At 63.4% G+C, this 115,343-nt stretch carries 94 protein-coding genes and 1 tRNA gene (2 of these 95 cut by a window edge); 45 read left to right on the forward strand and 50 right to left on the reverse strand.

Annotated features, from left to right (window positions below):
• Positions 1–275: the start of a mandelate racemase/muconate lactonizing enzyme family protein gene (locus HL666_RS14015; RefSeq protein WP_172181966.1), read on the reverse strand. 814 nt of this gene lie to the left of the window's left edge; the window shows 275 of its 1,089 coding nt (coding positions 1–275); its start codon is at positions 273–275; the stop codon falls past the left edge of the window.
• A 197-nt stretch (positions 276–472) separates the two neighbouring features.
• Between HL666_RS14015 and HL666_RS14020 the strand changes: the two genes are divergently transcribed.
• The 4 genes from HL666_RS14020 (at position 473) to HL666_RS14035 (ending at position 3,548) form a co-directional block, all read left to right on the forward strand.
• Entirely contained in the window at positions 473–1,270 is a 798-nt protein-coding gene (locus tag HL666_RS14020) for an ornithine carbamoyltransferase (protein ID WP_311975763.1), read from the forward strand.
• A 21-nt stretch (positions 1,271–1,291) separates the two neighbouring features.
• Positions 1,292–1,990 carry a nucleoside/nucleotide kinase family protein gene (locus HL666_RS34705; RefSeq protein WP_210261901.1) on the forward strand — a complete coding sequence of 233 codons (699 nt, stop codon included), beginning with the start codon at positions 1,292–1,294 and terminating at the stop codon, positions 1,988–1,990.
• A 100-nt stretch (positions 1,991–2,090) separates the two neighbouring features.
• On the forward strand, positions 2,091–2,771 hold the full coding sequence (locus HL666_RS14030) for an HAD hydrolase-like protein (RefSeq protein ID WP_172132512.1): 681 nt from the start codon (positions 2,091–2,093) through the stop codon (positions 2,769–2,771).
• A 99-nt stretch (positions 2,772–2,870) separates the two neighbouring features.
• On the forward strand, positions 2,871–3,548 hold the full coding sequence (locus tag HL666_RS14035; protein WP_172132511.1) for a nitroreductase: 678 nt from the start codon (positions 2,871–2,873) through the stop codon (positions 3,546–3,548).
• A 182-nt stretch (positions 3,549–3,730) separates the two neighbouring features.
• On the opposite strand, the gene HL666_RS14040 is transcribed toward HL666_RS14035, so the two are convergent.
• Together HL666_RS14040 and HL666_RS14045 are read right to left on the reverse strand one after the other, a co-directional pair.
• Positions 3,731–4,105: a nuclear transport factor 2 family protein gene (locus tag HL666_RS14040; RefSeq protein ID WP_172113507.1), complete on the reverse strand. Its 375-nt coding sequence runs from the start codon at positions 4,103–4,105 to the stop codon at positions 3,731–3,733.
• A gap of 96 nt (positions 4,106–4,201) precedes the next feature.
• Positions 4,202–4,957 carry an SDR family NAD(P)-dependent oxidoreductase gene (locus tag HL666_RS14045; RefSeq protein WP_172132510.1) on the reverse strand — a complete coding sequence of 252 codons (756 nt, stop codon included), beginning with the start codon at positions 4,955–4,957 and terminating at the stop codon, positions 4,202–4,204.
• A gap of 95 nt (positions 4,958–5,052) precedes the next feature.
• Between HL666_RS14045 and HL666_RS14050 the strand changes: the two genes are divergently transcribed.
• Entirely contained in the window at positions 5,053–5,973 is a 921-nt protein-coding gene (locus HL666_RS14050) for a LysR family transcriptional regulator (protein ID WP_172181970.1), read from the forward strand.
• Positions 5,974–6,556: 583 nt separating this feature from the next.
• Here the strand turns inward: HL666_RS14050 and HL666_RS14055 are convergent.
• Both HL666_RS14055 and HL666_RS14060 read right to left on the reverse strand, forming a co-directional pair.
• Complete coding sequence (locus tag HL666_RS14055; RefSeq protein WP_172110540.1) at positions 6,557–7,471, reverse strand: phosphoribosylaminoimidazolesuccinocarboxamide synthase; 915 nt, start codon at positions 7,469–7,471, stop codon at positions 6,557–6,559.
• Between the two features lie 42 nt (positions 7,472–7,513).
• A complete protein-coding gene (locus HL666_RS14060) occupies positions 7,514–8,428 on the reverse strand; it encodes a pirin family protein (protein ID WP_172181972.1) in 915 nt (304 codons plus the stop codon).
• A 131-nt stretch (positions 8,429–8,559) separates the two neighbouring features.
• On the opposite strand from HL666_RS14060, the gene HL666_RS14065 reads away from it, so the two are divergent.
• Positions 8,560–9,636 (forward strand): helix-turn-helix domain-containing protein, encoded by a 1,077-nt coding sequence (locus HL666_RS14065; RefSeq protein WP_172181974.1) that lies wholly within the window; start codon positions 8,560–8,562, stop codon positions 9,634–9,636.
• Positions 9,637–9,777: 141 nt separating this feature from the next.
• Positions 9,778–11,184 carry a serine hydrolase domain-containing protein gene (locus HL666_RS14070; protein WP_172181976.1) on the forward strand — a complete coding sequence of 469 codons (1,407 nt, stop codon included), beginning with the start codon at positions 9,778–9,780 and terminating at the stop codon, positions 11,182–11,184.
• Between the two features lie 8 nt (positions 11,185–11,192).
• Here the strand turns inward: HL666_RS14070 and HL666_RS14075 are convergent, their stop codons facing one another.
• Entirely contained in the window at positions 11,193–12,563 is a 1,371-nt protein-coding gene (locus tag HL666_RS14075) for an MmgE/PrpD family protein (RefSeq protein ID WP_172181978.1), read from the reverse strand.
• A gap of 123 nt (positions 12,564–12,686) precedes the next feature.
• Between HL666_RS14075 and HL666_RS14080 the strand changes: the two genes are divergently transcribed.
• A complete protein-coding gene (locus tag HL666_RS14080) occupies positions 12,687–13,829 on the forward strand; it encodes an FUSC family protein (RefSeq protein WP_172181980.1) in 1,143 nt (380 codons plus the stop codon).
• A gap of 5 nt (positions 13,830–13,834) precedes the next feature.
• On the opposite strand, the gene HL666_RS14085 is transcribed toward HL666_RS14080, so the two are convergent.
• The 5 genes from HL666_RS14085 to murA all read right to left on the reverse strand — a co-directional run bounded on the left by HL666_RS14085 (position 13,835) and on the right by murA (position 19,222).
• Positions 13,835–15,214: an MATE family efflux transporter gene (locus tag HL666_RS14085; RefSeq protein WP_172132503.1), complete on the reverse strand. Its 1,380-nt coding sequence runs from the start codon at positions 15,212–15,214 to the stop codon at positions 13,835–13,837.
• 664 nt (positions 15,215–15,878) lie between these two features.
• Positions 15,879–16,358, reverse strand: coding sequence for a DUF2867 domain-containing protein (locus tag HL666_RS14090; protein ID WP_172132502.1), 480 nt, complete (start codon positions 16,356–16,358; stop codon positions 15,879–15,881).
• Between the two features lie 65 nt (positions 16,359–16,423).
• Entirely contained in the window at positions 16,424–16,819 is a 396-nt protein-coding gene (locus tag HL666_RS14095) for a DUF5071 domain-containing protein (protein ID WP_172181982.1), read from the reverse strand.
• A gap of 7 nt (positions 16,820–16,826) precedes the next feature.
• Positions 16,827–17,498 (reverse strand): HEAT repeat domain-containing protein, encoded by a 672-nt coding sequence (locus HL666_RS14100; RefSeq protein WP_172181984.1) that lies wholly within the window; start codon positions 17,496–17,498, stop codon positions 16,827–16,829.
• 428 nt (positions 17,499–17,926) lie between these two features.
• Positions 17,927–19,222, reverse strand: coding sequence for a UDP-N-acetylglucosamine 1-carboxyvinyltransferase (murA, locus tag HL666_RS14105; protein ID WP_172181986.1), 1,296 nt, complete (start codon positions 19,220–19,222; stop codon positions 17,927–17,929).
• Positions 19,223–19,413: 191 nt separating this feature from the next.
• Between murA and HL666_RS14110 the strand changes: the two genes are divergently transcribed.
• Both HL666_RS14110 and HL666_RS14115 read left to right on the forward strand, forming a co-directional pair.
• The gene (locus HL666_RS14110) at positions 19,414–19,746 is read left to right on the forward strand and encodes a nucleotidyltransferase domain-containing protein (protein ID WP_172132498.1); all 333 of its coding nucleotides are present in this window, start codon (positions 19,414–19,416) and stop codon (positions 19,744–19,746) included.
• On the forward strand, positions 19,743–20,252 hold the full coding sequence (locus HL666_RS14115) for a ribonuclease toxin HepT-like protein (protein ID WP_172110528.1): 510 nt from the start codon (positions 19,743–19,745) through the stop codon (positions 20,250–20,252). The genes HL666_RS14110 and HL666_RS14115 overlap by 4 nt, the downstream gene beginning before the upstream one ends.
• A 17-nt stretch (positions 20,253–20,269) precedes the next feature.
• On the opposite strand, the gene gyrB is transcribed toward HL666_RS14115, so the two are convergent.
• The 7 genes from gyrB to rpsT form a co-directional block, all read right to left on the reverse strand.
• Positions 20,270–22,705 carry a DNA topoisomerase (ATP-hydrolyzing) subunit B gene (gyrB, locus tag HL666_RS14120; protein WP_172110527.1) on the reverse strand — a complete coding sequence of 812 codons (2,436 nt, stop codon included), beginning with the start codon at positions 22,703–22,705 and terminating at the stop codon, positions 20,270–20,272.
• A 330-nt stretch (positions 22,706–23,035) separates the two neighbouring features.
• Positions 23,036–25,189 (reverse strand): hypothetical protein, encoded by a 2,154-nt coding sequence (locus tag HL666_RS14125; RefSeq protein ID WP_172181988.1) that lies wholly within the window; start codon positions 25,187–25,189, stop codon positions 23,036–23,038.
• A gap of 119 nt (positions 25,190–25,308) precedes the next feature.
• Positions 25,309–26,445, reverse strand: a complete 1,137-nt coding sequence (gene recF / locus HL666_RS14130; protein ID WP_172181990.1) for a DNA replication/repair protein RecF — start codon at positions 26,443–26,445, stop codon at positions 25,309–25,311.
• 65 nt (positions 26,446–26,510) lie between these two features.
• On the reverse strand, positions 26,511–26,798 hold the full coding sequence (locus tag HL666_RS14135) for a GIY-YIG nuclease family protein (protein ID WP_172110524.1): 288 nt from the start codon (positions 26,796–26,798) through the stop codon (positions 26,511–26,513).
• Positions 26,799–26,869: 71 nt separating this feature from the next.
• Positions 26,870–27,988: a DNA polymerase III subunit beta gene (gene dnaN / locus HL666_RS14140; RefSeq protein ID WP_042338453.1), complete on the reverse strand. Its 1,119-nt coding sequence runs from the start codon at positions 27,986–27,988 to the stop codon at positions 26,870–26,872.
• A gap of 314 nt (positions 27,989–28,302) precedes the next feature.
• Entirely contained in the window at positions 28,303–29,736 is a 1,434-nt protein-coding gene (dnaA, locus tag HL666_RS14145) for a chromosomal replication initiator protein DnaA (protein ID WP_172110522.1), read from the reverse strand.
• Between the two features lie 1,375 nt (positions 29,737–31,111).
• Positions 31,112–31,378 (reverse strand): 30S ribosomal protein S20, encoded by a 267-nt coding sequence (gene rpsT / locus HL666_RS14150; protein WP_015670320.1) that lies wholly within the window; start codon positions 31,376–31,378, stop codon positions 31,112–31,114.
• A gap of 362 nt (positions 31,379–31,740) precedes the next feature.
• Here rpsT and HL666_RS14155 point away from each other — a divergent pair, with 362 nt between their 5' ends.
• From HL666_RS14155 to HL666_RS14165, 3 genes are all read left to right on the forward strand, one after another.
• The gene (locus tag HL666_RS14155) at positions 31,741–32,058 is read left to right on the forward strand and encodes a hypothetical protein (protein WP_172110521.1); all 318 of its coding nucleotides are present in this window, start codon (positions 31,741–31,743) and stop codon (positions 32,056–32,058) included.
• A 127-nt stretch (positions 32,059–32,185) separates the two neighbouring features.
• Positions 32,186–32,842 (forward strand): peptide-methionine (S)-S-oxide reductase MsrA, encoded by a 657-nt coding sequence (gene msrA / locus HL666_RS14160; protein ID WP_172110520.1) that lies wholly within the window; start codon positions 32,186–32,188, stop codon positions 32,840–32,842.
• A 197-nt stretch (positions 32,843–33,039) separates the two neighbouring features.
• Positions 33,040–33,756, forward strand: coding sequence for a polysaccharide biosynthesis/export family protein (locus HL666_RS14165; RefSeq protein ID WP_172181992.1), 717 nt, complete (start codon positions 33,040–33,042; stop codon positions 33,754–33,756).
• 146 nt (positions 33,757–33,902) lie between these two features.
• On the opposite strand, the gene HL666_RS14170 is transcribed toward HL666_RS14165, so the two are convergent.
• On the reverse strand, positions 33,903–34,574 hold the full coding sequence (locus HL666_RS14170; protein WP_172110518.1) for a dienelactone hydrolase family protein: 672 nt from the start codon (positions 34,572–34,574) through the stop codon (positions 33,903–33,905).
• A 33-nt stretch (positions 34,575–34,607) separates the two neighbouring features.
• Positions 34,608–34,964, reverse strand: coding sequence for a hypothetical protein (locus tag HL666_RS14175; RefSeq protein ID WP_172181994.1), 357 nt, complete (start codon positions 34,962–34,964; stop codon positions 34,608–34,610).
• Positions 34,965–35,237: 273 nt separating this feature from the next.
• Here HL666_RS14175 and HL666_RS14180 point away from each other — a divergent pair, with 273 nt between their 5' ends.
• From HL666_RS14180 to HL666_RS14190, 3 genes are all read left to right on the forward strand, one after another.
• Positions 35,238–35,726 carry a (2Fe-2S)-binding protein gene (locus HL666_RS14180; RefSeq protein WP_172110516.1) on the forward strand — a complete coding sequence of 163 codons (489 nt, stop codon included), beginning with the start codon at positions 35,238–35,240 and terminating at the stop codon, positions 35,724–35,726.
• Complete coding sequence (locus HL666_RS14185; protein WP_172181996.1) at positions 35,723–38,005, forward strand: xanthine dehydrogenase family protein molybdopterin-binding subunit; 2,283 nt, start codon at positions 35,723–35,725, stop codon at positions 38,003–38,005. Before HL666_RS14180 ends, HL666_RS14185 begins: the two co-directional genes overlap by 4 nt.
• A gap of 218 nt (positions 38,006–38,223) precedes the next feature.
• Positions 38,224–39,333, forward strand: coding sequence for an HD-GYP domain-containing protein (locus HL666_RS14190; protein ID WP_172110514.1), 1,110 nt, complete (start codon positions 38,224–38,226; stop codon positions 39,331–39,333).
• A gap of 21 nt (positions 39,334–39,354) precedes the next feature.
• Here the strand turns inward: HL666_RS14190 and HL666_RS14195 are convergent, their stop codons facing one another.
• Positions 39,355–40,929, reverse strand: a complete 1,575-nt coding sequence (locus HL666_RS14195) for an AMP-binding protein (protein WP_172181998.1) — start codon at positions 40,927–40,929, stop codon at positions 39,355–39,357.
• 157 nt (positions 40,930–41,086) lie between these two features.
• Between HL666_RS14195 and HL666_RS14200 the strand changes: the two genes are divergently transcribed.
• Both HL666_RS14200 and HL666_RS14205 read left to right on the forward strand, forming a co-directional pair.
• Positions 41,087–41,911, forward strand: a complete 825-nt coding sequence (locus HL666_RS14200) for an RnfABCDGE type electron transport complex subunit D (protein ID WP_172182000.1) — start codon at positions 41,087–41,089, stop codon at positions 41,909–41,911.
• Positions 41,908–43,236, forward strand: coding sequence for a DUF2330 domain-containing protein (locus HL666_RS14205; RefSeq protein ID WP_172182002.1), 1,329 nt, complete (start codon positions 41,908–41,910; stop codon positions 43,234–43,236). The genes HL666_RS14200 and HL666_RS14205 overlap by 4 nt, the downstream gene beginning before the upstream one ends.
• Positions 43,237–43,255: 19 nt before the next feature.
• On the opposite strand, the gene HL666_RS14210 is transcribed toward HL666_RS14205, so the two are convergent.
• A complete protein-coding gene (locus HL666_RS14210; protein ID WP_172182004.1) occupies positions 43,256–43,666 on the reverse strand; it encodes a VOC family protein in 411 nt (136 codons plus the stop codon).
• A 124-nt stretch (positions 43,667–43,790) separates the two neighbouring features.
• On the opposite strand from HL666_RS14210, the gene HL666_RS14215 reads away from it, so the two are divergent.
• The 6 genes from HL666_RS14215 to HL666_RS14240 all read left to right on the forward strand — a co-directional run bounded on the left by HL666_RS14215 (position 43,791) and on the right by HL666_RS14240 (position 49,118).
• The gene (locus tag HL666_RS14215; RefSeq protein ID WP_172110509.1) at positions 43,791–44,765 is read left to right on the forward strand and encodes a Bug family tripartite tricarboxylate transporter substrate binding protein; all 975 of its coding nucleotides are present in this window, start codon (positions 43,791–43,793) and stop codon (positions 44,763–44,765) included.
• A gap of 144 nt (positions 44,766–44,909) precedes the next feature.
• Positions 44,910–45,209 (forward strand): DUF3551 domain-containing protein, encoded by a 300-nt coding sequence (locus HL666_RS14220; protein ID WP_172110508.1) that lies wholly within the window; start codon positions 44,910–44,912, stop codon positions 45,207–45,209.
• A gap of 128 nt (positions 45,210–45,337) precedes the next feature.
• On the forward strand, positions 45,338–45,955 hold the full coding sequence (locus HL666_RS14225; protein WP_172110507.1) for a hypothetical protein: 618 nt from the start codon (positions 45,338–45,340) through the stop codon (positions 45,953–45,955).
• Positions 45,942–46,322, forward strand: a complete 381-nt coding sequence (locus HL666_RS14230; protein WP_172182006.1) for a winged helix-turn-helix domain-containing protein — start codon at positions 45,942–45,944, stop codon at positions 46,320–46,322. Before HL666_RS14225 ends, HL666_RS14230 begins: the two co-directional genes overlap by 14 nt.
• Positions 46,323–46,358: 36 nt before the next feature.
• Positions 46,359–47,102: a di-trans,poly-cis-decaprenylcistransferase gene (locus HL666_RS14235; protein WP_172110505.1), complete on the forward strand. Its 744-nt coding sequence runs from the start codon at positions 46,359–46,361 to the stop codon at positions 47,100–47,102.
• A gap of 69 nt (positions 47,103–47,171) precedes the next feature.
• Complete coding sequence (locus tag HL666_RS14240) at positions 47,172–49,118, forward strand: tetratricopeptide repeat protein (RefSeq protein ID WP_172182008.1); 1,947 nt, start codon at positions 47,172–47,174, stop codon at positions 49,116–49,118.
• On the opposite strand, the gene HL666_RS14245 is transcribed toward HL666_RS14240, so the two are convergent.
• Positions 49,119–50,333: a helix-turn-helix transcriptional regulator gene (locus HL666_RS14245; protein ID WP_246741542.1), complete on the reverse strand. Its 1,215-nt coding sequence runs from the start codon at positions 50,331–50,333 to the stop codon at positions 49,119–49,121. It abuts the gene before it with no gap.
• 239 nt (positions 50,334–50,572) lie between these two features.
• Entirely contained in the window at positions 50,573–50,995 is a 423-nt protein-coding gene (locus tag HL666_RS14250) for a GFA family protein (protein WP_172110503.1), read from the reverse strand.
• A 239-nt stretch (positions 50,996–51,234) separates the two neighbouring features.
• On the opposite strand from HL666_RS14250, the gene HL666_RS14255 reads away from it, so the two are divergent.
• The 5 genes from HL666_RS14255 to HL666_RS14275 all read left to right on the forward strand — a co-directional run bounded on the left by HL666_RS14255 (position 51,235) and on the right by HL666_RS14275 (position 57,553).
• Complete coding sequence (locus HL666_RS14255) at positions 51,235–52,236, forward strand: helix-turn-helix transcriptional regulator (protein ID WP_172110502.1); 1,002 nt, start codon at positions 51,235–51,237, stop codon at positions 52,234–52,236.
• Between the two features lie 12 nt (positions 52,237–52,248).
• Positions 52,249–52,461 (forward strand): hypothetical protein, encoded by a 213-nt coding sequence (locus tag HL666_RS14260; protein ID WP_172182010.1) that lies wholly within the window; start codon positions 52,249–52,251, stop codon positions 52,459–52,461.
• Between the two features lie 116 nt (positions 52,462–52,577).
• Positions 52,578–53,681 carry an HlyD family secretion protein gene (locus HL666_RS14265; protein WP_172182012.1) on the forward strand — a complete coding sequence of 368 codons (1,104 nt, stop codon included), beginning with the start codon at positions 52,578–52,580 and terminating at the stop codon, positions 53,679–53,681.
• The gene (gene rbbA / locus HL666_RS14270; protein ID WP_172182014.1) at positions 53,678–56,419 is read left to right on the forward strand and encodes a ribosome-associated ATPase/putative transporter RbbA; all 2,742 of its coding nucleotides are present in this window, start codon (positions 53,678–53,680) and stop codon (positions 56,417–56,419) included. The genes HL666_RS14265 and rbbA overlap by 4 nt, the downstream gene beginning before the upstream one ends.
• Before the next feature lie 3 nt (positions 56,420–56,422).
• Entirely contained in the window at positions 56,423–57,553 is a 1,131-nt protein-coding gene (locus HL666_RS14275) for an ABC transporter permease (RefSeq protein ID WP_172182016.1), read from the forward strand.
• A 74-nt stretch (positions 57,554–57,627) separates the two neighbouring features.
• Here HL666_RS14275 and HL666_RS14280 read toward each other — a convergent pair whose 3' ends face one another.
• A complete protein-coding gene (locus HL666_RS14280; RefSeq protein WP_172110497.1) occupies positions 57,628–58,449 on the reverse strand; it encodes an outer membrane protein in 822 nt (273 codons plus the stop codon).
• 347 nt (positions 58,450–58,796) lie between these two features.
• Here HL666_RS14280 and HL666_RS14285 point away from each other — a divergent pair, with 347 nt between their 5' ends.
• The gene (locus HL666_RS14285; protein ID WP_172110496.1) at positions 58,797–59,054 is read left to right on the forward strand and encodes a hypothetical protein; all 258 of its coding nucleotides are present in this window, start codon (positions 58,797–58,799) and stop codon (positions 59,052–59,054) included.
• 735 nt (positions 59,055–59,789) lie between these two features.
• Positions 59,790–61,151 (forward strand): O-linked N-acetylglucosamine transferase, SPINDLY family protein, encoded by a 1,362-nt coding sequence (locus tag HL666_RS14290; protein WP_172182018.1) that lies wholly within the window; start codon positions 59,790–59,792, stop codon positions 61,149–61,151.
• Positions 61,152–61,200: 49 nt separating this feature from the next.
• Here the strand turns inward: HL666_RS14290 and HL666_RS14295 are convergent, their stop codons facing one another.
• Both HL666_RS14295 and HL666_RS14300 read right to left on the reverse strand, forming a co-directional pair.
• On the reverse strand, positions 61,201–61,761 hold the full coding sequence (locus HL666_RS14295) for a hypothetical protein (RefSeq protein WP_172182020.1): 561 nt from the start codon (positions 61,759–61,761) through the stop codon (positions 61,201–61,203).
• Between the two features lie 85 nt (positions 61,762–61,846).
• Positions 61,847–63,436, reverse strand: a complete 1,590-nt coding sequence (locus HL666_RS14300) for an ATP-binding protein (protein WP_172110493.1) — start codon at positions 63,434–63,436, stop codon at positions 61,847–61,849.
• 280 nt (positions 63,437–63,716) lie between these two features.
• On the opposite strand from HL666_RS14300, the gene HL666_RS14305 reads away from it, so the two are divergent.
• The 4 genes from HL666_RS14305 to HL666_RS14320 all read left to right on the forward strand — a co-directional run bounded on the left by HL666_RS14305 (position 63,717) and on the right by HL666_RS14320 (position 67,186).
• On the forward strand, positions 63,717–64,178 hold the full coding sequence (locus tag HL666_RS14305) for a nuclear transport factor 2 family protein (RefSeq protein ID WP_172110492.1): 462 nt from the start codon (positions 63,717–63,719) through the stop codon (positions 64,176–64,178).
• A 13-nt stretch (positions 64,179–64,191) separates the two neighbouring features.
• The gene (locus HL666_RS14310; RefSeq protein ID WP_172132478.1) at positions 64,192–64,755 is read left to right on the forward strand and encodes a TetR/AcrR family transcriptional regulator; all 564 of its coding nucleotides are present in this window, start codon (positions 64,192–64,194) and stop codon (positions 64,753–64,755) included.
• A gap of 124 nt (positions 64,756–64,879) precedes the next feature.
• Positions 64,880–65,893, forward strand: a complete 1,014-nt coding sequence (locus HL666_RS14315; protein ID WP_172132477.1) for a formamidase — start codon at positions 64,880–64,882, stop codon at positions 65,891–65,893.
• 96 nt (positions 65,894–65,989) lie between these two features.
• Positions 65,990–67,186, forward strand: coding sequence for an acyl-CoA dehydrogenase family protein (locus HL666_RS14320; RefSeq protein ID WP_172132476.1), 1,197 nt, complete (start codon positions 65,990–65,992; stop codon positions 67,184–67,186).
• A gap of 13 nt (positions 67,187–67,199) precedes the next feature.
• Here the strand turns inward: HL666_RS14320 and HL666_RS14325 are convergent, their stop codons facing one another.
• From HL666_RS14325 to HL666_RS14335, 3 genes are all read right to left on the reverse strand, one after another.
• Positions 67,200–67,925 carry a hypothetical protein gene (locus HL666_RS14325; RefSeq protein WP_172182022.1) on the reverse strand — a complete coding sequence of 242 codons (726 nt, stop codon included), beginning with the start codon at positions 67,923–67,925 and terminating at the stop codon, positions 67,200–67,202.
• A 176-nt stretch (positions 67,926–68,101) separates the two neighbouring features.
• Positions 68,102–68,773 carry a hypothetical protein gene (locus HL666_RS14330; RefSeq protein WP_172110487.1) on the reverse strand — a complete coding sequence of 224 codons (672 nt, stop codon included), beginning with the start codon at positions 68,771–68,773 and terminating at the stop codon, positions 68,102–68,104.
• A 2-nt stretch (positions 68,774–68,775) separates the two neighbouring features.
• Positions 68,776–69,522 carry a hypothetical protein gene (locus HL666_RS14335; RefSeq protein WP_172182024.1) on the reverse strand — a complete coding sequence of 249 codons (747 nt, stop codon included), beginning with the start codon at positions 69,520–69,522 and terminating at the stop codon, positions 68,776–68,778.
• A gap of 537 nt (positions 69,523–70,059) precedes the next feature.
• Here HL666_RS14335 and HL666_RS14340 point away from each other — a divergent pair.
• A complete protein-coding gene (locus tag HL666_RS14340; RefSeq protein WP_172182026.1) occupies positions 70,060–71,418 on the forward strand; it encodes a tyrosine-type recombinase/integrase in 1,359 nt (452 codons plus the stop codon).
• A 638-nt stretch (positions 71,419–72,056) separates the two neighbouring features.
• Here the strand turns inward: HL666_RS14340 and HL666_RS14345 are convergent.
• Positions 72,057–72,395: a hypothetical protein gene (locus HL666_RS14345; RefSeq protein ID WP_172182028.1), complete on the reverse strand. Its 339-nt coding sequence runs from the start codon at positions 72,393–72,395 to the stop codon at positions 72,057–72,059.
• A gap of 403 nt (positions 72,396–72,798) precedes the next feature.
• Entirely contained in the window at positions 72,799–76,572 is a 3,774-nt protein-coding gene (locus HL666_RS14350) for an anti-phage protein Upx-like protein (RefSeq protein WP_172182030.1), read from the reverse strand.
• 461 nt (positions 76,573–77,033) lie between these two features.
• Here HL666_RS14350 and HL666_RS14355 point away from each other — a divergent pair, with 461 nt between their 5' ends.
• Positions 77,034–78,365 carry a hypothetical protein gene (locus tag HL666_RS14355; RefSeq protein WP_172182032.1) on the forward strand — a complete coding sequence of 444 codons (1,332 nt, stop codon included), beginning with the start codon at positions 77,034–77,036 and terminating at the stop codon, positions 78,363–78,365.
• A 670-nt stretch (positions 78,366–79,035) separates the two neighbouring features.
• Here the strand turns inward: HL666_RS14355 and HL666_RS14360 are convergent.
• The 6 genes from HL666_RS14360 to traA form a co-directional block, all read right to left on the reverse strand.
• On the reverse strand, positions 79,036–81,312 hold the full coding sequence (locus HL666_RS14360; protein ID WP_172182034.1) for a hypothetical protein: 2,277 nt from the start codon (positions 81,310–81,312) through the stop codon (positions 79,036–79,038).
• A 228-nt stretch (positions 81,313–81,540) separates the two neighbouring features.
• Complete coding sequence (locus HL666_RS14365) at positions 81,541–82,455, reverse strand: DUF3800 domain-containing protein (RefSeq protein ID WP_172182036.1); 915 nt, start codon at positions 82,453–82,455, stop codon at positions 81,541–81,543.
• A 12-nt stretch (positions 82,456–82,467) separates the two neighbouring features.
• On the reverse strand, positions 82,468–83,655 hold the full coding sequence (locus tag HL666_RS33980) for a hypothetical protein (RefSeq protein WP_210261903.1): 1,188 nt from the start codon (positions 83,653–83,655) through the stop codon (positions 82,468–82,470).
• A gap of 899 nt (positions 83,656–84,554) precedes the next feature.
• Complete coding sequence (locus tag HL666_RS14380) at positions 84,555–85,904, reverse strand: DUF6035 family protein (RefSeq protein WP_172182040.1); 1,350 nt, start codon at positions 85,902–85,904, stop codon at positions 84,555–84,557.
• A gap of 346 nt (positions 85,905–86,250) precedes the next feature.
• Entirely contained in the window at positions 86,251–86,463 is a 213-nt protein-coding gene (locus HL666_RS14385; RefSeq protein ID WP_172182042.1) for a helix-turn-helix transcriptional regulator, read from the reverse strand.
• A gap of 125 nt (positions 86,464–86,588) precedes the next feature.
• Positions 86,589–89,600: a Ti-type conjugative transfer relaxase TraA gene (gene traA / locus HL666_RS14390; protein ID WP_172182044.1), complete on the reverse strand. Its 3,012-nt coding sequence runs from the start codon at positions 89,598–89,600 to the stop codon at positions 86,589–86,591.
• 171 nt (positions 89,601–89,771) lie between these two features.
• Between traA and HL666_RS14395 the strand changes: the two genes are divergently transcribed.
• The 7 genes from HL666_RS14395 to HL666_RS14425 all read left to right on the forward strand — a co-directional run bounded on the left by HL666_RS14395 (position 89,772) and on the right by HL666_RS14425 (position 100,810).
• Complete coding sequence (locus HL666_RS14395; protein WP_172182046.1) at positions 89,772–90,098, forward strand: conjugal transfer protein TraD; 327 nt, start codon at positions 89,772–89,774, stop codon at positions 90,096–90,098.
• Position 90,099: 1 nt separating this feature from the next.
• Positions 90,100–90,315, forward strand: a complete 216-nt coding sequence (locus tag HL666_RS14400; protein WP_172182048.1) for a conjugal transfer protein TraD — start codon at positions 90,100–90,102, stop codon at positions 90,313–90,315.
• A gap of 472 nt (positions 90,316–90,787) precedes the next feature.
• The gene (locus HL666_RS14405; protein WP_311975764.1) at positions 90,788–93,112 is read left to right on the forward strand and encodes a tellurite resistance TerB family protein; all 2,325 of its coding nucleotides are present in this window, start codon (positions 90,788–90,790) and stop codon (positions 93,110–93,112) included.
• A complete protein-coding gene (locus tag HL666_RS14410) occupies positions 93,109–94,440 on the forward strand; it encodes an ATP-binding protein (RefSeq protein WP_172182052.1) in 1,332 nt (443 codons plus the stop codon). The genes HL666_RS14405 and HL666_RS14410 overlap by 4 nt, the downstream gene beginning before the upstream one ends.
• A complete protein-coding gene (locus HL666_RS14415; protein WP_172182054.1) occupies positions 94,409–96,646 on the forward strand; it encodes a DEAD/DEAH box helicase in 2,238 nt (745 codons plus the stop codon). The genes HL666_RS14410 and HL666_RS14415 overlap by 32 nt, the downstream gene beginning before the upstream one ends.
• Before the next feature lie 36 nt (positions 96,647–96,682).
• Positions 96,683–100,090 (forward strand): TM0106 family RecB-like putative nuclease, encoded by a 3,408-nt coding sequence (locus HL666_RS14420; protein ID WP_172182056.1) that lies wholly within the window; start codon positions 96,683–96,685, stop codon positions 100,088–100,090.
• A gap of 495 nt (positions 100,091–100,585) precedes the next feature.
• Positions 100,586–100,810 carry a hypothetical protein gene (locus tag HL666_RS14425; RefSeq protein ID WP_172182058.1) on the forward strand — a complete coding sequence of 75 codons (225 nt, stop codon included), beginning with the start codon at positions 100,586–100,588 and terminating at the stop codon, positions 100,808–100,810.
• Between the two features lie 46 nt (positions 100,811–100,856).
• Here HL666_RS14425 and HL666_RS14430 read toward each other — a convergent pair whose 3' ends face one another.
• From HL666_RS14430 to HL666_RS14450, 5 genes are all read right to left on the reverse strand, one after another.
• A complete protein-coding gene (locus HL666_RS14430) occupies positions 100,857–101,708 on the reverse strand; it encodes an AlbA family DNA-binding domain-containing protein (protein ID WP_172182060.1) in 852 nt (283 codons plus the stop codon).
• Positions 101,709–101,969: 261 nt separating this feature from the next.
• The gene (locus HL666_RS14435) at positions 101,970–103,673 is read right to left on the reverse strand and encodes a protein kinase family protein (RefSeq protein ID WP_172182062.1); all 1,704 of its coding nucleotides are present in this window, start codon (positions 103,671–103,673) and stop codon (positions 101,970–101,972) included.
• A 4-nt stretch (positions 103,674–103,677) separates the two neighbouring features.
• Positions 103,678–104,400 carry a protein phosphatase 2C domain-containing protein gene (locus HL666_RS14440; RefSeq protein WP_172182063.1) on the reverse strand — a complete coding sequence of 241 codons (723 nt, stop codon included), beginning with the start codon at positions 104,398–104,400 and terminating at the stop codon, positions 103,678–103,680.
• A gap of 6 nt (positions 104,401–104,406) precedes the next feature.
• Positions 104,407–105,246, reverse strand: a complete 840-nt coding sequence (locus HL666_RS14445; RefSeq protein WP_172182064.1) for a vWA domain-containing protein — start codon at positions 105,244–105,246, stop codon at positions 104,407–104,409.
• 1,405 nt (positions 105,247–106,651) lie between these two features.
• Positions 106,652–107,122 (reverse strand): hypothetical protein, encoded by a 471-nt coding sequence (locus HL666_RS14450; protein ID WP_172182066.1) that lies wholly within the window; start codon positions 107,120–107,122, stop codon positions 106,652–106,654.
• 108 nt (positions 107,123–107,230) lie between these two features.
• Between HL666_RS14450 and HL666_RS14455 the strand changes: the two genes are divergently transcribed.
• Complete coding sequence (locus tag HL666_RS14455) at positions 107,231–107,569, forward strand: helix-turn-helix domain-containing protein (RefSeq protein ID WP_172182067.1); 339 nt, start codon at positions 107,231–107,233, stop codon at positions 107,567–107,569.
• Positions 107,570–107,771: 202 nt separating this feature from the next.
• Here the strand turns inward: HL666_RS14455 and HL666_RS14460 are convergent, their stop codons facing one another.
• The 7 genes from HL666_RS14460 to HL666_RS14490 form a co-directional block, all read right to left on the reverse strand.
• The gene (locus HL666_RS14460; protein WP_172182069.1) at positions 107,772–108,608 is read right to left on the reverse strand and encodes an SDH family Clp fold serine proteinase; all 837 of its coding nucleotides are present in this window, start codon (positions 108,606–108,608) and stop codon (positions 107,772–107,774) included.
• Positions 108,609–108,963: 355 nt separating this feature from the next.
• Positions 108,964–109,040 (reverse strand) — tRNA-Arg (locus tag HL666_RS14465).
• 269 nt (positions 109,041–109,309) lie between these two features.
• Positions 109,310–109,714, reverse strand: a complete 405-nt coding sequence (locus tag HL666_RS14470) for a YccF domain-containing protein (protein WP_172182070.1) — start codon at positions 109,712–109,714, stop codon at positions 109,310–109,312.
• A 220-nt stretch (positions 109,715–109,934) separates the two neighbouring features.
• Positions 109,935–113,039 (reverse strand): bifunctional diguanylate cyclase/phosphodiesterase, encoded by a 3,105-nt coding sequence (locus tag HL666_RS14475; RefSeq protein ID WP_172182072.1) that lies wholly within the window; start codon positions 113,037–113,039, stop codon positions 109,935–109,937.
• Between the two features lie 202 nt (positions 113,040–113,241).
• A complete protein-coding gene (locus HL666_RS14480; RefSeq protein WP_172182074.1) occupies positions 113,242–114,312 on the reverse strand; it encodes a branched-chain amino acid ABC transporter permease in 1,071 nt (356 codons plus the stop codon).
• The gene (locus HL666_RS14485) at positions 114,309–115,319 is read right to left on the reverse strand and encodes a branched-chain amino acid ABC transporter permease (protein WP_172182075.1); all 1,011 of its coding nucleotides are present in this window, start codon (positions 115,317–115,319) and stop codon (positions 114,309–114,311) included. Before HL666_RS14485 ends, HL666_RS14480 begins: the two co-directional genes overlap by 4 nt.
• Positions 115,316–115,343: the end of an ABC transporter ATP-binding protein gene (locus HL666_RS14490; protein ID WP_172110464.1), read on the reverse strand. It continues 695 nt past the right edge of the window; 28 of the gene's 723 nt are visible here — the last part of the coding sequence; its start codon lies beyond the right edge, outside the window; the stop codon is at positions 115,316–115,318. The genes HL666_RS14485 and HL666_RS14490 overlap by 4 nt, the downstream gene beginning before the upstream one ends.

Raw genomic sequence — 115,343 nt, forward strand, 5'->3', positions numbered from 1 at the left:
TGCAGGCCCCACCACACCCGGTGCCAGATCGCTTCGGTTGCGTCGGCCTCGTGACCAACGACGAGATCAGGGATCTCGCGCCTGCAGATGTCGGCAACGGCATGGCCGTTGCGGCCCACCGTGTAGGTGTAGCCTGTGCCCTCGGCGCCCTCGGCATCGCGCACCTTGCAGGTGATCAGCTCGAATGCCGTCATCTCGCCATGCGTGCTGTCGGTCAGCGTGACGCTGAGCGGGATGCGGTAGAGGCCGGTCTCGATCGCGGCGATCTGGGCCATGGTGCGGTTCCTTCCCTGGATTTTTGGCGAAGGTTATGCTGCTGCTGTGGCGAGGGCAATTGCGGACGGCGCATGGCGGACGAGAGGGCTTCGAAATCGATCTGCGTGACCCCGGGACGTGGTGAGAGGGCATGACGGGCGATCGTGACATCCTGTCCCTCGGCGACCTCGATGGCTCCGATATCCTTGGCATGCTGGTGCGAGCGCAGGAACTTGCCGCCTGCTGGCAGGCGCGCGCGATGCCGCAAGCGCTCGCGGGCCGGCGCATCGCGCTCGTGGTCGACGACGGCGGCTGGCGCAACACCACGGCCTTCGATCTCGGCGTGCAGGCGATGGGCGGTCTCTGCGTGCACGCGCCGATCCGTCTCAACGCGACGGAGGCGGTCGAGGATCTCGCCGCCTATCTCGACAACTGGTTCGATGCCGTGGTCTGCCGCACGCCGGAGCTCGAGATGCTCTATGCATTGTCGCACTGGGCGCAGGCGCCGGTGGTCAACGCGCGCACGCGGCAGAACCATCCGTGCGAGACGCTCGGCGACCTCGCCTTCCTGTGGCATTGCCGCGGCACCATCGACGGCCTGAAGATCGCCGTGGTGGCGCCGGCCGCCAACATCCTCGGCTCCTGGATCGAGGCCGCGCAGGTGCTTCCGATCGACGTCGTCCAGGTCTATCCGGCGCGATGGCACGCGCAGGGCGAGTCACCGCGCTTCCACGTCACGACCGATCTCGCCGCCTTGCAGGACGCCGACGTGATCGTCACGGATTGCTGGCCGAGGGATGAGGAACCCAGCGTGCTGCAGGACTATCAGATCACGGCGTCGGTGCTGGATAGTCTTCGGCCGAACCTGGACTTCCTGCCTTGCCCACCAGTCACGCGGGGCCAGGAGGTCTCTGGCGACGCCATGCTGCACCAGGCGTGCCGGTCGGTGCAGGCCAAGGCGTTCCTGCTGCACGCGCAGAATGCCGCGCTCGAATGGGTGTTCGGTACGCTATGATTAGTACGGATCGAGGTGTCGATGAGTTCAAATCGCATGACGACATTGCGGCATCTGGCGCGTCAGATTTCGCGGCTTCAGATGAGCCATCCGATCAGAATGGCTGTCGATGGCCGAACGGCGTCGGGCAAGACGACTCTGTCGGACGAGTTAGCTGAGCTGATCGAGCGAAGCGGCCGTCCTGTCATCAGAACATCGATCGATGGGTTTCACCGTCCGAAGGCTGAGCGCTATGCTCGGGGGCGGTTCTCCGCTGCCGGCTACTATAATGACGCTCGCGATCTTTCTGCTGTCAGGACCCTGTTGTTGGAGCCGCTAGCGCCCGGTGGCAACCGCCTCTACAGGACGGCATCCTTCGACCTCGGACTCGATCTGGCGATCGTGCAGCCTTCCGAGCTGGCGCCGGTGGATGCTGTGCTGCTGGTCGATGGGACCTTCCTGCAACGGCCGGAGCTGAGGAGCCATTGGGACGTCGTGATCTTCGTCGAAACCTCGCGCGGGATCTCTGACTCGAGGGGCCTAGGGCGTGACAGAGATCGTCTCGGAGAGCAGGTCGCCCTCAAACTCTACGCGGAACGCTATGGGCCTGCCTTTGATCTTTATGAAGATAACTGTAATCCAGCTGAGATGGCGGATGTCGTTCTCAACAATGATGACCTCGACAATCCGATCATTCGCTTCAAAACAGGAGGCCGGCTAAAGCCTAACCTGAACGGCTGAGCTTCCTCGTGTCCCAATGCGCGTTGGCTCCGTGACGGAACGCCCACTCGTCGGGACGATGACGAAGTTGCCCTTTCGTCGTCCGGCGCTATGCTCGGCCATGTCCAAGCTTCACGCGGTCCTGCTCGATCTCGACGGCACCCTGATCGACTCGCGCCCCGGCATTGCCGGGAGCGCGCGGGCCGCCTTGCGGTCGCTCGGGCATGCGCCTGACGACACACTCGACGTCACCGTCTTCATCGGCCCGCCGTTGCAGGACATGCTGCGCGCGCTGCTGCAGGCTCATGGCGACGACCCCGTCGGCGACGACCAGGTCGACGCGGCCGTCCTGGCCTATCGCCAGCATTATGGGGACATTGGCCTGTTCGACTGCGCGCTCTATCCGGGAATCCGCGAGTCGCTGCAGGAGATGCACGGCGCCGGTTTGCAATTATACCTCGCGACCTCGAAGCGAGAGGTGTTCGCGCGGCGTATCCTGGAGCATCTCGGTCTCGCCTCGTTGTTCGCAGCGATCCACGGCTCGGTGCCGTCGGGCGCGCTCGACCACAAGCCCGAGCTGCTCGCGCATATTCTCTCGATGCGGAATATCTCTGCGCGCGATGGCGTCATGATCGGCGATCGCCGCCACGACATTGCCGGCGCGCACGCGGTGGGACTGCGCAGTCTCGGCGTGCTCTGGGGCTATGGCAGCCGTGATGAGTTGGAAGCCGCCGGCGCAGACCGCCTGGTGGAAAGTCCCCTGGATCTGGCGCGCATGATTGCGTCGATGGTGACGCGATAGCGCGCGACAAGGCGCGGCTGGCGGTCGTCAATCTTGCGCCGGAACTCAAAAGCCGCGAAGATCGCGACCAAACAAACTCAGGGCAGGAATATCACGCACATGGAATTCGACGACGTCATCCTCGGCCGCCGCAGCATCCGCGGCTACAAGCCCGATCCGGTGCCGCGCGCACTCATCGAAGAGATCATCACGCTTGCGATGCGCGCGCCGTCGTCGATGAATACCCAGCCCTGGAATTTCTACGTCATCGCCGGCGAGCCGCTGAATCGCATCCGCGCCGGCAACACCGAGCGCATGGTCGCCGGCGTGCCGCAGTCGCGTGAATTCCGCACGGGCCAGCCGTTCGCAGGCCATCACCGCGACCGCCAGGTGCAGGTCGCCAAGCAATTGTTCTCGGCCATGGGCATCGCGCGCGACGACAAGGACAAGCGGCAGGATTGGGTGCTGCGCGGCTTCCGCCAGTTCGACGCACCGGTCTGTATCATCGTCACCTATGACCGCGTGCTCGACGGCAGCGACGACACGCCGTTCGATTGCGGCGCCGTGACCACGGCGCTGGTCAACGCCGCCTGGTCGCGCGGCCTCGGCGCCGTCATCAACAGCCAGGGCATCATGCAGTCGCCCGTGGTCCGCGAGCACGCCGGCATCGCCGACGACCAGATCATCATGAAGAGCATCGCGCTCGGCTGGCCGGACCACGATTTCCCGGCGAATGCCGTCGTGTCCGAGCGCAAGTCGGTGAAGGACGCGACGGTGTTCGTCGGGTTCGAGGAGTAGTTGATACCTCTTAGGGTGGGCAAAGCAGCCGCCGCAGGCGGCAGCATGCCCACCGTCGCTCAGCGGGCGCATCCGCAAGATGGTGGGCACGGCGTCACCGCGAGCTCGGACGGAGATGCACTGCGCTCTCGCCTTTGCCCACCCTACGGCTCTCTCATCTCTGATGAACGCCGCAATCACTCCTAAGCGGCCGCGTTGAGCAACACCCAGAGCCGTGCGATCCGACCATCGACGATCTCGGCCACGTCGGCGCCGGTCACGGCGATCGGGCCGTCCTTCGGGCCCGCCTGCCAAGCCAGGTGCGCCAAGCCATGATGACCCACGGCGCTGCCCACGGGCACGAAGGTGAAATCAGGCCCGAATTGTTGGAGAAGCTCTCCCGCCACGCGTGAAATCTCGGCGCGACCGCTGACAATGTTGGTCGGCTCGAACATGACGGGGGTCTCAACGAAAAGCTCGGCGATCGCGTCCGCGCGCTTCGCCGCATCGCGCTCATTGAAGACGCGGTTGAGGTTCGATCGTAGGAGACGATCGTAGTCGTCTGGTGAGTTCGACATGGTTTACTCCTGCAATAGGCCGAGAGGGCCGCGTGCAACGCGCTTTCGTGCACGCGGCGTCGAGCGTTGTAACGCGTTGTTCTCGACGGCGGGGCTTCACACCTGCGCCTGTCCGCCATCGACGAACAATTCGGCGCCATTGACGAAGCTGGAATCGTCCGAGGCGAGGAACACCGCCGCCTTGGCGATCTCGTCGGGATCGCCGACCCGTCCGAGCGGAATACGTGAGGCGAGATAGTCGAGCAGCCCCTTCTGCTGCGCGGCGTCGGGACCGGCGAGCTCGACGAGGCCGGGCGTCTTGGTGGCGCCGGGGCTCAACGTGTTGACACGGATGCGCCGGTCCTTGAGATCGAGGATCCAGTTGCGCGCGAAGGCGCGTACCGCAGCCTTCGAGGCGCTATAGACGCTGAAGGCGGGCGTGCCCTCGGTCCCTGCCGTCGAGCCGGTCAGGATGACCGAGGCGCCGTCGCGCAGCAGCGGCAGTGCCTTCTGGACCGTGAACAGGACGCCCTTCACGTTGCGGTCGAACGTGTCGTCATATTGCTGCTCGGTGATCTGGCCGAGCGGCAGCATCGATCCGCCGCCGGCATTGACGAACAGCACGTCAATGCGTCCGGCATCCTGCTTCACTTTCTGATAGAGCGCATCGAGGTCGGCGAGCTTGGTCGCATCGGCCTGCACGCCGGTGGCACTCCGGCCGATCGCGGTGACGGCGGCGTCCAGCTCCGGCTTGCGGCGGCCGGTGATATAGACCTGGGCGCCCTCGGCGGCGAAGCGCTTGGCGGTGGCGAGGCCGATGCCGCTGGTTCCGCCGGTGACGATGGCGATTTTTCCGCTGAGCTTCTGGGTCATGATGGTCTCTCCTGTTGTGCTGACCAACAGAAGATGGCGACGGGTCCGGTGTTTCGATATAGAAACAGTTGAAAGTCATCGTTGCAGGAAAATCGATGTCGAGCACTCGGTTACCCGATTTCGAAGGCCTGGCGCTGCTGGCGAGGGTCGCCGAGGAGCGCTCCTTCGCCGGCGCTGCTCGCGCCTTGAACCTGTCGGTGGCAACCGTTTCCCGGGCCATCACCCGTCTCGAAGACCGGCTCGGCGCGCGGGTATTCAACCGCACCTCTCGCAAGGTGGCGCTGACCGATTTCGGCCGGACGCTCGCCGAGCGCGGCGCGCGCATGCTTCGGGAGGCCGAGGAGGCGGAAAGCGCTGCGCGCGAACTGTCCAGCCGCCCGCGCGGCACCATCAATCTCGCCGTGCCGATGTCGTTCGGCCTGCGCAAGGTCAGCCCGCTGCTGCCCGCCTTCGTCCGCGAATACCCTGAGATCACGCTCAACCTGCATCTCAGTGACGCCGCCGTCGATCTGATCGGCGACGGCTTCGACGCCGCGCTGCGGATCGCGGCCCTGCCGGACTCGTCGTTGATCGCCCGTCGCCTGCGCCCGATGGGACGCTTCCTGGTGGCATCGCCGGGCTACATCGCCCGCTACGGCCGGCCGCAGACCCCCGCGGAATTGAACGCCCATCACTGCCTCGGCTACGCCTATCGCGCCCGGACGGCGACCTGGCACCTGACTCACGCCGACGGCCGCGAGGCCGCGGTGACGCCGACCGGACCGCTGTCAGTGACCAACATCGATGCGCTGCTACCCGCATTGCTGGACGGCATCGGCATCGCGGAGCTGCCGTGCTTCGTCGCCGATCCCCACGTCGCCGAAGGGCGGCTGGAGATCTTGCTGCCGGACTGGAAGCTCCCAGGCGGCGGGCTGTACTTCATCACGCCGGCCGCGCATGTGCGGCCGGCTCGGATCGAGGCGCTGAGCGAGTTTCTCGCCAGACATTTGTCGCGTTCGCGCGAAGAACGATGTTAGCGGAACAAACAATTGCGATTCACTAAGGCGAGATTTTGTGCTTGCGATTTTTCCGAAATCATGATTTGATGCGCCCATCCCGACCTCATGCAGAGGGGCGTACGCGTCGTCACGATACGTAGAGGCGGGGAGCGGTGGCCGCGGGTCTGTCAGGTGCTGATGCGCTGGACGATGGACAGCTTGCGGACGTTCAAGCCGTGTGGTCCTGGCGCCCCGATGCTGGCGCCAAGCCGGTGCGACATGATCCTCGACAGGACGTGGCGCGCAGGCGACGGGGGCAAGAAAGCCCGGTCCCCGGGGAGAGCTCGGAGCAGACGTTAAACCCATCGCGCAGGGAGGGCCGGGATGTCTCGGCTGAACCTGTGGTGACCGCCGCGTGCATTTTTCTTTCGCACGCGGGCCATGGGAGCAGCCAGCTCCCGGCCTTCCCTGCGCCCTCGGCATTTTCCAGGGCGAGATCGATCCGCAAAGCTCGGGCAAACGATGCTGCGAGAACGAGAGCCTGCGTCCGATATCGAGCCGGGGACGGATGCGAGGGAGGGCGAGCTCGGCTGTGATCAGTTCAGCTTCGGCCCTGATGTCGTCAGATCCTCAGCTCATGCCCGGTGACGCGCCTGAACGCCTCGAGATAGCGCTGGCTGGTCGCATCCACGACGCTCTGCGGCAAAGGCGGCGGCGGGGCGTCGCCGTTCCAGCGGCCGGCACGGCGCTCGGCGTCGAGATAGTCGCGCAGCGGCTGCTTGTCGAAGCTCGGCTGCGGCTGGCCCGGTTGATAGGCGTCGACAGCCCAGAACCGCGACGAGTCCGGCGTCATCACCTCATCGATCAGGATGATGTGGCCATCCTTGTCGCGACCGAACTCGAACTTGGTGTCGGCGATGATGATGCCCTGCTCACGCGCCAGCGTCTCGCCGAGCGTATAGACCGCACGCGTCATGCTCTCCAGCGTGTACGCCGTGTCGTCGCCGACCACCTCGCGCATGCGCGCAATCGTGATGTTCTCGTCATGGCCGGTCTCGGCCTTGGTCGCCGGGCTGAAGATCGCGGGCTCCAGCTTCTGGCTCTCGACGAGCCCTGCTGGCAGCTGCTCGCCGGCGAGCGTGCCGCTGGCGGCGTATTCCTTCCAGGCCGAGCCGGAGAGATAGCCCCGGATGACGCATTCGATCGGGAACACCGTGGTCCGCTTGCACAGCATGGCGCGCCCGAGAATCTCGTCGCGATGCGGCTTCAACTCCGGCACCGCGTCGATGATCTCATCCGTATCGGCCGAGATCATGTGGTGATGCACGACGCCTTCGAGCGCGTTGAACCAATAGGCCGAGATCTGCGTCAGCACCGCGCCCTTCATCGGGATGGTCTCGTTCATCACGACGTCGAAGGCCGAGATGCGGTCGGTGGTCAGCAGCAGCACGCGGTCGTCGCCGACGGCATAGATGTCGCGGACCTTGCCGCGGCCGATCTTCGGGAGCGGCAGATTGCTGGCGAGAAGCGTGGTCATCGGATCTGGCTTTCGAAACGGGAGCGTTGCGACCGCAATAGCCTATTCCGGCAGCGGAATGAACTCGTGCTCCTGGGGAACGGCGGCGAAGCGGCCGGTTTTCCAGTCCTGCTTGGCCTGCTCGATGCGCTCCTTGCTGGAGGAGACGAAATTCCACCAGACATGACGCGGCCCTTCGAGCGCGTCGCCGCCGAGGAACATCATCCGGGTCGGCTTGACCGTACGCACGCTGATCGCGTCGCCCGGGCGGAAGATCAGCAGGCGCGGCCCCTCGTGGCGCTCGCGCGCAATCTCGATTTCGCCGTCGACGATGTAGATCGCGCGCTCCTCGTGGTCGGGATCGAGCGGCACCACCGTGCCCGCCTGCGCCGTCACCTCGACATAGAACCACGGCGACACCATCGTCACCGGCGAGGCCTTTCCGAACGCCTTGCCGGCGATGATGCGGGCGGAGAAGCCGGTGTCGGTGACGGTCGGCAGCGCGCCGGCGGCGTAGTGCTGGAAGCTCGGGGCGATCTCCTCGGACTCGACGGGGAGCGCGATCCAGCTCTGCAGGCCCAGCATCTGCTGGCCGTTCTGCCGCTGGACATCCGGGGTGCGTTCGGAATGCGCGATGCCGCGGCCCGCGGTCATCAGGTTCATCGCGCCGGGCTGGATCTCCTGGACGTTGCCCTCGCTGTCGCGATGCATGATGGCGCCGTCGAACAGATAGGTGACGGTGGCGAGCCCGATATGCGGATGCGGCCGCACGTCCATGCCCTTGCCGGAGACGAACTGCACCGGGCCGAAATGATCGAAGAAGATGAACGGGCCGACCATCTGGCGACGGCCATGCGGCAGCGCCCGCCGCACGGCAAAGCCGTCGCCGAGATCGCGGGTGCGCGGTACGATGACATGCTCCAGCGCATCGCAGGAGGCGGGATCGCCGAATTCGGGATCGATCGATGGCCAGCTCATGGGGCGCTCCTGCAATGTGGTCGGTCGAGCTTAGCAGCTTCGCGAAGTCGAGGGCAGGGCATGAGGTCGCGGTGTTTGCCGGGAGATTTGAACGGGCTTAGAGTTCCGCAGCCGACGATGGATCCGCCCTGATGCCGCTCGAAAGTCTCGACCTCGCGCTCCGCGCTGCCGCCATCGCGCTGCTCGCCGTGCTGGCGGTGTCGATGTGGCGCGACCTCGGCCAGCGGTTGACTGGACGGCTGGCAATCGCGCTGGCGCTCGGCTCGGCCGCGCATGCGGCGACGTTCAACATCGGCGGCACGGCGGCGCCGTCGCTCGCCTTCGCGCCGCTGATCGCGCTCGCGACGGCCGATATCGTCGTGCTCTGGCTGTTCTGCCGCGCGCTGTTCGATGACGGCTTCGCATTGCGCTGGCACCACGGCCTCATCTGGCTTGCGGTGTTCGGCTTCAGCCTGGCGAGTTGCCTCATGCTGGGGCCTGCGGGTCACGGGCGGCTCGTCGTCATCGCCAACAATGCGCTGGCCATCGGCTTCCTCGGGCTGACCCTGGCGCAGACCGTCCGCTCGTGGTCTGCGGATCTCGTCGAGGGACGGCGGCGCGTGCGCGCCTTCGTCGTCATCGCGACCATGGCCTATGGCGGCGCCAATGCGCTGCTGCAGATCGCGTCCACCGGTGGCGGTCCGTCCGAGCTGGGCAATGTGATCAACGCGGCGATGCTCGCGGCCGTGGTCGCGGCCGTCACGCTGATGCTGCTCAAGGTCGGTGCGGGCGACGTGTTCGCCCCGGAGGCGGCGCCTGTCGAGAGGCCGGGCGTGGCAGCGGGGCCAGGGGTTGCCAGCGCGGCCGAGGCGGCGGTCAGCCGCAGACTGGTCGACGGGCTGATGCGACTGATGGCAGACGAGCGGATCTACCGCCAGGAGAACGTCACCATCGGCATGTTGGCAAGCCGGCTGTCGATCCCCGAATACCGGCTGCGGCGGCTGATCAATGGCGAGCTCGGCTATCGCAACTTCAACACCTTCCTGAACAACCACCGTATCGAGGAGGCGAAGGCCGCGCTCGCCGACCCGGCCCAGGCCGAGGTGCCCGTCATCACCATCGCGATGGACGCCGGGTTCCAGTCGCTCGGACCGTTCAACCGCGCCTTCAAGGCCGAGACAGGCGTGACGCCGACGGAGTACCGGCGCATGAGGCTGTCCGCCGCGTGATGATTGCGGCGTTGAAATCGCAAATGAATTTCGAAATCGGCGAGGTCGATCGCAGTTCCGGCTGGCGCCTGTTTCGAAATCGGCGAGCGGCGCGGCCGCCGCTGCGGTGGGGTCCGGCAGGTCCATCTGCCGGAGCTCCCCATGACCCGCCGCCGCCTGCTGCTCGTGTTCGTTTCGACCGTCACCCTGACCACCCTGGCCATCGGCGTTGCCCGGGCCCGCGACGTGCCCCAGGTCGCGACCGGATTCATCGCCGGCGTGCTGTGCTCGGAGACGTTCGTCTCCGGCCTCGATCCGGACGGTGTGCTGTCCGAGACCCAGGCCGCCATGCCCGGCGCCGGCCTGCTGAGCTGGGCGATGGACATCCGCGTCGATCGCAAGGCCAAGGATGTCACCGTCTCGCTGCTCGGGCTCGGCCGCAGCCATGCCGTGTATCGCGACGGGTACGGCTGCCATATGGATCATGGGGAAGCGCAGGAGTGGCCAACCGCACGGCCCGCCCAGCCGCAGCCCGCGCTGCTGTCCGATATCGCCCCGCCGCGTGTCGTGGCGCCGGCCAGTCCGGGCCTCGCCGCCGCGCTCGACCGCGCCTTTGCCGAGCCGGAGGCGCCGCCGTTCCGGCACACGCATGCGGTCGTGGTGTTGAAGGACGGCAAGGTCATTGCCGAGCGCTACGCGCCGGGCGTCTCGCTGGACACGCCGCTGCTCGGCTTCTCTGCGACCAAATCCATGACCGCGACCCTGATCGGCATCCTCGTCCGCCAGGGCAAGCTCGCGCTGCATCGGCCCGCGCCGGTCGCAGCGTGGACAAACGAGAGCGATCCGCGCCATGCCATCACCGTCGATCATCTGCTGCGCCACACCGCCGGGCTGGCGCTCGGCAGCTCGTTGCAGGCTTCGTTGTTGTCGGCGCTGGAGCCCGTGAACCGCATGAAGTTCATCGAGCCGGACCGGGCGGCATTCGCCGAATCCATGCCACTCGAAACGCCCCCTGGCGCAACGTTCAACTATCACGACGGCAACACCGTCATCCTCTCTCGTCTCATCCGCGATGCCGCGGGCGGCGGCGCTGCGGACGTGTTGCGTTTTGCGAATCGCGAGCTGACCGGTCCGCTCGGCATGACCAGCGTCACGCTCGAATTCGACTCAGCCGGCACCCCCGACGGATCGAGCCAGATGCTGGCTTCGGCGCGAGACTGGGCGCGGCTTGGCCAGCTGTATCTCGACGACGGCGTGGTCGGCGGCCGCCGCATCCTGCCAAAGGGCTGGGTCGACCATGTCAGCACGCCGACGCCGAACGCCTTCGTCGGCATCGGCGCCGGCTTCTGGACCAACCGCGGCGACAGCTTCGGCGCCAACTATCGCATCTCCCATGGCTGGCCGCGAGATGCCTTCTTCGCCAAGGGCACGCTCGGTCAGTACGTCATCGTCATCCCCTCCGAGCGCCTCGTCATCGCCCGCTTCGGCCGCACCGTGAACTGGCCGCCGGAAGTCGACGGCGTGGCGCAGCTCGTGAGCGACGTGATCGCGGCGACGCGGGGGGAGTGACGCGTGGATCAGGCCCTCCCCAGCGCCGTCGCCTGCGCGACGCGTTCGAAACGCTCCAGCGAAAGGATCGCGTCGGCAAAGTCCTGCGCGCGGCTGCTCAGCACCGGCCGCGCCAGCGTGATGAACTTGTCGCTCATCGCCTGCGCCGACGGGAACGAGGTCGGCTCGCCCGAGGGATCGTCGTGCAGCCGCTCATGCACGCCGTCCTCGGTGGTGATGGTGACGCGCGCGCCGAACGGATGGCTGCGGCCGACCTCGAGCCTGTCGTCCTGAACGACATCGAACTTGTCGGCGAGCGCATTGATCGCCGTGTCGCCGAGCCTGGTGTAGTCGTCCCAGCCGAAGCGGCCCTGGTCGAGCGCCAGCGCGCCGGTGAAGAACATCGAGAACTGGCCGCCGACGATCGAGGTCGGGTGCCGCTTGGTCGTGGCATCGCCGGTCAAGGTGATGCCGTTGCGATGCAGGCCGATCTCGACGCGCTTGACCTGGTCCGGCGTCAGATTGTGCTCGCGGCGCAGCGCGACGATGGCGTCGATCGCCGCATGGGTATAGCGGCAGCTCGGATACGGCTTCACGCCGATCTTCATCGTCTCATAGGTGGTGCCAAGCCCTGCCACCGCCTTTTCGTGATGCGGCGTGTCAGTGTAGCCGACCAGCAGGCCATGCTTGCCCTCGACGGATTCGACTGCGCCGACGAAATCGTTCTTGGCGAGCGTCGCGGCGATCACGCCGTTCATCGCGGACGCGCCGACCTGATAGCGCTTGTTCCACGCGCCGTTGACCAGAAACTGTAGCGAGCCCGCGGCCTGGCTGCCGGAGACGCCGAAGGCGTAGATCAGCTGTTGCTCGGACAGGCCGAACAGCTTGCCGGCGGCCGCCGCCGCGCCATAGGTGCCGGCGGTCGCGGTCGGGTGGAAGCCGCGGGCGTAGTGCGAGGTCGGGTCGAGCGCGTTGCCGAGCCGGCAGCAAACTTCGTAGCCGGCAACGATGGCCGTCAGTACCTCGCGGCCGGACGCGCCGACCATTTCGCCGATTGCAAAGGCGGCGGGTACGACCGGCGCACTCGGATGCAGCGACGAATCGGCGTGAGTATCGTCGAAGTCGAGCGAATGGCCCATGGTGCCGTTGAGCAGCGCCGCCACCGCCGGCGTCCAGGTCCTGGTATCGCCGAACACGGTCGCCTCGCCCGCCGCATCCAGCTTCAGCGCCGCGAGCATGTTGATTACCGACGGCGTCGATTCCGCCTCGCGGCGGGCGCGGATGGCGCTGCCGAGAAAATCGAGCGTCAGCACCTTGGCGCGATCGAGCACCTCGGGCGGAATATCGTCATATTTCAGCTCGGCGACATAGGCGGCGAGCGTTGCAGTTTCCTGGGCCATCGTGTTTCCTCGCTCTTATTGCCGGCCAGCGTAGGCAGACTGATTCCGCCTTTCAAGCGGGTCGGCCCCGGTGGGAAGCTGCCATGTCCGGATCGCGCCGGTGCTTTTCGAGGTGATTGACTGATGGCGTCGTTCAAGGAGCTGCTCGGCCGGGTGCGCGCCCGCAAGCCACATATGGCGCTGGCCGTCCGCGGCACGGTGGCGGCAACGCTCGCCTTCGCCATCGCCACCGCCTTCCAGCTCAAGCTGCCGCTGTGGGCGGTGCTGACGTCGCTGATCGTCACCCAAGGCAGCGTCGGGCGCTCGCTGAAGGCGACGCGGGACTACATGTTCGGCACCATCGGCGGCGCGATCTATGGCGGCGCCATCACCGTGTTCATTCCGCATTCCGGCGAGCTGCAATTGTTGGGCATGCTGATCCTGGCGGTGACGCCGCTCGCCTTCATCGCAGCGATCAATCCAAGCCTGAACGCGGCGACGGTGACGTCCGTGATCGTGCTGCTGGTGCCGACCATGGGCAAGCTCGATGGGCTCGGCTCGGCCGTCGACCGTGTGTTCGAGGTCGCCGTCGGCGCGCTGACGGGACTCGTCGTCTCGTTCATCGTGCTGCCCTCGCGCGCCCATGTGCAGATGCGCAGCGCAGCGGGGCGGTTGCTCGAGCTGATCGCCGCGGCGATGACCGAATTGCTCGCCGGCCTCTCGCGCGGCCGCGACAACGACGCGCTGCATCGGATCCAGGACGGCATCGGCACGGCCTTGAGCGAATTGAATGCCACCGGCGCCGAGGCCGAGCGCGAGCGTTCGGCGCGGCTGTCGTCGGGCGCCGACACCGGCCCGCTGTTGCGGACCATCCTGCGGCTGCGGCACGACGTCGTGATGATCGGCCGCGCCAGCGTGGTGCCGCTGCCGTCGGAGCTGCAGGCGCGCCTGTCGGGACCGGTCACCCGCGTCAGCGACGCCATTGCCGGTTACCTGCGCGGCTGCGCCGCCGCCATTCGCAACGGCTCCGGCCCGCCGGCGATCTGGCCGGTCCATGTTGCGGTCAACGCCTATGCCGAGGCGGTCGCCGCCGTCCGCAGCGACGGTCTCACCCGCGGCTTGCCCGGTGACGCCGCCGAGCGCTTCTTCGCGCTCGGCTTCTCGCTCGACCAGATGCGCCAGAACCTGATCGATCTCGAGCGTGTCGTCGCCGAATGGGCGGGGGCATCGAGCGGAAAGACGCACCGGGCGGAGCCGGAGGAGACGTCCGACACGGCCGGTGCATAGCTTGCTCATCGCGACAGCCGCAGGAAGCGCAGCACCAGAAGCGCCGCATAGAGCGTGGTGCCGGCCGACAGCCCGATCCAGATCCCGACGGCGCCGAGCGGGGTGTGGAATCCCAGCGCATACGACGCGGGAAAGCCGACCAGCCAATAGCCGAGCACGGCGAGCAGCAGCGGCACGCGCGTATCCTTGATGCCGCGCAGCGCGCCCACCGCGATGCTCTGCAGCGCGTCGGTGATGAAGAAGGTGGTGCCGACGAGCAGCAGGGTCGCCGCCAGCGCCACGGTGGCATCGGCGTCGACGATGCCCGCGCCCAGGAACAGCCGCACGATCTCGAACCGTGCGACGACGATGCCGAGCGTGAACAGCACGGCCAGGACGAGGCCGAGCAGCATCGCCATCAGGCCGGCACGACGCACGCCATGCGCGTCGTTGCGGCCGACGGCATGGCCGACCCGCACGGTCGCGGCCATGCTGATGCCGAACGGGACCATGAACAGGATCGCGGTGATCTGCAGCGCGATCTGATGCGCAGCGAGCGCGGGCGTGCTGATCAGCCCCATCAGGATGGCCGCAGCGGAAAACAGGCCGTATTCGAGCAGGAACGACAGCGAGATCGGCGCGCCGATGACGAGGAGCTGCCGCATCAGCCGCCAGTCGATCCGCCCCAGCTGCGCGAGCACGCGATAGTCGCGAAACGGCGGGCGGAACGTCGCGAACCACAGGCCGGCGAGAAACGTCGCCAGGTTCACGGTGGAGGTCGCAAGGCCGACGCCGGTCAGGCCGAGCTGCGGAAAACCCCAATGGCCGTACAGCAGCGGATAGACCAGCAGCGCATTGAGCGGGATCGCGGTCAGCGTGATCCAGAGCACCGGCTCCGGGCGATTGACCGCGCCCATGAAGCTGCGCAGCGCCATGAACCACAGCATCGGCGCGATGCCCCAGGCGAGGCCGGCGAGATAGTCTTGGGCAAGGCGCGCCACGCCGGGCGCCTGCCCGAGCACGAGCAGGATGGTTTCGCCGTTCAGCGCGATCAGCATGATCGGCAGCGCGACGAGCAGGCCGGCCCACAGGCCGACGCGCAGCGCACGCCGGACGAGGCCTGCATCTGCAGCGCCGAACGCCTGCGCGGTGAGCGGCGCGACGGCCGACATCAGGCCCATTCCGAACGTGGACCCGACGAAATAGACCGTGCCGGCCAGCGCTGCGGCTGCGACCGGGTCGCCGCCGAGTCGGCCGATGAAGGCGAGGTCGGTCGACATCATCGCGATCTGGGAGAGCTGCGTCAGCGCCATCGGCGCGGCAAGACGGATGGTGTCCCACAGTTCGAGTGCGAGAGGCGGTGTCAGCGCTGATGGCGCGTGGTCGGTTCCTGTTGTCGAGGTCATGAACGGCGCTATAGCAGGCCCCGTGGCGTCATGCACATCACAGCGGCATGTTCGGCGGCGGGACGGTGCGGCGCGGGCGCTTGGATCGTCGGGACGACCCCCATCGATGTCATGGCGCGGCATGGCGCGCTTCGGCACTGATTTGTCTTTGTCGCCGCATGCGTGACTCCGCGATCTCGCGGCACGTTTCGCGCCCGAGCTTTGCTCGACCAGTGCCCCTCGGAAGTGAGAGGGCGCAGGGAAGGCCGGGTGCTTGACCACACCCATGGCCCGCCTGCAAAAGAAGTAGCAGGCGGCAGTCACCACAGGTGGGCCGCACAACCGGCCTTCCCTGCGCAATGGTTGGAACGGCTTATACGTACTCTCCCCGGTGCGCCGGGCTTGTTGGCCACCGTCACCGACAGATCGTTCGCCGGCTTGACCTCAGCGTCGGGAGGCCAGGACCATACGATTTCGCCGTATGCGACCGCTCCTTCGTCCACGCACCGACTCGAGTTGCCCCGAGCGCGCGCTGAAAGCCGCCGCATCCATCGCATCCCACCCCCAACGTTCGTGACGATCGCGAAGCGTCCCTCTCAACGAGGACGGGATGGCGGCATTGTTTCTGATTTGCGGAATTTGCGCAAGCGAAAAATTCGGGAAAGTGAAAATTGGCGGAGGCCAGTCAAGCGGGTGCGGCAATCTGCCGGAGCATGGCCTTCACCACGAGGCGATGAAACGGCGTGATGACGGCGAGATAGACGCGGCCGAGCGCGTTGTGGGTCTGGACCAGGGTGGTCGCCGTCACCTGCGAGGTCGAGTTCAACGGGACAACGTCGACCAGAACGCGGAAATCCAGATGCTTGTCGTCGAAGCCGAGCACCAGTTGCGCTGGCGTTTCGTCGATCACCGGAAACATCCCGATCATGGGACCCGGACGGCGAGCGTCGGCGCCCGAGGTCTTGAGACCGAACGGCCGGACCAGTCCATTGCGGAGCTTCAGGAGCGCGGCCATCCACCAGGGCGCGTGACCGAGCATGCGCTCAGCCGCGGTGCGGGCATCGAGGACCGCGCCGTCGACCGTGATGCGGAAGGCATCGGCGAAATCAGCACCGGCGAGCCATCTGTCACGGTCGACATCGGGAGTGATCTCGTTGATCGTCATGCGTGCGCCTCGAAGGCTGGTCGTTCCTGTATGACGGGTGGCGCGTCTGGGCCCGCTTTTTCACATCATGCCCAACCGAAGCCAGCGAGGACTTGGCTTGCCTGCTGATCGAGCTCCTCACGACGCTCGGCATTGCTTGAAGAGTAGCAGAGGCGCTCGAGCTCCGGACGAAATTCGAGCGCGGTGTCTTGCGGAAGGCCGGGAATCAGCAACTCGATAATCCAATACTTCCAGACGTGATCGTCGGATTTCAAGACATGCCAGATGTGCGGCACCATCGCGGTACCGATCGACGACAGGAATGGGGCGATGATGTGAGCAACGGGCCAGTTGTAATCCTTCAGCCAAACCGTTAGTTCGCCGAGTATAGGGGCGACTGCAGGATAGCCAGCTTGCACGACGGCCCGTGCACCATCGATGTCGTTCTTGCTGCGTGGGAGAAGATGGAAGATGTCGTCCATGGAGCGCCTAAACGTTGACGTCGACAGCATCAACCGCGGGGAGTTTGTGCCCCTCTAAAGCAGCGATGGCCTTCGCAGCCGCCTTTCGCACGTGGCCATCGCGATCGGTGCAGAGCGGGTTGAGGAAGGGAACGACGTCCGAATGTCCGAACGTGCTGGCGAGATCACACGCCCATCGACGATGTCGAGGTAACGCGTCGGTGCGGAAGGCGTCGAATAAGCGCCGCCAATCCGCGCTGGAGACGTTGTTTCGAAGGGTCCACGCGGCCTCGCGCCGAACCTCGGTCTCCGCGTCCGTCTTATAGATTTGAAAGACCGGCTGAAAATCCGACTGACGCCAAATCGCGCCCAATGTGCGGATCGACACCTGTCGCGTGGATCCGGACGGGCTCTTGATCAGGTTCGAGATAGCGTCGTGAGCAGCATCCCATCTCCAATCTTCGATAACCTGGCAGCCTGCGCGTACGACATACTCGGATTGATCGGCCAGGGCACGCAAGATCGCGTCGCTGAGGTTTCGGCCGCTGGCATGCCGGCCGATGACTTCGACGGCGGTTCGCCGAATGAACTGGTCGGCCGACGCCGCCGCGCCGCGCAACAAGGTCAGCGACTCGGTATCATCGCGTGTCAGAAGGGCGCAGATCGATTTGTGTGTGAGCGACATCGAGACGAGAGGCAAGGCGTGACTGGACGGAGGACGAGGTCAGAACGTTACAATGAATTGTACTCGTCGGCACCACACATCTGGTGAGACAATGCATGCCTATTGACCGCTGACGACGACGATGGGAGCGGGCGTATGCGGCACTCTTTGCGGGCTCGACAATCAGATCGAGCGGAGCCACGTTGCGCGTGAATGCGCCCTCTCCCTTTTTGGGAGAGGGCATTTGTGCCGGCTTGGCAGGCTCGGTCGGGTGAGGGGTCTCTCTCCACAAGAGTCGCTAGTGGAGAGAGACCCCTCACCCGAGTGAGTGCGCAGATGGGCCGCTGATGCCCTCTCCCACAAGGGGAGAGGGCGCTGTATTGGCCTTTGCGATGCGGATCGACATCTTATGACGAGATCAGGTGCTTGCGGGCGTGCAGACGGATCGGTCCGCGTGAACCTCTCTACCGTCCCCGCTCCGGCACCCGCGTGATCTTCGCGCCCAGCGCGTTCAGGCGCTCGTCGATGCGTTCGTAGCCGCGTTCGATCTGGTCGGCGTTGTCGATATAAGACGTGCCCTCGGCGCAGAGCGCGGCGAGCAGCATGGCCATGCCGGCACGGATGTCGGGGGAGACGACGCGGGCGCCGCGCAGCTGGCTGGGGCCGGCGACGATGGCGCGGTGCGGGTCGCACAGCACGATGCGGGCGCCCATCGAGATCAGCTTGTCGACGAAGAACATCCGCGACTCGAACATCTTCTCGAACATCAGGATAACGCCCTCGCATTGCGTGGCGGTGACGATCGCGATCGACATCAGATCGGCGGGGAAGGCCGGCCAGGGCTGGTCCTCCAGCTTCGGCACGTGGCCGCCGAAATCGTCCTTGATCTTCATGGTCTGGTCGGAGGGCACGATCAGATCATCACCGGCGACCTCGCAGACGATGCCGAGCCGCTCGAAGCCCATGCGGATCGAGCGCAGATGCTCGGTGCCGGCGCGCACGATGCGTAACGGTGAGCGCGTCACCGCGGCCAGCCCGATCAGCGAGCCGACCTCGATGTGGTCGGGCTGGATCGCGTAGGAGGCCTGGCCGAGCGTGCTGGCGCCGTGGATCACCATGGTGTTGGTGCCGATGCCCTCGATGTTGGCGCCCAGCGCAACCAGGAAATGCGCGAGGTCCTGCACGTGTGGCTCGGAGGCGGCGTTGCGCAAATACGTCGTGCCGTGCGCGGCCACCGCCGCCACCAGCGCGTTCTCGGTGGCGGTGACGCTGGGCTCGTCGAGGAAGACGTCGGCACCCTTCAGGCCGCTGGCGCGCAGCTCGATCTTGTCGGTCGCGGTGACGGTGGCGCCGAGCTGCTCGAAGGCGAGAAAATGCGTATCGAGGCGGCGGCGGCCGATGACGTCGCCGCCCGGCGGCGGCAGCGCCACTTCGCCGCAGCGGGCGAGCAGGGGGCCGGCGAGCAGGATCGAGGCGCGGATGCGCGCGCATAGATCCGGATCGAGGTCGGCGGCGCGAATGTCCTTGGCGTGGATCGCGAGCCGGTTGCGGCCGCGCCATTCGGCGGAGGCACCGACCGAGCGCACCAGCTCGACCAGCGTCTCGGTGTCGCGGATGCGCGGCACGTTGTCGAGCGTCACCGGATGGTCGGTGAGCAGAGCCGCGGCGATGATCGGCAGCGCGGCGTTCTTGTTGCCGGACGGCTCGATCGCGCCCTTGAGCCGGTGACCGCCCTCGACGATGTATTGAATGGGCGCCATGCGCGAAAACCCGTCCTCAGATGACTGTTTGCCAGGGGGCGACCCGCCACAGTGGGGCCCGGATCGCAAATGCCAATAACATGGAAGGCGCGGTCAAGTCACGGATCCCGGGTGTTGTCCGGTGCGGCTCCGGTCCGATGAGGCATTGTGTTGGGCCGCAGGAATGCTGATATTGCGGCTCAGGAGCTGCCATGACCGGTGTCGTCACAATATCGGAACGCAAGGCGCGCGAGACCGCACGGCGGCGGCTGGCGGCGGCCGCTGTCATGGCCGAGCTGAAAACCTTCGCGCAACGCTGCGGCGGCCGCTTCATCGTTTTCGGGTCGGTTGCGCAGCAGCGGCTGTCGTTCGACAGCGATTTCGACGTCATCGTCGATGTTCCGTCCGCGCACGAGGTCGAGGCCGTCGAACTGGTCGAGGACCTCTGTCGTCACCATGAATTGCCAGCCGACATTCATCTCAAATCGCTGGCCAGTGAAAGGCTTCTCGCGCGGATCGCTGATCATGCGGTGATCCTTCCATGAGCGATGACCGCTGGAGCGACGTCGAGGCTGATCTGGACGCTGCCGTGACCCAACTCGGGATGGCGCTGCGAACTTTCGAGCGGGGCGGCTTCGATTCCAATGATCCGGATCTCGCATGGGAGCGGTCCAATGCATTCCTGCACGGGATGGAGACGGGATACACCTTGCTGGAGAAGGCGATTACACGCGTTCTCGATATCCTCGGCGAGACCAGCCCATCCGGAGATGCGTGGCACAAGGATCTCATCGATCGCGTCTCAAGACCGATGCAAGGCGACAGAGGACGGCCAGCGATGTTCGACGCTGCACTTCGCCTCGATCTGCTCGAGCTGATGAGGATGCGTCACCGGGCGAGAAACGCCGTTTACGGCGACTTCGATGCGTCGAAGGCCGGCCCCTCGGTCGAAGCTGCGAGCCACGTTCTCGGCAGGATCCGCGACGCGGTCGCGCAATTCAAGAATGCCGTGGACCCTGCCGGCAAAGCCGAGCCCAGCGGGCCGGTCTAGACCAGCACCGCCCGTCCTTACACGTCGACATTCGCGGACAGCGAGTTGTCCTGGATGAACTCGCGGCGCGGCTCGACGACGTCGCCCATCAGCTTGGTGAAGATGTCGTCGGCCTCGTCGACCTCCTTGACCCTGACCTGCAGCAGCGTCCGCGCCTCGGTGTCGAGCGTGGTTTCCCAGAGTTGCTCCGGGTTCATCTCGCCAAGACCTTTGTAGCGCTGCTGGGTGACGCCCTTGCGGCCGGCATCGATGACGGACTCGAACAGATCGACCGGGCCGTGGATCACGGTCTGGATGTCGCCGCGGCGCAAGGTGCCGGGCTTGGCATAGGCCTCCTGCAGGCGGGCTGCGTAGTCGTCCAGCTTGCGGGCATCGACGGAGGCGAGCAGCGCGTCGTCGATCACGGCGACATCCTTGACGCCGCGCACGGTGCGCTCGAACGTAAAACCCTGGCCCTCGACGAAATGGCCGATCCAGCCGCGCTCGACCTCGTCGGCAAGCACGTCGAGCCGCTTGGCGATATACTCGGCCGCGGCGTCCGCGGTGGCGATGTCGCGGGTGATGTCCGGGCGCAGCACGCCGGCGATCGCGGCCTGCTCGACGACCTTGCGGTCGTAGCGGGTGTGCAGGTTGCGCAGGATGTTGCGGACCAGGCGCGCCTCCTCGACCAGCGCCAGCAGGTCGCGGCCCTTGCGCTCCTCGCCCTCGGCGGTCTTGAACACGCAATCGTCGAGCCCGGTGCCGATCAGATAATCCTCCAGCGCCCGTTCGTCCTTCAGATACTGCTCGGACTTGCCGCGCGTGACTTTGTAGAGCGGCGGCTGGGCGATGTAGAGGTGGCCGCGATCGATGATCTCGCGCATCTGCCGGTAGAAGAAGGTCAGCAGCAGCGTGCGGATGTGGGCGCCGTCGACGTCGGCGTCCGTCATCACGATGATCTTGTGATAGCGCAGCTTGTCGATCGAGAAGTCGTCGCTGATGCCGGTGCCGAGCGCGGTGATCAAGGTACCGATCTGCTCGCTCGACAGCATCTTGTCGGGGCGCACGCGCTCGACATTGAGGATCTTGCCGCGCAGCGGCAGCACCGCCTGGAACTCGCGGTTGCGGCCCTGCTTGGCGCTGCCGCCGGCCGAGTCACCCTCGACGATGAACAGCTCGGACTTGGCCGGATCCTTTTCCTGGCAGTCGGCGAGCTTGCCCGGCAGCGACGAGACGCTGAGCGGATTCTTGCGCGTCAATTCCCGTGCCTTGCGCGCCGCCTCGCGGGCGGCGGCGGCCTGGATCACCTTGCCGACGATCACCTTGGCTTCGCCCGGATGCTCCTCGAACCAGGCGGCGAGCGCCTCGTTGAGCACGTTCTCGACCACGGGGCGCACTTCCGAGGACACCAGCTTGTCCTTGGTCTGCGACGAGAATTTTGGATCCGGCACCTTCACCGAGAGCACCGCGGTGAGACCCTCGCGGCAGTCGTCGCCGGTCAGCGCGATCTTTTCCTTCTTCGCATTGGCCTCGGCGTAGCCGTTCACCTGCCGCGTCAGCGCGCCGCGGAAGCCGGCGAGGTGGGTGCCGCCGTCACGCTGCGGGATGTTGTTGGTGAAGCACAGCACGTTCTCATGATAGCTGTCGTTCCACCACAGCGCAGCTTCCACCGTGATGCCGTTGGCCTCCGAGCGCACCATGATCGGCGCCGGAACGATCGCCTTCTTGTTGCGGTCGAGATATTTGACGAACTCCTCGACGCCGCCGTCGTAATGCATCTCCTCGCGCTTCTCGACCGCATGGCGCATGTCGGAGAGCACGATGTTGACGCCGGAGTTGAGGAAGGCAAGCTCGCGCAGACGATGCTCGAGCGTCGCGTAGTCGTATTCGACGTTCTTGAATGTTTCCGTCGAGGCCAGGAACGTCACCTCGGTGCCGCGCTTGCCCTTGGCCTCGCCGACCACCTTCAGCGGCGCAACGGCGTCGCCATGGGCGAACTCGATGAGATGCTCCTTGTCGTCGCGCCAGACCCGCAACAGCAGCTTGCTCGACAGCGCGTTAACGACCGAGACGCCGACGCCGTGCAGGCCGCCCGACACCTTGTAGGAGTTCTGGTCGAACTTTCCGCCGGCATGCAGCTGGGTCATGATGACCTCGGCAGCCGACACGCCTTCGCCCTTGTGGATGTCGACGGGAATGCCGCGGCCGTCGTCGCGCACGGTGACCGAATTGTCGGGATTGAGAACGACCTCGACCGCGGTGGCATGACCGGCGAGCGCCTCGTCGATGGCGTTGTCGACGACCTCGTAGACCATGTGGTGCAGGCCGGAGCCGTCGTCGGTGTCGCCGATATACATGCCCGGACGCTTGCGCACGGCATCCAGGCCCTTCAACACCCGGATCGATTCTGCGCCGTACTCGTTCGCGGTTGCAGGCTCGTTTTCGGCGATGGTTTGCCGGGCGGGTTCGGTCATGTGAGGCCTTTGAAGGGGTCCCGAAGGGCGATGTCGCGCTAGGGTGCTGAGAGCGCCATTTGTGCCATGAAAGACGGTGCGCGCATAGCGCAAAGTGGCGGCTCCTAAGATATTGAAGAGATGGGTTTTTTTAACCGTTTTTCAAGTCGTGCGGGCGCCTCTTTCGGGGCCCGCGAAGGCGCGATTCGGGGGCTCTCTGGCGGCGGTTCGGACGGCGTCTGAAAAGCGCGGTCCGGGACGCTTTCCATGGGCATCAGGCCGCCCACCGTGGGACGGCCTGGGAATCCGTTGCGGCCCGGGATCGAACGGTGCGCGCGGCGCCTTCGGAGGTCAATAGAGCGGCAGCGACAGGGCCTGGCCGGTCGGGCCCACCATCAGGCCCCAGACGTCGCCAGCGCCGAGTTCGATCGTTTCGGTGACCGGGGCGCGGCTGGCGATCTTGACCTCGTAGCGGTACTTGCCGGGCAGCAGATCGAGCAGCGGGCCCTTGGGCGTCTTGGGACTGCCGGTGCCGGCCGCGATCCTGATCGACTGCCTGTTGATCGTCAGCACGGCGTCGGTCTCGCCGACATTGCCGAGCATGAGCTTGGCCTGGCCGGGCTTCGGCAGGATGTCCGCCTTGGCCGCGGCGTCCGCGTTCTTCTGCACCAGATGGACCGAGGTCTCGCCCTTGGCGCGGCCGAGCGTCAGCACGGCAGGCCCTTGCGGAGACGCGAAGGCGAGCCGGGCCCGGTCGGGTCCCTGCTGCGCGCCGTCGGATGTCTCCCGCCAGCCGAGCTTGGTGAGCTCGGTGCGGTAAAACGCCATCACGGCACTCATCTCGGCCGGCACGCTGGCCTCCAGCTCAAGCCGCAGCGGCGTGTCCATGCCGGGCGCCTTGGATTTCGACGTCGAGCTCGCGCTGCGCTGTTTGGGCACAGGCAGCGCAGCGTCCGGATCGGCCTCGAGCGGCGCCGCGTCCGCCGCCGGCTGAGCTGCAGCCTTTGCGCCGGCCGCGGGCTTGGCCGCGGCGAGCAGGCCGCTGCCGTCCGCCGTCACGTTCACCTTGGGGCCCATCTGCATGATCGTGAACGCGACCGACTTCCCCTTGGCGGAGAACTGCAGGCGCGCCATGGTCGGATTGTCGATCACGGTGGGCGCCTCCTGCCAGCCGGCAGGCTTCAAGGCCGCGCGATAGAAGCCGGTGAGCGCCTTCACCGTCGAGGAGGATTTGAACTCCAGCCGGCCCTGGCTGCCGTCGAACTGCACCGCCTCGGCGGTCTCGGGCAGCGGGATCGGCGCCGGATTGTCGGCACGCGTCTTGAGCGGCGCATCCGACAGCGTTGCGGCTTGGCTTGCGCGGCGGACCTCGTCGGCGGCGATCACCTGCTTGGCCATCGCCGCGGCGTCGGCCATGAACCTGTCGTCGGCATCCTTCTTCGCCTTGGCGCGTGCGGCCAGCGCAGCTTCCGTGGCGCGCACCGACAGCTCGACCATGGTGAGATCGTATTTGCGGGACAGCTTCAGGGTCCCGGTCTCTTCCGCAGAGGTGATTTTGAACGTGGCCTCGTCCGAGGTGCCCGCACCGGCTGCGTCGATCCGCCAGCCGCGCGCCGGCAGCTCGCGGGTGTAGAAGGCGAGCACCGCGGGCAGCTCGGCGATCACGGCGCCTTTGGCCTGGCGGCTCGGCGAGGTCGCGCTGCCCAGGCTCTGCGACCACTTGGTCGGCTTCGGCATCGGCAGGCCGGCGCGGTCGTCGCCGGCCTCGATTTGAGCCGGCAGCGCGAAAGGCGCGATCCGGATCTCGACATTGGTCTTGCCGTCATCGCGGCGAGTCAGACTCACCATGACCGGACTCTGCCGGCGATAACCGTCGCTGTCGTCGTGGCCGAAGAAGGCGCGCACGCCATTCGGCGCGGTCTCGCTGAGATCGGCATTGGGCCAGCGCGCGGCGGTCTCGGCGGTCAACGGCTGCCAGCCGAGGGACGTCATCTCGTTGGCGAAGTAGGCCCGCGCCGCATCCACCGTCATCGGCGCGGCGCAGGACAGATAGGGGCGCGTCTCGTCGAACACGATGTCGGTCGCACCCTCGGGGAACGGCAGGTTCGCGTAGATCCGCTGCGGCGAATAGGTCACGTCCGACTGGTCGGCACGGCCGCCGCTGCCGGTGAAGTACACGGTCAGTCCCTGCTTGCCCTTCTTGTAGTTGAGCGTGGGATTGCGCTCTTCCAGCGGCCGGATGTAGCGCACCCAGCCGTCCGCGCTCAGCGCCTGCTGCGTCGCGGCGTTGGTCGCGGCGACCGGCATCGGCAGACGGTAGACGACGCGATAGCGATCGGGGCGGGAGGTGTCTTCGACAGCACCCTCGACGCGCGGTAGCGCATGCACGTCGACGATGGCGTCGTCGGCACGCGCAGGGACGGCGCAGCTCGCGAGCAGCAAAACGCAGCAGGCAAACAGCCGCAGCCGCGGCGCGGCGATGGCCTGCGGCCAAAGCTCTGACATCACAGATCTCCAGGATTTCGATTGCGGCGCGTGGGCCTACGGGATGTCGGAGGACCTCGTCGTCGATCCAACGACAGCTAGTCGAATCTGGGAACTGATAGGTTCAACGGCGGAATGCCTTACCGCCGGGCGCTGATCCGTCCCGCCTCGACGTCGAAGATCTCGCCGAGCTTGCGTAGTTCGGCAAACGCGGCGGGATCGGCTCCGGTCAGCCATACCTGGGCACCGAGCGTGCCGAGCTCGGCAAACAGCGCGGTGCGCCGGCCGGGATCGAGATGCGCGACGATCTCGTCGAGCAGCAGCATCGGCACGATGCCCGTCGTCTCGGCGACGAGCGTCGCATGCGCGAGGATGAGGCCGATCAAGAGCGCCTTCTGCTCACCGGTCGAGGCATCGCGCGCCGGCACGTTCTTCGGCGCATAGACGACATGGAGATCGGTGAGATGCGGACCATCGAGCGTGCGGCCCGCGGCGGCATCACGCGCACGATTGCCGCGCAGCATCGCGCGATAGCGGTCCTCCACGGCAAGCGCAGGCTCGGTCAGCAGCGCATTCTCCATCCAGCCGTCGAGCGCAATCTCGGCCGAGGGAAAGGCGGAGGCCGCGCCGCGCTGACGCAGCATCGCGGCGAGCTTCACGGCGGTCTGGCCGCGGCTCGCAGCCACGGCGACCGCGAGCTCCGCGGTCTCGCGCTCGATCGCGTCACACCAATGGTCGTCGAAATTGCGCACCTCGAGCAGCCGGTTGCGCGAGCGCAAGCTGCGCTCCAGCGCGGAGACGCGGCTCGAATGCTCGCTGTCGATCGCGAGCACCAGGCGGTCGAAGAAGCGCCGCCGCTCCGACGCCGCGCCCATGAACAGGCCGTCCATCGCCGGCGTCAGCCACACCATGCGGATGTGATCGCCGAACGCCGCCGCCGAGCCGACCGGCTCGCGATCGATGCGGCAGCGGCGCGTGGTATTGGCATCGCTGCGCGGCGGCTCGATGCCGGTGCCGAAGGTCGTCAGGCCCAGCGCGCCCTCGACCTCGGCCGAGACCGCCCAGGAGCCGTCGCCCTGGTTGTCGGCGACGTCCTCGAGCGTGGCCCGGCGCAGGCCGCGTCCCGGCGCGAAGAACGAGATCGCCTCCAGGCAATTGGTCTTGCCGGCGCCATTGGCCCCGACCAGCGCCACCATGTCCGCCTGCACGCTCACGCTCGCAGCGCGATAGCTGCGGAAGTGCGTCAGTGACAGGCGATTGATGCGGGAGGGGGTCATCGGGATGTAGCTGGAAACCCTAGCTCTGTCATTGCCGGGCTTGACCCGGCAATCCATCGTCCGCGTCAGCGGACTATTTCATCGTAGAGATCGCGCCAATCCGGATTGCTCGCCACGATCAGGTCGATCTTCCATTCGCGTGACCAGTGTTTGACGTTCTTCTCACGCTGCAATGCTGCCGCGATCGTTTCATGCGCCTCGAAATAGACGAGCCGCTTGATGCCGTAGCGTCTGGTGAAGCTCTCTGCGAGGCCTTCGCGATGCTCATACACGCGCCGAATGAGATCGTTGGTCACGCCGATATAGAGCGTGCCGCCGGGCTTGCTGGCGAGGATGTACACCCAGTAGGCCATTTGTTGAGATGGATGGCCGGGTCAAGCCCGGCCATGACGAGTGAACTTCAAAGCTCGCAACGGGCGTTGGATCACACCCGCATCGGCATCAGCACGTACAGCGCGTTCCTGTTGTCGCGGTCCTGGATCAGCGTCGGCGAGCCGGGATCGGCCAATCGCAGCACCGCGACCTCACCCTCGATCTGGGCTGCGATGTCGAGCAGGTAGCGCGAGTTGAAGCCGATATCGAGCGCGTCGGCGGCGTATTCGACCTCGAGCTCTTCGGTCGCGCTGCCGGAATCCGGATTGGTCACCGACAGCACCAGCTTGCCCGGCGCCAGCGCCAGCTTCACGGCGCGGCCGCGCTCCGAGGAGATGGTGGAGACGCGGTCGACGGCGGCGGCGAAATCGGCCTTGTCGACGACCAGCTCCTTGTCGTTGTTCTGCGGAATGACGCGGCCATAGTCCGGGAAGGTGCCGTCGATCAGCTTCGAGGTCAGCACCACCTGTCCCAGCGTGAAGCGGATCTTGCCCTGCGACAGCTCGATCCTGATCTCGCTGTCATTGTCCTCGATCAGCCGCTGCACCTCGCCGACGGTCTTGCGCGGCACGATCACGCCCGGCATCTCGGCGGCGCCCGCCGGCTGCGGCAGATCGACCTGGGCGAGGCGGTGGCCGTCGGTGGCCACCGCGCGCAGGGTCGGCTGCTTGGCATTGCCGCCGGCGTGCAGATAGATGCCGTTGAGATAATACCGCGTCTCCTCGGTGGAGATCGCGAACTGGGTGCGGTCGATCAGGCTCTTGATGTCCTTGGCGGGAACGCCGAAGGCATGCGTCATTTCGCCCGCCGCGAGATCCGGGAAGTCGCTCTCCGGCAGCGTCTGCAGGGTAAATTTGGAGCGTCCGGCACGGATCGCCAGCACCGCGCGCTCGCCGTCGCTCTCCAGCACGATCTGCGAGCCGTCCGGCAGCTTGCGCACGATGTCGTAGAACATATGCGCGGGAACCGTGGTGGAGCCCGCGGTGGCGGTCTCGGCGGCCAGCGTTTCCGTGACCTCGAGATCAAGGTCCGTCGCGCGCAGCGACAGCCGCGCATTCTCGGCGCGCACCAGCACGTTGCCCAGGATCGGGATGGTGTTGCGGCGCTCGACCACGCGATGGACGTGGCCCAGCGACTTCAGCAACTGCGCGCGTTCGACGGTCACCTTCATTGCACTTACCCGCCCGTTCCCAACTGATCTCGTCCTGGAATGCCGGCGGGCTATGGCAGCGCCGCGGCCGATGGCACCTCGCGCCCGAACGGCGCTTTGCCAGCGTCCAGGAGCGTGAGGGGGAGGCGTAAAGTGGCGCGGATGAGGCTCAAGCGCAAGGGATGCCGCGCCGATTTCCCATGTTTCGGCAGGCTCTTCCGTGCCCCGGAGGCGTGGTCTCGAGCGCGCTGTCCCGAGCTGGCTGCGAAGGGGCGGAGGATGGCCGGCTGGGGCCGGACGTTCTGTCCATACCCCCCGTGGCCCGTGCGAGCCGTCTAGTCCTGCAACTGGCGCTTCAGGGACTCGACCTCGTCGTTCAGCGTGATGTCCTTGCCGACCAGCGCCTCGATCTTGCGCACGGCGTGCAGCACGGTGGTGTGGTCACGTCCGCCGAAGCGGCGGCCGATCTCGGGCAGGGAGCGCAGGGTCAGCGTTTTGGCCAGATACATCGCCACCTGACGCGGGCGTACCACGTTTGCGGTGCGGCGGGAGGACAGCAGGTCGGAGCGGCTGACGTTGTACTGCCGGGCCACCACGCGCTGGATGTCCTCGATCTTGATCCGCTTCGGCTCCTGCGGCCGGACCAGGTCGCGGACCTCGCGCTCGGCCATGTCGAGCGTGACCGGCTGGTTGTTGAGCTTGGAATGCGCCAGCAGGCGGTTGATGGCGCCTTCGAGATCGCGGCCGTTATGGGTGATCGAGCGGGCGAGATAGTCGAGCACCGGCTCCGGCACGTCGAAGCTCGCATGATGGGCGCGGGCCGCCGCGACGCGCGACTTGAGAATGCCGAGGCGCAGGTCCTCGCCGAGCGTCGCCATCTCGACGACGAGTCCGCCGGCGAGCCGCGAGCGGACGCGATCATCCAGGCTTTCGAGATCGGACGGTGGCCGGTCGGCTGCGATCACAACCTGCCTTCCGGCATCGATCAGGGCGTTCAACGTGTGGCAGAACTCCGCCTGGGTCGACTTGCCCTGCAGGAACTGCAGGTCGTCGATCACCAGCACGTCGATGCCGCGCAGCGCCTCCTTGAAGGCCAGCGCCGTCTGCGATTTCAACGCCGCGACGAAGCCGTACATGAACTTCTCGGCGGTCAGATACAGCACCTTGCGCTCGCCGCCCGCATTGCCCGCCCAGGTCACGGCCTGAAGCAGATGCGTCTTGCCCAGGCCGACGCCGGCATGGATGTAGAGCGGGTTGAACATCACGGGATCGCCGCGGCGGCCATCGGCGACTTGGCGCGCCGCCGCATGAGCGAGCGTGTTGGCCCGGCCGACGACGAAGCTGGCGAAGGTCAGCCTGGGATCGAGCGGCGAGCCGCCGAGCGCGTCATGGCTCGTGGCCAGCGAAGCCGCGGCGGACGTGCGCACCTCGTTGCTGACAGGCTTGGCATCGCTGCGCTCGGCGCGGCGGGCTTCCACGGCGACGGGCGCCTCCTTGGCCGGCGTCGCACAACGCATCGCGGTGCGAACGGAAAGATCGATCCGGTGAACCTCGGGCATCTCGGCCTGCCAGCACGACAGCACGCGCTCGGCATAATGGGCCTGGATCCAGCTCTTCAGGAAACGCGTCGGCACCGACAGATGGACGCTCTCGTCCTGGACGGCCTCGAGGTCCATGCGCGCGAACCAGCTCGTATAGACGTCCTCGCCGACGGTCGAGCGCAGCCGACCCTTCACGCGAGACCAGCGTTCCTGTTCCGAATTTGTCATGTCAGTCGCAACTTTTCGAATTGAGTGGTGGTGTCGAGTGATCGCTGGGGCAGATGTCCCGTCGAAGGACGGGTCTGCCGGGCGAGACCTCGAGCGGAGGACCAACGCCAGCCATGGCTTCGCCGTCCGGCGCGCACGCCGTTGGGCAGATCAATACTGGTCGAGGGGAGTTCTCCGCGAGGTCAGCGCATACTCGGATGCGCGAGGAGGGGAGGTCCGATGGCCGTGCTGATGGTGTTGACCGCTAAGGGTGCGTGATCCGGAACCAGCTCTTGATGTCTCGCAGCGATGTGTCCGTAAAGCATGCAACCTCCCCGCCTCGCCGCGATTGCTCACGGCAAGTTGTCATCTCGCACATGTCCCATAGGCATCCGCGTCCGAACCCCAAGATTCAGCCGCAACGCCATATCCCGTCCATTGTCCACTCACTGAGCGAAGCAGTCGCAAGCTCCAGCCGGTTCGAGCGTTGTCGTATTTCTCTTGTTCAAAACGGCGCAACGATGATGTTGTGCCCGAGAAATTTCGACAAAGTTCAGTCGTTCCCCATACTGCTATGGAGATCGTTCCGGCCATCGCTTTTGAAAGCGTCGCCAACGCGCACACCGCCGCCGATTTGCACGTCCGCCCCGTTTCTAAAACCGCGCTGGTCTCAAGATCGTGGGCGCCGCGAGTGGATTTAAGAAATACACGATGCGTTGGGACTCGCAATCCATTTGATCGGAGCACGCATCGCGAGTCGTCGCGCCGCTTGCCACGCCATGTTGAGCGTTAAGAAAGCAAGGTTTTGAATCATCGCGAGGAATCTCGGATGTGACAAACAACATCGTCTGCCCAAAATTTCTTCATAATTTTTTTACGTTCCGGCCGAGCGTGACCGCTTTTCCAAACACTTGATTGCGCTATGCGCTTAAGTCATTTTCGAGCCGATGTTTTTCGCGATTACTTCAAGCGGGTAACTCCCGCGGTGCGCAGTGCGTGAAGTGAGCGGCGCCTCGAGCGGTCTTGACATCGATGCGCAAACGCGTCGCGCAGATTCGCTGCTGTTTCCGGTGAGACAAAATTGTCACCGCGTAAAATTACGGAACGCCGCGTAGGAATACGGAGCGTGTCAGGTTGGCACGACATCGTAATTGTTCCAGCACGCGCGAAGATCGCAGCGATGCTTCAATGTCGCCATGAAATAGAAGTGTGAGCGCGTCACGCGTGCAATGCGCAGAGCGAAAATGCGCGGAGAAAACGGCGCAACGGCAGAGAAGAGGCGGTAGAGAAGAGGCGCGACGGCAGGCCAAGCGCAGACGGCAGGCCAACCGCAAAAGAAAAGCCCGGCGCGAGCCGGGCTGTTGCGTCTTGGTAGTTCGTCAGTCGCTCGATCGCGTCACTTCGCGAGCTTGGCGATCTGATGCGTGAGGCGCGACACTTTGCGGCTGGCGTTGTTCTTGTGAATGATGTTGCGCTGCGCGGCACGCATCAGCTGCGGCTCGGCATTGGCCATCGCCTTCAAGGCGGCGTCGCGGTCGCCCTTCTTGATCGCGTCCTCGACGGAGCGAACGGCGCCGCGCATCTGGGTGCGGCGCGACTTGTTGACGATGGTGCGGCGGGCAATCTTGCGCGTCGCCTTCTTCGCGGAGGTCGTGTTGGCCATGCTCTCAACTATCCTTCGGCGGCGAGCGTTCGCCGCAATCAGCGGGTACGCGCGCGGTCCGCTCAATTGCGGCCCGATCGACGCGATGGGTTGTTCGGACGCCTCTCTGAGAATGCCATGACCGGAGCGTGTGGGCTCGGTGGATCGGCGCCGCTCAAAGAACAGCGGCGGCGGGATTGCGCCCACCGCCAATGGCGACCTTATAGGGGCAGGCGGTTCGAGCGTCAACGGTCTCGGAAGCCGCAGGGATCGCCGGAACCGGCCAAAAGCCGCTTCTAAGCCCCTGACGAGGTTGAATTTCTAAGGGGGCCCCGCTATGGCCTTGCTGCCGGTCGGGGCGAGCGAGAGAGAGCAGGTGAGGCATGATCCGCGGTTTTTTCCGCCTGGTGGGACTGTTGCTGCTGGCCGGAAGCTTCATCTTCCTGGTCTATGACGGCGCGCGCTGGGTGGCCGACCAGACCCTGCAATTCACCCGGTTCGGTCAGCTCTGGAACGACGTCCACCAGGCGAGCCAGGCGGCCTTCAAGGCCTGGGTCGAGGCCAAGGCGCCGTTCCTGTGGGAGTGGATCGTCAGGGCGTTCCTCGACCAGCCGGTGTTTGCCGTGCTCGGCGTGCTCGGAATTCTCCTGATGCTGCTGTTCCGGCCGCGCCGACCGCTGATCGGCTACGGGCGCGACTGACCGCCGGTCCCGGCGCGGCGTAACATCGCTGCGATCTCCGGCGTAGAGCCCTATATAACCTACAGACCGAAGGTCATCGCGCCGCCGGACCGTTCCGGCGGGCGAATGCCATGCCCGGAGACACCCGATGTTCTTCATGCGCAAGCCGACTGCCGTGCCGAGCGCCGCCGAGGCGCTGCCCGGCCGGGCCCAGCCGATCCCCACCGCCACCAAGCACTTCGTCAATGGCCGTGCTTTGCTGCCGCCCTATCCCGCAGGCCTCGAGCAGGCCGTGTTCGGCCTCGGCTGCTTCTGGGGCGCGGAGCGCAAGTTCTGGCAGCTCGGCGACGGCATCCACGTCACCGCCGTCGGCTATGCCGGCGGTCATACGCCGAACCCGACCTATGAGGAGGTCTGCTCGGGGTTGACCGCGCATACCGAGGTCGTGCTGGTCGTGTTCGATCCAAAGGCCATGTCGTACGAGCGCCTGCTGAAGACGTTCTGGGAGAGCCACGACCCGACCCAGGGCATGCGCCAGGGCAACGACGTCGGCACGCAATATCGCTCGGCGATCTACACGTTCAGCGATGCGCAGCGCGAGACGGCGGAGGCGTCGAAGGCGGCCTATGAGGCGGCGCTCCGCGCCAAGGGACTCGGTGCCATCACCACCGAGATCGGTGCGGCGGGACCGTTCTACTTTGCGGAGGATTATCACCAGCAGTATCTGGCCAAGAACCCGGCCGGCTATTGCGGCCTCGGCGGCACCGGCGTCGCCTGCCCGATCGGTGTCGGCGTCAACGCGTAGGCGCAACGCTGTCGCTTGCCGCCGGCGCGGTGGCGACGAAGCTCAGCTCCCTCTCCCACCTTGTGGGGGAGGTTTTTTTTCGGCGCCGTGGGCTCTGAAGGCGGCGCACTTGCGTACCGCGTGGACCACACGCGCCAACGGTTTGTTAACCTTAACCGCGCATGACTAGGGCGCATCCTCTTTCAGGGATTGTTCGAGTGCGCGCGTTTTTCTTTCCGGTCATTGCCATCTTCTCCACGGTCCTGCTGTCGGGCTGCATGCACACGGCGTCCCCCGTCGCCGTCGGCCAGCCGCAGAGCGATCTCGATGCCATGGCCTATGGGACACCTTCGACCGGCCCGGTTGCCGCCACCGGGCAGGGCGGAGCGATCCCGGCGCTGCGCAACGCGTTCGCTGCCGCTCCGCGCGTCGGAGCCCATGTGGTGCCCTCCGGCTACGCGCCGGCGCGGACCGACACGGCCTATCATCTCGACGCCGGCGACAAGCTGCGCGTCGTCGTTTACGGCCAGGAGGGGCTCACCAACACCTACGCGATCGATGCGGCCGGGTCGATCACGATGCCACTGATCGGCAGCGTGCCGGCGCGTGGCCGGACCACCGCCGGTCTCGCCGCGGAGATCACGGCCAAGCTGCGCAACGGCTATATCCGCGAGCCGTCGGTCGCGGTCGAGATCGAGGCCTATCGTCCGTTCTTCATCCTCGGCGAGGTGCAGGCGCCCGGCCAATATCCCTACGTGCCCAATATGACGGTGGAGAGCGCCATCGCCATCGCCGGCGGTTTCTCGCCGCGCGCGAGGCGCGACATCGTCACGTTGACGCACACCGCCCCCTCGGGCGCTGCCCGCTACGAGGTGCCGCTCGGGACGTCGCTGAAACCCGGTGACACCATCCAGGTCGGCGAGCGCTGGTTCTGATCTTCCGGCTGCGAAGATACATCGCTGCGCAATAGCGCGATACTCCATCCGCCGTCATTGCGAGCGAAGCGAAGCAATCCAGGGCTGCGCGCGCGGCCCTGGATTGCTTCGTCGCTCCGCTCCTCGCAATGACGGTGGAGTGGCCTTCAGCGCAAATGCGTGCCGAAGAAATCCAGGCTGCGCGTCCAGGCGAGGTCGGAACTCGGCTTGTCGTAGCTGGCGCGCTCGTCGCAGCCGAAGCCGTGCTGCGCGCCGGGATAGACGAAGATCTCGACGTCGGGGCGCTTGGCCTCGATGGCCTCGACATCGGCAAGGGGGATGCCGGCATCCTTCTCGCCGAAATGCAGCTGGGTCGGCACGGTCGGCTTGTCGTCGGCGAAGCGCACGATGGCGCCGCCGTAATAGCCGACCGCCGCCTTCAGTCCGGTGAGCTTGGTTGCTGCTGCATAGGCGATGCTGCCGCCGAGGCAGAAGCCGATGATGCCGACCGGCCCCACATCCTTCACCGCGTCGATCGCAGCCTGGGTGTCGTGCAGGAAGCCCTGCCAATCCGGGTTGGCAACGAATTTGCGCGCCACGGCGATTTCATCGGGCGAGTAGCCGGAGGTGAAATTGGGCTCGACCCGGTCGAAGATCGCGGGCGCGATCGCGACGTAGCCCTCCGCAGCAAGCCGGTCGCAGACGTTGCGGATGTGATGGTTGACGCCGAAAATCTCCTGGATCACGACCAGCGCGCCCTTGGCCGCTACCGCCGGATCGGCCCGGTAGGCGCCGAGCTGAAAACCGTCCGATGCCGTCAGCTTGATGTCCTGTCCCACGTTCTGTCCTTCATGATGTCGCGATGCGCGGAGCTACCGCCACATCCAGTTGGTGCCGTAGTCTTCCTTCCATCCCGTCAATCGTCCTTTGCGGAACTTGAGGAACAGGCGATGATGATGCGGGACCATTCCGCTGCCGCCGAGATTGCGGAAGGCGAGATAGGTCTCGTTGCCGGGTGGGCCGTTCAGATAGATCAGTGGCTGCTCCAGCACGCGCGATGTCTCACCGACATCCATACCGAAGGCAAGCGGTGACACGTTGGATAACGTCGCTGTGAAAGGCCGGCGAACGACATCGGGCGTCTGCCCGGCGGCGGCCCGGTCCAAGGTCGCCACACTCGCCAGCACAGCGGCGGCCACGCACAGCGTCATTCGTGCGGATGCTCTCATGGGCTGAACTCTCCTCATCGCCAACCGCTCGTCGCCGGACCGCGTCGGGGGCGTCTCTGTCTTAGCCCGCCCGGCGTCACGAGCCCAGCATCGTTCGCGCTGCACAATGCAAATTGCCGATTCATTTCGCAGGCGATGTTCAAATCCCGTTGCGTCGCCGTGGCAACGCGATCATTCTTATGATGACTGGCATCTCACCGGCGGGTCCCAGCGAATTGATAAATCCGAACTTCGCCGTAAGCGAAGTCGACATGCCGGGCGGGGAAGAAACCAATGCCCAATCTCACCATCAACGGGCGGACCATGTCCGTCGACGCGGCGAACGACACGCCGCTGCTATGGGTCATCCGCGAGCAGCTGCAGATGACCGGCACCAAGTTCGGCTGCGGCGCCGGGCTGTGCGGCGCCTGCACCGTGCATGTCAACGGCGAGGCGGTGCGCTCGTGCCAGACCCTGGTCGGCGACGTCAAGGACAAGAAGATCACCACCATCGAGGGCCTGTCGCAGAAGGGCGATCATCCGTTGCAGAAGGCATGGATCGCCGAGCAGGTGCCGCAATGTGGCTACTGCCAGTCCGGCCAGATCATGCAGGCGGCCTCGCTGCTCGCCAAGACGACGAGCCCGACCAAGGAGGAGATCACGGCGCATATGGACGGCAATCTCTGCCGCTGCATGACCTATTCGCGTATCCAGAAGGCGATCCAGCGCGCCGCATCCGAGATGCGCACCGCGTCGAACGGTAGCGACCGGAGGGCAACATGAACCAGCACGTGAAAGCCGCGCCCACCATGGCCCCCGATCTCAGCCGCCGTTCCTTCCTGGTCGGCACCGCCGCCACCGGCCTCGTGCTCGGCTATGCGGGACTTCCCGATGCCGCGCTCGCGGCAACGACGCCGGCGAGCTTCGAGCCGAGCGTGTGGTACTCGATCGCGCCGGACGGCGTGGTCACCGTGACCTGCGGCAAGGCCGACATGGGTCAGCACATCGCCTCGACCATGGCGCAGATCGTGTGCGAGGAGCTCGGTGCGGCCTGGAAGGACATGCGCGTCCAGCTCGCCTCCAACGATCCGAAGTTCAACGATCCCGTGCTCGGCGCCCAGATCACCGGCGGCAGCTGGAGCACGATGATGAACTTCGACGCGATGAGCCGCGCCGGCGCTGCCGGGCGCATCGCGCTCACCGAAGCCGCCGCGTCAGTGATGGGCGTGCCGGCGAAGGAGCTCGTCGTGCGCGACGGCGTCGTGATGCATTCGAAGTCGAAGAAGCAGATGAGCTATGCCGAGATCGTCAAGAGCGGCAAGATCACCAAGAGCTTCACGCCGGACGAACTGAAGGCGATCACGCTGAAGACGCCCGATCAGTACACCTTGATCGGTGTCTCGGTGCCGCAGCTCGACATCCCCGCGAAGACCAACGGCACGGCCAAGTACGGCATCGATACGATGCTGCCGGGCATGGTCTACGGCAAGGTGGTGACCCCGCCGGTTCGATTCGGCGCCACGGTCAAGTCGGTGGACGACAGCGAGGCCAAGAAGGTCCCGGGCTTCATCAAGACGGTGACGCTCGACGACAAGACCGGCTCCACGTCAGGCTGGGTGGTCGCGGTCGCCAACACCTTCGCCAACGCCAAGAAGGCGGCGGATGCGCTCAAGATCACCTATGACAAGGGCCCGTACGCCAATGTCAGCACCGACAACATCCTCACCGAGGCGATGCGGCTGCAGGCGCAGGACGATTCCGGGCAGTTCTTCGTCAAGGACGGCGATCCCGTCGCGGCGCTGTCGGGTGCAGCGAAAGTGCTGGAGGCGGAGTACACCACCAGCATCAACATCCACGCGCCGATGGAGCCGATGAACGCGACCGCCGAGTTCAAGGGCGACATCCTGCACATCTACTCCGGCAATCAGTTCGCGACCCGCTCCGGCGCGATCGCGGCGGGTGCCGCCGGGATTGATCCGAAATACGTCGTGATGCACCAGGCCTGGCTCGGCGGCGGCTTCGGCCGCAGGCTCGATGCCGACATGATGGTGCCGGCGGTGCAGGCGGCGAAAGCGGTCGGCAAGCCGGTCAAGGTGATCTATTCCCGCGAGAACGACATGACGATGGACTACTCGCGGCCGCTCACCTACCAGAAAGTCAAGGCGGGGCTCGATGCCAGCGGCAAGCTGATCGCGCTCAGCCACGACGTCGTCTCGGCCTGGCCGACGGCGCGCTGGGGCATTCCCGACTTCCTGTCGCCGTCGGTCGACAAGAAGGGCCCGCTCGACTCGTTCACGGTCAACGGCGCCGACTTCTTCTACACCGTGCCCAACCACCATGTGCGCGCGATCAAGAACGAGCTCGCGCACAATGCGACGCCGTCCGGGCAGCTGCGCTCGGTGGCGCCGGGTTGGACGTTCTGGGCGGTCGAGAGCATGATCGACGAGATCGCGGTGGCCTCGGGGCAAGACCCGGCGCAGTTCCGCATCGCGCTGCTCGACGGCAAGGGCAAGAACGATGGCGGCGCGCAGCGGCTGCGCAACACGCTGCTCGCGGCGATGGGCCTGTCCGGCTATGGCGCCAAGAAGCTGCCGAAAGGCGAGGGCATGGGCGTCGCCTGCGTGTCGTCGCAGGAGCGCGCCACGGCGAGCTGGACGGCCTGCGTCGCCCACGTCGCGGTCGCGGACACCGGCGCGGTCACGGTGAAGAAGCTCACCGTGGCGACCGACGTCGGCACGCAGGTGCATCCCGACAACATCCGCGCCCAGGTCGAGGGCGCGGCGCTGTGGGGTCTGTCGCTGGCGATGTACGAGAAGGCGACGTTGAAGGATGGCGGCATCGAGCAGACCAACTTCGACAGCTACACGCCGCTGCGGATGAGCCAGGTGCCGGAGGTCGCGATCGCCGTCATCGCCAATGGTGAGAAGGCGACCGGCGTCGGCGAGCCCGCGGTGACCGTGGTCGCGCCGGCGCTCGGCAACGCCATCTACAACGCCTGCGGCGCGCGGCTGCGCGCGCTGCCGATCACCGCGCAGGCGGTGAAGGCGGCGATGAAGGCGTAGCGTCGCCGCAAGGCCGGTCGCAGTATCTGGGAACCGCCGGGGCACGTCTCCGGCGGTTCTTTTCTTGCGATGCGATCAGGCGCGGCGCGGCACAATTTGAACGATCCTCTTAACGCTTCGCACACCTGAAACGATACAGCTTGAATGATCGGCTTAAGCCGCGACGAACCCGTATCCCGGTAACTTGCAAGGGCAGCAAACCGCAGGGGCGAGCACGTATGAGCGCGACAGCCAAGCAGACCGTGACCCAGACCGCGACCAGGCGCCATCTCCTGCTCGCGTCCGATCGCGGCGATCAGAGCAGCGAGCTGGCGCGCATCCTGCGCTCGGTTGGCGACGTCGACCTGATGCCGACCACCGACATTCCCGAGAACCCCGGCAACCGCTTCTCGGGCGTCATCGTCGACATCAACCTGCGCTCGCCGGAAAGCGTGCAGCGGGTGCGCAAGAAGCTGTCATCGCGTGCCTATAGCGAGGTGCCCCGCCTGTTCGTTCTCGCCGAGGCGCTGCACCACGCCACCATGCAGGCGTGGGCGCTCGGCGCCACCGACACGATCGCGCGTCCGTTCAGCCCCGCCGACGTGCTGCAGCGCATCCGCTCGGCGCTTCCCGCCGACGACGGCTATGACGAGACCGATCGCGGCAAGCTGCTCAATCGCGGCATCGAGGCGGCCCAGGCCGTCATGGTCAAGATCTTCGAGAAGCTGCCCACGGGGGCCCATCTGACGATGGAGGACATCGTCGCGGCCGAGAACAAGATCCTGAAGGCGATCAAGCACTCCTCGCTGCGCGAGTGGATGACGGTGGTCGGCTGCCATCACAACGACACCTATCGGCATTGCCTGTTCGTGACCGGCCTCGCCGTCGGCTTCTCGGTCCATCTCGGCATGCGCGACGATGACCAGCGCCGGCTGGTCCGTGCTGCGCTGCTGCACGACGTCGGCAAGGCGTTCATTCCGGTCGCGATCCTGGACAAGCAGGGCAAGCTGACCGCCGAGGAGATCGCGCTGCTGCGCCAGCATCCGCGCCGCGGCTACGAGGCGCTATGGCGGCAGGGCGGCTTCCCGCCGGAGATGCTCGACGTGATCCTGCACCACCACGAGTTCCTCGACGGCTCCGGCTATCCCGACGCGCTGCATAACGAGCAGATCAGCGACATCGTGCGGCTGACGACGATCGTCGACATCTATGCGGCTCTGATCGAGAACCGCGCCTACCGGCCGGCCTTCACCCATGCGCGCGCGTTCCAGATCATGGAGAACATGGGGCCGAAGCTCGACCAGCAGCTGTTGCAGGCGTTCCGCCCGGTCGCCATGGGCGCGCATTAGGACGCGCGCCGCAACCTAGGTTCAATCCAGCAGCTTGCGCAGCTCGGCTTTCGCGACCTTCTCCAAGGTCGAGCGCGGCATTTCCTCGACCAGCTTCACCTCGCGCGGCACCTTGAAGTCGGCCAGGCCGGCGCGGCAGGCCGCCAGCACCTTCTCAGCCAGGTCCTCGCGCGCGGCGCCGGCCTGCGGGATGACGAACGCCACCGGGACCTCGTCGAGCATCGGGTGCTTCTTGGCGACGACGGCGGTCTCGCGCACGCCGGGGACGGTGATGATCACCTGCTCGATCTCGGACGCCGCGACGTTCTCGCCGCCGACCTTGAGCATGTCCTTGGTGCGGTCGCCGAACTTGATGAAGCCGTTGGCAAGGCGCGTGACGCGGTCGCCGGTGAGGAAGAAGCCATCGGCATCGAAGCTCGTTCGCGTTGCCTCCTCGTTGTAGAGATATTCGGCGAACAGCGACAGGCCCGGCACGCCCTTGATGGCGAGATTGCCGGTGTCGCCGACCTCGGTCGACCGGCCGTCGTCGTCGGTGATGCGGATGGTGTATTCCGGCGCGGCGCGGCCGATCGACATCGGCGTGTTCGGCTGGTCGATCTCGCCGACGATGCCGTGGGTGATGGTTTCGGTCATGCCCCACCAGCCGATGATCTTGATGCCGAATTTGGCGAAGGCGGGCGGCTCCGATGCGGCGGTGCCCCACAGCCGGAACTTGTGATTCCTCGGTACGTCCTGGTCGAGCAGCGCCTTCATGCAGAACGGAATGGTCGAGGTCCAGGTGCAGCCATGCTCCACCGCCACCGGCCAGAAGCGGCTGGCCGAGAAGCGCGGTTGGATCACGCAGGTGGCGCCGACCCACAGGCTCGCGAGCATCGAATATGCGAGGGCGTTGGTGTGGAATAGCGGCAGATAGGTCTGATGGACGTCGCCCTGATGCAGGTCCTCGTGAACCGCATTGACCTTGGCGCCCCACAGCGCGTTGGCATGCGTCCATAACACCGCCTTCGGCCGCGACGTCGTGCCCGACGTGTATTGCACGCTGCACGGCGCGAGCGGATCGATCGCACGCCGTGGCCGGTCGGCGCTGTCGGAAAACAGCGTCTCGAACCGCTCGCCCGCGCCGACCGTTGTCGCCTCAGCCTGTCCCGGATCATGCGAGATCACCGCAAGCCAGCGGATGTCGCGGCAATGCGCTGCGATCATCTCGGCATAAGACGGCTGGGTGATTGCGGCCACCGCGTGGCAGTGCCCGGCGAAGTAGCTCATCTCGGCCGCGGCCGAGCGCGTGTTGGTGGTGACCGCCAGCGCGCCGAGCTCGACGCAGGCGAACCAGGCCAGCATCGCCTCGACGCAATTGTCGAGATGGATCAGCACCGCGTCGCCCGGCTTGATGCCGCGCTTGACGAGGCCTGCGGCGAGCGCGCCGACCCGGTCGTGGAATTCGCCATAGGTCCAGCGACGCGCGCGCGCCTCGAACGGAGCCCAGATCAGGAAGGGATGATCGCGCCGCGTCTCGCTGCGGAGCTTCAGGAGCCAGGGCACGTCCATGCCGTCGAACGGCATCACTGTGCCGGGTGCGATCGTCGTTGCGTTCATCTTGGCTCCGCTGTTCTTGTCCGCGGCCCGTCCCGGCCGCTTTCTCCCGATGTTGCTCCACCTTTTGCCATCCGGCGGCGTCGCGATCAAATCCGGATTGAACCGCCTTCCTTCCGGGCGCGACCAATGGCGCGGCAAAACTTGTCCGGAGGTTCGCATGCAGGCCCTGGCACGACCACGGCGGCTGCCCGATGCCCGCTATTTCCAGATCGCGGCATTGACTACGCTGCTCGTGATCAATTTCGCATTGATCGATTTCGGCGCGCGACCTGCGGCCAGCGTCATCGCGATCGCGACCGCACTGCTGACGCAGCTGATCGGCTGTCGTCTCTCCGGTCTGCCGCTCGACCTGAAATCGCCTTTGATCACCGGCCTGTCGCTCAGCCTGCTGTTGCGCGCGGATGCGCTGTGGCTGCATGCGGCCGCCGCCGTCATCGCCATCGGCTCGAAATTCGTGCTGCGCATCGACGGCAAGCACGTCTTCAATCCGGCGGGCCTTGCGATCGTGGTGCTGCTGTTCAGCTCCAGCGGCGTGTGGATCTCGCCCGGCCAATGGGGCACCGAGATCTGGTTCGCGAGCCTCGCCGGCCTGTTTGCCGTTCTCGTTCTCAGTGCTTCCCACCGGGTGGATATCGCGATCTACTTTCTGGCGTCGCATGCCGCGCTGCTGCTGCTGCGAGCCACTTGGCTCGGCGATCCCCTGGTCATTCCGCTGCATCAGCTGCAGAGCGGCTCGCTGCTCATCTTCACGTTCTTCATGATCTCCGATCCGCGCACGACGCCGGATTCCCGCGCCGGCCGGCTGCTGTTCGCGGCAGCGGTCGCGGTGACCGCGCATTACCTCGCCTTCGTCCTGCAGATGCGGCCCGCGCTCTATGTCGCCCTGATCGCGCTGTCGCCGCTGACGCTGGTGCTCGACCGGCTGATTCCCGCTGCCCGCTTTTCCTGGCGTCCGTCTGTTCTCAAGGGAGTGTCGACATGACCCTGCGTACCAGCAAACTCTTCCGCACCAGCGTGGCGGCCGCTGCGATCCTCGCCCATGCGGCGACCGCACCGGCCCATGCGTTCTGCGGCTTCTATGTCGCGCAGGCCGACGCCAAGCTGTTCAATCAATCCTCGAAGGTCGTGCTGGCCCGTGATGGCCAGCAGACCGCGATCACCATGGCCAGCGATTTCGAGGGCGACGTGAAGGAGTTCGCGGTCGTCGTTCCCGTGCCGACCTTCATCGAGCGCAAGCAGATCGGCGTGGTCGAGCCGAAGACGATCGACCATCTCGACAAATACACCGCGCCGCGGCTGGTCGAATATCACGATGCGGATCCGTGTGCGCCGGTCGTGGTTGCGGCGCGGGCGATGCCGGCGGCGCCGATGATGGCGGGAGCGGTCCAAGAGATGGCCCGGCGGGATTACGGCGTCACCATCGAGGCCAGCTACGACGTCGCCGAATACGACGTGCTGATCCTGTCGGCGCAGGAGAGCGACGGCCTGACGCGCTGGCTGACCGACAACGACTATCGCATTCCGCAAGGTGCGGAGGCCGTGCTCGGCAGCTACATCAAGCAGGGCATGCGGTTCTTCGTCGCCAAGGTCAATGTCGAGCGCATGAACAGCCTCGGCACCGGTCAGCTTCGACCGCTGCAGGTGCGCTACCAGAGCGCCAAGTTCATGGTGCCGCTGCGGCTCGGCACGGTCAACGCGAAGGGGCCGCAAGACCTGATCATCCTCGCGCTGACCAGGAGCGGCCGCATCGAGGCCGCCAACTACCGCACCGTGAAGATCCCCTCCGACATCGACGTGCCGCTGTATGTGAAGAACGAGTTCGGCCCGTTCTACAAGGCGCTGTTCGAGCGCGCCGTGGCGCGCGAGAACATGCAGGCGGTGTTCGTCGAATACGCCTGGGATCTGGCCTGGTGCGATCCCTGCGCCGCCGATCCGATGAGCAACAAGGAACTGGTCGAGCTCGGCGCGCGCTGGATCGGAGGCGACGGCGACGTTGCGTTCCGCGCGAACCGGCGCGGCGGCGGCTCTGACGCCTACGTCACCCGGCTGCATGTGCGCTATGACGCCAAGTCCTTTCCCGAGGATATCGTCTTCGTCGAGACCAAGGACCGCGCCAATTTCCAGGGCCGCTATGTGCAGCACCATCCCTGGCGCGGGGAGGCGACATGCGAGGCGGCCAAAGCCTACCGGAACGGTCTCACCGCCCGCTTCGCCAAGGAAGTCGACAACGTCGCATCCCTCACCGGCTGGTCGCGCGGCGACATCGTCGAGAGAATGGCACGGAGCGGCGAGACGCTCGCGAAGTAGCCGCCGCAGTCGCGGGAGCTCAGTCCTGGTAGGACGAAATCTCGATCAGGCTGCCGTCGGGGTCCCGGCAATAGACCGAGCGCAGGGTGCCGCGGGCTCCCTGCTTGTCGACCGGGCCTTCCTCGATTGCGACGCCGAGCGCCTGCAGATGCGCCACGACCTCGTCCGGCGTGCTCGTGGTCAGGAAACAGAGGTCGTCGCTTCCCGCCATCACATGATCGGCCGTGAACCAGTCGACCCTGTCCGCGTCCTTCGGTCGCACGTTGATCTTCTGGTTCCCGAACAGCAGAGACGTTCGCTTCGTTCGGCCCTTGCCGGGGTCCGACACCTGCAACCTCATGCCCAGGACTTTCTGGTACCAGGCGGTCGTGCGCTCCACGTCGGCGACATTGATGACGAGATGATCGAGCGCATCGATCTTGACCGGCATGGGCTCTTCCTTTCCTGGTAGACCTTCCGATGAAACGTCGAACTCGCCGCAACCGCGGCATTCTGCTATGATCCGGGTCGGCGGTTCGTTAACGAACGCTCAACGACAATATCCGAGGAAACGTATGATTTCACGCCGTGCCGCGCTTGGTCTTCTCGCCTCCGCCGTTCCGTCCATCGCCGCCATTCGTTCTGCATCTGCGGCGGACTACCCGACCCGCCCAGTCCGTTTCGTGGTGGGCTATCCTCCGGGCGGTGCAACCGACATCCTGGCGCGGCTGATCGGCCAGCGTCTGTCCGAGACGCTCGGCCAGCAGTTCGTGGTCGAGAACAAGCCGGGCGCCGGCAACAACATCGGAACCGAGTCGGTCGTGAATGCAGCCGCCGACGGCTACACGCTGCTGCTGGTCAATCCGGCGAACTACATCAATGCCAGCCTCTATACCAACCTCAAGTTCAACTTCGTGCGCGACATCGCGCCGGTCGCCTCGTTCAATCGCGTGCCGAACGTGATGACCGTCAACAGCGACATCAAGGCCAAGAACGTGGCCGAGTTCATCGCCTATCTGAAAGAAAATCCGGGCAAGGTGAACATGGCCTCGTCCGGCAACGGCACCTCGGTGCATCTGTCGGGCGAGATGTTCATGGCCATGACCGGCACCAAGATGCAGCATGTGCCGTATCGCGGCGCCGCCCCCGCCATCACCGACATGCTGGGCGGCCAGGTCCAGGTCATCTTCGACAATATGCCCTCGATCATCCAGCACATCCGCTCGGGCTCGCTACGCGCGCTCGGCGTCACCACCCAGGAACGCTCGGCGCTCTTGCCCGACGTGCAGGCCATCGCCGACACCGTGCCGGGCTATGAGGCGAGCGCGCTGTTCGGCGTCGGAGCGCCGAAGAACACGCCGAAGGAGATCGTCGAGAAGCTGAACAAGCAGATCAACGTGATCCTTGCCGAGCCCGACATCAAGAAGCGCCTGGTCGATCTCGGCGGCGATCCGTTGATCCAGACGCCGGAGCAGTTCGGCGCCCAGGTGGCTGCCGAGACCGACAAGTGGAAGAAGGTGGTCGAGTTCGCCGGCCTGAAGCTGGATTGATCCGCGGCTGCGGCTGTTCCCAACGGTGATGACGTGCCTCGGCTGCGACACGTCATCGCCAAGCTTGGTGATCCACTCCGCCAGTTCGTCGTTATTTAACCATGTCAGTGTGATGCAATCTTCCCGCCAGAAGAGGAACAGATCATGCGCAAGGTGATGATGATGGCGACCGGCATCGTCGGCGTCGCATTCGTCAGCGGCGGCGACGTCACGCCCGCCGTGGCCGGAGGCTACGACTATCCCTGGTGTGTGCAGGGCAGGGGCGTCGGCTACCCCGGCGACTGCTCCTATCAGACCTTCGAGCAATGCCGGGCCAGCGCCTCCGGCCGCAACGCCGGTTGCGGCATCAACCCCCGCGTGGCGTTCAATTCGGATCGTCGCGGGCCCTCCGTCTATGTCGACATGCCGCCGCCGCGGCGGGTGCACCGCTATAATCCCTACTGAGCGTGGCTGAAGCTCCCTCGTCGGTGCCCGCGAGGCATCCCGCGGCCGCGCGAGGGTTGCGCAGACTTTGCGGGCGTGTATACTTTGTACTGCAAAGTTAACGCGCCTCATGCGGCGCCGGGTAGGACATGCGCGACCTCGACAAGGCGCTCGCCGACATCATCGCGATCCGCAGCCAGCTCGCGGCTGGCACGGCTTTTCGCGGCTATGGTCCGGCGACGATGGCCGCGACCGCCGCAGTCGCGCTTGCGACCGCCTCGATCCAGCAGATCGTGCTGCGCGACCCCACGGCGGAGCCGCTGACCTTCCTGCTCGGCTGGGCGGCCGCGGCCTGCTTGTCGCTGACGATGATCTGGATCGAGATGCGGGCGCGCTCGCGCCGGCATCATTCCGGTCTTGCCGATGCGATGATCCATCAGGCGGTCGAGCAGTTTCTCCCCGCGGGAATCGCCGGCGTGTTGCTGGCAGTGCTGCTGTGGAAGTTCGCGCCGGAAGCGCTGTGGATGCTCCCCGGCCTGTGGCAGATCCTGACGTCGCTCGGCGTGTTCGCTTCGGTGCGCTCGCTGCCGCGGACCGTCGCGCTGGCTGGCGCGTTCTACTTCCTGGCCGGTTTCGCGGTGCTGCTGCTCGGCAGCGTCACTCATTCGTTGTCGCCTTGGACCATGGGCCTGCCCTTCGCGGTCGGTCAGGCGCTGATGGCAGGCATTTTGTATTTTGCCACCGGAGACTCCGATGTCGAAGACTGACGGCAGTGCGCCGTTTTCCTATGACGGGCTCGACCGTGTCATCCACGAGAAGGCGCGACTCGGCCTGCTCACCTCGCTGATGGCGCATCCGAAAGGCCTCGCCTTTGCCGACCTCAAACAGCTCTGCGGCCTGACCGACGGCAATCTCTCGCGTCATCTGCAGGTGCTGCAGGAGGCCGGCCTGGTGGAGGTCAGCAAGGGGTACGAGGGTAACCGGCCGCACACCACCTGCCGGCTGACCAAGGCCGGACGCCGCCGGTTCCTGGACTATCTCGCCGTGCTCGAACGTCTCGTCCGCGACGCAGCCGCGGCGGCCGGCAACGAGCACGCGCCATCCTCGGTCGGCTTCATGCCGGGCCGCGCCTGAACATCTCACTGCATTTTTTTGACCTGGAGCTTTGCAATGCAAAGTAGTCTGCAACCTAAATCGCCTGCTCCGGTGGACGGCCTGCATGTCGGCATCATCATGGATGGCAACGGCCGCTGGGCGACGCGCCAGGGCCTGTCGCGGCTGCGCGGCCATGAGGCGGGCGTCGAGGCGATCCGCCGCGTGGTCGAAGCCGCCCCCGACCAGGGGGTCGGCACGCTGACGCTGTATGCCTTTTCCAGCGACAACTGGCGGCGCCCCCGCGCCGAGGTCGCCGCCTTGATGGCGCTGCTGCGGGTCTATCTCGCCAGCGAGGTGGACTCACTCGTGCGCAATGGCGTCCGTCTCACCGTGATCGGCCGCCGCGACCGCCTCCCGGGTGGCATCGCCGATGCGATCGGCCGCGCCGAAGCGGCAACGCAGAGCGGTCGCACGCTGCATCTGCGCATCGCCGTCGACTACTCCGCCCGTGATGCGATTCTCAATGCCGCGGCCAAGGCACGCGACGCCGGCGGGCTCACGCGCGAGGCGTTCTCCGACCTCGTGACGGGAGAGGCGGGCCTGCGCGACGTCGACCTGATCATCCGGACCTCCGGCGAGCAGCGGCTGTCCGACTTCCTGCTCTGGGAGGGCGCCTATGCCGAGCTGCATTTCACGCAGCGCATGTGGCCCGACTTCGATGCCGGCGACCTCGCGCAGGCGCTGGCCTCGTTCCGCGGCCGGGAACGCCGCTTTGGCGGCCTTGACGCGGTGCCGCTGGCGCCGGCACCGGTTTCCTGACGCCTGCACAATCTTTCCGCGCATCGGGGAATCATCTACCGCTGGCAGCACGAGCGCAGAGATTCCGCGATGAAGCACAAGCCGCGCCGGCCCGCCGGCACATCTCCGGGCAAATCCGGATCGTCGCGCCATGGCGATACCACCGATGCGCTGTGCGCCGCGGCGTTGCGGCTGCTGCGGGCAGGCCAGCTGGCGCAGGCCGAGGACGCCTGCCGCCGCGCGCTGACGCTGGATGCGGCTTCGATCGATGCGCTTCATGCGATGGGACAGGTCTGCCTCGCGCTCAAGCGTGCCGATGACGCCATCGCGTGGTTCGCCCGTGCGATCAGGCAGAACATCTCCGCGTCGCCTTCGTTCGTCGGCCTCGCGCAGGCGCTCCGGCTCGGCGGTCGACTCGACGAAGCCATCAAGGCCTATGATCGCGCCCTGCAGCTCCAGCCCGATGCAATCGAGAGCTGGGATGCCCTCGGCGAGCTGCTGCAGCTGACGGGCCGCCATGCCGAAGCGGCGCTGGCCTGTGATCGCCTGCTGCAGCTCGCGCCTGATCGCGTCGCGACGTGGTTCCGCCTCGGCGAGGTGCTGGACGCCCAGGGCCGCCGCGACGAGGCGGCGCTGGCGTTCGACCAGGTGCTCGAGCTGACGCCCGATCATGTCGATGCGGCGAACAGAGCCGGCGCCGTCCATTTCGATGCAGGACGCTACGGCGAGGCGATCGCGCGTTTCGATCAGTCGCTTGCCGCTCAGCCCGATCAGCCCGGCGCTCTCTGCCTCAAGGGCATATCGCTGCGACGGCTGCGCCGCTATGACGAAGCGCATGCGAGCGGCCAGCGCGCGCACGCATTGTCGCCGGCCGATCCCGACATTGCCAACAGCTATGGCTGCATCCTGCAGAATCTCGGCCGTCACGACCAGGCCGTCGCCGCGTTCGACAAGGCGATCGCGATCCGGCCGCAGGTCGCTGACTTTCACAACCATCGCGGCACGTCGCTGGCTGAATTGCACCGCTTCGACGAGGCCTTTGCCAGCTTCGAGCGCGCGGTCGCGCTGAAGCCGGACCTTGCCGACGCGCATTGGAACGCGGCGCTATTCCGGTTGCTGACCGGCGACTTTGCGCGTGGCTGGGCGGCGCGTGAATGGGGGCGGAAATGTCGCGCCGTCGGCTTCGTGGAGCGCTGCTTCGACGTGCCGATGTGGCTCGCCGACGCGCCGCTCGCGGGCAAGACGATCCTGCTCCATAGCGACGAGGGACTGGGCGACACGATTCAGTTCGCCCGCTACGCAACGATGGTCGCGGCCGAGGGCGCGCGCGTCGTGCTCGAGGTCGACGGCGTGCTGCAGCCCCTGATGTCCGGCATCAAGGGTGTCGCGCAATGTCTGGCCCGCGGCATCGATGCGCTGCCGGTCATCGACTATCATTGTCCGCTGTCGAGTCTGCCGCTCGCCTTCGCGACCCGCCTCGACACCATCCCCGCCGCGCCGTGCTACCTGCCACGCCCGCCGGCGGAGCGCTGCGAGCGGTGGGAGCAGCGGCTCGGGCCGCACGATCGGATGCGCGTCGGGCTGGTCTGGTCCGGCAACCCGATGCATCTCAACGACCACAACCGCTCGATGGCGTTGGCGAGGCTCGCGCCGCTGCTCGCCTTGGATGCGCAGTTCGTCAGCCTGCAGAAGGACCCGCGGCCGGCGGACAAGGCCATGCTCGCCGACCGACGCGACATTCTCGATCTCACCGCTGACATCCGCGACTTCGTCGATACAGCGGCGCTGATCGACAGATTGGACCTCGTCGTGACGGTCGACACCAGCGTCGCGCATCTCGCCGGCGCGCTCGGCAAGCCGACCTGGGTCATGCTCCCCTACACGCCGGACTATCGCTGGCTGCTCGGTCGCGCCGACAGTCCCTGGTATCCGAGCGTGCGGCTGTTCCGTCAGGACGAACACCGCGACTACGAGACGGTGGTCGCTCGCGTTCACGACGCGCTGGCGCAACAGATCGCGGCCTTCTCGGCGAATTAGCTAGGGATCGGCATTCAGCAGCCCGACCGATATCTCATGGATGCGCCGCGTCAGCTCGGCAACGCTGCGCCATCCGGTCTTCTCCCGTGTGCGCTTCAGATGCGTATACACCGTCGTGACCTTGATGCCGCGATGCGCGGCATATTCGACCGCTGTCATGCCGGCGCTGAGTGCGCAGGCCAGTTGCGCTTCCGCCTTGGTCAGACCATGGAGATCCTGAAGCAGGTGCGTCGCCGGGCCGTCGCGCATCGGATCACGTACCAGCATCATCACTGCGGCAGCCGGACAATCTGTCCGGCGCCGGGAATGGTGCAAGGCGCGCAGCGATATCGTGCACGGCGGCAGGCCGTCCGGACGAGGGGCCAGGAAGTCGCGCGCGGCATCTGAGTCGGTCAGGCCGTCGGCGCTCACCGCCACGCTGAATGCGCGGGCGAAGCGATTGCGCAGGTCGGCCGAGCCGAAGAGAATGCCGCGACTGTCGATCCGGAACAGCCCGCTGCCCGTCGAGATCGCTTGCAGGCTCGGATTGAGGTAGACGATCTCGCCCTTCGGATCGAGCAGCGCGACGCCGTCCTTCAAGACATCGAGCGCGCGCGTGCCGATGTCGTGACCATACGCCGTGACGAGGCTGCCCCGCATTCTATGCGCGCGCTGCAGATGCGGCGTGAGGCGCTGCATCAGCGCAATGTCTGCCTTGCCGACATGTCCCTGCCGCGGCGTTCGTTGCAGTGTCAAGGCGACCATGCGCTGCGGCGACCGCTCCAGCACCGCCGAGAGAAAGTAGCGCAAGCCGGCACGCGGCAGAAACTCTGCATAGAACGGATCCCGGTCCATGGCGCTCTCGTCCATGACCTGATAGTCCCAGGACAGCTCGCCTTGTCGCTGCTTCAGCGCCGTGGGCAGGCGGGGATTGCGTGGCGCGAAATGGGCGAGGTAGTCGTCGCCCTCGGCCGGAGCGACGCCGCTGCTGCGGAACGTCACTGGCTGCCGGAGGATAGGGTCTATGACCTCGAAGGTGGCGCTTTCGGCGCCTGTCAGCTCCCGGACGCAATTCAGCGCACCGCCGATGCCGTCGGGTTCCGCAAAGCCTTGATAGATGGCGTCCAGCGCCCGCGAATAGAGCTCGCTCTGCACGATGACCTCGCTGCCATGACCGGGAAAAGGCGTGCCGGTCTGACCTGTCAACCCTGACGCGCGGACGATATTCCCATTCATGGGTCGCCGCCCAGCGCGCGAGGTTCATCGCGCAGCTTCGGCGCGAAGCCGCGTGATCGGCGGGCACGCCAGGATTATCAAACGCGAGATGCTGCACAGGGGTGCTTCGTATCTCTGCAGACGAGTGATGAGGGGCCCGGGTTCGTCGTGCTGTGACGGCTGTCGGTGACACCCGACCATGCGACGGTAGCGCGCCGAAGCCCTGAAGCCCGGGAGCTACAGGGCCCGGCATCGCCGAACTACTCCGCGACGGTTTCGCCCGAGCCGCCGAACTCGCGCGGAAAGTCCTTCAGCTTCGGCAGGCCGTCGCGCATCGGCAGCACGGTTTCGGCATAGTTCACGTGCACAGCCGGCTTGAAGTCGAGATCCGGAAGCGTCGCAACGAACACGTCGACGAGCCCGAGCGGCGGATGATTGGTCATCAGATGACCGCCGCACTTCGCGCAGTACTGCCGCTGGCTCAGCGGCGTCTTCGCAAACATCGCCACGTGCTCGCTGCCCGATGTGATCCTGACCGCGTCGGGCTTCCACAAGCTGAAAGCATTCACGGGCCCGCCCGACCACGAGCGGCAGGAGCGGCAGTGACAATAGCCCATCGCTTCCGGTGCTCCAGATACCTCGACTTCAACCGCTCCGCAAAAACATCGTCCAGCAAGTGTCATCATCGTCCTCGTTGGTTGTAGGTCCCAGCGGACGGCATCACTCCTCGATCTTGGCGTCTTGGCCGTCCGCGACGATCGCCAAGGCTGACACGACCACGCGTGATCCAGTTCACATTCGGCAATCCTGCGCTGCGCCACATCCCCTGATGAGAGGACGCCGCCTTCGCGGTGATGGCGCTATCGACTCCGGCATCGAAGCGTCATCCCAGGTCTCAGTTTCAAAGGTTCCGAGTGATCGCATGTCAGACCTCAACCCTCGAATCGTCGAATTCTCGACCGACCAGATCCCCGAGGGGGAGCGCGCGGCGTTCTGGCGCGAGCACTACGGTCAGGTCATGCTCCGCGTCGATTTCGAGCCCGCGCCGGATGTCGCATTCAACGCGCGAAATCGGGCGCTGACCTTGCCGGGCCTGCAGCTGCTCGATGCCTGGGCCACTCCGGCGCGGATCTCCCGGTCCGGCCGCTATCTCGCCGACGGCGCCGACAACGTCATCCTCGCGATCAACCGCCAGGGCACCGCCTTCGTCGAGGCTGCAGGGCAGACGCGCGAGCTGCCTGAGGGGGAGGCTGCCATCCTCAGCGGCGCCGATGCATGCGCGTTTCATCGTGCGAGCAATGGTCGGTCGTTCACCCTGCTGATGCCGCGAGTCATGATCGAGGCAGCCGACGTCAGCGTCGAGGACGCAGTGATGCGGCAGATGCCGGCCGATCGGGGCGCGCTGCGATTGCTCGACCACTATGCGAGCTGGCTCATGGCGAGCGGCGGCGCGATCGACGCGCAACTGCTCAATATGTCTGTGCGTCACATTATGGACCTGCTTGCGCTCTCGATCGGGCCGGCAGCCGATCTGGCCGAAACGATGCGCGCGAGAGGATTGCGTGCAGCACGGTTGAGGCTCGCCAAATCGTTCCTCGTCGCCAACAGCCGGCGCCGCGACATGTCGGTGGCGGTGGTCGCGACCAAGCTGAACGTCACGCCGCGTTACCTGCAGCGCCTGTTCGAGATCGACGGCACCACCTTCTCCGCGTTCCTGTCGGGTGTGCGACTGGCGAATGCGCATCGCATGTTGTGCGATCCGGCTCATGGCCAGCTGGCGATCGCCAGCATCGCCTATGACGTCGGTTTCGGCGATCTCTCGCACTTCAATCGCTCGTTCCGCCGCCAGTATGGACTCACCCCGCGGGAGGTCCGGGGCGATTGCGGCGGCAACCGCGCGCTGCCGATCGCACGCATGTCCTGAACGGAAGGCGCCATGACGTCCAAGATGATCGCGCTGAGGATTCTCGATGGCATCTTCATGGCGGCCACCGGCTTTGTCCTGCTGGTCATCGCCGGTCTGCCGATCGCGTGGATGCTTGCCCTGCTCGACATGTCGCTGCGCGAATTCCAGGCATTCGCCTTGTTCGTCATCTTCAGCAGCCTGCTGCTGATCCATGCGATCGCGACATCCGATTCCGCGCCGTAAACCAAACGTGATCCCCAACGTCGGTAGTGCGCGCGGCGCCAATTGAGCTGTGTCAACGGATTCCCGAGGGCTTGTGGCAAACGAGGCGCCTGCTTCAGCGAACAAGGCCTCTCGGAATGGATCCACAGGATACTCGGCTCGCGGATGACGAACGGCCCGTTCAGCAGGTGCGTGCGGAAGCCGTCGCTCTTGTTCCCGCGCCGGCGCTGCCGGTGGCCGTGGCGCATGAGCTGCCGCCGAAGCGACGCATGTGGCCCCTCGTTGTGCTGCTCGTCCTTCTCGCCGGGGCTGCCGGAGGCGGCGGCTACGTCTGGTGGCAGCGCCTGCATCCCCCGCTGCCGCTCGGCATCAGCGTCAGCAATGGCAGGATCGAGGCCGACGAGATCGATATCGCGACCAAATATGCCGGCCGCGTCGCTGAACTCCGCGCCGATATCGGCGATCTCGTCGAGGCCGGGCAGATCGTGGCGCGCATGGACAGCAAGGAGCTGCAGCAGTCACTGTCCAAGGCCACGGCTCAGGCCGAGCAGGCCCAGCATGTCATCGATCAGGCCCGCGCCAGTCTCGCGCAATTGCGGGCTCAAAAGACGCTGGCTGAACAGGAGATGGATCGCACGCGCAGCCTGCTGCAGAACGGCTGGACGACGCGCGAGCTGGCCGACCAGCGGCAGCAGGCGCTCGACGCCGCCATCGCCGGCGTCGCCGGCGCGCAGGCGCGAATCTCGGAGGCCGAGCGCGGCCTGGAAGCGGCGCGTCACGACGTTGCGCTCTACACCGTCCAGATTGCCGACAACTCGCTGATCGCGCCGAAGGCCGGCCGCATTCAATATCGGCTCGCCAATGTGGGCGAGGTCCTGGGCGCCGGCGGCAAGGTCTTCACCATGCTCGACATCGGCTATGTCTATATCGACGTGTTCCTGCCGACCGAGGAGGTCGGCAAGATCAAGGTCGGGAGCGACGCCCGCATCGTGCTCGACGCCTATCCTGATCGTCCCATTCCTGCGAGGGTGGCGTTTGTAGCGAGCCAGGCGCAGTTTACGCCGAAGACGGTGGAGACCCGCAGCGAGCGCGACAAGCTGATGTTCCGCATCCGCGTACGCGTCGATGCGGACAGGCTGGCGGCGCATGCCGACGCGGTCAGAAGCGGGCTGCCGGGCGTCGCTTATGTGCGGTGGAACCCGGACGTCGCCTGGCCCGCGCGCCTGCAAGCCGCGCCATGAGCATCGCCGCGCCTCCGGTCGCGGTGGTGAGGCATCTGTCGCAGCACTATCGTGACGTCACTGCGCTCGACGACGTCTCGATCGCGCTTCCGTCGGGATGCGTGATCGGACTGATCGGGCCCGACGGCGTCGGAAAATCCTCGCTGCTGTCGATCCTGGCCGGCGCGCGCGCGATCCAGCGCGGAGAGATTGTCGTGCTCGGCGCCGACATGGCCGACCGGCGTGCGCGCGAGCAGGCCTGCCCGCGCATCGCCTACATGCCGCAAGGCCTTGGCAAGAATCTCTATCCCGATCTCAGCGTGCGCGAAAACATCGCATTCTTCGCGCGCCTGTTCGGCCAGTCTCGCGCCGAGCGCGATTGGCGCATCGCCGAACTGATGGAGGCGACCGCGCTGTCCGACTTTGCCGACCGGCCGGCGAAAAAGCTGTCCGGCGGCATGAAGCAGAAGCTCGGCCTGTGCTGCTCGCTGATCCACGATCCCGACCTCCTCATTCTCGACGAGCCGACGACGGGCGTCGATCCGCTGTCGCGCCGCCAGTTCTGGGATCTCATCGACCGCCTGCGGGCGCGCAGCGCCACGGCCATGAGCGTGGTGGTGGCGACCGCCTACATGGAGGAGGCCGAGCGTTTCGATTGGCTGATCGCGATGAACGACGGCCGCATTCTCGCGACCGGAACGCCAGCGGAGCTCAAGGCGCAGACCGCGGCGCAGACGATCGAGGATGCGTTCATTGCGCTGCTGCCGCCGGATGCGTCACGCCACCAGGCCGCGATGCCGGTCAAGACCGAGCTCGACCCCGATCACGAGATGGTCATCGTCGCGCGCGACCTGACCTGCCGTTTCGGCGACTTCACAGCCGTCGATCGCGTGAACTTCCAGATCCGCAAGGGCGAGATCTTCGGCTTCGTCGGCTCCAATGGTTGCGGCAAGACGACCACCATGAAGATGCTGACCGGGTTGCTGCCGCCGACCGCCGGCGAGGCGCTGATCTTCGGCCGCTCCATGGAGGCCGGCAATCACGAATCGCGCCGCCGTGTCGGCTACATGTCGCAGGCGTTCTCGCTCTATGGCGAGCTCACCGTGCGGCAGAACCTGGTGCTGCATGCGCGGCTGTTCCATCTGCCGCACGATTTCGCCGAGAAGCGGATCGCCGAACTGATCGATCGCTGCGACCTGACGGAGCATGTCGATGGTCTCGCCGCCGAGCTGCCGCTCGGCATCCGCCAGCGGCTGTCCCTCGCGGTGGCGGTCGTCCACGCGCCGGATCTGCTGATCCTCGACGAGCCGACCTCGGGCGTCGATCCCGTGGCGCGCAACCAGTTCTGGCGGCTGCTCATCGAGCTGTCGCGCAACGATGACATGACGATCTTCGTCTCCACGCACTTCATGAACGAGGCGGCGCGCTGCGACCGGCTGTCGCTGATGCATGACGGGCGCGTGCTGGCGACCGACACGCCGGACGGGCTGATCCGGGCGAAGGGCGCGCAGACGCTGGAGGACGCCTTCGTCGCGTTCCTCGAGCAGGACGCCGGCCTCGACGCGCCGCCGAAGATGCCGATCGACGCGAGCTCTCCGCCGGCGCCCGAGCGCAGGATCAGCGGCAAGCCCGCGCGGTTCAGCCTGCGCCGACTGTTCGCCTATACGATCCGCGAGGGCCTCGAGCTGGTGCGTGATCCGATCCGGCTGATGTTCGCGCTGTTTGGCACCGCCTTTCTGATGATCGTGTTCGGCGTCGGCATTTCCACCGATGTCAACGACCTCACCTTCGCAGCGCTCGATCGCGACCAGACGCCGGAGAGCCGCGCCTATCTCGCCGAGCTCAGGGGCTCGCCGTATTTCGTCGAGAAGCGGCCGCTCGTCGACTATGCCGATCTGGAGCGTCGGATGAAGGCCGGTGACATCATGGCCTCGATCGAGATCCCGCCGAATTTCGGCCTCGACATCAAGCGCGGCCGCACTGCATTCGTGTCGGCCTGGATCGACGGCTCGATGCCGTTCCGCGCCGAGACCATCCGCGGCTACCTCGAGGGCACGCATCAGCTCTATCTGGGCGATCCCGCCGTCAAGACCACCCGGCCCGCAGCCGCGTCGCCGGTCAACACCGAAATTCGCTTCAAGTACAACCAGGCCTTCAACAGCATCTATGCGATGGTCCCAACCACGATCGCGCTGCTGCTGGCGCTGTTCCCGGCGATCCTGATGGCGCTCGCGGTCGTTCGCGAGAAGGAACTCGGCTCGATCACCAATCTCTACGTGACGCCGGTGACGCGCCTGGAGTTTCTGCTCGGCAAACAGCTGCCCTATGTCGGCGTGGCGCTGGTCAACTTCGCCGTGATGTTCGGCATGGCCACCCTGCTGTTCAACGTCCCGCTCAGGGGAGCGATTCTGCCGCTGCTGACGGGCACGATCATCTACGTCTTCACGACGACGGCCTACGGCATGCTGATCTCGACCTTCTGCCGGACCCAGATCGCCGCGCTGTTCGGCACCGCGATCCTCACCGTTTTGCCGGCGACGCAGTTCTCCGGGATGCTGGTGCCGGTCTCGTCGCTGTCTGGCGTCGGCCGGATCATCGGGATGGGATTTCCCATGACCTACTTTCGTCCGATCAGCGTCGGCACCTTCACCAAAGGCCTGGGCTTTGCCGATCTTGGTGCCGACATCCTGATCCTGCTCGTCTTCATTCCGGTTTTGATCGGGCTCAGCCTCGTGCTGCTGCCCAAGCAGGACAGCTGAGCCATGTGGCATTCGCTCTCCAATATCTTCTGGCTCGGCACCAAGGAGCTGCGCAGCCTGTTCGGCGACGTCGTGCTGATCGGCCTCGTCATCTATTCGTTCACGGTGGCCGTGGTCAGCGAAGCCCAAAGCAACTCGCAGGAGCTCCATCACGCCTCGCTCGGCGTGGTCGACGAGGACAATTCCGAGCTGTCGCGCCGGATCATCAGCGCGTTCATGCTGCCCTATTTTCAGACTCCCGTGTACATCAAGGAAAGCCAGATCGAGCCTTTGATGAACAGCGGCCGCTTCACGTTCGTGCTCGACATTCCGCCGAACTTCCAGCGCGACGTGCTGGCGGGGCACCGGCCGGCGCTCCAGGTCAACGTCGATGCCACGGCGATGATCCAGGCCGGCCTCGGATCCGGCTATGCCCTGCAGATCATCAACACCGAGGTGGTGGGCTATCTGGCGCGGTCCAACCCTTCGGAGGCCTCCCCGGTCGAGCTGGTCACGCGCATCGCATTTAATCCGAACATCACGACTGCGTGGTTCGAGAGCGTGATGGGCATCATCAACAATGTGACGATGCTGGCCATCATCCTGGCCGGCGCGGCGCTGGTCCGTGAGCGCGAGCATGGCACCATGGATCATCTGCTGGTGATGCCGCTGTCGCCGTTCGAGATCGCGATGTCGAAGATCTGGGCCAATGCGCTCGTCATCGCCGTCACCGTCGCGGTGGCGCTCTACGCGGTCGTGCAGGGATTTCTCCGCGTTCCGATCACGGGCTCGATCCCGCTGTTCATGGGAGGGGTCGTGCTCTATTTGTTCTTCGCCACCGCCGTCGGCCTCTTCCTCGGTACGATCGCGCGATCGATGCCGCAGCTCGGCCTCCTCTACATCCTCGTGGCCGTGCCGATGAACCTGCTCTCCGGCGGCGCGACGCCGGTCGAGAGCCAGCCGGTGTGGCTCTCGACGATCATGAAGGCCTCCCCGTCGACGCATTTCGTCTCGTTCGCGCAGGCCATTCTGTATCGCGGCGCCGGCATCGACGTGGTGTGGCCGCAATTCGCCGCCGTCGCCGGCATCGGCGCCCTGTTCCTGGCGCTGACCTTGTGGCGCTTCCGCGCCGCGGTTGGCGCCACCGGGACGTAGGACGCGGTCTCCGTGCGCCGAAAGCAAAAAAGCCTCGGCGGAGCCGAGGCTTTTGCGATGGATCTTGATCGCGATCAGTAGCGGGCGGCGACCGGGCTGCCGAACTTGTAGTTCACGCCGACGCGGGCGGTGTGGAACGTGAAGTCCTGCGACAGGCGCTCGACGTAGTTGGAGCCGGGGGGAGCGAAGGTGCTGCCCGGGACATAGGCGGAAGTGTAGTTGACGCTGCCGAGATCGGTGTAGAGATACTCGAACTTGACCGTCCAGTTCGGAGCGAAGGCATGCTCGACGCCGGCGCCGATCGTCCAGCCAACGCGGGTCTGGTCGACGGAGGCGGTCTTGGCATAGCCGTTCCCCGAGGTCAGGTCCCAGCTGCCCTTGACGTTGCCGACGGCGAGACCGCCGGTGACGTAGAGCAGGGTGGTATCGATCGCGTAGCCAGCGCGGCCGCGCAGGGTCATGAACCAGTCGTTGCGGATGCTCTCGTTGAACGTCCGCGTCGTCGGCGGATTAGCGGCCGTATAGATCGTCCGCTTGCTCATGCCCGAGCCGTTGAAGTCGGCCTCGATGCCGAACACGCTGGGGCCGGTCTGCCAGTTGTAGCCGGCCTGCAGGCCGCCGATCACGCCAGCCGGATTGAGGCGGTTGTTGCTGATGCTCACGAACTGATTCTGGAAAGCCGCGCCTTCCGCGGCCCAGCTGCTGGTCTGGTCCAGCGTCGTGCCGAGGTTCGAGCGGCCCCAGCCGTAACCGATATTGCCGCCGAAATATCCGCCGGTCCAATTGTAGATCGCGACTGGCGGCGGCGCCTTGGTATAGCGGGCCGGCATGTCGGCGGCGAAGGCACTGAGCGAGCTCGCGAAGAGCAGAGCGGCGGCGGAGGCAAGCGTTTTCATGGTCACAATCCTCAATGAAAATCAGCAACGTTCGAACATACTCTTCTCACATGTTGGGCCGCCCGGCTGTAGTTCAACTACAACACTCGCGATCGTAAGTGTCTGTGACCACGTCACTTTCCGACGGATGTCCGCTTAACCTTAAGTCCTTGTAAATTCGCAGGGACCCGCAAGGAGGTGGTCGATTGATACCGAATCTGCTCATGAGAAGCGGACAATTCGACGCACCTCATTAGTCAACCATTTGCCAACCATCCCGATGCGCTGCCTCGCGCGCTAACGATTTCGCAAAGCGCGTGCGTGCACTTTCAGCGTGTCCTGAGGGGGACGGAGAGGGGAGAGCAATCATGACGATGAATGGGGAAGCGGTTCTCGAGAACGTGCGGCGCTATCGTACCGTCGCCTCCTTGTACCGGCAGACTGCGGCATTTCGTCCGCACCAGCGCGAGTCGCTGCTGGCGCAGGCGGCGGAGTGGGAGAGCCGCGCCGTCGCCGAGCTGGAAGCCTATTTCGTCGCGCGCCAGGCCCCTTCGCAGGCGCCGGCCAACATGAACTATCACGTTCCCTCCTATACGCCGTCATCCTGGCAGATGGCCGCCGCGTAGTTGGCCGGGCAACGGTCATTCGGTCCCGCGGCGCGATCTGCGTCCGAGTTGTGTTCACACTGGACCCTCTGCGAGCGAGAGGGGCAGGGAAGACCAGGCACCGACCGGTGCCCGTGGCCCCCGTGCGTGAAGAATGCACGGGGCAGGAACCACAGGTTCGGCCGGCAATCCCGGCCTTCCCCGCGCGATGGGCTACGGCTTATACGTGCTCTCCTCGGTGCACCGGGCTTTCTGGCCACCGTATCGCGACGACGCGCTTTCGCGCATTGCGCGGGACACCAGCTTCGGGGTGTCAGGACCACACGACTTCACCGTCCGCAACGAGCCGTTCGTCGGCACGTCCAAAGGGACATGCTGCGACCCGTCGCGGCCATCGCTCCCCGCCTCGCGTGTCGTGACGAGCGCGATACGCCCTCTGCCCGAGGCGGTATGGGCGCAGGAGACATCAAATTCGGTAAAAGCGAAAGCGAATTATTTTCGCGTCGCCATCTGGACAGAGGTCATCGGCTTGAACCGGCGTCCGAAATCGGCATCCCGGCGCATGCGATTCCGTGCACGTTACGGCCATCGCTGCGGCTGGGACGATGCCCGCGCCCGCCCGACGGGCGACTCACTCCGCGACGGTCGTGCTGGCCAGCGAGGGGGGCGCCAGCGCCGCTCCACATCGGCTGTCGTTCGCGGTCTGGCGCGGGACTTGCTGTGCCTGCTGGCAGCCTCCGGCATGGATGGACCTGGATGAGAGCGCTCGGCCGTGACCGCAGCATGTGCGCCTGGGATGATTTCGCCCAGGCGTCGATCGACGCCCGACTGTCGCTGGAGCAGGCCCGATCAGGTCAGATTCCGCCATTTCTGCTGCTGTCCGTCCCCGGACTGAGCGCGGGCGAGCATCGCGTCTGTTCGGAGCTTTGGACCCGCGATCGCGTCGCTGCGAGCCGTGCGGAAAGGGCGCGACTGGATTTTCGCTTCGACCTGACAATCCGCGACAAGCTTCGTGTCGGATACCTTTCAAACGACTTCCATGACCACGCCACCGCGCATCTGCTGATCGAAACGCTTGAGGCGAATGACCGTGCGCGGTGCGAGCTGCATGCCTTCTCGTTCGGTGCCGACGACCGCGGGCTGATGCGGGGCCGGCTCAATGACGCTTTCGACGGCTTCCACGACGTCACGACGCTCAGCGACAGCGCCGCCGCGTCGGCGGTTCATGCTGCGCAGATCGACATTCTCGTCGACCTCAAGGGTTACACGCGCGGTGCCCGGACCGGCATTCTGATGCTGCGGCCGGCGCCCGTTCAGGTGAACTTTCTCGGCTATCCGGGAACGCTGGGCGGCGGCATCTGCGACTACATCATCACCGATCCGTTCATGACGCCGCCGGCGGCGGCGGCCGACTATTCGGAGAGCTTCGCCTACATGCCGCACTCCTACCAGCCGCATGGCCGGGCGGCGCTCGGTCCGCCGCCCAGCCGCGCCGAGGCCGGCCTGCCGGACAGCGCCTTCGTGTTCTGCTGCTTCAATCAGGCCTACAAGCTGACGCCGGCGGTGTTCGATCTGTGGTGCCGTCTGCTCGATGCGATACCGGACAGCGTCTTGTGGCTGCTGGCATCCGACCAGGCTGAGGGCAATCTGCGTGGCGAGGCGTTGCGCCGGGGCGTGGCGCCGGGACGTCTGGTGTTCGCGCCCGAAATGACTCAGAGCGAGCATCTTCGGCGGCTCCAGCTCGCCGATCTCGTGCTGGACACTGCTCCCTATGGCGCTCACACCACGGCCAGCGATGCGCTCTGGGCCGGCGTGCCGGTCGTCAGCTGCGCCGGGGATACATTTGCCTCCCGGGTCGCCGGCAGCCTGTTGCACGCGGTGGGACTGCCCGAACTGATTGCCGCCGACGAAGCCGATTATCTCGCGGTCGCACTGACGCTCGCAGCCGAGCCTGACCTGCTGCGGGCGGCCAAGGCCAAGCTTCAGCGCAACCGGCTGGTCGCTCCGTTGTTCGACGCCCCCGCCTATGCCCGATCGCTGCAGGACCTCTACGATCAGATGTGGCTGCGCTGCCGCAGCGGCGCTGCGGCGGGGCCGATCTGGGCGTCCAGGTCCTGAGCGGGACCGGAGGGGCCTGGCTGACGCAGCGGAGGTGGTGTGCTGCGCTTCAACGCGCCGTCATGCGTGCTGTAGCGAGAATTCCGATCAAGGCCGTCAGCGCGCCGACGCTGGTCGCATTGATCGCCACCAGCGAAGCATATTGGGAGTCTGCGACTCTCATCACCGGCGCACCAAGCCGGGAATCGATCAGCAGATAGGACACGAACGGCAGCGCCAGCAGCGGCAATGACCGGATGCGCTCGTCGGGACGAAACAGCAGCGCCGCGAGCATCGTGCAGGGCAGCAGGAACAGCTCGACGCCGCTCTGCATGCCGAACAGCTTGACTGAGAACACCGTGTTGGCCGTCCCCGTCAGCACCATCAGGGTACGGCCGGCGAAAGGATTGCGCCGCGCCAGAACCGGAACGGCGGCGAAGAAAGGTGTGGTGAGCAGGGTCAGCCACGCCGGCCACGCCGCTGCGCCGGCGATGGCATGGAGGTAGAGCGGATAGAACGGCTGATTGGAGACGATGACCAGCGCCACCTTGGCAGCGATGTCGGACTGCGGATCACCGGCCGATGCATAGGCCTGAACGGCGGCCATCCAGCGTCCGAACGTCCTCTGCATTCACCTGCCTCACTCATTCCACCGCGTCGTCGCCGGTCTGTAACGTGCGCGCCTGCAGGCCGGATCATGCGCTGCGCATTGCGGATCACGCGTTCAGCGCGGTCCGGATCATGCGGGCGAGATCGGCGCTCTGGTACGGCTTGGTCAGCAGCAGCACGCCCGCGTCGAGCCGGCCGTGATGGACGATGGCGTTCTCCGTATAGCCGGACGTGTACAGCACCTTCAGGTTCGGGCGCCGCTTCAGGGCCTCGATCGCAAGCTGGCGGCCGTTCATGCCGCCGGGCATGATGATGTCTGTGAACAGCAGATCGATCCGCGCGGGGCTGTCGATCAGCGCCAGCGCCTCGTCGGCCTTGCTGGCGGCCAGGGTGGTGTAGCCGAGCCGCTTGATCTGGGCGATGACGTATTCGCGCACCAGGGAATCGTCCTCCACGATCAGGATCGATTCGTCGCCGCGCTCCATCCCGGCCGTGCTCATGGCCGAGAGCGCGGCGTCGGCATCGGCATTGGCCTGCGGCAGATACAGCTTGACCGAGGTGCCGTGCCCCGGCTCGCTGTAGATCTTGATGTGTCCGTTGGATTGCTTGACGAAGCCGTAGACCATGCTCAGCCCGAGGCCGACCCCCTTGCCGACGTCCTTGGTGGTGAAGAACGGCTCGAACACCTTGTCGAGCAGATTGGCGGGAATGCCCTCGCCGGTGTCGCTGACCGCGATCATGACGTAGTTGCCCGGGATCACCTCCGGATTCATGCGCGCGTAGGCCTCGTCGAGCAGCACGTTCTTGGTTTCCAGCGTCAGCTTGCCCCCCTCGGGCATCGCATCGCGCGCGTTCAAGGCGAGATTGAGGATCGCGGTCGATAGCTGGCTCGGGTCGATCATCGCCGGCGCGGAATCGTGGGCCAGCATGGATTCGATCTCGATCTGCTCGCCCAGCGTCCGTCGCAGCAGGCGGGCGGTGTCGACCACCATGCCGTTGATGTCGACGCTGCGCGGCTGCAGCGGCTGGCGCCGGGCGAAAGCCAGGAGGTGCTTCGTCAGGTCGGCGCCGCGCGCCGCCGCCGAGTTGATCAGGCTGGTGATCTGCACCAGCTGCGGACGGTCCTTCACCGCCTCGGCCAGGATCTCGATCGTGCCGGTGATCACGGTCAGGATGTTGTTGAAGTCATGCGCCACGCCGCCGGTGAGCTGGCCGATCGCCTCCATTTTCTGCGCCTGCCGCACCTGCGCCTCGGTGGCCTCGATCTCCTGGAAGCGCCTGACCATGGCTTCCGCAGTGCGGCGCTGCCGCGTCTCCTCCTCGAGCTGCGCATAGGCGTTCCGGAGCTCGGCGCGGGACGGCATGGTCAGCACCCGCGGCAGCATCAGCAGCAGCGCCGACGCGATGCCGACCGACATGAAGGCGAGCAAGCCTTTGGTGGCGGCCTCGAGGCTGTAGGCGGGCACCCAGATCGTGAGAACCTCGATCAGCCGCGTCAATCCGCAGACCGAGACCCACAGCGCGAACGCCCAGAAAATGTAGCTGAACTGAAAGTCGCGGCGGCGATAGACGATGTAGGCGAGCACGAAGGCGATGGCGAAGAACGCGAAGGAGATGAGGACGTCGGAGACCGCGTTCACCCAGATCAGTTCAGGCGTCCACAGCAGGCACTCGCCATGCGGCGTGAGCATCGACATGTCCGAAAATCCCCAAAACGTATCGCCGACCCCGGACCGTGTCGCCCCCGCGGCCCGGTTGGTTCCCTTAGCAGATCATCGAATTTCCGTTGAGCACACAAGGGTGCTGACCCTCGCAGGCTGCAGATTGGTAGTGCTGCACCGTGCTGCATAGTCTGGCTGGATCATCAAGGCCAGCTGCCCTCGCCCAATACCGGAACCGCGTTCCAAGCCGTGCAACTTGACATCTTGTACCGAAAGGTACAATCTAGTCGGAGTGGTACATAAGGAGAGTTTTGCGATGTCCGTTCTCGCCCCGCCCTTCACCCTGCAGACCGCCATTCAGAAGGTGCGCCTTGCGGAAGATGGTTGGAACAGCCGGAACCCGGAGCGGGTGTCGCTGGTCTACACGCCGGACAGCCGCTGGCGGAACCGGGCGGAGTTCGTCAACGGCCGCGCCGAAATCGTCGCCTTCCTCACCCGCAAATGGGCGAAGGAGCTCGACTATCGCCTGATCAAGGAGATCTGGGCGTTCACCGACGATCGGATTGCGGTGCGCTTCGCCTATGAGTGGCATGACGACAGCGGCAACTGGTTCCGGTCCTACGGCAACGAGAACTGGGAGTTCGACTCGCAGGGGCTGATGCAGCGTCGCTATGCCTGCATCAACGACCTGCCCATCAAGGAGAGCGAGCGCAAGTTTCACTGGCCGCTGGGCCGGCGCCCGGACGATCATCCGGGGCTGAGCGATCTGGGACTGTGAAGCAGGGCGCGCCATGCGCACGCTCAACGAGCGCGCTGATGTCATCCCGCTGATCGCCGAGGTGTTCCGCGAGTTCGGCTTCGAGGGGACATCGCTCAGCCGCATCACCGAGAAGACCGGGCTCGGCAAGGGCAGCCTGTATCACTTCTTCCCGGGCGGGAAGGAGGAGATGGCGCGCGCCGTGCTCGCGCATGTCGATGCCTGGTTCGAGCGCGAGATCTATGCGCCGCTGCGCGATGGCGCGCCGGAGCCGTCGATTGCGCGGATGTGGCTGGGTGTCGACGACTACTTCCGCTCCGGCCGTCGCGTCTGCCTCGTCGGCGCCTTCGCGCTCGACGGGACGCGCGATCGTTTCGCCGCTGCCATCGCCGACTACTTCATCCGCTGGATCGCCGCCTTGCGTGACGCGCTGCTGCGCGACGGCTGGGACGCCGGTGCGGCCGGGGACGCTGCCGAGGAGGTGGTGCTCGGCATCCAGGGGGCCCTGGTGCTGACGCGCGCGACCCAGGACGAGGCCGTGTTCGGCCGCGCGCTGGCCCGGTTCCGGCGGCGCCTGCAGCAGCCGGCTGCGATCTGACGAAACCGGTCGTCCCGGCTGCCTGCGCAAGCGGCAGCGGGCGGGCTGAAATATCGGCGCGCGGCTCGTGTGAAATCATGATTGTCTTGGCCAAAATCAGCGACGACTCTCGGGGAGGTCCGGCATGAATGGGTTAGGTGGTCTCAACAAGTCCGACCACGGCGTGGTCATCGGGCTGGTGCAACTCCAGCTTCCCGTCGTCGTCACCAAGGACGACCTCGCGCGGCAGACCGAGAAGATCGTCTGGATGGTCGGCAAGGCCCGGCGCAATCTCGGCACTATGGATCTCGTGGTGTTCCCGGAATACGCGCTGCACGGGCTGTCGATGGACACCAATCCCGAGATCATGTGCCGGCTCGACGGGCCGGAGGTCGCCGCCTTCAAGCGGGCCTGCATCGACAACAAGATCTGGGGCTGCTTCTCGATCATGGAGTTCAATCCCGACGGCAATCCCTACAATTCGGGTCTGATCATCGACGATCACGGCGACATCAAGCTGTATTATCGCAAGCTGCATCCGTGGATCCCGGTCGAGCCGTGGGAGCCCGGCGATCTCGGCATCCCCGTGATCGAGGGACCGCGTGGCGCGAAGATCGCGCTCATCATCTGCCATGACGGCATGTTCCCGGAGATGGCGCGGGAATGCGCCTACAAGGGCGCCGAGATCATGATCCGCACAGCGGGCTATACTGCGCCGATCCGCGACAGCTGGCGCTTCACCAACCAGGCCAATGCGTTCCAGAACCTGATGGTGACGGCCAATGTCTGCATGTGCGGCTCCGACGGCTCGTTCGATTCGATGGGCGAGGGCATGATCGTCAATTTCGACGGCAGCATTCTCGCCCACGGCACCACCGGCCGCCCCGACGAGATCATCACCGCCGAGGTGCGTCCTGATCTGGTGCGCGAGGCGCGCATCAATTGGGGCGTCGAGAACAACATCTATCAGCTCTGGCATCGCGGCTACGTCGCGGTGAAGGGCGGCGCGATGGATTGTCCCTACACCTTCATGCACGACATGGTCGCCGGCACCTACCGGCTGCCATGGGAGGATCAGGTCAAGGTCATCGACGGCACCTCCTGCGGCTTTCCGGCCCCGACGCGCGTGTTCGGGAAGATCGCCAAGGCGGCGGAGTGAAGCGGGTGCGGCGGCGAGCACGGCCGCCGCAAGCTTGACAGACCGATCGTCCGCCAATTATTTTATACTTAAAATAATTGGCGGACGGGTCTTGTCATGAGTGCATCGGCGAAGGTGATTCCCCGCGACTGGCTGGACTGGCCGTTCTTCGAACCGCGTCACCGCGCCCTGTGCGACCGGCTCGACCGCTTCGTCGGCTCGGGCGTGCTCGACGACGTCGACCACGGCGATGTCGATCGCGCCTGCCGCAACATCGTGCGCGCGCTGGGGGCCGCAGGCTTGCTCGACAGCGCCGTCGTGGCGCCCGACGCCGATGCCGGCGCGATCGACTCGCGCGCGATCTGCCTGTCGCGTGAAACACTCGCCTATGCCGACGGTTTGGCCGACTTCGCGTTCGCCATGCAGGGACTGGGCTCCGGCGCCATCGCGCTCGGCGGCTCGCCGGAGCTGCGCGCCAGCGTGCTGCCCAAGGTGCGCGCCGGCGAGTGGCTCGCCGCTTTCGCGTTGTCCGAGAAGGAGGCGGGCTCCGACGTCGCCGCCATGGCCTGCGCAGCGCGGCTGGACGGCGATGCCTATGTGCTCGACGGCGAGAAGACCTGGATCTCCAACGGCGGCATCGCCGACGTCTACACGCTGTTCGCCCGCACCGGCGAAGCGCCGGGCGCGCGCGGCATCTCCGCCTTCGTCGTCTTTCCCGACGATCCCGGCTTCTCCGTGGCCGAGCGCATCGAGGTGATCGCGCCGCATCCGCTGGCGACCTTGCGGCTGCAGAACTGCCGCATCCCGGCGAGCCGGCGGCTCGGCGCGCCCGGCGGCGGCTTCAAGCTGGCCATGCAGACGCTGGACATCTTCCGCGCGTCTGTCGCGGCCGCCGCCCTCGGCTTCGGCCGCCGCGCGCTCGACGAGGCGCAGGCGCATGCGCAGGGCCGGCAGATGTTCGGCGGCGCGCTGGCCGACCTGCAGATGACCCAGGCCGCGTTCGGCGAGATGGCGACCGACACCGATGCCGCCGCGCTGCTGACCTACCGCGCCGCCTGGCGCCGTGACGTCCAGAAGCTGCCGACCACCCGCGAGGCCGCCATGGCCAAGCTCACCGCGACCGAGACCGCGCAGCGCGTCATCGACCGCGCCCTGCAGATGTTCGGCGGCCGCGGCGTGCGCAAGGGCGAGATCGTCGAGAGCCTCTACCGCGAGATCCGCGCCCTGCGCATCTACGAGGGCGCGACGGAAGTGCAGAAGCTGATCGTCGCGCGCGAGTTTCTGAAGGCGCGGGCGGGGGTGGTGCGCGGCTGAGGCGAGCGGTGCGTCAGGCCCGGAGCCGCAACGGCGGCTCCCACGCCGGATCGCCGTCGCACGCCGCCTCGCCCCGGCTGACGCGTCGGCCTTGCGCGTCACGCAGTGGCTGGATTTCGATGTCGTCGACATCGAAGCGCGTGATCGGCTGCAATTCGCCGACCACCCGTGTCCCGCTCGTCCACGGATCGGAGTTGCCGCGCGGCATCGGAAACGGGAAGGGAGGGGAGGGGATGCGGAAGAGGATCTCGCCGTCCCATGACGTGTGGTCGCCCAGCGCGGGCCAGGGCATCAGGCCGACATGGCTCTCGAACGCGCGATAGGCCTGCTCTCGGAGCGTGATCCTCACCATGAGGCCGGTGAAGTCGATGTCCCCGCGCATGGTGTTGTCGTAGACGAGCCACTCGGTCACCTCGACGCGCCCGAGTCGATCGCAGCTTTCGTCGGGCCGAAGATAGAGGAAGCGATCCGTGCACTGGTAATCGTAGGGAACGCGCTCCGGGCGCGGCGGGCGATGCGTGAGGGCCCGATCCGGGCCGACGCAGAAGCCGATGTCGTGAATGTGGCCGCGGGCCGGCTCCAAGAACGTCCCTTCGGAACGGACCCCGAGATCGAGGCGACCGATGACGATCAGAAAGGAGCGTTGCTCCGGGTCGTCAGGCAAGACCAAAGGGGTGCTCGTCACCTCGCTGGTTCCTTTCTCGGAAAGGTGCATCCCGCCGGCCAAAACAGCGCGCATGAGCCGTAGCGCACGGTACGAGCAGCGCGCAGGCGGCACAGCCGAGCACGGCGCGACTGAGCAAGTCCTCCGGCCGCAGAGCCAGCGACGGAATGTGATCTTCCGCAAAGCCTGATGATCGGCGGTCCTCCTGATGGCTGATCGTTCATTCCGTCATCTCGGTCATGCCTGATCAGTCAGGTCTGCCTCGGCCAATTCCTGGGATCGTCATAGGGCGAGCCACCGACGTCGGCATAGCGTTCGCGATAATCTTTGGAGTTGCAAAGATGATTTCGTAAAAGAAAGATCCGGAAGCGCTCAGCAGCCGCCGCACGTTCGGCCGCGGAGCGATAGCCAGCATCGTCTGCGGCCAGCGCCTCCAACCGCGCCAGACTGGCCACAGAGCCTTGCAGCAGCAACGCAACGTAGGCGCCCTGATCTTCTTGCTGCGAGGCAAATTCGCAGGAAATGTCGATGCCTTTCAATCTGTCCACCGCGGCCTGGAACGCGGGATCGGCTTCGTAATGTGCGCGCGCGGCCGCCACGCTCTCGTCCAACTGCGCTCTTTCCTCCGCAGTGGCGTCACGCCGGTTGAACATGAAGGTACAAAATCCGGCTCCGACGGCGGTGTAGAACCGGTCATTGACTTTGAAGCTCTGCCAATACCGGTAGTATCTCAGAAGTCCGCGCCCCCTGGCATCACGAATCGGATTGAACAGCCAGCGCCAGCGATTCTCGATCCTGAAATGCGTAGGCGGGTTGTGAAAGGTAAAGCGGTTCAAGCGAGCTATGACAATCCAGCTCAGCAGTGAGCCCGGCTTGAGGCGCCGCACGAGCATGTCATCCGGTTGAGCGCTTGGTGCGGCCATCGCTAGTTGACCTCGCGCGTCAGTAGGTGGCCAGGTCCCTGGACCAGCTCGACCAATCGCGCCGCTTCAGCACCGACGGCGGTGAGACGCCACCATGGGGCCTCGTCGGCCGTATCGGGCAGCCACACACCGTCGACCCAACGCGCGGCCAGCGCCTTGACCACGTCTATTCTGCTACCCCTGAGCGCCGCAAGCCTGACGTCCTCAGGAATGCAAGCCAGCGCCTTGCGCATCTCCAGATCGACGTTCCGCTCCTCGAGCTCCTGACGCGACAAATTGTTCTCGTCCCAGTCGCCGGCCATCTGCATCGCGCGGCCGATCTTGTCCGTCCATATGAAGGCATTGCCGGCCGGCCTGGCGTAGTCCAGCGCCACAAGTGCATCCATCACGGGCCTGATCTCGTCGTGCGGGACAAAGGGCAGGCGCTTGAGCGACAGATGACCCTGCTGGTCCGCAACCGAGAGCCACGGTTCAAGGACGTCGTCGATCGGCGGCAATTTCACCTGGCCGTCCCGCGATCGCTTCGTGATGAATTGTGCGACCCGGTCACCGTCGATCGCCAGTTTGTGGTCAGGAGTCGCCAGCCCCAGCTCGTGGAGGATGAGCAACGCGCCTTCGTAGGCAGACAGGCCGCCCGCACCGTCGAGCTTGGCGCCAACGCGGGTGCGCGGCTCTTCCGGCTCACAGCGCTCAGTGGTGGCGCGCACGAGCGAGGCGGCAAGCTCGCCGTAAAGTCTGTGAATGGCCATCGTGCGAGCAATAGCATGGACCATGTCGACGAACGGTAAAAGGAATGAAGTCCCTTTTACGTTGTAATTTGGCGGCGATTATCGATTCGTCGCGCGGCATCGATCGCAACGTTGGCTATCGACACCTGCACTGGCGTCGAGAACGACTTGGCCGACGCGGAATAGCCGCGCGACGCACTTGGACTTGCCAAGTGGCGCCTCCCTTGGATTTAAGGCATGATGTTCCGCCCAACTGTGACGGACGAGGCTTCGGGAGATTTCAGAAGCTGAGAGCGCCGGACCGAAACTGACGTCCTGTGAAGGACTTAGTCCTGGCGCACCCGACACGATTCGAACGTGTGACCTTTGCCTTCGGAGCATTTTAAGTTGTGCTGCGCTAGAAAACGCCAGGACATCCAATGCTACGATATCCTACTCTAATCATTATCGAATCTGGAATGAGCGTCCGCCGACCGTATCCTGCGACGCGCTCCGGTTTTCCTCCAAGTGCTTACGTGGCGCTTACGCGGAAGACGGGCTTCGGAGGAGAGAAAATCCATGCCTAAGCTCAGTAAACGCGTTGTCGAAGGCGCCGAACCTCAAAGCACGGACTACGTGATCTGGGATGACGAACTGCCTGGCTTTGGCTTGCGCGTCTTTAAGTCGGGCAAGCGCAGCTACCTAATTCAATACCGTTCGGCCGGCCGCTCTCGCCGTTATAGCATCGGGGTTCACGGCGTTTGGACGCCGGAGTTTGCCCGTAAGGAAGCCAAGATTCAGCTGGGGCGGGTAGCACAAGGTGACAACCCGGCAGAGGAGCGCCAGCTCGACCACAAGGCGGTCACGGTCAAGGAACTCTGCGAACTCTACCTCAAAGACTTTGAAGCGGGCCTTATTCTTGGCAAGGGCGGACGCCCGAAGAAGTCGACCACTTTGGTGACCGACACTGGGCGCATCCATCGCCACATCATTCCGTTGATTGGCACACGCCGTGTCAAGGATCTTGTCAAAGCAGACGTTAACAAGGTCCTGAAGGACATCATGGCCGGGAAGACCCGTGCCAGCGTCAAGACCAAGAAGCTTCGTGGCAGAGCCAATGTACGTGGTGGCGTCGGTACGGCAACGCGAACCGTTGGTCTCCTCGGGGGCATTCTCACCTATGCGGTGGAGGCCGGGATCATCGAGCACAATCCAGCCCACGGCATTCGCAAGCCGAAGGACAATGTCCGCAATCGTCGGCTCACGGAGGCCGAGTACCGGACGCTGGGCGAGATGCTGGAGGAAGCGGCAAAGGACGAAAAGTACGCCATAACGGTCGACATCATCCGCCAGATCGCGCTGACCGGCTGCCGGCGCAGTGAAATCATCGGCCTGAGGTGGTCGGACGTGGATACCGAGTCGAGCTGTTTGCGTCTAGCGGACAGCAAGGAGGGTGCCTCAATCCGACCGATTGGGCTTCCTGTGGTGGAATTCATGGACGCCCGAAAGAGGAAGAAAGTCGGCTCTTACGTTTTCCCGGGGTACGGGGATGATAACGCATTCGGCAGCTTCCCAAACCACTGGGAACAGTTGTTCAGCAAATCGTCACTTCCAAACTTCACGCCTCACGTGCTGCGTCACAGTTTTGCTAGCATCGCCAACGATCTCGGCTTCACCGAGGTTACGATCGCAGCGCTGGTTGGTCATTCGAAGGGGTCCGTCACCAGCAAGTACATCCATTCACTCGATACCGCGCTCATCATGGCCGCCGATACAGTTTCGGGTTACATCAAAGGACTTCTCGACGGGGTGAAATTCAAGCAAACTGCCTACGCGCTCGATCGCGACTCGCGCAAGGCGGCGTTGGCTCGTTTCTTGGCCCAAGCTGTAGGTGAGGGGAACGCTGAGGTTGAAGATCCGGAGCGCGTCGCTGCCTAGCGATGCCTTTGACCACAACTTCAGCTGCGCCGTGGTGCAAAGGTCTCGAGTTCACCCGCGGCGACTGCGGTAGCTGGGCGGATCGATCCTATCGCCCTTCAAGATGATCGGCCTGAAGTTGTCCTGAATTGGAAGGCGATGTAGCGCCAAGCGACCAAGATAGGCGCGACCATGCCGCTCAGCTAAGCGACTATCTTCGCGCCACAGGAGCAACTCGGGGCCCCCTAGTTTACATGACGGATGGCATCATTCAATGGGTCACCGCCAGCGCGCCCTCCGGCAGCGCGTGACGCCGAGGCGCGCAGGGTTACCATAGCACGCTGGTCGTCTCGACGCTGCGGCAATAGACAAGCCTGAACTTGCCTTTGAATGTGAATTGCTCATTCGGCCGGCAACTATCGAATCTCTTGATGCGGGCGTGGTATTGGCTCAGATCAAACTCCATGGGACAAACCCACCAGCGAGACAAATGATTGTAGATGTGCCGGTGCGCCAGCCAAGCGGCGCTTCATGTGCCTCGGTAGCTATGGGGGACGGTTTTCGCTGACGGCTTCGAGGCAGCGACCGCAAAATCGGTAGGAAGGATGGATGATGCCCGTCTAGCGACGGGCATCGACCTCTTCGAACGAATACGGCGCCTATACTACAACCGTGGCGCACGGATCCAATCGGTCCGTCTTCTTGTTGTATCCCTCGTCCAGGCGGATGCGCAGCCGCTGGCCGATCCGCCAATCTTTAACGCCGCGATCCACAGCGCCATAAATGGACGGGCCATCGCACCGTTCGATTTTGGCGAAGATGAAGTTTCTTCCCTCGGGAACATTCATGACGGAGGCCGGATAGGTGCGGCCCAGAGCGATCACTGATTGGGCAAACTGTCGAAGGGAGCCGCCGACAAGCTCCACAATGTGACGGCGGAGGGCACCGTGTTTAGCGTCGGCAAAGCCTTCCACCCAGCATCGGTATTGATAAGACAAGCGCGTTTCCGCGCGCGGGACCGCCATAGATGCGTACGATCATCTTGGTGGGATCGGCACTGAAGAAATGCCCGGTGCCGGAATCGCCGAGGATAAACCATTCGTTGACGCGCTGCCGTCGGTGGAAGATCAATGGGATGGTCGCTTCCTGCCCGGCGGAGAGCAGGAAGCGGCCTCGGCCTTGATTTCGGGCATCCCGTCCTCGGGAAGATGATAGAAGAGCGGCCATCTCACATGGCGCAAATCGAACGGCAGCTGACCTCGGGTGGCTTGCCGTAGGCCGTGTTCATAACGCTGATGATCCGGCGATGGGTCTTGTCATGAAGGATCCAAATGTCTCAATGTGCGCCGAACGCAAGTCAGGAGGAGAGTTCATCTTTTCTTGCTGAGCATCTTATCGCTATCAAAATTGAAAATGATTGAGGGCATCAAGCATAGCCGTTTGCCCATCCGGAATCTGACCTGCCGCAAAGAAATTCATTGGCTGAGGAGCGTCCACCACAAGGAGGCCCCGTACATCTGGCGGAGCGTCCAGTTTGAGCCTTGAGCACAACGCCTTGGCGTGGCTCCGCATAAATTCGACGCGCCGGATGTGGCGAAGCATCTTGTCGGGGCTCTCACGGCCATTCTTGTGCCGATTCATTCGGCCGCGATATTCGACGAGGCGCGAAGCGATCTCGATTTCCGTGCGGCAAAGCCTTAGGTTCTTGGCTTCAATGACCCACACGCGCCGTCGGTCATGACTGACGGCGAGCACGTCGATGTTTCCCAGCGCGGGGTCAACCTTCATGTTCAGTGCCCAAGACAGAGCCCGGCGTGTCCACACCTCCAGGCCGAGTTTGTGCAGACGTTCTCCCACGTCGTCTTCAAATCGTTCTCCCATGGCATGGCCTTGCGACCCGGCATAAGCGCGGGCAGCGTCGGATATCCAATAGGTATTGTTGAGCGTGCCTTCGCGCAAACCTGAGAAGGAATACATGGTTGCGTCGCTGACAAATATCGGCGCAACAAGGACCAAGGGGTCGGGGCTATCATCAAAGGCCACAAGGGGACGATTGATGATCGAGTAAGGCCGGTCGAAACGGCTAAGATTGAAGTCTGCTTCGGATAGTCCAATGGGAATATCCAACCATCGCGGGCGTCTTGGCAGCGTCAGGCGTTCAAGAAATGTACCGATGTCGTCTGACGGAAAGCTTTCATCCGAGTTCAGGGCACGCCCAAGCTCGCCGCGGCGGATCGTGAAGACGCCTTCGCGCCGGGCTTGGGCCATCCGTACAAGCGCGTACTGCAGATTGATAAAGCTATCGACCGAGGTCTGGTATTCCGTTTCGATGGCCGCGCATAACCCAGGGGTCCAGGCGCTCTCCCGTTCTTGGGAGGCGGGCGTTTCACGCGCTCTGCGGCGCGAGTACGTTTCTGCGGCGTCGTCGAGGACGCGCCGGTTCATCAACTCGACAGTGGGCTTAAGCACGGTCGTCTGGACGGTATGGTCGCTTAGGAGATCGCCGGCTGGGCTGATCCGGAGCGTCGGTTCATGCAGCCCCGCTCCAATTAAAGCAAAAAGCTGGCCGCTTCCAACAATCAACAAAGCCAGTGCGAACAGGTCATCCAGATCATCCCGGTATGGCGAAAGGCCGCCTTCGGTAGCCGCCTCGCACGCCGCTACCTCACAAACGGTTTTGGCGGCGCGGGCGACGGAATTGACGGCATTTTGCCGCTTGAAGGCCGCGACGTCGGCGGCCTCGCCGCGAATAGCGCGCATGGCGCGGATGGTCGATCGCCACTGATCCTGCTCGGCGCGGGCGGCCTGGTATTGGCGGCCACAGGCGATCAGAAGCTCTTGGCGGTTCATGACGCGTATGCGAGCGGTCAATTCGACAAGCAGCGTCGCCCGATAATTGGCAAGAAAATCCTTGCAGTTGTTTTCACCCGTAATCTCAAGGCCATCTGCGCGATCCCAAAAGCGCCAGACCGACCCGCATTTGGCGAGAGCGTGGGCCGAAAGCGACGGCTCGCGCATCGCGCCAATGAGTCCTGATCCGGCCAGGTAATCGAGAGGGGTGAGAGACTCGCGGATATGGAGCCAGCGCCAATCGACCGACCCAATGGCCGCGCGCACTTCATCGGCGAGAGCAGCTCGTGTTACTGCCCCTGAAGCAGCCAACGCCTCCAGAATCGCAGCGATCAACTCTACTTCAGCATCGTTCTCTACTGCGCCCAGTTGCTGAAGCCAAGCCTCGCTGACTTCGATTTGTACTGGGTTGCTGGGAGCCCCGGCCCGAACAGTCAAGGCGGCCCGCGCCTGCTGAGATCCGAGCGTGGCCGGGTTGATGGGCTCGGCCATTGAGCGTGGCGGTATGAGAACTTCGACCATGCGCGGGCCACCTGGAAAAGCGTGCGGCAGTTTGGAAAGAACGGTTGGGCCGACCGCCGTAATCCACTGAAAGAGCGCGTGCCACACGCGGTAGCGCCAGTCTCGATCGGCGGCCCCATTTTCAGAGCACTCGAGCCACCAGACATGATTGCCGAAGACGCTGGCACCGAGCAGCCGGTTTTGCCTTGCATCATCGAGGCTCGCGTAGATTGGCTTGAGATCCAAGGGATTGTCCCAATCGAGGCGCTGGGCAATTTTGAAGCCCGCTGGGATCATCGGCAAAGCTCGGACATCAAGGTGCCGCGCGGCCTCGCGCCTCGGGGCCAGCAGTTCGTCGGTCGGAAGGGATAGAAAGCAAGGTGGTTCGACTTCCTTCGCGTGCTCGGGAACAAGGTTGCCGTCGGTGGTCCGCCAGAAGCCGAACAGATTGGCGATACCGTTGACATACTGAAACTCGAAGCCGTCCTGCTGAAGACGTGAGATCTGCTGAAGCAATCGCATGATGCTCCTGAGCCGGCCATGCTCACAGGCACCGATTACGGCAGCATCCATGAAGCTGAGCGGAAGATAGAGCCAATTCTCCGGCGCGTCTGCGTCGTTGATCGGCGGGGCAACGCTATGCGGTGTGCCCCAACCACCGAGGAGAAGGACTGTCATTCCCATCCGGAAATCCGGCTGCTCGCGCAAAAACCGCCAGAAGCGCTCGACATCCTCGGCAACGAATTGGTTTGCTTCGAGGCCGAGCGGCCGTACCGATCCGAAGCCGCGCCTTGGAAAATCCTCGAACGTTGCCGGGAGCTGGATGACATGCAGAAATCGGCCAGGCGCATAAGCGCACACGCTGGCGCGCATCATGTGTTGGTTGGGTGGCGACAGCCTCAACGATGGGACAGGCCAAAATCCCGAGCGCTCGGCATGAGCCTCCTGCTCAATGAGGAGCGCCTCCTGAAGCGTTTCGCCCAAGCCCCCGGCATTGGCCGCATTGACCAGAACGGCTCGCAGCGCAACCGAGAGATTCGAGGGAACAAGAACGGTGACGCCCGACGAAGTTGCTTGCAGCGGATAATATTCGAGCGGCGTTTCACCGATGGGGCGATCGCTGACATACCGTTCTTGGCCGGCCTGGAAGAAGAACGGCGTCAGGGCTCGCTTGTCGATTTGGAGCCGTTCGAGATCCACATCCGTAAACCGAACACGGCGCGAGAGGCGCTTGAGCTCTTCCGCCCCTGGGACGGTGAGCTGGCCCGCCGGTTGCCCCGACGAAAGCGTATCCCGGTCCACGCCTGCGCGCGCGGCAAGCGCCTCGCTGAGTTGCAGTAAGGCATAGACCGAGCGCAGTGTTTGATCCTTCAAGCCCCCCGGAGGAAGTGCTTCGAAGGCATCGAGAAGCGTTTGCGTATAGGCGCCGGCCCCCTCCCAAACGCCCATGAAAATCCTGAAATCACCACGGCTCGTCGCGATACGATCGCAAAAGAGATCCTCGATCGGATCTTCGAGACGCAGCACGCCGGCGCGGCCGAGCCCGTCATTCAGCGTCGTACCTAGATCGCGGGGCTGCGGCTTCCGTCTACCGGTGGATTTGGAAAGAACCAGCCGTTGCAACCATTCGAGCCGGATGGTGTTCGCGTGGAAGTGCGGCTCAGTAAGCAAGCCCGCCAGTTCTGCGCTTGCATTGCTCCTTTTCCAGTCTGCGACTTGTCCAAGAGCAGCGTCGCGCGGATCGAAGACCTCGTCCGGAAACTGCGGCGGAACGAGGCCTTCAAGAAACTGCTGGATTTCTTCAGGGCTGGGAGCCGATTCCATCGGGCTGCCGTCCGTTGCGGCATGTTGGAGGACAATCGCGGATCATAGCAGGTTACCGGCTGACCGGTAACGCCGCCGTCGCGCACTCCGATTTAGTGCTCGAAGCAAACCTGATTTGTGGAGCCTTTGCAGAGAATCCTGAAATCGGGGTCTTCGTAGTCGGGTGCTCATGGCAAAAAGGAACGAATCGCCAGCTTGGGCCGAGATTGGGCGACCCTTTCCGGAGCCGTGCCGCCCATGCTCTAACGACCCCCAATCCCGTCGGAACGCTCCGGATTTGTGCTGCCGCCTCGATCCCTTTTGCCGCAGCGGAAGCTTGGCGTTTCTAACGGAAACTGCAGCAGGACGAAACGAGCGTCAAACGATATCTTACAACAAATAGCCTTCGTTGGCGGGTAATATCGACACCAATTTTCGTCTGGCCACGATTCGTCGCGTCAGACGCCACCCGGGACATTAGCATGGCCATGTTTGCACGGCGCTCTTTGCAGCGCCTTCTAGACGATCTCAAGACGAAGCTTTCGCCCGAGGCCTGCGCGAAGCTGGCGCATGGGCTCAATCAAAGCGACGCGTCCGCGCTCGGCTATGAGTGGGAATTGGCGTTGCTCTTCGCGCTCGGCCAGGCCGGGACGATATCTTACGAGGCAGATACGCATGGCGGGCCGAGCCGGCCCGACATCACCTTTGCCGAGAACGGGGGATCGATCCGGTTCGTCGCAGATGTCACCATGGTTTCGGACGCGGGGCTCGAGGACGAGAATCCGGTTATGCGCTTCTCGCAAAGTCTGCACAGGCTCAAGCGCAAATACCGCCTGTCTGGAAGTTTGGATTATCGCGTGTCGGGCGTCACAGACGGTCCGTCACCGCACAAGCAGAAGACGCGGCTGAAGCTTCCCAAATTGTCCGAGCTCGATGTGTTTCTCGCTGAGCATGTCGGCCCATGGTTCCGCCAACTCGCGGACGAAAAGCAGGCTCGCGCAACCCTGCAGGTGAACGAGCCTGGTGTAGCGTTTTCGTTGTCCTATGATGAGAGCGAGCGCCACAGCGGCGGTGGTTATCCTGCCTATACCGCTGCGCAATCGCGAACGCAAAACCCGGTCTTTACGGCCCTAAAATCAAAAGCCGCCCAGCTCAAAAAATCCAGTGCCACAGATCCTTGCGGGATAATCCTTTGCGATGGGGGATGTGCGCTGTTGTCGAAGCCAGGGCGCCAGATGCAGCAAGTTGGCCTTGACGAAACCATTGCCGAGTTCTTCCGACAGCACTCGTCGGTGGCCTTCGTTGTGGTGTTGGTATTTCCGCCGAGCCGCGTGGATGCCTTTACGGGCGTTTTCAAGGAATTGAAAATCACTGGCCGCCTCTACAGCAATCCGCGCGCAGCCAATGCTCTGCCGGAAGAGCAGTTAATCGCTTTGATCAATCGTGGCCTAGCCCAGCTTCCCCAGCCGGTGGCAACGCCGCGAGATGCTCTCTATTGGATCGGCCGCGCACGAGACCATGAGGGGCAGACCCATGCGAACATTGAATATTCGGGAGGTTTAATGACAGGATCGGTCAAGCTATCGGCGCGACAAATTCAGGAAGTATTAGCCGGCAGGACGACGGCCCAAGAGCTCTTTGCGCAGTTCGATCACCCGGGGCGACCTTTCCAGAACCCCTTCGAAATGGCCTTGCGTCAGGGGTTAACAATGGAATCGGTGAGCCTTACAAAGCAAGCCGATGCAGACGACGACTTGCTCGAAGTACGCTTTGGGTTCTCTGATCCCGCAATTAGCAAACTAAAGGCTGGCTAGGTTCTATAAGGCATTGCAATGCATTCCTTGCGTATGAATCGCGCGAGGTATTGACGTTGCCGGATCGCGGCTCGCGGAGCAGGTCGAACTATGGCCCAGCGGATAGGTTCAACACGTCTAGGGCTTGCGATAAAGTGGCCGCCAACTTCTCCTGGTCACGGGCCCGCTTCGCCACCGCTTTTAATTCCTCAAGGCGCGTTCGGCCCGCATCATCGGTCTTGATAATGATCGACATGTTGTGAGCGCTTCCGCGGCCAAGAGACACTTCCGACGGGATGCCCATCCGTCGTAGGGTGGCTTCAACTTGATCTTCTACGGCCCGTGCCGATCCAAATTTGGTGATCGTTTCTGCCAATCTTCGCACTCGGCAATATGGCCGCTCTTCGACTTCGCAAGGTATATCCTGCTCAGCATCGACGTGCTCCTTCAGAAGGCACGCTGCACGACCGGCAACGGCTTTTTAGCCTCTTTGCGAAGCAAAAGCGGCCGTCGCTCGCCCTCCCATGGCCAATGAGCTCGACGTGCATTCCGAGCGCTTGGCTTACCTCATCGCTGACGAACTTGTCGAACCCGTTCCATCTCATAGGGGCTCCCACATCACGATTCCCCGACCGCGATAGTGGACCAAGCGGGACTCTAGAGGAAGGCACCAAGGACGATACCCCGCTTGTTAAAGCTTACCTGCCGCGAGCAGTTCGCCCTTTGATTTAACGGTGCAAATTCGTCTCGCCACGCCCGCAACGGGGGGCACAAACATCAGGAACAGTGGCGCGCCTATTCCGGCCGCCGCCATCGCGTCCAAAGCCTCTTCCAATTTTGGGGTCAGCTCCTCTTCGTCCCTTTCGCCGCGAACGAGCGCAATAACGCCTTCTGTTCGGATTTGAGGCCCGAACGTCTCGATGATAACACGAAGGCCCTTCTTCTTGAATTGGTAGACTCCGTGGCGAATCGGCTTCTCCAGGATAGACTGGTGCTCAAGCGGAACGTTCCGAAGCTGCAGGCAGTCAGATAGCCAGTCGTCGCCTTCCTCCGTTTCTCTCTGAGTAATCAGTCCAAGCCAATAAGGGGTCAAAGCCGCCGAGACTTGGGCTCCAAGCTGCTTGTCGCGCGACTGCGTGAGGGCAATGTCGAACGCACGAGAGTAGCCGTAGATCATCAGGAACGTGCCGTCTGTCTCCTGCTCGCCAATGTTGAAGCCGGTCTTAAGATAGTAAGCGATGAGATCAAGCTCGTCCGCGACGTAATTCGCGTTTGCCTCGAACGATTTCCGCCGCCAAAGATAGTGGACGATAGCGCTCGGACTGCCGAGAAGGTCCACAAGGAGGTCGAGCGAGCCAACGCCCATGGTCGGCGGCAGGTCGGCCCCTTCCGGAACCAGTCCAGCCTTTCTAAGCTCTCCCGAGCGCGCATTGAGATTTCCGATGTTTTCGCTTGTAACATTCAATCGAATGATGTCGATGATGGCGCGGCTATCGATCTCGCAAGTGCTGCCATCCGCGCAGATGAACTTATGCACTTCACGGTTCGCGGTGAGATACGCAGCGAAGCGGGCCGATTGTTCGGCTGGATCGAGCATGAGCTTGCGTATCTCACGCTTGAGGCGGTCGAAGCTTCCGCGCCGGGCACTCGCCGTAACTTCGCCAGACTTAGCTTCGACGAGAAGAAGCCAGCCGGCAAGCTGAATCACGACGTCGTTCTCAAAGTCCTTCTGGGTTTCGGGGTCATGCCATTTTACGGAGCGCGAAACGGTTGCTTTCGGGAGAGCTGATCCGAGCAGGTCGGCGACCTTGCTTTCCAGGACAATAGCCCTGGCGTCTTCATACTGGGTTTTCAACTGCTCCGTTGCATCACACAGAGCTCGAAAAATATCCGGATGGTAGCTGTAGACGGTTGTTGGTACTGGCAACATCCACGTCTCGCTCTGCCGGATGAACGGGCGTATCCATACAGGGTTGTCCAGCACGATATGGTCGATGGGTTTATCGGCCAATTCACCAAATGTAATCGATAGTGCATTTAGAATGGATTTTGCGCCATCGAAACTTTTAACCGCCTTCAGATGTTCAAGCTCTTCACGAAGATCGTCGTCCGTCAGCGTGAATACGGCAGGCAAGCGAAGGTTGGAGTGTGCAACCATCGTCATTCTCACCTGGGGCAGCCGTTCCGAGTCGGTCATATTGGGAAACAATTCCCGTAGGCTTTCGACTGTAAATTGCTCGCCCGCAAACGCGTCCAGATAGGTCGCAGCAACAGCCTTTAGCGTTTGCGCGCCAAAAATCCTGCTGATCTTGTGCACATGTAGGTTCAATCGATCTTCGATCCTCAGGCAGAGTCGCGCCAGCAGATCGAATACGATCGTTGCTGCGACGCCGAATTGTGCCTTGAATGAATTGTCGATGCGTTCGAGGATTGGCCGGAGCAAACGCGCATGCTGTTCGGGATAGAAGTCGCCGCGAATGACCTGCGTATGGCTGCGTATCTCCTCAATGACTAGGCGTCGAGAGAAATCGACTTCATCTTCGGGGAAGTCTGCGTATTGGGCATCGAGCCGTGCGTCCGCCAGTTGCTTCGAAAGATTGAGCGCCTCTTCGACCTGATCTGGCGTACCCACCACACCCTCGTAGAAGTCGACCGGGTGGCGGAGCAGCAGAGCCTGAAGGAGTTCGGCCTGATGTTGGCCGAAGGAAAGCTCATCTTCTCTGAATGGCTTGCCGCCAATGAAAACGAGCAAATATCCGGCGCAACAGATGGCGTCCACCGGCTCAATCGGCTTTAACTTGCCGGCAAGGGATTCAGTCAGCTCGGCGAATTCAGTCTTAGCTTTCTCGCCTCGTTCGCGGGCAAGCTTCACGCGTTCGGCTTGCGGCACGCCCTCAAACGGGTTCTTGAGTACGGATATCTCGGGAAGGTGGGGCGGTCGCTTGAGATCCTGTGAAGTGACTTGCATTTTGGAATGACCGGAGCGTTCAAATGCCAGTACAATAGAGGCGCTAATTGCAAATGGTGAAGCCCTCTTATCGGTGAGCTAGTACTGATCCGAAGCAAGCCCTGTCGCGAGACCGGCCAACAGGGTATCCGCGCGACGGGCAGGGATACGGTACCGCGAAGCGGCGGCCCATGCGCGAGTGTCTCAGGCAAGCGAAGCCGCATAGCCCACCAAAAGCCGCGTACAGAGTCATTTGCGCCGGAACAGCCGCCCTAGGTAAGCTATACCCCGGCTCAAGGCCGTCGACCCTTCAGGATAATAGACTCCCGGTCCCTTGATTTTTGAAGGATCGATGCCGGCGGCTATGAGCCTCTTGTGCTCGGCCTTGAAGTCTTTCCATTGTTGCTTTGATTGAAGCAACGGCACCCCGGGAAGGGTGGCGTGGTGGCTCGCCCAACTCCGTAGCACCTCGTCGGGGATTTCCTGAACAAGATGGCCGTCGTTGCTGATGAGACGATTTGTTCTGGCCAGCTTTTCACCGGTTTCATGCTCGCGCCGTAAATGCCATGCAAGCAGATCAGCCGCCTGGAGAGGCGCATATGGTTGCTCCTTCTCATTTTTGAACTGGGGAAGACCGTCGATCAGCTTGCGAGCCTCGACCGGAAGAGCCTTTATCATCTCGGCTATAAACATCTCGACATCGGCATCCACGCCCTGCTGCTCGTCGAAGATGAACTGAACAGGAGCACGCATCGGGCTTTCGGCGGTGAAGCGGGCTACACCAGAGACAACCGCAAAGCACATCGTGAAATGCAGCCGTCCAAATCCGTAAGGCGAGAAAGGCTTCAATTCGTCTTCAAACAACCGGCCGTTTACAGAGAACTCGTACGAGACCGGCTGATAGTGAGCGATGATCGCCGCCAGCTTGGCGAGCTTGGCATCCCTCATCTGCTCATCCCATTGGCTGTGATGAAATTGGCCACTGAGGTGATGGGCTTCGGAAGCTTTGAGGTATTCGATCGCGGGCCAGGCCTTCAGCTCCTTGTGCCAGTCCTTCGAGAACGAGGCCCACACATCGGCCCGGTGCAGGTAGCCAGCCAAAAACAGCCGCTTGTCGCCGGCTTGAGCTGCGGAATCGTCGGTAAACGCCTGCAGAAGATCCACGCTCGTCGTCCTTCACGTATAAAAGGCCAGCTGGTCGAGCGTCAGAATGGCCTGCAATGCACGCACCATCGTGTAGGTTTCCGCCGCCGCGTGACCGTGACCAACGGCATGGCGTGAACCAGCCGATCCGGATGACGTGGAAGGATCGAAGTTGGCGAAGGTATACTGTTGAAGGTATTCGGCGAAGGCGGTCGGAAATAGGAGAGTATCGGGTCGCCCCGCCTTGGCCTCCGCGGATGAAACGGCGAACGCAAGCAGGGTTTTGAGTTTGGCCGATTGGCCGCGAACTTTCCGGTACGCCTCGTTGAGAATGCCTTCGATTTCGGTCAGCACGATCTTCAGGACCGGCACGGCGTCGTCATTCGTGAAAGACTTCACGGCCGATCGCAATAGCGGTTCCTTGCCCGCAAAATGCGGCCTAGACACCCAGCGCTTGAACATGCGTTCGAGTCGCTCGGCATCAAATTTCGCAAGAAGCTGCACTTCTTCATCGTTCAAATCAAATCCTGCTTCGCAGGAGTTGGCGAGCGTCTGGAACTCGGCTCCGAGTATTTCAACGAATGGAAACCAGCCTGCGGCCAGCAGTCGCGAAAAGGTTGCCTGGTCTGCGATGGCGTCGTAGAGGTCGCGATGCGCCAGCCGCCGATAGAGCGTGCCAAGGTCGCGCTGCATCTCCGCGATGCCGAGCTGTCCGTCCGGATTGGCATCGAAAAAGAGCCCGAAACGCCAACCTTCGCGGAAGATGCAGACGATACGGTCCTTTTCGCCAATGTCGACGCGCGGAAACGACATTCCAGTCACGTCAGCGATGTCGTTGTTGAAGAGAACGCTCCCGGCGACCATGTCCCGCTTTGGCATGATGCGCAGCGCGACAGCCGTCGCGTCCACCCACAGCTCGGCGGTGTCATCCGGATGCACGACAAGCAGGATATATCCCGCGTTCTTGAGGCTTACAGCCTGCCCTGACTGTCGGGCCATAAACTCGATGTGCCCGCTGAGACTTTCAGCCACACGGTGAAAAAAACGGTCGTCGGAAGTCAGTGCAAGGCGCGTCCAGACTTTGATGGAGTCGCCGGCTCGGCCCGCTTCCGCCGAAATGCCATCCAACTGTACGCCGGACAGCTTGATCGGCTTGCCGACATTGCCAAGGAGGACGCCAGGCTTCTCCGATTTCTCGGTAGTGGGGGCAGACTCAGTCATGGCCAAATTCTATCACACCGGCGGCCAAATCGCGTAACAAGCACGGGCCCCTAGCGCTGTTTCGCCCGATCCTATGCTAGGCTGATCCTGGCAAGGGGATCTATGATGAAAAAACTGACCAGCAAGATCGGAAAGTAATTCGGCGGGTACGCGCTCATCAAAGCGGATCTCGAGTTCCCTATTTACGTGTTCGGGCGTGCGGCTGAACTGTCTGAGAGAGCAGAACCGTCGGCCGGTGAATCATTTCCGAACTTCGAGCAGAATCTGAGCGCGGCACATCCTCGTCTGCGCGCCTGTGGAACAGTTTACGTTTGAACGTGCAAAAACCAACCCGCAGGACTTCGACAAGAGAGCCTACTTCGAGGCCGATATCGTTGCCTATGCAAAATGCTTCAACTCGAACATGCGAACGCGCCTGTCTCAGGATATTTTCAAGGGCGCTTGCGCCACAGAAGGAACTTCATCTGTGGTGCATGGAGCTAGGAAACAGCCAGAACGCTCACGCCGATCTGAGGCTCGAGCGGTCCTATGCCAGCGTCAATCTCGTGGAAGATGCGTCATTCGGTAAGCGTCCGAGCGGCCTCCTGGCTGCTATGCTGGCGAGGCGGAACGTTCCCAACACTCGAACGCTGACGGAATTGTCGCGCCATTGTGAGCTGATCATTGAGCACTATCTAGGTTCGCAGTTGGACGAGACCGTGAGAGAAATCCGCGAGCAGATGTTGAGACTGCCCAAAGAGCAGTTCGATGCGCTTCCTGATTATGTCTTGGAAGACCCCGCAACCGAATTTACGAGCGACTCGCGATGGCCTCAGAAGAGCTGAGCCGAGAGACGCCGTCGCGGTCAGAGGAGTGAGGCGGCTTACCTTGAGACCTATCCAGGATCCGGGCCACCGACTTTACGTCACGACAGAGGCCCAAGTCGGTAGTTCATCTAGATAAACCATCTCCTCGCGAGTGATGCGGTTGAACACCTCTGGCACGAGATGAGCCATAATCTGCCACTCGATCTCGCCCTCGAGACAGAGATTACCCTCCGCCGCCGCCTTTGCACGCTCGATATGTTCGCCAACCTTGCCGCTCAAGAGGTTGTGTTGATTGCTATGCCTGAGAAGGAATTCGATCAGGAGAGCATAGCGCTGCATCTCCTCCACGCTATTCAAGAGCGTGTTGAGCATCGCGCGGATATTGTCGTGCCGCGTTGCATAGTTCCGGAAGTGCCCGTTAGCGGCCGAGATCACGGTGAAGACGATGGCGATCAGGCGGACGACAGCGATCTCTTCTGCTTCGCCGGGACCGTACGAGGAGATGACACCAAAGCGATGGCTTAAAGCTGCGATCGCATCTCTCACAGCCGGTGCGTGAACGATAGTCCGTTCCCAATTGTCGCGGTAAGGTTCAAGTGCCTTGAACCAAGCCGCTCTTTGTCCGTTGATCTCCGCCTTAAGAGTGGCTGTTATCCGGTCTTCGAGATATGGAAGCGCTTGCCCTCGAAACGTCAGCGCGTCAATTCGAACCAGTTTCGGCGGATCGTACGCGCCCTCACCGTGCTTCAAATAGCACTTCAGGACGATCGTCTTTTGTTCGTGGGATGCCTGGATCGCTTCGTGGTCCAAGACAAACGCATTGCCGCGATGCCGGCGGATTACGTCGCGAAAACTTTGCGGGATATCATCAGTCGTAGGATCGACCCCATAAAGCACCCAGATCAGGTTGATGCCTTCGCGCTCATAATGGTGGCAGCGGGCGGAGATTTCCGTTTGGAAGGTATTGGAGAGCTGGATTTCGATCACAAACGGCGCGAGGTCTTGCCACTCGATATACACGTCTGGATATCTACCAAAGCTGTTCTCTGTTGGCGGTAGGTACTGTGCGACGGTACTGCGGACATATCGGACATCGGCCTTGGCGAGTTCGTCGATCTGTTCGCAGAGCATCCGATGGGTACGGGATTCCTGCTGGCCCTGGTACTGGGCTGCTCGGGCCTCGTCGATCGAAAGTGAGCTGCCATGGTGCCATGGGCAGCTAGGATCCCCGCCCCTGTAGTGCACAAAATAGGGCAGCCGGCGCTCGCCCTGCTTCCTCGTCTGGATAAAGACACGGCTTTCGCAGCGTAGGCATCTCGCCGTTAACCCGTCCTGGTGGCCACGGGCACCGTCCGTTAACCGGTCCCGGAGGGTGCCCCATGCATCTTCGGACAGCGATAGAAGCTCACGAGCTGACATTGCACCTATCGGTTGGTCGAACATGACCGCCTCGACGATGCGCCTTGGGGCACGTTGTGCTCGCGGCTCATTTTGCATTGGTCGAATCGTCTCTAGTATCCACTAGCGCTATGCTAACCTAGGCGGCGTTGGAGTTGTCAGCCCGTAATAGCTGCGCAACGGAAGCCGCGCTACTTCCGCTTCAAAAGACCTCGCCGGAGAAACGACGCTCGTATTCGACTCGAGCCTAGCCAGACTAGGTCTATCCGCTCCGATCATGCGCGATCGCGAGGTGCGAATTGGAGAGCGGGTCTGCGGCCCGCCAAGGTAGATCACCAGAAACCCGACCTTACGCCGCGCGCTCAAGGCAAAGTTAGCCCTGAGCAGCTGATCAGACGTCATCGCACGGACGTTTTGGACGCCATGAGACGGGATTGGCGATCCAGCGGTTAATATCGGACTCGTGCCAGCCGGTCCCGTTGGCGCTGATTTTGAGCTGAGGCGGGAACGTGCCTTCGGCGATTTTGCGGTAGATGGTGGATCGGGACAGCCCGGTCCTGACGAGGACGGTCTTTAAACGGATGATACGGTCTGGTCCGCGCATGGTGGCGATGCCTCTCGCTGACTGCTTCTGAGAACTGTTGAGACCAGACAGGCCAAACATCTCGGAGAGAAGAGAATCTCGCGTGTCGCCAGCTGTGGCGTAGGAATGGCGGCAAACGGGATGCATCAGAATCCGAGGCCCCGGCCACGGCCGAGGTCGATGCCATGGGCGAACGCCAGTTCCTGACCGAGCCGGCGCCCCGACTCGAAGGCGATGCCAAGATCCTGCTTGCGGCTGGCGAGGATGGATTCCAGCTGCGGGTCGCGTTCGAGGCTCTTAGCCATATCGCCCATTGTTGCGCGCGCGGCCTTGTAGCCGGTCATGTCGCCGACCTGATATAGGCGCTGACTGGTCTGCTCGAGCTTCTGCCAGCGCTCCACAAAGCGGTCGGCGCGGCGGCTCGGATCCATGCGCAGTTCGGTCTCGAGTTGGAGCGCGCGCACAGTGCGGCCGACCTGGCCGCCAGCCGCCTCACGGGCCAGCTGCGGGTTCTGCTTGTACGCGGCTTCGGCGGCGTGCGAGGCATAGGGCCGGACCTTCTCGAAGGCTTGGCGGGCCACGTGCAGTTCTTCCAACTGCTCGGGGCTTGCCCTGCCGCCCATCTCCTGCGCTGCGAAGATTGCATTCACAGCTCGGGCATGGCGCACCAGCGCTCGGGTCCGCACACGGCGCGCTTCCGCTTCCGGTCCTTCCGCGAGCTCCGTTTCCCGCGCTTCGGTATCGCGGCGCTTTGTGGAGGCAATGTTCCTTTCCCCTTCCGGCGCTTGTCGCTGTGGTCCCAGCTCGCGATCGTGCCCGGGCACCTCCGTAGGCGAGCGCAGGTCGTCCAACATCTCGCGCAGCTTCCCCGGCACGGTCTTGCGCACGATCTTGGCCACGCGCTCGCTGAAGGTGATCCCGCGCTGCCCGGCGTAGCTCTGGACCGGATCGGCAGGATCGTAGTCCGAGGCCATGTCCTTGGCGCGATCGCGCGACAGTGTGCGAGTCAGCCGATCCGCATTGGCGAAATCCTCACGACCATAATGCAGCTCCACGCTGTCGCGGTGCCGAGACAGCGCTACATAGCTGCTGTGGGCATCCATACCTGGCGTCGCCAGCACATGAACGCGGTCAACCGTCATGCCTTGCGCCTTATGGATCGTCGCCGCATAGCCATGGTCGATCCGGCTATAATCCTTGAGGTCGAAGCGCACGGATCGGCCATCGTCGGTCTGCACGGTCATGGATTGCGCGCTGACCAGCTCAATGGTCCCGAGCGTGCCGTTCTTGACACCAAGGCCACGCTCGTTCTGCAGGAACATGAGCCGGTCTCCGCTGGCAAAAGTTCTCGCGCCGCGCTCGACCGTCACATGCACCTCATCGCCCAGATCGCCGGCGGCCCGCATCCGCTCGCGCGCTGCCTCGTTCAGCGCGCGAACCTCGTCATTGGTGTGGGTGAGGATGATCCGGCTCCGATCCGGTGAGGCCTGCCGATCACGATCCCAGCGGTCGATCAAATCGCCGCGCGCCTGCTCGCGGGTCTGGGCCTCGTGCACCATGCCGTGAGCGCGGTAGGCTTCGAGCGCATGGCCCACTTTGCCGGTCGCCAAATCCCGTGTGGCGTCGCGCTGCCAGTCCTCCCGCTGACGGCGCACTTCACCGATTTCGGCGCCGCCGTGACGCTCATGGATGGAGCGGAAGGCAGCGCCAGCCTCGATGGCCTGCAACTGTTGCGGATCGCCGACCAGCACAACTTTGGCGCCGGCCTCGGTCGCATGCGACAGCACGCGCTCGAGCTGGCGCGTGCCGATCATACCGGCCTCGTCGATGACAAGCACATCGCGGGACGTCAGCCCGTCGCGGCCCTGCTGCCAGCCATGCTCCAGGCTGGCGATCGTGCGCGACACAATGCCCGATCCGCTTTCGAGGTTCTCAGCCGCAATGCCAGACAGCGCCACGCCCCGGACCTCGAAGCCTGCCGCTTCCCAGGCCTCGCGCGCCACCCCCAGCATCCCGCTCTTTCCCGTCCCGGCATGGCCGATCACAACCCCCAGATCACGTCCATTCGTGACATGCGCCAGCGCCTTCGTCTGCTCGGACGACAGCACCAAACCGCGCGCTTCCGCTTGCACCAAAGCGGCTTGGCGGTCCACGTCACGGACCTCATGGCGCTGCCGGTCCGCCAGCAGCTCGGAAGCGCGATGCAGGCGCTGTTCTGCCTCGATCATTCCGCGGGTAGTGAACCGATCCTCGCCGCGTGCGTCCTTGCCGAGTTCGACCAGATCGGGCGCTCCTTGCATCGCGCCCGCCACCTGGTTGAACTGGTCGAGCCCATCACTGTGACGATGCGCGAACTTCGCCAAATCCCGGCGTGTGAAAGTCGATTGCTGCTGGGTGATGGCGTCCAGTCCAAGGGAGGGATCGGCGATGATCCGCGCGCCATTGTTCCGTGCGATCTCGCGGTGCATCTCGGCGCGGTCAGCCTCAGCCCCTTTGCCTGCGATGTCCCGACCCTCAATGCGTTTGGCCGGTGCGCCGATCTGGCTTTGCGGCTCCAGCGCGATGCCCTGGGCTTCGAGACTGCGATGATCGATTCTCGCGTCGATATCGAGCTCGGCCAAACGCTCGTTGGCAAGCTCCGCCCAGCGTTCGCGCCAGCGCTCGACCATCTCCGTGCGATTCCAATCCCGCACCTTCTGGCCAAAGCCGTTCTCGTCGACCGAGCGCATTGTCAACATGACATGAGCGTGGGGCTTTGGCAGTCCGTCCTCGACCCTGTCCCAATGCACATTGAGGTCGGCAACCATGCCCAGACCCACGAACTCGGTCCGAACGAAGTCCCGGGATAGCTCGATGCCCTGCGCCTCACTCAGCTCGCGCGGAAGGGCGAATTCGACCTCACGGGCCAACTGGGCGTCCTTCCGGACTTCAAACGCTTCGACATCGTTCCAAAGCCGCTCCCGAGCGCTCCATGCCCGTGGCGCGTTCTCCGGCAGCATCACCTCGGAATGAACGACGCCGCGCTTTCCAGAAAAATCCTGATCACGGCCGAGGCGCTCATCGCGCAGCCGCGAGCCCGAGCGGTAGGCGGCTGAAGCCAACGCGCTGCTCCCGGCCTTGCGGCCAATAACCTTGACGTGAAGATGATAGATCGCCATTGCGATCCAATCACTGGCACAGCGAAGCGCACGTCGGAACGACGTATAAGCGCGCCCTCCCTCGAAAAATTCTCGGGAGGGACTATCCCGTCTCAGCTCGTCCTGATGACCTTAAAGCATTGTGCGGGGTGCCAAGCTATCATTTCTCCATTGCCACTCATGGAGGCGACCATGCGCAAACCAAGGGACTTTGATGCGGACCTGAAAGTGCTTGACGACAAGGCACGCGAGCTGAAAACACGCAAGGTGCGACAGCTGGGCGAGCTCGTCATTGCTACAGGAGCTGACGCGCTCAGCGCTGACGAACTCGTGGGCGCGCTCATTGTGCTGGCCGAGACGAAAGAGGCCGGAAAGAGGGAGGCATGGGCCAAGCGCGGGGCCGCGTTTTTTCAAAGCAGAGCACGGCGAACTTCGGCAGCAACTGACCGCAACACAGATGGCGCTCCTGCGCAGCAGAGCGGCCCGCAATCGGCATCAGTCCGCAAGGGCACGGCTTGACATGCGCAACTGGCAGGTCGAACGTCGCAAGCGCACGCGGCAGCTCATTGAATTGGGTGGCCTCGTCGTCAAAGCCGGCCTTGTCAACCTCACCAGCGACCGCGCAACCATCTTCGGCGCGTTACTGTGGGTGGCCGAAAAGCTCCAAAGCGACCAGGGCGAACGGGCACGAGCGCTCTGGGCCGCAAAGGGGACGTACGCTCTAGAGAACGACTGAAGTCGCATCACCGTGATGTTTGGCGGCGCCAAAACGCGATGACGTGGACGGCCCGATAAGGCGGTGAACCTATTCCGGAGAACGCGAACACGATCCGGTCTGTTGGTCGAGTTGGGAGCGGTGGCGAGAGTATGCGGGATAGCCCGCGGCACGGCTTCTAGACGTTCCTGATTACCGCCTGTCAGACGCGTGCTCCTGATGAGGCTCGCCGATGTCATTTCTCCGGACAGTCAGCTGACCGGCGATCAATTTCGATGCGATTGAAAACGCACGCCTATTCAAAGGATTACGTCAGTTTCAACATTACGAAGCTCGATATCGCGAGCAGCTGCTGGCGGGTCTTATCGAAGAATGGTCGATTGCATTGGTCGCCCGTCACACGCTATGCCTTTAATAAGTCGACCGGACATCGGACTGACGGGGTATGGGGCGGCGTAGGAGAGGATCAAACGCTGGAACTGGCTTGCTGATCGTGCTGGGCGCGCTTTTCGCGGTCCTGACGGCGGTCTACCAGTTCGTCATGGAACATCTGGCCGCGGTTGGGACGATTTGCGTCCTTCTCGCGCTAGTTTTCTTTCTCGTCAGGTTCGGAAAGCGCAAGGAGTCTCCAGTCCCTGTCGTAAGCCCGGTCGAAAGCTTGGCGAGGATTGGCTCCCTGCAGAAGGTCAGGTCCGGACAATCCAACGCAGGAATCTCTCGCGAGCGACCGAGCTTAGCCAGGTGGGTTCGATCAGGGGAAATCGTAACGGTTCAAGGCGTCAACATATCCTCGGGGCTCTTCTATCTCGGACGCGCTCTCTCCTTCGAAGACCGTGAAATAGACTGCTACGCCGTAAACCCGCAGCTTAGCGCGAAATCGCCCAGGCCGGACGTCGCCGGGAATTCGATGCCTTACTGGCCGTCCTACGCCGACGTGTCTCCTGCTGCGAGGCGCGCGTTTCTCGATTGGATGTCCACAGGGCGTCGGTCGACCTCGTACGGCATCGGGCATGTCTTTCTTTTCTTCTACGGATTGGAGCACCGGCTGTTCGTTGAGCGCGATCTTGCCAGTGCTCCGGAACTCATTGCCGAAGTCGAAAGACTTGTGGCGGTACGAACGGACAGCGACTCCTTCCAAGGTTATGCGAAACGTTTCCTCGATGCAGCGAGATGCGCGGCCGGCATTCCGCTTCCCATCCCCGCATTGTCGCCTGAACGGACGCATTCGTCTGAGATGGACCTCGGCGTGCGTATCCATTTGGGACGTCGCCTGTCGCAGTCGCGGGTTCTGTTGTCGGAGGACGCCCTTGTCTGGATCTTGGCGCTGCAGGACGTCTACCTGCGCACGGCCGCCGTCCGTTGCTTCGACGAGTTCGTCGCCTTGTGGCACCTCCGGTTTCGGGCGAGGTTCCCCGAAGGGTTCGTTGTCGAGACGACGGGCAGCATCGACGTCCGATATCAAGCGGCAAGCGGCGCTTTCAGCGTCCAGGTGGAGGGACCACACAGGGCCTATCCGGACATCGTAAAGACGACGATATCACCGGAGCCGTTGAGGCAGCTGCTGCAGGATTGTACCGACGAGCTCGATAGCTTCAGCCGTTTGCTGGGAAAGCGGCCGGACGCGAGAAATTCGGTGCAGGCCGCGCTCATGCTTCCTGCCGATCTCTTGTCGGAGATCGGGTTCGAGGCATTGCACCAATTCAAGGCGCGTCTGTCGGAGATCATGGGCGGCCACGGCCGCGCGAGCACCAAGATGCGGACGGTTCTACAGGCGGTGAATTTCGAGGTGCGGGACAAAGTGGCGCCGGGTCTCGCCGACCAATTGAGTCAGGTGCTTGATCTCGTCGACATCGCCATCGAGCCGGATCGCAGGTTCGGTAGCGCTGTTCCGCAATTGGACGATCAGGTTTTCCTATTCAGCGCTCCAGGCGGCGGTCACGTCGATTTCGAGCGTCCGGCCTACCGCTCGATGAAGGCTCAAGTCGAAGTCGCCGTCCTCGCCGCGGCGGCGGATGGCCAAACATCCGGAGACGAGATGTCCCGTGTGATCGCCGGGATCAGAGACGGAAACGACCTCGGCGCGATCGAGCGTGCCCGCCTTATCGCCTTCGCCGTTACGACCTTCAACAGTCCGCCGAAGCTGTCGAGGGTAATGAAGCGGCTGGCGGAACGGAGCGATGCCGAACGCGAGGCGATCGCCGACGCCGCGCTTGCCGTCGTGGGTGGCAGCGGCAACGTCGATGCGGACGACGTCAAGTTTCTCGAACGGCTGCACAAGTCTTTGGGATTGCCTAAGGAGCGTGTCTATTCCGAACTGCACCGGGCGGCGCCAAGAAGCGACGAACCTGTGGCGGTCTCGCACGAAAGGCGCGAGGCTGGCATTCCGATTCCCAAGGAAGCTCCCGCTCTGCCCGATGATGATGCTGCTGGCGTGAAGATCGATGCTGTGCGTCTCGCCCGGACGCAACGCGAAACGGCGGCCGTTTCCGAACTGCTGGCGAACATCTTCGAGGAAGAACCGGCACCTTCCGAAGTCGACACGCCCGTCGCTTCCACCGCGAACGGCGCGTCCCTTGAAGGCCTGGACCGCCAGCACACCGAACTGCTCGAGCAGATCGAGCTCAAGGGTTCCATTTCCAAAGCCGAATTTGAAGAGCGCGCACGCGCCATGAAGCTCCTTCCCGAAGGCGCTCTTGAATGCATCAACGACTGGTCTTTCGACCACTTCGACGAGCCGTTGCTGGAGGAGGGCGATGAGATCGTCATGGCGCACCAGCTACGGTCGCGGTTGGCCGAATTGAGAGAGACGACGACATGAGCAAAGCGCCGAAGGCAATCAAGCCGAAGGAACGGGATACGATTATTCAGGCGCTCAGCGCAGGCGTGGTTCCGCGAGTGGGCCTTCCGCACATCCAGGTCGGCAGAGCCGCGGAGATCGGTGCTCTCCTTCGCGACGTCGACCGTATCGCCGACGGTGGGGCCGCCGTCAGGTTCGTGATCGGCGACTACGGCGCCGGAAAGACCTTCTTCGCGAACCTGATCCGATTGATCGCGCTGGAGCGGAAGTGCGTCACCGTCCATGCCGATCTAGCGCCCGACCGCCGCATCCATGCCGGAGGGGGCCAGGCAAGAGCACTGTATTCCGAAGCGGTCCGGAACATGGCTACGCGGACCAAGCCGGAAGGCGGCGCGTTGGCGGCCGTCGTGGAGCGGTTGGTGACGGACGCCGTGAAGGAGGCGAGCGAGCGGCAGATCGCCGTCGAGAAGATCATCGACGAGAGGCTGGCGCCGATACGGGAATTCGTCGGCGGCTATGATTTCGCGACCGTCCTAAAGGCTTATTGGCGCGGCAGCGAAACGTCGAACGAAGAACTCAAGACCGCTGCCTTGCGCTGGCTGCGCGGGGAGTTCTCGACGAAGACAGAGGCGAACAAGTCGCTCGGCGTCCGTACCATCATCGACGACGACAGCGTGTACGACTCTTTGAAATCGCTCGCATGTCTGACCAAGGTGGCCGGCTATGCCGGGCTCTTCGTCGTGTTCGACGAGATGGTGAACATCTACAAGCTGCAAAGTGCCCAGGCGCGGAAGCTGAATTTCGAGCAGATACTGCGCATCGTCAACGACGCCCTCCAGGGGAATACGTCCAATATCGGATTCATGATGTGCGGAACGCCACCGTTCCTGATGGACACCCGGCGTGGGTTATTCAGCTACGAAGCGCTGCAGTCGCGTCTCGCCGAGAACCAGTTCGCGACGGGAGGTCTCGTGGACCTTTCGGGACCGGTCATCAACCTCCAGAGCCTGACGCCAGAGGACCTCCTCGTCCTGCTGTCGAACATCAGGAACGTCTTCGCAGGAGGCGATCCCTCCAACAATCTGGTGCCGGACGAGGCTCTGAAGGCGTTCATGAACTATTGCGATCGCCGGATTGGTGAAGCGTATTTCCGGACGCCCCGGACGACGGTGAAGGCGTTCGTCCAGTTGCTTTCGGTTCTGGAGCAGAATCCCGGCGCCAAGTGGCAGGATCTGCTGGGGCAAGTTCAGATCGCCGCCGATTTGCACGGCCAGGAGGAGATGGTGCCCGAGGGCGGACCGCAACCGGGAGATGAAGATGAGCTTACCAGTTTCCGCATCGGGACTTGAATCCGCTTATCACCGGCTCCACCCGAAGATCCGCCGCTGGATCCGCGATCAGGGCTGGGACGAACTGCGCGAAATCCAGGCCCGTACGATCGTCGAGGTGCTCGACGGCGACAGCGACATCCTGATTGCGGCGACAACCGCCGCCGGAAAGACCGAGGCGGCGTTTCTGCCGATCTTGACTTCGATAGCTGAAAGGAAGGCGTCCGGCTTCTCGGTTCTGTACGTAAGTCCGCTCAAGGCACTCATCAACGATCAGTTCAGGCGTCTGGAAGAGCTCTGCGAAAGCATGGAGATCCCCGTCGTCAAGTGGCACGGCGATGCGCCACAGGCCGACAAGAAGAAAGCGATGAGTAAGCCGGACGGCATCGCGCTCATCACGCCGGAGTCCATCGAGGCAATGTTCGTCCGCCGTCCTGCCGACGCCAAGCGGCTGTTGTCGGCTGCGGAGTTTATCGTCGTCGACGAACTCCACTCCTTCCTCCAGGGACCGAGAGGTCTGCATGTCGCGAGCCTGCTCCGCCGCATCGACGCAATGGCGGCCCGCCCGGCGCGAAGGGTGGGTCTCTCTGCGACGATCGGCGATCTAGGGCAAGCGCGCACTTGGCTGCGGCCCAGAGATCCGGATCGTGTGGCTGAACTTCTGGCGAAGTCCGATGCGCCGGAACTGAGGCTCCAGGTCAGGGGATACGTCGAGCCACCTGATCTCGACGATCCCGATCACGCCGAGGGAGGGACGGAGAACGAGGACGGCCTGCCACATCGGATCGCGCTCGATTGGATCTCGGATCATCTGTTCGAGACGCTGCGAGGTGAAAACAATCTCATCTTTGGAGGATCGCGGCGGACTGTGGAATCGACGGCCGACCGGCTGCGCCGACGCTCCGAAAAGCTGAACGTGCCAAACGAATTTTATCCTCACCACGGCAGCCTTTCGAAGACATTGCGGGAGGAGTTGGAGGATCGCCTCAAGGATGGGAAGCGGCCCACGACAGCGGTCTGCACGTCGACACTCGAGTTAGGCGTCGACATCGGCTCGGTGAAGTCGGTTGCTCAGATAGGAGCGCCGCGTTCGCTGGCGTCGCTTAGGCAAAGACTCGGTCGGACCGGCAGACGCCGCGGTACACCGTCCGTCCTGCGCATCTACCTGAGAGAACCGAACATCGATCGGAAGTCGGGGATACTGGACCGCCTTCGATCGAACACGATCAGGTCTGTCGCGGTGGTTAGGCTTCTTCTCCAGGGGTTCGTCGAGGAAGCCGGGACGTCTCCAGAGATCGCCTCGACGCTGATCCACCAGATACTCTCAGTCATCGTCGAGCGCGGTGGCATCAGACCCAAGCCGCTGTACGACCTTCTGTGTGGACCTGGTCCTTTCGCGTCTATCTCGACCAACGACTTCGTGAACCTGCTGCGCCATCTTGGATCACGCGACGTGCGCTTCGTCGAGCAGGCCGCGGACGGTACGCTCATGCTCGGACAGGAGGGTGAAAAAGCGGCGCAGTCGCGCAGCTTCTTCGCGGTTTTCGAGTCCGGCGAAGAGTGGCGGCTGACGGTCGGCGGGCGGGCTCTCGGAACGCTGCCGATCACCCATCCCGTCCATAAGGACGGCCTGGTCGTCTTCGCCGGGAGACGATGGATCGTGCAGGACCTTGACGAGCAGACGATGACGCTGGTCGTCGCACCGCATCCGGGCGGCGTCGTCCCGCGCTTCGAACCAGCTTCCGGCGAACCCGCACACGACAGGCTGGTGGCGGAAATGCGATCGGTCTATCTTGCGAACGATGTGCCGCCCTATCTGGACGAGAAGGCTCGGAAGCTTCTGTCCGAAGGGCGCGAGATGTTCAGAAATCTGGATTTGCAGCACCGCTCGCTGGTGCCCGAAGACCGGGACATGCACGTCTTTCTCTGGCGGGGTTCTCAGGCGACGGCAGTCTTCAGCGCGGCTCTGGCTATGGCCGGCCTCAAATCGGGCGTCCACGAATTGGGGGTGTCGGTTTCCAAGATCAAGCAGGAAGAGCTCCGGCCCATCTTGGAAAAGCTCGCGCAGATGCGTGAGATCGATCCGGCGGACGTTTCGGCATTCGTCGCTAACGTCAAGACCGGAAAGTTCAGAGAGCAGGTGCCGGAAGGATTGGCGCGCTCGCTGTGGGCCAAGCAGAACCGGGGCCGAATAGCCGATATATCAGCGATGGCCGCCGGCGCGTAGCTAGTTCAAGGCGATCGCGATCGGTGGGGAGGCAGTATGCACAAAGCGGATGGGAAGCTTTTTCTCAGCGCCGGCGATCTGGTCGGGCATCTGAGTTGCCGCTATCTGACCGCGCTCGACGTCAAGGTGGCGAACGGCGAGCTTGCCAAGCCGAAGATCTGGGACCCGGTGCTTGAGACGTTGGCGGAGCGCGGCGCCGTGCACGAACGCGACTACGTCCATCACCTCACCTCGACCGGTACGGTCGCGACCCTGATCGACGGGGTGGGCGTTGACGCGATCTCGGTTGCCGCCACCCGCGAAGCTCTCGGCAGGGGCGACGCCATTATCGTTCAGGCGGCACTGCAAGACGGCGTATGGAGCGGGCGGGCCGACGTCCTTCTTCGCGTGGAGAAGCCCAGCCAGCTGGGTCCATGGTCGTACCAGGTGACTGACACGAAGCTGTCCCGGGAAACGAAGGGCAACACGGTCCTGCAGATATCGCTGTACTCCGATCTTCTTTCCAAGATGCAGGGTTGCCAACCTGAGTCGGCTCTCGTCGTCACGCCGGGAAACGATTTCTCGCCCGAAGAGCATCGCGTCGCCGACTACGCCGCCTATTACCGCCATGTGAGGGCCAGCCTCGAGCGTGCCGTGTCCGGCGGAGACGCCGTCGCCGCCTATCCCGAACCGATCGAGCATTGTGAAATCTGCCGCTGGCGTCGCCAGTGCGACGACAGAAGGAGGGCCGACGACCACATGTCGCTGGTCGCAGGCATCAGCAAATCCCAAATCGGCGAATTGGAAAGGCGAGGGGTCAACACCACCACGGAGCTCGCGGCGGTCCCTCTGCGGCTTCCTTGGAGACCTGATCGCGGTGCAGCCAAGAGCTTCGAGAAGATCCGCGAACAGGCGAGAATCCAGATCGAAGGGTTCAGAGCCGGTAAGATTCTATACGAAACGCTCGCTCCGGTGCCGGGGTTCGGATTGGCGCGTCTTCCTGAGCCGTCGCCCGGCGACATCTTCTTCGACTTCGAAGGAGATCCGTTCGTGGGCAATGGGGGTCTCGAATTTCTGTTCGGATACGTCTTCATCGATGCGGATGGGTCGGAGCGATACGTCGGAGACTGGGCCTCCAACAGGCAGGAAGAGCGGATGGCGTTCGAACGTTTCGTCGACTTCGTGACGCTGCGTCTGAAGGAATACCCGAGCCTGCATATCTTTCACTTCGCCCCATACGAACCGGCGGCGATGAAGCGTCTGATGGGACGCTACGCGACCCGCGAAAACGAAGTCGATAATCTTCTTCGAGGGGAGATCTTCGTCGATCTCTTCTCGGTCGTACGCCATGCCATCAGGGCGAGCGTGGAAAGCTATTCGATAAAGAAGCTTGAGCCGCTCTACGGCTTTGTCCGGAGCGTGCCGTTGGCCGACGTTGGAGCCGTGATGGCCAGGACGCAGGCGCGGCTAGAACTCGCCGACCCATCGGGCGTTCCCGAAGCCGACAAGATCGTGGTCAAAGGATACAATCGCGACGACTGTGTCTCGACTAAAGCTTTGCGGAACTGGCTGGAGACGGTTCGAACGGCTCTGGTCGCCGCCGGCGCGACAGTCGAGCGGCCGACCGGGCCGACCGCCGAGATCAGCGCCGAGCTCGACGAGTGGCAGAAGAAGGTCGCCGCACTCGTGGCACGGCTCACCCTCGGTGTGCCGGACGACGTCCTGCAACGCAGCCCCGAACAGCAAGCCCGCTGGCTTCTCGCCTTCATGCTCGACTGGCATGGCCGGGAGAAGAAAGCCGTCTGGTGGGAATACTTCCGGCTTCGCGACCTGTCCGCCGAGGACCTGCTTCACGAGCGCGATGCCCTGTCGGACATGACCTTCCTGAACCAGGTGGGCGGCACCGCCAGGGCACCCATCCACCGGTACGCGTTCGTGCTTCAGGACACGGACATCCGGGAAGGTGATGAACTCAGGAGCATCGGAGGCGACAAGTTCGGGCGCGTGGTGGGGATTTCACTCGACGAACGAACGATCGACATCAAGAAGCGCGGAGATACGGCGACGTATCATCCCGAGGCCATCTTCGCCCATAGCTACGTTGACACTCAGGTGCTCGCCGATTCCCTGATGCGGCTCGGCGAGTATGTGGCGGACCACGGGATCGAGGGCGACGGCGATCACAAGGCGGCGCGGGATCTACTCAGGCGTGTCGCGCCTCAGCTGCGCGGACAAGCGTTTCAGGTTGAGGGCGAGGAGACGCTCACCGCGGCCATTCGAGCCGCGCTCAATCTCGACCAAAGCGTCCTGCCGGTGCAGGGACCACCGGGAGCCGGCAAGACATACACGGGCGCTCGCATGATCTGCGCGTTGGCGAAGAACGGAAAGTCCGTAGGCATAACCGCGAACAGCCACAAAGTGATCAGCAACCTTCTGGACGAGGTCCTCGTGGCGGCCCGTAAAGAAGGTATCGAGTTCGGATGTATCCAGAAGGTATCAGAAATGGAGGATGACCGGCCGCCACTTCGGTTTACGTCCGACAACGCGGACTTTCTCGACGCCCTGCATTCGGACTGCAACGTCGGGGGCGCGACGGCCTGGTTCTGGGCAAGGACCGATGCGGCAAGAAGCGTCGACGTTCTTTTCATCGACGAGGCCGCGCAGATGTCGCTCGCGAACGTGCTAGCCGTGTCCCAGGCCGCTGAGAGTATCGTTCTCCTTGGAGATCCCCGGCAGCTCGAGCAGCCGATCCAAGGCAGTCATCCCGACGCCGTCGATGTATCTTCCCTCGATCATATACTCGGTGCCCATGCGACGGTCCCGGCCGACCGGGGACTGTTCCTACCGGAAACGTGGCGGCTGCATCCGTCGATATGTTCATTCAGTTCAGAGATGTTCTACGAGAGCCGTCTTTATCCGCGCCCGGGACTGGATAACCAGTCGATCCGATCCTGCGGACGCCTCCAAGGATCGGGTCTTAGATATTTGCCTGTCGAGCACGAAGGCAACCAGAGCTCGTCGCGGGAAGAGGCCGACTGCGTTCGTGACTTGGTTGGGGAGATACTGCAATCGGGGACGACGTGGATGAACCGCGAAGGGGTTGAGGCGCCAGTCGGTTTGGACGATATACTGATCATAGCGCCATACAATGCGCAGGTGTTCGAACTGCATGAGCGCATTCCCGGCGCACGGATAGGGACGGTTGACAAATTTCAGGGTCGCGAGGCTCCGATCGTGATCTACTCGATGACAACGTCGAGCAATACTGATGCCCCGCGGGGTATGGAATTTCTGTACAGCGCAAACCGATTGAACGTTGCGACCTCGCGCGCGAAATGCATCTGCGTGATCGTCGCGTCGCCGCGGCTCTTCGAAGTGGAGTGTCTGACGCCGAGACAGATGCAGCTGGCGAACGCGTTCTGTCGATATCTCGAGTTATCTACGCGCTTGGATCGACCTATTTGAGAGAAACGAAAATCTCTTGAGTTAAACGGGCGAAAGTCACGATCTACATAGCTGTCGCATCCTCAATCTCCTTTCCTCTATCACCGCGATGAGCTTACCAAGAAGGTGAGGCCGGAGCAGATCAAAAGTGAAACGCTCTATCAGGCACTGTCGAGTTACGATTTATTATTAACGCATTCGAGAGCCGGTCATCGCGCCTTACTATCCGATGATCTCTTGCAAGCACCGTTCGCTGAAATCAAACATCGGAGGGGGTTACGTCCATCAGCTATGTGAACCAGAGGTTGCCGTGCTACCGAAATCCGATTGCCATTCGGCGTACGGTTTGCATCCCGATCGGGCCCCAAGGGTTACCCGGCCAACACCGCCGAATCTCTCGAACCATCACTGGAACGTTTATCAGTTGCTGGGTCAGTTTTGGAAGCCGATATAGGGCAACGTTCGTCGCTTATTTCAATCCCGAACAGTAGTAGACTGAGGCCGACGGCCGACCGGATGATCGCCTACATCGAGGCGGCCGGTCCGCTCGGCATCGCCGCATACGAGATCGCGAACAGGGGCAAGATCGCGCGCGACCGAGTCGAGCGAATCGGCGAGATGTTCGAGAACATGGGGATCATCCGGTCGGCCGTGGTCCGCCTGTCGGATCAAGGCCGCAAGGGCACTCGGTACTTCCTGCACGAGCACGTCGAACCGCTTATTTCTGAACTGGCTAGCTAAACCATGGCCGCCACAGTGGGGGTATCACGCATCCCCGAAACGAGCGTTACGGTTCTTGATCCAAGATGGTCTTTAGGTCTCTACAAATCTGATCTCCCAGATCTTTGATGGACATCTGTTCATCGCGGGCCGATTGATCGAGCATAACTTTTGTGCCGCCTCGAGCCTCAATGTTTGAGTTGTAAGCATCAATCTTGATTATGAACTCTGCAACGGCATTTCGCATATGCCTGCTCAGCAAAACGAGCGCATTGCCAGCGCTCCGCAAATCAACTGAAACGCTTATGATGAATCGGTCCACTTCGTAGACAGCCCCAGGGCTGCCATTTGATCTTGCATTGCAGATTGAACAGATTCGCGAAATCTCGATGAATAAGTCTAGAGCAGCGCCATACTTGCGCCCGTACTCTAAGCCGCGACGCATCAGATCGCGTACCTCGTAGTCCTCCATCGGTTCAGCTTTAAAGTTAAACCGCTTATAGTACCGATGTTCCGGACCTTGATGTGGGCTCCGCGATTTGGCCGCGGGGATTTCAAGCACATAGGCTACATTCCCGGTCCCCTTGCTGCTCAAAATAACCGGCTTGATTACAAGTCCTTCAATTTGCGGCTGGATGTTCGTCGTCAGCAGGTTCTCGATCCACTCTCGCGTTATTGTTCGCGGACTGACGCCTTCGTCAGTGCCGATGGGAAGATGGCCGCGCTCTTTCATCCCATAGATCAATATACCGCCGCCGGAGTTTGCAAATGCGGAAACGTCTTTGAACATCTCGGTCTTTTGATGATCGGTGTTACCGAGTGCGCGGGAGTCCTTGTATTCAAGTGTCGTGCTTTCCATGATTTCCCCAACGTAGAGGTCGTCAAGGTCCTTTTCCTCCCAATCGCAGACTGCCCGCATGCTCTTCCCCCTAAAATATTACGGCGCCCTATTGGTATCCTAGTGTAGCCACTCGAAGTGGCGAGAATTCAATGGCTGGCTATGGGGCGGGAAATATAAACGGTTACCCGATCGGTCTTCTCCGACGCGGTGATCTGCGCGAGTATCCGCGCACGCAAACCTTTATCGTCAACACTATCCTATGCTCGAAGTTGCCCCTCCACCTCCATTAGGTGCGACCCCACCGGCTCCGAGCATTTGGCGCAAGGCTGCAGGAGTGTCTCACTTAATCATCGTTAAAATCTTCAGGAAAGCGATTCCGACCGCAATCCAGACCCAAACAGGAATTCGTGAGAGTGGATAGATGGACGGGGGTGGAGGCGGCGTGTACTGATACGGCGGACGCGATGGAGACGTCGGCGTTGGCGGAGTTGCTTGCGTTTGGGTTCGGAGGGTTTGCAAAATTTGAGCATTCTTCGTCGTGGGAGTATGCGGCGTATGGCGCGGTGATGCTATGGGAGCAGGTCGCGGCGAAGGTTGGACATGAGCGATATTGTCTGCCCGCGAACCATCTTGAATCTGATCCAAGATGTCAGCATTCGTCGATCTTGCCGTTGTGGTGCGTGGCTGTCGTGGCGCGGGCTGGCCGCGCCCAAGTCGGAATTTTGCGTCGCGCTCGGTAATCTGCACAATCTGATTGTCGGATACTACGGCAATACCCACGTTACGGTAGGAACGGCCGTAGTGCTTCCCCTCATATGGCGGGTCGATGAGACCGGTGACGCTGATCCATTTTCCGACCCACGAGTCGTTTGGACGGGTGGTTATGTTTCCGAGTCCCTCAGACCAAATCGTTATCTTGACACTCTCTTTGTTCCATAGACCAAAGTTGATAAAGACGTAAGGCAATCCTTTGCCGCGTCCGCGTTTGCCTATGCCTTCCTTTACTGAGACAATCTGTCCAACAAGTTCGACCTTGTCGCCAACTCGTTTTATGACGGCGGCAAAATCTTTTGCATCGAGAACCGGGAATGCTCCGATATAGAAAGTCGACTGGGCCGGTGTGGTCCTCGTAACGACCGGTGCGATGACAGCTACCGGAATGTTTTGTCCAGCTCGAAAGTCCTCTAGCGTAGGAATATTCGAAACCGGCGCGGCGCAGATAGCGGCCAGTCGTTCCGCACTGACCCGAAGCGCGGGCATACCACGCAGGATGTTGAAAATGTCAGAGCTGGCCGGGGCAGCGAAGTCGTTGGCGTTGAAAATGATCGCGTTGCCGCCTTCACGGAATCTCTTGTGCAGAGCCGGCGCCGCTTGCAAAGCTTCTAAGCTTACATCGATTGCGATGAAGGAAAAGCGGTCCATCTTTGGACCAAAATGCGCTGTGCTGCGCGCCGGATGTTGAAAGTGCTTATGACCGATCTCCGTGCCACGTCCTTCCGGAAGACCCGCAACAAACATCCCGTCGTAGTCGATCAACTTCAGTGAACTATTTTCGACTATCACGTTGTCGTTCTGAATATCGCCGTGAGCAATGCCATTCGCTTCCAGAAAGGTAGCTAGAGTTCTAAAGCTATGGCGCAAAGAGTTCAACGTGATTGGGTTCGACGCGACATTATCTAGGCAGACGCCGAGCGTCTGCCCCTCTGCCCAATCCATTTTCACTATAGGATAGCTGGCCCCTCTAATGCGAATTCCGTTTGGTTGGAAATCGAAGTTCACAAAATAGTTGCTCGATAGCGAGCGGAGCTTTGTCGAAATCTTGGCGTAGCGATCTTGGGCATCCGGTACTGCTCTATGGAAGCACCGGACTGCAAATTTCTTACGGCCAACATGAACTGTATAGGTGAGTGCAAATCCGCCTGACAGAGCCAAGGGTAGTCCAAGCGGTGTCGTTGTCACTGTCCCCGTTTTCAATTCGGGATCAGTGAACGAGCGCGGATCTTGCACCGCATCATTATACTCGATGCTTTGCGGGTAGGTCACTCGCTCACCCAATCACAACTAGGGTGCTATCATCTCGCTTTAGTCTACCGTCCGCCCGTTCCCTAGCAACGAATTTGCGAAAAGCGCCTTCACTCTCTATTCCGAGCAGCACAGACAATCGGTCGGGACTGGGATCATCAAGGAGCCAACGGCCGATCGCGTCCGTCATCAGAAGCAAAAACGGTTTATCATGCGAGCCTAGGAATAAATCGTGCCATGCTTCGTTAAGAGCGTCATCATCGATAGCCTTGTTCTCCGCGCCGCAGGTTGAAAGCATGGTGGGCGCCTTGTCGAATTCGTCAGCCTGCAAATACGGGATGGTCCGAACAACCTGACCGTTGTCAACGAAGGCCAGGAGACTGTCGCCGAACGAGAAAACTCTAGCTGTTCGACCTTCGCCGCAGGCGACGCCGAGCAGACTAGCGAAGCTTCCACGGTCGAAGGCGGCTTGATGCGACCAAGACATGTTGTCGCGGTCATAGAGGGCTGCGTACTGCTCCGTTGCAAGCCGCAGCCAGCGTTCATTAATATCCCGACTCTGAAGGAATCTCTCGCACAGTATTTCTGCCCATTGACCCGAATCGAACGATACCGACGCACCATCGCTAACCGCGCAACACCTCTTGTCGTCGGAAACGCGAACGCGGTCTTCGTTTGGCGTGTCGTCCCGCTTTGAGACCGTATAAGTCCGCAGCACGCGCAGCAGCTCGTCGGACTCTCCGCACATCGGCTATTACCTATCGGCGGTCAACCGGGGGCGAGTCCCAATATCGAAGAAATTGGCTATATCCTTTGGGTCGGCATTGAACATAAATCCTCGCGCATGCTCAGCCATGCTGTACCCTTTGTCCGTCGCGAGCTTAGCGACGTGAGAAGGCAGAACGCTCGACATGCGGAAAAGCAAGTTGGCATAGTTATCGGCTAACGTAGAGCCCGAGTTGGGGAACCGAATGGTCTCGCCTTGCAGGGTTGAAACGTGGATGTTGAACAGCAAGCATTCACCATCATTAGTAGATAGTTGTCGGATGGCCGAGGCTATACTTTCGGGGTCGCCGTCCGTCGATGCGCCGTCGGTTACGTGAAGTACGGTCGGAGGGTAATTCCCGGGATGACTGTCGCACCACGCGACCAGCTGTTCCGCGGCCTGAGTCAACGCCGCGCACATCGGCGTGCCACCCGAGGCTGTTGCATCGAACCATATCGGAAACTTCACTTTCCGTTCGAGAACACCGCCTGCGCCGTCGTCTTCAAGGCGCGTTCTGTCTTCTATTCGAAGTGGCGACGATTCGAGTGCTGTGATGGGATGAACTAGCCTGCCCGCGAGCGCGCCACCGAGTCCTTTGCCAACCCCAGCGCCGCCGTAGCCGATCACTCCCACATCAAAGTAATTGCGAACGCCATCCGATTTTGTGCAATTGGTTATAAGCGTATAGATGGTCTTATTGAGCACGTCGGCGACAAATTCAGCTTTGGATTTTCCTGTGGTCATCTTTTCATCCATCGATCCAGATTGATCGATGACGAACAGAATGCAGGTTGGATTGTCCCTGCTGATTTCAGCAGAATACGGCATCCGTTGCCCCCTCCCCCACGTTAAAATTGTAATAAGATTAGCAGTCGCCTTGATGGGCGCCAAGGGGATATCAACGTAAGGCGCCGTCCGGCAACGTCTGCTTCAATCCGTTAAGCGGATAAAAGGGACATCAATTTACCTCCACATTACAGAGCTTGCGCGCCTACCGGTACGCCGAGCTGGCGTGTCGCGGTGCCTGGCGGATGCCTTCTTTTTGCGTGTGCCACGTCTATGACTACCATGCTACTTAACGGTTGGCGCGCCGGCTCAGTGCGTCCGGCAGAGCCGGCAGTAGCCTCGAACTGCAGGTGCAGGACACGTTTTTTCCCGCCGTTTCGATCCGGCTCCGTACCGCCTTCTCACGACCGGTTGTCATTTCGTTGTCGTGGCCACCCCCGCTGGATCTCTGCTGTGTCTGGTCCAGCACGTGCTCGAAAGCGTAGCTGAGAGGTATCCCACTGGCAGACGTGCACTTCTAAAAAATGAGCAGAGCTTTGCGCTCACCCTGAATCGTCACGTTGCTCTCAAGCTGTCCTGAGGCTGGGTTGTAGTATGCGTCAAACGTTCTGAAGAATTAGGCATCGGGCGGACAGGACTCTTGGGTGAGGCATTCACCTGCTCTGTTTGCTCGAGCAACGCAATGTTTGACCGAGCCCACAATCGTTGTCTCGTCTGATCGGATGCTGTTGTGACTGGCGACTTTCTAGAGGTCGCCTTATCGAGTTCATCAACAATGACGCGAAATGGAGCATTGGCCGTGTCTTCGCCGTAATGCCCGTCATCGTGGCCAAGTCGCGCCGCTGGGATTGAAGCTGGGGCAAGAAGCGGGTTTGAGTTTAGACGAGGGTCTGTTTCGACCGGCGGGCGGCGGAGGGTGGAATGCGGTTGCCTCCGTGCTGCAAGGGGATGCCGGCGTTGCTTGCAGCCAAGGCGCCGATGAACTGGCTGGCGCACTGCGGCCCGAACCGCAGCAGCCCGCGAAGAGGATGGAGATGCACGTCCGAAGCACGGTCGAGGTGGAAGGCGAGCCTGGCTTCGCTTTGAATCCAAAGCCTAGTAAGAAACTGCTTACAAAGCTGAAGCGCAGCTAGCGCAGTTCGCAATTTTCTTCCACGTCACTGCTACGGCTTGATCGGCCGGATACGCAGCATCCTCCAGATGGCTCCTCGCTAAGCTCCCTTCAGTCTCTTCTGCCTTCTCATCCCAAAAGGCATTGCCGCTCGTGTCGCCGCCGCGAAGTGTCTGCCTCTCCGCGGCAAGCAAAGTTCGGTTGTAGAGGGCGAGCCGGACATGCCGGGTGTCTCGACGAGAATCCACGGCCTTCGCTCGACGGAGGTGTCGCGGCCGCTCCCAAACCATCGCACCTTTCCAGATCGCGGACCTCGCCGCGGTCGTTGTACGCCTATTAAAGGTCTGCGTTATTAGGGAACGGCAATCCTATCCCGGCGACCTTGCACACCGCCTCAATTAGTAAGCGAACGGCGCGGGCGTCCCAGTCAATCTGCTCAATAGGAGAATCCCAATGCTCGGACACCACATTGGCTGCGTGCCAAGCTTTGATGCCGAGGCCTACGATCGTGTGCGCTGGTGTTGCCATAATCTCACGCTCAATGGGGTCTAGGCGTCGCAAGACAGATTCGATCGTTCTCGTTGAGGTCGGCTCGTCCGAGCTGATGTTTCCCAAGAGTGGCTGGCCCGAATTGCCAATCGCACGATTGTTCTCGAGTTGCAGAGCCCGGATCTCTGACAACAGAGTGCGAAATCTTGTGTCCAGCTGAACAAGCGCAAAATCTTTCGGGAGTTCTTCAACGAAGCTTCGCGGCTCTCCTCGATCTCCGCCCAGTGGATCATTGCATTCAGAAACGTTGGCGCTCATTGGCTACCTCGAGCGACACTCTTAACAGCAGCGTTCGGTACATAATGTACCGCCAACGGTACAATAGATACATGGACCAGGCAAGCGGCATCGGAACAAATTGTTCCTATGCAGGTACTAGGACAGAAGTTGCGTTCGCGCGCCAAAGATCTCGGTTTGTCGAACGCAGAGGTTGCACGTCGGGCTGGGTTGAGCGAAAGAAGATACGGATTTTATGTAACTGGTGACCGGGAACCCGATTTGTCGACGCTCTTGCGCATTTGCAAGGTGCTGGCAACTACCCCGAACGCGTTGCTGGGCATCTCCGAAGAGGGAAGAGAAGGTTCTAACCGGGCTGCCTTGTCTGACAGGATTCGTACAGCGATTCGCGCGCTCTCGGAACATGACCTGCAAGTTCTGGCAATACAAGCTGAAGCGTTGGTTGGGCATCGAGGGCGCATGAAATAGGCTCTCCTCATCATGCCAAAATTGTAGTAACGCAATTTATTTGAGATAGTTGATGCTAGTCAGTTTCTCGCATCATGACCCTGGTGTGTCATAATACGACTTGTTGCCATCGTTTGTATCGGTCCGGTACTGACGCTCTAACACGCACGCCCCTGATCAATTCAACCAGCGTGCTGATAGCAGGCCTCATTGCGGTTCAGCTCTACAGCTTAGGAGTGCCTATTGGCACGGCGATCGCTGTACTACGGGCCCGTCCTTCAAAGACCTTCAGATAGCGGCTCTGCCTGCAATCGTGCTCGTACATGCAAAGAAGAAGCCATAACCTCTGCCATAGTTGATCGTCTGGCTTCAGATACTCAACGGCGAGGCCGATCGCGGCTGCTTCCTTGTGATCGATAACCGATCCATGCGAGAAATAGGCATCTCTCGATGCTAGCTTTTGGACGACGGCGTCAACATCTGCCGGCGTCTTGTCACTCATCATTCCCGCGGACAGCAGCGTCTTTGCCAATGTCACAGTCTGTTTGAGGGCGTATTGACCAAACATGTGAAGTGGGAAGTTCTGTTGAGCAATCTGTGGCTCCGTCAGAACCGTACAAGGAATGCCTTGAACCAAAGGCTCGATTGGACCTAGTTCAGAGGTGGCCCCCATTACGATCGACCGCGCTGCCAACCCGAGCAAAGTTCCATTGCTCTTGGCCGCGTTCACAACGATCACACGGAAATCTGTGGCTAAGTTTTTGATGAGAGAAATCAAACCCTCGGTCGCGTCGGTCATGCCCCCGTTTGTTTCTAACATCAGATCGAACGGTTGATCTCCAACGTCGCCCAGGAGTTCTGCCATCATTGCGCAGTCTCCAGCATCAATCTGGGCGTTTTCAAACCGATTTCCAAAGTAGATGACGAGTCGCCTGCTGGTCAGCTCCTCGATATCGCGGATTAAGAGTTGACGAAGATAGCGGTCCTTCTGCTCCACCCAGAATAGCGGAGATTGACGCGGTAGCTCAGTCGTTCTTGGGAATTTCTCTTCGCGGGCCATTCGCGTGAGCGTCCTGAGTTGTCTCAGAGCCCTTTATCACCTTTTCCATCGCCTCAAAATCGGGCCTTGGTTCGGGGCGCGCAACCACAACATGCACATTCACCCTCTCGCCGCGTCCCTTGGGAGTTAACAGATCCTGGAGGTTGGTGGATGCAATCACGTCCAACATGACGATGTCTCTCCCGCCGCGACTCAATGGTTAGAATCCCGCACCGTTCCGCTGTCAAGTTGGATTGATTGGAGGCCGGTATAGTGCCGGCCAGGCCAGAGACTTAGCGAACCGGCCCCACCACCGACCCTGTAGCATCCGGAACCAAGGACGCCCAAGGTGCCTTGTGCACGGTACCGACTTGGTTGGCGCACCCGACACGATTCGAACGTGTGGCCTTCGCCTTCGGAGGGCGACGCTCTATCCAGCTGAGCTACGGGTGCCTTTGCTTACGCAGTGCTTACGCGGAAACTTCGTGACTGTGAAGCGATCCGCGCCGAATTCTTAAGTGTCTGAAATCTCTATCTCTTTTTGGCCGCGCGCTCCCGGAAATCAGCTTGACATCTGCCTTCGGAGGGCAACGCTCTATCCAGCTGAGCTACGGGTGCGTACGGCCAACCGTTTAACCGATTGGCTCGTGGTCGGCAACGGCCTTGACCGGTTGCCGACGCGGGTCGGGCTGCTCGGGGGGGGCGGCCGGGCCGGGCGGCCCTTACGCGGGCACGATGGTCTTGCCGATCGGCCACAGCGCCAGGCCGGCGAGCTTGAGGTGGGCCCAGGCGAAGGGCAGGCCGATGATGGTCACGGCCAGGGCGATCGCGGTGACGAGGTGGCCGAGCGCGAGCCACCAGCCGGCCAGCACAAACCAGATGATGTTGCCGAGCAGGCCGAGCGGGCCGGTGCCGATGTCCTCCATGCCCGTCACCTCGTCACGGCGGACGGCGCGCGAGCCGAACGGCAGCAGCGTATAGGCGGCGATGTTGAAGGCGGCGCGGGCCCAGGGCAGGCCGACGATGGTGATCGCCATCACGACAGCCGCCACCAGCCAGCCGAACGCCATGTAGGCGCCGCCGAGCACGATCCAGAGAACGTTGAGGAGCAATGAGACGGGTTGCATGGGCCACCTTCCTGGTTCCGACGACGCTCATATAGGTGGTCATCGGCCGGGGCCAAAGGCGGCGCACCACAACGTCGCAGGGCGTTGCCGGGGAGACGATTGCTGCAAGGTCGCCGGTGAGATCGTCGTGGTCGCGAGCGGCGCACGGCCGCTACCGCCCGCTTCGCGCAGGCCGCATCGCGCGGCCGATGGTCACGCATCCAGCGGCGGCCGACCGACGTCAGCCGGCGGCCTGCAGATCCTCCGCGGCGGCGGCCTCCGGCGCGAACAGCTTGCGCAACTCGGCGGCCGGCTTCGGGGCGCTGAACAGATAGCCCTGCATCTCGGTGCAGCCGAGCTGGCGCAGCGCCGATTGCTGCGCGCCGGTCTCGACGCCCTCGGCCGTGGTCGTCATGTTGCTGGCCGCCGCGATGCTCACCACCGCCTGGATGATCGCCGACGAGCCGCTCGCGCCGAGGTCGTTGACGAAGCAGCGGTCGATCTTGATCTTGTCGAACGGAAAGCGCTTCAGATAGCTGAGCGAGGAATAGCCGGTGCCGAAATCGTCGAGCGCGATGCGCACGCCCATGTCGTGCAGCTGATGCAGGATGCCGAGCGCGACGTCGTCGTCGCTGATCAGCACCGCCTCGGTGATCTCGATCTCCAGCCGCTCGGGGGCGAGGCCCGACGACGACAGCGCGTTGGCGATCCGCAGCGCCAGGGTCGCGGATTTCAGCTGCACCGGTGACACGTTCACGGCGATGCGGATGTCGGCCGGCCAACTGGCCGCCTCGAGGCAGGCGGTGCGCATCACCCAGTCGCCGATCTCGTTGATCAGGCCGGTGTCCTCGGCGAGCGGAATGAAGTCGAGCGGTGGCACCATGCCGCGCTCCGGATGGCGCCAACGCAGCAGCGCCTCGCATCCGGTCATGACGTTCTCGGTGAAGCCGAGCAGCGGCTGATAGTGCAGCTCGAACTGTCCCTCAGTGACCGCGCGACGCAGATCCTGCTGCAGCTGCAGCCTCGCGCGCGCAGTCTCGTCCATCGACGGCTCGAAGAAGCGGAAGGTGCGGCGTCCGCTGGCCTTGGCGGCGTACATCGCAAGGTCTGCGTTCTTGGTCAGCAGATCGCGCTCGATGCCGTCCTGCGGCGCCAGCGCGATGCCGATGCTGGCATCGGTCGACAGCTGGTGGCCGAGGCACCGGTAGGGCTTGCGGATGGTTTCGAGGATCTCACGCGCCGCGACGATCACCTCGTCTCTGTCCGCGACGGTGGTCAGCAGCACCGCGAACTCGTCGCCGCCGAGGCGGGCGACCATGTCCTCGGGCCCGAGACAGCTTTCGATCCGGCGCGCGATGGTTTTCAGCAGCTCGTCGCCGACATGGTGGCCGAGGGAATCGTTGATGCCCTTGAATTCGTCGACGTCGATGTAGAGCAGGGCGAAGAAGGTGCCGTGACGCGCGCGCTCCAGCTCCTCGTCGATGCGTTCGCGGAACAGCACGCGGTTCGGCAGCTCGGTCAGCGCGTCGAAATGGGCGAGATGAGCGATCTTCTCGTCGGCCAGCCGCCGCTCGGTGATGTCCTCGATCACGTTGATCAGGTAGCGCGGCCGATGCGAATCGTCCTCGACGGTGATGCGGCGCGACGTGATGTAGCGCAGGCCGAGGGCCGGTGTCTGCCAGGGATGCTCGCCGAGGAAAAGCCCGTCGGCATGCTCCAGGGCGCGGTCGTCGTCGGCGGTGACCTTTTCGGCCGTGGATCTCGGCAGCAGGTCGAACGCCGTCTTTCCGACGATGCTCTCGCGCGGCAGCCCGAAGCCCTGCTCGGTGGACCGGTTGACCAGCACGTAGCGGCGGTCGCGAACGTCCTTCACCATGATGTGCGAGGGGATGTGATCGATGATCTCGCGCAGGAACGCATAGTTGCGATCGCGTTCCTGCTCCAGCCTGCGCTGTGCGCTGATGTCCTCGATCGTGGTCACCCACCCGCCGGACGCCAGCGGCTTGTCGATGACGTTGAAGAAGCGGCCCGAGCGCCCCTCCGCGACCATCTGCGACGTGCCGCCCGTCGCAGCCCTGTCGATGACGTCTGCGCAGAACTCCGCCACGTCGCCGCTGAAGGCGCCTCGCGCCTTGCAATGCGCGACCACCTCGGTGAGGTGCACGCCAGGCTTGATCACGTCGGGGGACAGGCCGAGCAGATCGACGAAGCGGTGATTGAACATCACGACGCAGGCGTCCGCGTCGAACGAGATCAGGCCCTGAGTCATGTTGTCGAGCGCCGTCTCGACCCGCTGCTTCTCGTCCTCGAGCTGATGCCTCGCAATCCGGTTCTGCCGCACGATCTGCCGGATCATCAGGCTGAACGTGACCGCAATGACGAGAACGGCGAGCGTGGCGGCGGCGACCAGCAGCACCATCTGCGATCGCCAATCGGCCAGCGCATCGTCGACCGTCCTGTTCGCCGCGATGATCAGCGGAAAGCGTCCCACCCTGGCACCCGCCGCGATCTTCTCCGAATCGTCGACGGGGCCGGTGATCCGGCTCGTCCCCACGCCATCACCGGGGATTTCCTTCAGCAAGTCGGCATTGCCGAGCCTGGCGCCCATCAGGGCTTCGTCATGAGGGTAGCGCGCGAGCATGGCGCCGTCTGTATGGAACAGCGTGATCGACGAGCCCTTGCCGAGCGCCATCGACTCCAGGAATTTCTCATAGGTGTGCGGATCGACCCGGCGGGTCAGCAGGCCGAGGAATTCACCATTCGCTGCGCTCAGGCGATGGGCGACGATCGTCGCCCATCCGCTGGTCACGCGGCTGACGACCGGCGTGATCACAAAGGCATTCGGCTGCGATGCCGATCTGAGATCCTTGAAGTAGGCGCGGTCGGCGACGTTGATGGCCGGCAGTGGGTCGCTCGAGGACCAGTTGACGAAGTTGCCGTCGGCACCAACGACCGTGAGGTCGCCCATGTAGGACAGGCCGCTGACTTGCGACTGCAGCATCTCGCGGATATCGGGCTGCGACATCCGCGCCCGAAATTCGTCCGGCGAAGAGATCGATCCGAGCGACATGCGGCGGATGGCGTGCGAGACCGCGGTCTCGGCGTCCTCGAATTGCTGCGCAAAATGCCGGCTCAGCAGCAGCACGGTATTCTCGAGCTCACGCTCGTTGTTGTCGATCGTGCGGGCCCGGAAGTCGCTGGCCATGACGATCGTGCCGACGACGATGGCGGCGATCAGCAGCGCGCCGCATGCGATCAGCCACGGCACCGGACCGCGCCAACGGGACGTGCCAATCTGCTCCGGCCCGGTGCGGCCGGCCTCTGACGTGTCTGCTGCGCCCTGCATGCCTGATCGACCCGGGAGGAAACGACGTGTTGCAGTCCGGATTGATAGCAAGGCACTGGTACCGGAGCGGTTAGGAAACGCGGTTAGCCGCGGCTTAAGCCAACGGCGAAACTTCGCGGAAAACAATCATTTCAGCATGGGAGTACCGTGTCGCCGCAGCTCTCGCGGCGCAGCTGCGCAGAAATTTAAGCGTATCCGCAGCTCAACGCGCGGCGGGAGGCCTGTTGCGGAGCCGGCCGACCACGCCGGTGGGGAAGAAATAGACGCTGGCGATGAACAGCAGGCCCAGCCACAGCAGCCAGCGGTCGGGGTGCAGGAGGCCCGGCAATAGCGGCAGGCCGGCGTCGGTCGCAGCCGTCGAAGCGATGCCCATCAGAGCCTGCAGATAGTTCTGCGCCAGGATGAAGATCGCAGCTCCAATGATGGCGCCGTAGATCGTGCCCATGCCGCCGATCACGACCATCAGCAGGATGTCCAGCATGATCGAGAACGCAAGCGACGTGTCGGGTCCGGCATAGCGCAGCCACAGCGCATTCAGCATGCCCGCGCAGGCCGCGACGGCAGCTGCGATGCAATTGGCGTAAGTGAGATGGAAAACGGTGCGGTAGCCGAGCGCCTCGGCCCGGAACCGGTTCTCGCGGATCGCCTGCAGCACGCGGCCGAACGGCGAGTTGACGACGCGCAGCAGCGCCAGGATCATTGCCGCGCAGGCCGTCAGGACCAAATAGTAGGTCAGGATGCGGCCGTTGACCGGGAAGCCGAACCATTCCTTGCCGACAAAGACCGTGCCGGGGCGCAAGAGTTCGGGCAGCTGGAAGCTGCGGCCGTCCTCGCCGCCCGTGAGCCACGACAATTGCGAGGCCAGCACCAGGAAGGCGGAGGCGACCGCGAGCGTGATCATGGCAAAGAAGATGGCCTCGACGCGCAGCGAGAACAGGCCGATGGCGAGCGCGAGCAGCAGCGCGAGCGGCAGTCCCGCGGCGACGGCGACGGCCACCGAGGTCCAATTCGGGCCAAGGCCATAGAGCGCGATCGCGATCGCGTAGGAGCCGATGCCATAGAACATCGTGTGCGCGAACGACACCGAGCCGGTGTAGCCGAGCAGCAGATCGTAGGACGCGACCAGCGCCGCGAAGATGCAGATCTTGGCGGCGACGTTGAGCGCCTTGGCGCCGGGGAAGATGAACGGCGTCGCCAGCAGCGCCAGGATGATGACGACGAGCAGGATCGACAGCGCGCGGCTGCGGGGCGGATCGCCGGACAGGATCATCATCGGCTGGTCACCGCATAGAGGCCGCGCGGCCGCCACATCAGCACGGCGACCATCAGCAGGATGTTGGAGACGAGGGCGAGCTTCGGCACCAGGAAGCCGCCGTAATTGGCGACCATGGCGACCAGGATGGCGCCGATGAAGCAGCCGGTGATCGAGCCGAGGCCGCCGATGATGACGACGATGAACACGAGCACGGTGAGCTCGTCGCCGATCGAGGCATGGACCTGCTCGCGGTAGAGGCCCCACATCACGCCGCCGAGGCCGGCCAGCGCCGATCCGGTCATGAACACCCCGAGGAACAGGCGGCGGATGCGATAGCCGAGCGCCTCGACCATCTCGCGGTTCTCGACGCCGGCGCGGATCAGGAGCCCGATCTTGGTCCGGTTCAGCACCAGCTCGATGGCGACGAAGATCGCGAAGCCGAGCAGCATTGCCAGCAGCCGGTATTTCGAGATCACGATGTCGCCGAGGATGAACGAGCCGCGCAACGCCGTCGGCAGCGGCATCGGAATGATCTGTGGTCCGAACAGCGCATACAGCGTCTGCTCGGCGACGATCAGGCCGCCGGTGGTCATGAGGATCTGCTTGAGGTGCTGGCCATAGACCGGCAGCACCAGCACGCGCTCGACGACGAGGCCGAGCGCCCCGGTCACGCCCATCGACAGCAGCGCCGCCGGGACGAGCACCGCGAGATTGGCCAGCAGCGAATCGGCCTGGGCCCAGCTCGCCAGCGGCAGCAGCACCAGGGTTGCGACGTAGGCGCCCACCGCGATGAAGGCGCCGTGGCCGAAATTGAGCACGTCCATCAGGCCGAATACCAAGGTCAGGCCGGACGCCATGATGAAGATCATCATGCCCATCGCAAGGCTCGCCACCGTCAGCGTGACCCAGGAACTCGCCGATCCCACCAGCGGGATCATCACGATGGCCAGCACGACCGGCAGCAGCAGCGGCGCGATGTCGCGCTTCGGCTTCGGCAGCGCATCGGTTGCCGCGATCTCGCTCATTGATGCGCCTCCAGGCTGAGGCCG

The organism is Bradyrhizobium aeschynomenes, assembly GCF_013178945.1.
GTDB lineage: Bacteria > Pseudomonadota > Alphaproteobacteria > Rhizobiales > Xanthobacteraceae > Bradyrhizobium > Bradyrhizobium aeschynomenes.

What these genes read in the sequence shown, in the direction of transcription:
- HL666_RS34705 (WP_210261901.1), top strand. Translation starts at nt 1,292, where the DNA reads ATGAGTTCAAATCGCATGACGACATTGCGGCATCTGGCGCGTCAGATT.
- HL666_RS14030 (WP_172132512.1), top strand. Translation starts at nt 2,091, where the DNA reads ATGTCCAAGCTTCACGCGGTCCTGCTCGATCTCGACGGCACCCTGATC.
- HL666_RS14035 (WP_172132511.1), top strand. Translation starts at nt 2,871, where the DNA reads ATGGAATTCGACGACGTCATCCTCGGCCGCCGCAGCATCCGCGGCTAC.
- HL666_RS14040 (WP_172113507.1), bottom strand. Translation starts at nt 4,105, where the DNA reads ATGTCGAACTCACCAGACGACTACGATCGTCTCCTACGATCGAACCTC.
- HL666_RS14045 (WP_172132510.1), bottom strand. Translation starts at nt 4,957, where the DNA reads ATGACCCAGAAGCTCAGCGGAAAAATCGCCATCGTCACCGGCGGAACC.
- HL666_RS14050 (WP_172181970.1), top strand. Translation starts at nt 5,053, where the DNA reads ATGTCGAGCACTCGGTTACCCGATTTCGAAGGCCTGGCGCTGCTGGCG.
- HL666_RS14055 (WP_172110540.1), bottom strand. Translation starts at nt 7,471, where the DNA reads ATGACCACGCTTCTCGCCAGCAATCTGCCGCTCCCGAAGATCGGCCGC.
- HL666_RS14060 (WP_172181972.1), bottom strand. Translation starts at nt 8,428, where the DNA reads ATGAGCTGGCCATCGATCGATCCCGAATTCGGCGATCCCGCCTCCTGC.
- HL666_RS14065 (WP_172181974.1), top strand. Translation starts at nt 8,560, where the DNA reads ATGCCGCTCGAAAGTCTCGACCTCGCGCTCCGCGCTGCCGCCATCGCG.
- HL666_RS14070 (WP_172181976.1), top strand. Translation starts at nt 9,778, where the DNA reads ATGACCCGCCGCCGCCTGCTGCTCGTGTTCGTTTCGACCGTCACCCTG.
- HL666_RS14075 (WP_172181978.1), bottom strand. Translation starts at nt 12,563, where the DNA reads ATGGCCCAGGAAACTGCAACGCTCGCCGCCTATGTCGCCGAGCTGAAA.
- HL666_RS14080 (WP_172181980.1), top strand. Translation starts at nt 12,687, where the DNA reads ATGGCGTCGTTCAAGGAGCTGCTCGGCCGGGTGCGCGCCCGCAAGCCA.
- HL666_RS14085 (WP_172132503.1), bottom strand. Translation starts at nt 15,214, where the DNA reads ATGACCTCGACAACAGGAACCGACCACGCGCCATCAGCGCTGACACCG.
- HL666_RS14090 (WP_172132502.1), bottom strand. Translation starts at nt 16,358, where the DNA reads ATGACGATCAACGAGATCACTCCCGATGTCGACCGTGACAGATGGCTC.
- HL666_RS14095 (WP_172181982.1), bottom strand. Translation starts at nt 16,819, where the DNA reads ATGGACGACATCTTCCATCTTCTCCCACGCAGCAAGAACGACATCGAT.
- murA (WP_172181986.1), bottom strand. Translation starts at nt 19,222, where the DNA reads ATGGCGCCCATTCAATACATCGTCGAGGGCGGTCACCGGCTCAAGGGC.
- HL666_RS14110 (WP_172132498.1), top strand. Translation starts at nt 19,414, where the DNA reads ATGACCGGTGTCGTCACAATATCGGAACGCAAGGCGCGCGAGACCGCA.
- HL666_RS14115 (WP_172110528.1), top strand. Translation starts at nt 19,743, where the DNA reads ATGAGCGATGACCGCTGGAGCGACGTCGAGGCTGATCTGGACGCTGCC.
- gyrB (WP_172110527.1), bottom strand. Translation starts at nt 22,705, where the DNA reads ATGACCGAACCCGCCCGGCAAACCATCGCCGAAAACGAGCCTGCAACC.
- HL666_RS14125 (WP_172181988.1), bottom strand. Translation starts at nt 25,189, where the DNA reads ATGTCAGAGCTTTGGCCGCAGGCCATCGCCGCGCCGCGGCTGCGGCTG.
- recF (WP_172181990.1), bottom strand. Translation starts at nt 26,445, where the DNA reads ATGACCCCCTCCCGCATCAATCGCCTGTCACTGACGCACTTCCGCAGC.
- HL666_RS14135 (WP_172110524.1), bottom strand. Translation starts at nt 26,798, where the DNA reads ATGGCCTACTGGGTGTACATCCTCGCCAGCAAGCCCGGCGGCACGCTC.
- dnaN (WP_042338453.1), bottom strand. Translation starts at nt 27,988, where the DNA reads ATGAAGGTGACCGTCGAACGCGCGCAGTTGCTGAAGTCGCTGGGCCAC.
- dnaA (WP_172110522.1), bottom strand. Translation starts at nt 29,736, where the DNA reads ATGACAAATTCGGAACAGGAACGCTGGTCTCGCGTGAAGGGTCGGCTG.
- rpsT (WP_015670320.1), bottom strand. Translation starts at nt 31,378, where the DNA reads ATGGCCAACACGACCTCCGCGAAGAAGGCGACGCGCAAGATTGCCCGC.
- HL666_RS14155 (WP_172110521.1), top strand. Translation starts at nt 31,741, where the DNA reads ATGATCCGCGGTTTTTTCCGCCTGGTGGGACTGTTGCTGCTGGCCGGA.
- msrA (WP_172110520.1), top strand. Translation starts at nt 32,186, where the DNA reads ATGTTCTTCATGCGCAAGCCGACTGCCGTGCCGAGCGCCGCCGAGGCG.
- HL666_RS14175 (WP_172181994.1), bottom strand. Translation starts at nt 34,964, where the DNA reads ATGAGAGCATCCGCACGAATGACGCTGTGCGTGGCCGCCGCTGTGCTG.
- HL666_RS14180 (WP_172110516.1), top strand. Translation starts at nt 35,238, where the DNA reads ATGCCCAATCTCACCATCAACGGGCGGACCATGTCCGTCGACGCGGCG.
- HL666_RS14185 (WP_172181996.1), top strand. Translation starts at nt 35,723, where the DNA reads ATGAACCAGCACGTGAAAGCCGCGCCCACCATGGCCCCCGATCTCAGC.
- HL666_RS14190 (WP_172110514.1), top strand. Translation starts at nt 38,224, where the DNA reads ATGAGCGCGACAGCCAAGCAGACCGTGACCCAGACCGCGACCAGGCGC.
- HL666_RS14195 (WP_172181998.1), bottom strand. Translation starts at nt 40,929, where the DNA reads ATGAACGCAACGACGATCGCACCCGGCACAGTGATGCCGTTCGACGGC.
- HL666_RS14200 (WP_172182000.1), top strand. Translation starts at nt 41,087, where the DNA reads ATGCAGGCCCTGGCACGACCACGGCGGCTGCCCGATGCCCGCTATTTC.
- HL666_RS14205 (WP_172182002.1), top strand. Translation starts at nt 41,908, where the DNA reads ATGACCCTGCGTACCAGCAAACTCTTCCGCACCAGCGTGGCGGCCGCT.
- HL666_RS14210 (WP_172182004.1), bottom strand. Translation starts at nt 43,666, where the DNA reads ATGCCGGTCAAGATCGATGCGCTCGATCATCTCGTCATCAATGTCGCC.
- HL666_RS14215 (WP_172110509.1), top strand. Translation starts at nt 43,791, where the DNA reads ATGATTTCACGCCGTGCCGCGCTTGGTCTTCTCGCCTCCGCCGTTCCG.
- HL666_RS14220 (WP_172110508.1), top strand. Translation starts at nt 44,910, where the DNA reads ATGCGCAAGGTGATGATGATGGCGACCGGCATCGTCGGCGTCGCATTC.
- HL666_RS14225 (WP_172110507.1), top strand. Translation starts at nt 45,338, where the DNA reads ATGCGCGACCTCGACAAGGCGCTCGCCGACATCATCGCGATCCGCAGC.
- HL666_RS14230 (WP_172182006.1), top strand. Translation starts at nt 45,942, where the DNA reads ATGTCGAAGACTGACGGCAGTGCGCCGTTTTCCTATGACGGGCTCGAC.
- HL666_RS14235 (WP_172110505.1), top strand. Translation starts at nt 46,359, where the DNA reads ATGCAAAGTAGTCTGCAACCTAAATCGCCTGCTCCGGTGGACGGCCTG.
- HL666_RS14240 (WP_172182008.1), top strand. Translation starts at nt 47,172, where the DNA reads ATGAAGCACAAGCCGCGCCGGCCCGCCGGCACATCTCCGGGCAAATCC.
- HL666_RS14245 (WP_246741542.1), bottom strand. Translation starts at nt 50,333, where the DNA reads ATGAATGGGAATATCGTCCGCGCGTCAGGGTTGACAGGTCAGACCGGC.
- HL666_RS14250 (WP_172110503.1), bottom strand. Translation starts at nt 50,995, where the DNA reads ATGACACTTGCTGGACGATGTTTTTGCGGAGCGGTTGAAGTCGAGGTA.
- HL666_RS14255 (WP_172110502.1), top strand. Translation starts at nt 51,235, where the DNA reads ATGTCAGACCTCAACCCTCGAATCGTCGAATTCTCGACCGACCAGATC.
- HL666_RS14260 (WP_172182010.1), top strand. Translation starts at nt 52,249, where the DNA reads ATGACGTCCAAGATGATCGCGCTGAGGATTCTCGATGGCATCTTCATG.
- HL666_RS14265 (WP_172182012.1), top strand. Translation starts at nt 52,578, where the DNA reads ATGGATCCACAGGATACTCGGCTCGCGGATGACGAACGGCCCGTTCAG.
- rbbA (WP_172182014.1), top strand. Translation starts at nt 53,678, where the DNA reads ATGAGCATCGCCGCGCCTCCGGTCGCGGTGGTGAGGCATCTGTCGCAG.
- HL666_RS14275 (WP_172182016.1), top strand. Translation starts at nt 56,423, where the DNA reads ATGTGGCATTCGCTCTCCAATATCTTCTGGCTCGGCACCAAGGAGCTG.
- HL666_RS14280 (WP_172110497.1), bottom strand. Translation starts at nt 58,449, where the DNA reads ATGAAAACGCTTGCCTCCGCCGCCGCTCTGCTCTTCGCGAGCTCGCTC.
- HL666_RS14285 (WP_172110496.1), top strand. Translation starts at nt 58,797, where the DNA reads ATGACGATGAATGGGGAAGCGGTTCTCGAGAACGTGCGGCGCTATCGT.
- HL666_RS14290 (WP_172182018.1), top strand. Translation starts at nt 59,790, where the DNA reads ATGAGAGCGCTCGGCCGTGACCGCAGCATGTGCGCCTGGGATGATTTC.
- HL666_RS14295 (WP_172182020.1), bottom strand. Translation starts at nt 61,761, where the DNA reads ATGCAGAGGACGTTCGGACGCTGGATGGCCGCCGTTCAGGCCTATGCA.
- HL666_RS14300 (WP_172110493.1), bottom strand. Translation starts at nt 63,436, where the DNA reads ATGTCGATGCTCACGCCGCATGGCGAGTGCCTGCTGTGGACGCCTGAA.
- HL666_RS14305 (WP_172110492.1), top strand. Translation starts at nt 63,717, where the DNA reads ATGTCCGTTCTCGCCCCGCCCTTCACCCTGCAGACCGCCATTCAGAAG.
- HL666_RS14310 (WP_172132478.1), top strand. Translation starts at nt 64,192, where the DNA reads ATGCGCACGCTCAACGAGCGCGCTGATGTCATCCCGCTGATCGCCGAG.
- HL666_RS14315 (WP_172132477.1), top strand. Translation starts at nt 64,880, where the DNA reads ATGAATGGGTTAGGTGGTCTCAACAAGTCCGACCACGGCGTGGTCATC.
- HL666_RS14320 (WP_172132476.1), top strand. Translation starts at nt 65,990, where the DNA reads ATGAGTGCATCGGCGAAGGTGATTCCCCGCGACTGGCTGGACTGGCCG.
- HL666_RS14325 (WP_172182022.1), bottom strand. Translation starts at nt 67,925, where the DNA reads ATGCGCGCTGTTTTGGCCGGCGGGATGCACCTTTCCGAGAAAGGAACC.
- HL666_RS14330 (WP_172110487.1), bottom strand. Translation starts at nt 68,773, where the DNA reads ATGGCCGCACCAAGCGCTCAACCGGATGACATGCTCGTGCGGCGCCTC.
- HL666_RS14335 (WP_172182024.1), bottom strand. Translation starts at nt 69,522, where the DNA reads ATGGCCATTCACAGACTTTACGGCGAGCTTGCCGCCTCGCTCGTGCGC.
- HL666_RS14340 (WP_172182026.1), top strand. Translation starts at nt 70,060, where the DNA reads ATGCCTAAGCTCAGTAAACGCGTTGTCGAAGGCGCCGAACCTCAAAGC.
- HL666_RS14350 (WP_172182030.1), bottom strand. Translation starts at nt 76,572, where the DNA reads ATGGAATCGGCTCCCAGCCCTGAAGAAATCCAGCAGTTTCTTGAAGGC.
- HL666_RS14355 (WP_172182032.1), top strand. Translation starts at nt 77,034, where the DNA reads ATGGCCATGTTTGCACGGCGCTCTTTGCAGCGCCTTCTAGACGATCTC.
- HL666_RS14360 (WP_172182034.1), bottom strand. Translation starts at nt 81,312, where the DNA reads ATGCAAGTCACTTCACAGGATCTCAAGCGACCGCCCCACCTTCCCGAG.
- HL666_RS33980 (WP_210261903.1), bottom strand. Translation starts at nt 83,655, where the DNA reads ATGACTGAGTCTGCCCCCACTACCGAGAAATCGGAGAAGCCTGGCGTC.
- HL666_RS14380 (WP_172182040.1), bottom strand. Translation starts at nt 85,904, where the DNA reads ATGTTCGACCAACCGATAGGTGCAATGTCAGCTCGTGAGCTTCTATCG.
- HL666_RS14385 (WP_172182042.1), bottom strand. Translation starts at nt 86,463, where the DNA reads ATGCGCGGACCAGACCGTATCATCCGTTTAAAGACCGTCCTCGTCAGG.
- traA (WP_172182044.1), bottom strand. Translation starts at nt 89,600, where the DNA reads ATGGCGATCTATCATCTTCACGTCAAGGTTATTGGCCGCAAGGCCGGG.
- HL666_RS14395 (WP_172182046.1), top strand. Translation starts at nt 89,772, where the DNA reads ATGCGCAAACCAAGGGACTTTGATGCGGACCTGAAAGTGCTTGACGAC.
- HL666_RS14400 (WP_172182048.1), top strand. Translation starts at nt 90,100, where the DNA reads ATGCGCAACTGGCAGGTCGAACGTCGCAAGCGCACGCGGCAGCTCATT.
- HL666_RS14410 (WP_172182052.1), top strand. Translation starts at nt 93,109, where the DNA reads ATGAGCAAAGCGCCGAAGGCAATCAAGCCGAAGGAACGGGATACGATT.
- HL666_RS14415 (WP_172182054.1), top strand. Translation starts at nt 94,409, where the DNA reads ATGAGCTTACCAGTTTCCGCATCGGGACTTGAATCCGCTTATCACCGG.
- HL666_RS14420 (WP_172182056.1), top strand. Translation starts at nt 96,683, where the DNA reads ATGCACAAAGCGGATGGGAAGCTTTTTCTCAGCGCCGGCGATCTGGTC.
- HL666_RS14425 (WP_172182058.1), top strand. Translation starts at nt 100,586, where the DNA reads ATGATCGCCTACATCGAGGCGGCCGGTCCGCTCGGCATCGCCGCATAC.
- HL666_RS14430 (WP_172182060.1), bottom strand. Translation starts at nt 101,708, where the DNA reads ATGCGGGCAGTCTGCGATTGGGAGGAAAAGGACCTTGACGACCTCTAC.
- HL666_RS14440 (WP_172182063.1), bottom strand. Translation starts at nt 104,400, where the DNA reads ATGTGCGGAGAGTCCGACGAGCTGCTGCGCGTGCTGCGGACTTATACG.
- HL666_RS14445 (WP_172182064.1), bottom strand. Translation starts at nt 105,246, where the DNA reads ATGCCGTATTCTGCTGAAATCAGCAGGGACAATCCAACCTGCATTCTG.
- HL666_RS14450 (WP_172182066.1), bottom strand. Translation starts at nt 107,122, where the DNA reads ATGAGCGCCAACGTTTCTGAATGCAATGATCCACTGGGCGGAGATCGA.
- HL666_RS14455 (WP_172182067.1), top strand. Translation starts at nt 107,231, where the DNA reads ATGCAGGTACTAGGACAGAAGTTGCGTTCGCGCGCCAAAGATCTCGGT.
- HL666_RS14460 (WP_172182069.1), bottom strand. Translation starts at nt 108,608, where the DNA reads ATGGCCCGCGAAGAGAAATTCCCAAGAACGACTGAGCTACCGCGTCAA.
- HL666_RS14470 (WP_172182070.1), bottom strand. Translation starts at nt 109,714, where the DNA reads ATGCAACCCGTCTCATTGCTCCTCAACGTTCTCTGGATCGTGCTCGGC.
- HL666_RS14475 (WP_172182072.1), bottom strand. Translation starts at nt 113,039, where the DNA reads ATGCAGGGCGCAGCAGACACGTCAGAGGCCGGCCGCACCGGGCCGGAG.
- HL666_RS14480 (WP_172182074.1), bottom strand. Translation starts at nt 114,312, where the DNA reads ATGATGATCCTGTCCGGCGATCCGCCCCGCAGCCGCGCGCTGTCGATC.
- HL666_RS14485 (WP_172182075.1), bottom strand. Translation starts at nt 115,319, where the DNA reads ATGAGCGAGATCGCGGCAACCGATGCGCTGCCGAAGCCGAAGCGCGAC.